This is a genomic window from Sphaerochaeta sp. (assembly GCF_050256055.1).
GTDB lineage: Bacteria > Spirochaetota > Spirochaetia > Sphaerochaetales > Sphaerochaetaceae > Sphaerochaeta.
Map to the genome: position 1 here is coordinate 57,672 of NZ_JBFWIJ010000001.1, position 115,343 is coordinate 173,014.

The following is a 115,343-nucleotide window of genomic DNA, read 5'->3' on the forward strand; positions in this document are numbered from 1 at the left end:
CCGCAATCTTGGCAAGCGCGGCCAATATGGTGGACGACAGCTTGGAGGATCCGAAGAAAATTCTGGCATTGTTGCTTGAGGACCCAAAGCTTCGCTCGTATGCCCAAATCAATGAGTACCAGAAGGTGACGTGGTACACCAAGGAGGCAATGCAGGAGATCATCTACCTTTCGGCTCTTTCGCTGGCCATCCACAAGGGGATGACAAACGGGGAAACCTACATAAAGGTCCTCATGGAAGCGGAAATGCAGGCAGGCTACCGTCTTGATCAGCTCTTGGCCTGAAGGCCGGTGTTTGATTGACTTGGTAGGGTTGATAAGATACTCTTGGAAGCTATGAAGACTTGGATAAGTTATTTGGCTGCAATAGCCCTTGGACTGGCGGCAACCCTATTATTTGGAGAATCAGGGGTGTTTCAACAAGTGATGTACACCCTCACCGCCTTGTTGGTGCAACTCGGGGGATTCGTATTGATCCCCTTGGTGTTTTTTGGATTCTCCTCGGGCATCGCATCGCTGCGCAAGGACAGCAAGGGAGGAGTGTTCACCCGAACCACCATCCTGTGGAGCATCCTGACCACGGTTCTGCTTTCCTTTTGTGCCGCCTTGGTATTCAAGTTCTTCCCTTCCTATTTTCCGGCAAGCAGCAGCGCAGGTACCGATGCTTCCAAACTCGCCACCCTCGCACCGCAATCCCTTTCCACATTGTTTGAATCGATGCTGCCCATCAATCCTTTCTATACGTTGGCGAATGCCGAAAGCTTCCTGCTCCCGGTCATGGTAGTCGCCTTGGTGTTCGGCTATTTCCTCAAACCGAATGTGGAAGTCATCCGTCCGGCCTATGTAACCATGAACTCATTGAGCGAGACGATGTTCCGTCTGGCAAAATCCTTCAGCACGATGGGACATTTCTTTGTATTCATCGCCTCTTCCTATTGGTTGAGCCACGTACAACAAGAAGGAACCATCTTCGTAGCAGGACGTTTCTTGCTCATGCTCCTCGCTTCCACCTTCCTGGTCCTGTTCATCATGCTTCCTCTGCTGTTTGCGCTGCTGACCCGATTCAAGTCCAATCCCTATAAGATACTCTATCGTATGATAGCATCAGCCTCGGCAGGACTCTTTACCGGAAGCATCTTCTTTTCCAGCCCGATAACCATCTCACTCTCCCGTCATAATCTTGGGTGCCAGAAGCGGGTAAGTGCCACCGCAATCCCACTCTATACCTTGATAGGGAGAGGTGGTTCGGCGATGATCGCGACCTTAAGCATCCTCAGCCTGCTCTATGCTTCCACGGCGACATTACCCTCCGACAAGGTCATCCTGTTTTCTGCACTTGCCAGTGCACTCTTTGCCTATGCAAGTCCGTTGTACCTGGGCTATGAGGTGTTTTTCATCACCATCATTGCCCTGCAATTTCTGAAAATAGACCTGTATGGAGCACAGATGACCTTGGTGGCCATGATGCCGATCCTCAATGGCCTGGGTATTTTGGTCGATTCCTATGTTGCGGCCTTCGGTTCAGCCTATACCTGCCAACGCATGGGAGTGTTGCTCGAAAGCGCCTATCGGGATACGCTGTAACAGGATATGGGAAAGAACCTTCGATTCATCCTCTTGGGCATCCAAGCTTGTATCACGCTGTTATTGTCCGCTATGATCGTGCAAGCGATGGTAAGTTCTGTTCAGCAGGGACTTTGGATGGTAACCAGAACGCATCTGGTGCCTTCCTTGATCCACCTTTGGGTAGCGCTGATCGCCGCCCTCTTGCTCTGTTTCCTCTATCGGGCGAACATCGGGGCCGAGGCACGGGTGTTGCCCTTGCTCTTTTTGATGATCAGCCTGGGCAATGTGAAAATCCTTCCACTCTATGGCTCAATTACCCACATCATCCTGTTCAGCCCAAGTACGATCGCCGCCCTGTATCACTTTTCCCTACTCTTCGGATCCTTTTTGTTCCTAGCAAGCGGACTGTTCCAACAGACGATCAACCCGACTAAGCTCGGCCAATACTCCTTTGTCGGAGCTGCAAGCGCCTTGCTTCTCTCCTTACTGGTACCGGTTTCGGCCAGCTCCGCCTCGTTTCTCTGGGAAGCCAGTGTCACCAATCCTCTGTTTCTGGGTATCTGCCTTTTGATCAACACCCTGGCCATCCTCACCTTTCTGATCGCCATGATCGAGGAACAATTCAGCAGACAGACGACGGTACGTTGCCTGTCATTCATCTTGATGATCGCAGGCAATGCCATGGTTACCATCAGTCAGAATACCATTTTCAACACCTTGGGGTTGTTCCTCTACGTAGCGGGGACCGTCATCCTGATTCTGGCGACCAGGACCTATCATATCTGGACGTAGGGATCATTTGAACAGCGCACTCATTCCCTCATCTCTCACCAAGGCCTGCATCTGGGCATCAGTCGGCCGTACAATCGGCTTTCCGGCAGCTTTGAGCAACATGGGCAGCAAATGAATATCACCGGTGCTGTTGAGAAACACCTGCTCATGGGAGAGAACATACTGCACAGCCTTCTCGATGGAAGCTTCCTTGCTCAGTGCATCGTACCAGGTGCTGAAGGTTTTCTCCTTCTGTCCGTATTCTCCACGTGCCAATGATTTGATCGTCTGTACGGCTATCTGCTTCTGATCGCACACCGCAAGCAACAGCCGAACATGTTCGGCGTACTGAGGATTCTGCATCATCATATAATTGAATGGGAAAAGAACAGAATCGAAATCATAGACGTCCAGACTTTCCAAATGCCTCTTGGGTGCATCGATTCCATGACCAGTGACCCCGATGAACCGAACCAACCCCTCTTTCTTTGCCTCGATGGCCGCCTCAAGGGCTCCGCCTTCTTCCATGGCGGTCGTCCATTCCTGTTTGTCGACAAGGAAGTGCAGCTGCCAGAGATCCAGATAATCGGTCTTCAGTCGGGAGAGTGATTGCTTCAGCTCCTCCAAGGCTTCCTTCTTGGTCCGCATTCCAGTTTTGGATGCAAGGAAGAAAGAATTGCGATGCTGCTTCATCCAAGGCCCGATCCGAAGCTCTGCATCACCATAACTCCGGGCGGTATCGATATGATTTATCCCGTTGTCCAGCAAGAGTGCCAAGGTATTGTCCGCTTCCGCTTGGCTTACTTCCGAAAATGCGGCGGCTCCAAAGATGACCCGGCTGGAACGATGTCCGGTTTTCCCGAATTCCTTGTACTGCATGCATAACCTCCCATGGTAGATATACAAAGCCCGTAGGCCTTGTATATCATACCACAGAATTCCTACTGCAGGGCAATCACACTCTGATCGTAATCCTTCGGGGCCTCGAAATCGAGCAGGTTCATGCAAGTGGCTGCGATGCTGCTGATCCCCAAGCCGGATCGGAGCTCTGGTGCATACTCTCCCTGATACGAACTGTCGCAGATGATGCAGGGAACCGGATTAAGCGAGTGGCTGGTCTTCGCTTTCGGATCTCCATTGGTCTTGTATTGCACACTCCCATCCTTGGCATGTTCGTACATGTCGTCGGCATTTCCATGGTCGGCGGTGATCACCATGACCCCACCGGCCTCCATGACGGCTTTGTGCAATCTGCCCAATTGCAGATCCAATGCTTCCATCGAACAGACAACCGCCTCGAAATTACCAGTGTGCCCAACCATATCCCCGTTGGGGTAGTTCAGCTTGATGAAATCCCATTTCCCGCTTGCCACTTCAGTGATCACGCGGTCAGTGATTTCAGCGCATTTCATCCAAGGGCGCTCCTCGAACGGAATAATGTCACTGGGGATTTCCACATATTCTTCCAGCTTCTCATTGAACTTTCCGCTCTTGTTGCCGTTGAAGAAATACGTGACATGTCCGAATTTCTGCGTCTCGCTGATCGAGAACTGTCGTACCTGTGCACCACACAGATACTCAGCCATAGTCTTGTCGATAGCCGGAGGACTCACCAGATATTGACTGGGGACATGCAAATCGCCGTCGTATTCCATCATTCCGGCATATTCCACCTTGGGCCGACGCTTACGGTCAAACTCTGTCAGGTTTTCCGCCTCAAATGCCTTGGTGATTTCCAAAGCACGGTCGCCACGGAAATTGAAGAGAATGACACTGTCTCCATCCTCGATGGTTCCAACCGGCTTTCCATCCTTGGCAATGACAAAGGGGGGAAGGTCTTGGTCAATGGCCTTGGTTTCCTCACGCAGGGTCTCGATCGCCTCATGGGCACCGACAAACTGCCGCCCTTCTCCCAGGACATGGGTTTCCCATCCCTTGCGGACCATATTCCAGTTTGCGTTGTAGCGATCCATGGTGATGACCATACGGCCACCGCCACTTGCGATCCTGGCATCAAATCCATCGGAGTTGAGGGAAGCGAGGAAAGTCTCAAACGGATCAAAGTATTCCAGGGCACTGACTTCTCCGACATCACGACCGTCAAGCAGGGCATGGATGCGAACCTTTGCAACCCCATCCTGCTTGGCCTGTGCAACCATTGCCTTGAGGTTGTCGATATGGGAATGGACGTTTCCATCACTGAGCAATCCAATGAAATGCAGGGTGGAATCCTTGGCCTTTACATTTGCAATCAACTTTTTCCAGGTTTCACCCTCAAACATGGCCTTTGATGCTATGGAATTGGCTACCAATTTGGCTCCCTGGGCGAATACCCGACCGCATCCCATGGCATTATGCCCCACCTCGCTGTTGCCCATATCATCATCACTGGGAAGTCCGACTGCCAGGCCATGGGCCTTGAGCTTGGTCCAAGGATTGTTCTTGTACAGCTTGTTCAGCGTTCCGGTAAGAGCACTGGCCACTGCATCACCTTCTTTGTATTTTCCGAATCCAACGCCATCCATGATGACCAAGACTACCGGCCCTTTGCGGGAAATCTTTCCCATTTTCTTCAATGCTTCAACCATGCCTATCTACTCCTTACTCGTATTTACAGTGTTACAGACGTGCGGTGGCTTGCTTCAGATACTCCAAAGCCTCTAAATCCACCAAATCTTTCAATTCCTCATACACCCAGCGATGATAGGAATCAACCATGGCTTTTTCTTCCGCACTGAGCAGACTCACCTCGATCAAATCCCGTTCAAACGGACAGAGGGTGAGCACTTCAAAGCTGTAGAATTGGCCAAATTCGGTCTGTATGTCCTCTCTGACCGCAACAATGTTCTCGATGCGGATGCCGTGCCGGCCTTCCTTGTAGATTCCCGGTTCATCACTGACCACCATCCCCTTCTTCAAAGGCACTGCAACCGGTTTCGGGCTGATCACCTGCGGTCCTTCATGGACACTGAGCCTGAAGCCGATGCCGTGTCCGGTACCATGGAAATAACTCATGCCTTGTTTCCAGAGGAACTGGCGGGCAAGGATGTCCAGCTGGTATCCGGTGGTACCCTCGGGGAATCGCATCGAGGCAAGTGCCAGATTTCCCTTCAAAACCAAGGTATAATCGCGCTTCTGCTCCTCGGTGGGAGTCCCGAAGAGTATGGTCCGGGTCACATCGGTCAAACCGAAGGTGTACATACCCCCGGTATCGAGAACCAGCAGACCGTTTCCCTGCACCACCTTGTTGCTTTCTTCCGTAGCACTGTAATGGCACATGGCGCCATGTTCAGCCCAACCGCTGATTGGGGCGAAGGATTCACCGATGCAATCGGGATTACGAAGTCTCTGTTGCTTGAGCAGGTCGGATAGTTCAATTTCCGTATAGGAACCGCGGGTACGATCGAGGCGTGAAAGGAAGTTCACCAAGGCTACCCCATCCAACAGGTGAGCCCGTCTCAGGCCTTCCAACTCCGTATCATTCTTGCTCGCTTTCAGGTCGGTGGTGAAATCCCGCCCGGTGACTGCTTTGCGGCCCTTCATCGCTTCGTATAAGGCAAGATTGATCTTCTCCGGGTTGTAATACACCACCGAATCGTGGGCAATGGTCTGCTCGATGGTGGAAACAACCTGCTGGTAATCAAGCACGGTGAAATCTTCCTGGACGGCAGCCAAAAGGTCGGAGGAAAACCGAGAGGGATCGGTGAAAAGCCAAGCCTGGTCTTTCCCCACCAAAAGATAGGAAAGGAATACCGGAGTGTAGGAGACGTCGGATCCCCTGAGGTTGGTAAGCCAGGCAATGTCATCCAGACTGGAGACCAAGGTATAGTCGGCTCCTTTCTGCACCATGGCAAGGCGGACCATCGTCAGTTTCTGGATCCGGGAGAATCCCGCAATCTCAACGGGGAGATCCACGACAGGCTGCGAGGGAACCGCAGGACGATCGAGCCAAATCCTGTCCAGGAGATCGGCTTGAGGCACCAAAACCAGGGAATCGGCGAACGTCTGCTCCAAGGCAGCCTTCGCAAAGACCGTAAGGGTCGTTTCATCGAATCCGACTTTGGCACCGTTATCCAGATGTTCCTTCAGGTAGGTATACGGATCGGGATATGAGGGGGTATCGACTTTCATCATGACAAAGCCGGATCCTTCGATCTGTTGCTGGGCTTGGATGAAATACCGTGAGTCGACCCACAACAGAGCCTCATCCTTGGTGATGACGACCGTCCCCGCACTGCCGGTGAAACCGCTGATCCAGGCACGGGTCCTCCAACGCGGACAAACATATTCACTCTGATGAGGGTCGGTTCCATTGATGACCCACGCATCAAGCTGTTTTTTTTCAAGAAGGGAGCGGAGAAGCGCTACCCGTTCGTCAATGATGGACATTCTGAACTCCTTTTCGCCGATGCAGGACAAGGGCGAAGATGATACCAAACAAGATCATGGCTAGGCAGAAAAGTTGGCCGAGGGAAAAATTGAAAAAGGATTGGAAGATGGCGATGTTGTCCGATTCCTTTCCCAAGGCAAGAATATACCCGAGATTCTCATCCGGTGCCCGAAAGTACTCGAGTACGAATCGTATGGATCCATAGCCGATCACATACCAGGCAAGACCCATGCCTTCGCTCATCTTCTGGCGTCTCGGCCTGATCACAAACCAGAGGAACAAAAAGAGCACAATCCCTTCAAACAAGGCTTCGTACAATTGGCTGGGATGCCGGGGTAGATTGACCATGGCTCCGTTCTGATACGACAGCCCTAGGGTATCGGCAACCGTACGAACCCATGCATAGTTCGATGAAAACGAGGGAGCATTGGGGAAGATCATAGCCCAGGGTTTGGTTGATACCCGGCCGAACAGCTCACCGTTGATGAAGTTTCCCAACCTGCCGAAGGTATAGCCCAACGGAGCAGCATACCCGACGGTGTCGGCAAGCGCAAGGAACGAGAAGGCATACCGTTTGCTGAATACATACCCTCCGATGATTGCACCAACCAAACCGCCGTGATAACTCATGCCGGGAAGCCCGACGAAACGGCCGTCCTGGAATGGCCAGAAGATCATCCAAGGGTGCGTCCAATAGTACAGGGTACCATCATAGAACAAGACGGAAAACAGGCGTGCGCCAAGGATCAGACCCACAATGCAATAGAGCACCAAATTCAAGCTTTGGTCGGCATCCAGGGAGATTTCCCCCTTGCGGCCCTGTATGCGTATCAACAGATAGGCAAACGAAAAGGCCACCACATACATCAAACCATACCACCGGAGAGGCAGACCGGGTATGATTTCCGGTGAAATCCAACTGGGGAAGGCGATGAATTGGGTCATGGGGCAAGTGTAATGTGCATCAAAGGTGTGGTCAATACTGCATAACCTAGCCGTTTTTCCCGTGATACTGTATATTTGCCATATGAGAAGAACACTACTACGTAGGCTCAGCCTTAGTTTTATAACCTTGTTGATATTCCTTCCCGTCTTTGCCGGTGGCTCGGTGGAGCAGTTGCTTGCATCCGGTCTGCCTTCCTCCACCCAGACGGACAAGATAGCGACGGACATGGCCTCGCTGACCTCCCTCTATCGATATGTCGATTCCATCTACATCGATGAGGTGGACAAACAGAAAATGTTCGATGATCTGGCATCAGCGCTCATTGCTTCCTTGGATGATCCCTACTCATTCTATGTTCCACCATCCGAGGCGAAGCAATATCAGGAAGATACCACCGGCATGTACGGGGGAATCGGGACCTATCTGAACAAACCATCGCCCGATTCCAAGGACCCTGCAGATCCCGCCTCCTACATGATCACCATCATCTCCCCCTTCCCTGGTTCTCCCGCCCAGCGAGCAGGATTGATGGCAGGGGACCTGATCAGCCACATCGATGGGGAAAAAGTCGATGATCTGACCAGCTATGAGGCGAGCATGAAACTTAGGGGAGAACCCAATACACCGGTTACCATCACTGTCTACCGAAAGGGAACGTCCTTCGACCTGACCCTCAATCGGGAACCCATCACCACCCCGACGGTTGACAGTGCAGTCATTGAAGGAAATATCGGGTACATCATTCTTTCCGAATTCACCCCACAGACCGGCAGTCAGCTCCTTGAACATGTACAAAAGTTGATGAAACAGAACATCACCGGTCTTATCATCGACGAGCGGAATAATTCAGGCGGCGCGGTCGACGGAGCGATGCAATCAGCAAACATCTTTCTTAAGGACGGACAGACCTTGGTAACCATCCAAGGGAAGAAAGGTACGAACCGAGATCAGCGATATGTAGCTACCGGAAACACGGTTGTTCCCCAGACGCTGCCTATCGTCATTCTTGCCAACGGTGGGTCGGCTTCTTCGTCGGAAATCTTTGCCGCAGCCATGAAGGACAACGGCAGGGCCACCTTGATCGGCACCAAGACCTTCGGCAAGGGAATCGTTCAGGATGTCTTCAAATTCGGCGATGGTTTCGCCCAGGTGACAACCGCCCACTACTATACCCCCAAGGGAGAGAATATCCACAAGAAGGGTATTGAACCGGACATCCAGGTCGACGATGCACAGATACGTGATGAGGAAATTCCTGCATACGAGCAGTTGATGACCGACAAAGTGATCAGCACCTATGTACAGGAACACCCTGATGCAACCGACCAGAACATCATCGCCTTTGCAGAAGAGAACAAGGATCGGGGAATCAACGCCGATGCATTGAAGCTTCTGGTCCGCAATGAATACCTGTCCAAAATTCCCTATGACCAACGGCCGATCGCCGATCCCACATTCGACAACCAGCTGAAAAGAGCGGTCCAGTTCATACAGGAAGGGAAATGAGACAGTTCATACTTCCTTCCTCCTATCATGGGGAAGCTACCTTTGCTGTTGAGGGAAAGGAAAGCCAATACCTATCCAAGGTACTTCGGTTGAAAGTAGGCCAACAGTTGCTCGGTCGGGACCAAGGGGGGGGGAAGTACATGCTTACCCTCCAGGAGGTCACCAAAAACCGCTGTCTGCTTTCCTGTGCCAAGGTGGACCAACAGGATGAGGTCACTTCCACCGACACGCTTCCGGCCTACCGTGGACCTTACCCAAACCTGACGTTGCTCCAATGCCTGTGCAAGGGAAGAAAGGAGGAACAGATCTTCCGCCAAGCAACGGAAATCGGGGTTTCCTCCCTGGCCTTGGTATCCAGCCGGTATTGTATTCCCGACTTATCGGAGAAGAAGGAGCATGCACTCACCTCCCGTTTCGACCGCCTCGAAGCACAGGTAAAGGAAGCGCTCCAACAAAGCGGTTCGCCGCTTTCCACCACCATGGTTCCGCATATTCTTCCCCTTGAGGAAGTACCGAAATGGTGGAACAACCGTGGTCTTGCGTTGTTTTTCCACCAAAGTGAACGCGAGCAACCCCAACCGTCACTCACCAAGCTTCTCTCTGATCATCCCATCGAGCGGCCCATCGCCGTGCTGGTCGGACCGGAAGGAGGCTTCAGTGATGAGGAATGCACCTTTTTGGAGGAGGCGGGATTTCATGCAGTATTGCTGAAAACCAACATCCTCAGAAGTGAGACCGCTGGAGTCTATGCTCTCTCTGCAATCCAGGTTATCTTGACTGAGCGGGAAACTAAACCGGTACACCTCTAGAAACAAGAGTAGAGGACAAGGAAACGGAATTTCAAACTCCTTGATGGGAATACACGAATACAACATCATTGTCTCACTTCTATGCCTCGAGCATTCCTATAAATTCGTGATAGGAGTCATCGCATGTCTTTGTTCATCCTCTCCTCGGATTGGCGACTCAAGGAGAAATGTAAACTGCATCTCAGCCACTCGTATCTTCGTGAATTCACGATTGCAGAAAAACTCTTTTCCGCACTGGAGCAAGAACAGCCCGAAGTCCTGCTTGTCGATTGCAAATTGGCCCGTACCACTCAACGTATTGTCCTTTCCCAGCTACAGGCCCAAGGGTACCAAAATGCATTGATCATCTGCAGGGAAGGCGGGCAGAACATCGATCCATCCATACTTGCGTATTTCAACCCGATTGTGATGGAACGCAATCGTTTCAATTACCCACTGTTGTTCACCCATCTTGCTGCATTGCTGCACGAAACACAGGAAGTCCAGGAATCCGTTGCATACCATCCCTGCGGTTTGATAGGCGACAGTGACAGCATGGCATTGGTTCGCGAGCAACTGGTAAACTATGCAAAGCAAGATTGTGCGGTGCACCTGTTCGGGGAAACCGGTACGGGCAAGGAAGTGGCGGCAAATTATCTGCATACCTTGAAATTCCCCAGCCGAAACATCGTATCGGTGAATTGCTCGATCCTTTCCGATGCATTAGGGAATTCAATGTTCTTCGGACATGCCAAAGGCGCTTTCACCGATGGCAGGAATGAGCTGGAAGGATTCGTCCAACAAGCGGACCGAACCACACTCTTCCTTGATGAAGTGGAGACTCTCTCCGTACAATTCCAGGGACATCTTCTCCGGCTGTTTGAAAGCGGGCAGTATCATCGATATGGAGATACCAAGATGCATGTCTCCGATTTTCGGCTGATCACTGCATCAAACGAGAAATTGTCGGATTTGGTCGACCGCAATGCAATGCGGAAGGATTTTTTCTACCGTATTTCCGATGCCAACATCTCTCTGCCCCCACTACGGGACCATAAGGAGGATATTCCGAAAATCTGTTCCTATTTTCTTTCCCAGGAAGCTCCGGGAAAGGAGTTGGCCAAGGAGGACCTGCCGCTGCTCCAATTGTCAAACTGGCCGGGGAATGTGCGCCAACTCTTCTCCACCCTTCGACGAAGCGTGATCAAGAGCGGTGAGGATCCCTTGGTGCATATCGACGTGGAAGACCTTCTGGCATGAGGCCTTCAGAGAGCAAGAACCGCTGGGGGAGAAGCAACTCCTCCTTAGGCGGCATTATCCTTTGAAAACGGGAAATATAAGGACGGAGCCTCAAGCCAAGCATACCAAGAAATTGGTCCATTGCTTGTCGGCCTTGTGAACCAGTGGCTCCACCTTCATCAGGGAACCAACCGAAAAAAGTCATACACCCTTCATTTGCAGTATTTGTAGCCTGTTTTTATATTAATTACAAAGGGGATGCAACCAAAATATGTTCTTTGAGCATTTCCGGTACGGTGAGCCCATTTTTCTTGAATTCATCGAGCAACATGCTTTTGGTTGTCCTAAGGTGTTCACGGATTGCTTTTTCAGCACCATCAGGATCTTCTTTGCTCAATAGTGATAGCAACTGATGATGACTGTTTAGAACCTTTTCAGTACCGGGAGAAGAATAGATGTAGTACATGCTGTAAAACGTTCCCAAACGAATAAGTCGTGAGAACTCATGAATCAGCAAAGAGCTGTCGGATAACGCAACCAATGATTCATGAAAGTCGTATTCGAGATTCCAGTTTCCCTGCCCATCAACAAAGGTGGAATCGAGCGTCGCAGCCTTCACCAAGAGTCGTTCATAGTTGTCCCGGACAGCTTTTCCGCAATACAGGCGTGCCGCCTGGCATTCCAATGCTTCGCGTACGATAAGATGCTCATAGATTTCTTTCAACCCAAAGGGAGCGACAATGGTTCCTTTTCTTGGAATAGTGACTAAATAGCCTTCCAACTCCAATTGAATGACCGCTTCCAACACCGGAGCTACACTGACGCCAAGTTGCGTGGCAAGTGATCTTCGGTTCAGGAGGGTCCCTGGTGGCAATTCCTTTGAGATCAGCATCTGAAGTAGGATTGAGTACACCTCATTTGCAAGAGAGGTTTTTTTGCTCTCATGCTTTCTACGAGGATCGACCATACCACTGCGGATGTTTTCAACTGCTTTTTCTCGGGGGACCACAGAGACCTTCCTTTTCCGTTTACCATATCCTTTGGTTTCTTATACTGTCAACACAGAGAGTGTATTTATAGTTGTTCCAGTACTTTCACTCCTGTGATCTGATACCGATCCCGCAATTCACGCAATTCCTTTTTCAGCTTCTTTTCCATTTCAGAAGTAAGAGGAGAGAAAGGTCTGCGACTGTATCCGGCATCCACAGTATTCCAACTCAGAATTCTTTTCATACTGGCAAAGAAGGGATAGGAAAGCACCAAGAAGATGATTTGATCAGCCTGAATCTGTGCTTGCTGAGCCGCTGCCAAATCTCCTGCTGCATGAGCCCTCACAATACGTTGGAATAATTCAGGAATGATATTGTAGAACGAACCGATGATTCCATCAGAACCAAAACTCATTCCACTGAGTGCCATTTCATCACACCCGCTGTAAACCATGAAGTCTTTGCCTATCTCTTCCTTGATTCTCAAAATTTCATGATGTGTAGTCGCCGTATACTTGATGCCTTTCACATTCTCTATGGCAGCCAGCTTCTGTATAGTCGAGAAATCCACCAAACCAGCCAAGGCAATGTTGTAGACGATCATAGGCAGGGGTACCGATTCGCTGATATCCCGATAATACCCGATGATTTCCTCATTTGAGAATTTCCAATAGAAGGGAGGTACCGAGGAAATGGCATCTGCTCCCGCCTCATAGGCATGTCGTGCTAAATCGATGGAGGAATCCGTTCCGATGTCACCAACATGCACGATGACGGGAATACGACCATTGACCTCTTCCAAAACCGTCTCCACTACTTGTTTCCGCTCTTGATTGTTCATAAGGAAGGTCTCACCGGTACTACCGGTCAAATACAGACCATCAACCTTTTGGTCCAACAAGAATCGCGCCAGGGAACGCTGACGCTTTTCATCAAACGCTCCATTTTCGGTAAAACAGGTCATCATTGCAGGGATGACCCCCCGTATTTGCTGAATATTGTACGTACCCATGCTCTTCATTCTCCTCTCTTCACTTTCTGATAAGATTTTGTATCCATCAAATGACATGCTACATAATGCAGATTTCCCTCAATTTCATATGGCTGCAGGAGGGGTTCCTCGGTCCTGCACCGATCCATGCAATACCGACAACGGGGATGAAACGAACAACCGGAAGGAGGATTGACCGGACTGGGGACATCTCCCTCCAAGACGATTCGCTGTTTCTTGGCATCCAGATCAGCCAAGGGGATTGCAGAAAACAGTGCCTGTGTATACGGATGCATCGTATGGTCATAGAGTCCTTGTGTCGGAGCAAGCTCTACAATCTTCCCCAAGTACATGACGGCAATTCTGTCACTGATATATTCAACCACCGATAAATCATGCGTGATAAAGATATACGTGAGATTCCGTTTCTCCTTGAGTTCAAGCAGCAAATTCAATACTTGGGCTCGGATGGAGACATCCAAGGCACTGACAGCCTCGTCACAAATAACCAATTGCGGATCAACACTGAGCGCTCGTGCAATTCCTATTCGTTGCCGCTGTCCACCGGAAAACTCATGAGGATATCGGTCCATATATTCCGGCCGCATATTGACCGCTTCCAATAAATCTCCGATCAATTTCCGTTGTGCAGCTTTCCCATGGATCCCGAATCGATTCAAGGGATCTTTCAATGAGGTGAAAATCGTGAATGCAGGGTTCAATGAAGAATAGGGGTCCTGAAAGACTATCTGCATCTTTTTACGGTATGCCCCCATACTTTTTTCATCCAGCTTGAGAAGATCGACCGATTCAGCCTCATCATGATACAAAACTGAACCTTGTTGGGATTTCACCAACCGCAACAAGGTTTTCCCCAAAGTCGATTTCCCGCATCCCGATTCACCGACCAGTCCGAGCGTCTCCCCTTTATATACCGTAAAACTCACACCATCCAATGCTTTCACATGACCGACAGTCGATCGAAATACACCTTTCTTGACGGGAAACCAAGTTTTCAGATTGTTCACTTCCAGCAGAATTTCTTTCTGTTGTTCAGTTTTCATTTCCCTGGCCTCCTTCATACCTAACGCAACGCGCAGAATGGGTTGCACTGAGTTTGGTCATTTCAGGAAGACAAACATCACAGACTCCTTCCTGGAAATAATCGCATCGTGGGCCGAACTGGCAACCACTCGGACGATCATACGGATCCGGTGTCACCCCTCGTATCGGCTGCAAATCCTGTGCCCTGCCTCTGCCCAGCACAGGAATGGAACGAAGCAAAGCCTCGGTATAAGGGTGACTGGGTCTACGAAATACATCTTCCAGTGTTCCCTGTTCAACCACATTACCCATATACATGACCACAACATCATCCGCCAACTCACTGACCACTCCCATATCGTGGGTGATCAACATGATGGCAGTATTCCGATTTTCTTTCAGATGCATGATCAATTCAAACACTTGGGCCTGAATGGTTACATCAAGTGCCGTCGTAGGTTCATCAGCGATGAGGACACGGGGATCGCAACTCATTGCCATGGCAATCATCGCTCTCTGACGCATGCCACCGGAGAACTGATGGGGATACTCATGTACCCGCTGTTCAGGCAAAGGGATTCCCATGTCCTTCAACAATGCAACAGTTCTATCCTTTCGTGCTTTTCGTGTCATATTCCTATGGTAAAGTAGATTTTCCTCAATCTGATACCCTATGGTGTATACCGGATTCAGACTGGTCATGGGATCTTGGAAAATCATTGCCAGTTTAGACCCCCGAAGCGACCGCATAACCTTTCCATTCCGTTTTTGCTGATCTATACGAATGGGACCTTCTTCGTCGAAATAGGTAATCTCACTGCCTTCCTCTATCCTTGAGAATTCGGGAAGCAGTTGCATGATGGAACTCGCTGTAACACTTTTCCCGCATCCCGATTCACCGACTACACAAAGCGTCTTTCCTTTCTTGATATCAAAAGAGACTCCATTGACAGCTTTGTTACACCGTCCATTCTGATAGAAATAGGTTCGAAGATTCTTTACTTGCACCAATACATCAGTATCCATGTCTCACACCCTCATCCTTGTTGTGAAGGATCCGCAGCATCCCTCAGCCCATCTCCGATGAAATTTATTCCCAATACAAACAAGGAAATGACCACCCCAACAGGCAACCAGAGCCACCAATAGGATTGCAGGACATTCAAATCATTCGCTGCATTAAGGATATTTCCCCAAGTTGCGATCTGCAGCGGAACCCCCAAACCTAGAAAACTCAATGCCGCCTCCTGAAGAATGAACATGGCGGTACTGAGTGTGATGTTTACCATTATGGGCCCTAATGCATTAGGAAGCATATGCTTGTAACAGATAACCAGAGGATGGATCCCAAACGCCTTCAAAGCCTGGATGTATTCTTCCTCTCGGATGGACAGCATCTTGGCTCTCGTCATGCGGTACATCGACCCCCAGCCGGTGGCAATGAATATAAATATCAGATTCCGCATGCTTTGCCCTACAATTGAAACCAACAGCAGTACAAGGATGATCTGGGGAAAAGACATAAAAATCTCAGAAATCCGCATGAACAACTTGTCAAGCAATCCTCCACGGTATCCACCGTACGTACCAACCAAGACGCCAATACATGCTGCTCCAATGGCACTTCCGAAACCAACCAGAATGGAGATCCTGCCTCCATACAAAACACGGGAGAAAACATCGCGCCCCAGTTTGTCTGTACCAAATAGATGTTGGAATGAAGGGGGATTCAATATAGCTTTCAAGTTGATCGAAAGTGGGTTGTAGGAAGTAAGCAAAGGGGCAAAAACGGAACAAGAGAGAATTATCAAGAAGATGATTAGTCCTGCCACCGAAAGTTTGTTCCTAAGAAGCTTTTGCGTCCCCCTTCCTCCCTTACGGATTCGGATTGTCTGCATCTCCTCGGCTTTTAGTATCGTATCCATCATTCGGTTTTGTCGTGCTTGTCGACTCAGAAATATCTGCATCTCATCCTCCTAATCCAACTGGACCCGAGGATCCAACAATGCGGTAAGCAAATCAATGATGAAACTGGCAACCAAGACGGCAAATACGGAGAAGAGAGCAATCATCATGACCAAAGGATAGTTTTGGCTCCTTACCGCTCCTAAAAATTCATTGCCTACCCCAGGCCATTGAAAAATCTGCTCAATCACCACAGATCCACCGATGAGCATCGGTAAACGAAATCCGATCAACACAACAACAGGAGTAAGGGCCACCCTGAATCCATGGACCAAGTTGACTCTCCATTCCGGAAGGCCTTTGCTTCTGGCGGTCTTGATGTAATCCTTATTGATTGTGTCCAGCATGCTGGATCGTGTATACCGCATGACACCTGCGGTCATGGTGATACCCAACACCACAGCAGGGAGCACTAGGTTTTTCATATGGTCCCAATAGATGGTGTATTCGGGGCGAAGCCTGCCCCCGATGGGCAACCAACCCAAATTGATGGAAAAAACCAACAACGCCACCAAACCGAGAAAGAATTCAGGAATGGAAACCCCGATCATACCGGCTACCGTAAAAATCCTATCGATGCTACGGCCTCTTCGTACTGCACTTACCAGGCCTAGGATGGTACCGAATAAAGTGGATATACAAAGAGCAGCGATGGATAACTCAAGGGTTGCAGGAAGCCGGGAAAATACGATGTCCTTGATGGGAACCCCGCTGGTCAGACTATAGCCAAAATTACCCTGCACCACACCCCAAAGCCAATGTAAATAGCGGACAAGAAAGGGATCATTCAAACCAAGCGATGCACGCAAGGCAGCAAGTTGAGCCTGGGTCATATTGGCCATCGCTTCAGGACTTGCCATAAAGGAAACAGCATCTCCAGGAGTAAGCTCCAAGCCCAAGAAAATTAGAAAAGTCATGACCAGGAGCATGGGAATTAGGGTAAGAATTCTTCGAATCGTATAGGAAATCATGCTTCCGTTGCCTCCAAACAGAAAATCAAACATGATATCCGGGAAGGATTGCTCCCTCCCGGATGGTCGAGGGCCAATGTTACGGTTTTACAAACTTGTTCACAAAGAACAGGCGGGTATAGCGGATATCGACAGGAGTAACTTTGATATTCGGCATTTTTTCCAAAGCCAGAACGTCTTCCACACTCTTGGTATACGCATAGTCCAGCTGTCCTGCAGCAGCATTCTTCACCAAGTTTGGATCACTTTCTCCGGAAGGATACATCTGGATCTCATCAATTTTTGCCTTACCTTTGTAATATTTCTCGAACGGTACAAAAGTCGCATAATTGTTCATCTGGATGTCCTTTACCTTGAAGGGACCGGACCCGATTGGATTTTGCCAGAACGCAGCTTGCTGGAATTGCATGGGATCGACATTGGCAAAATATTTTTTGGGCAGCGGTGGGAACTGAGTGAAGCACAGCAAGGCATTCGGATCTGCTTCCTTGTAGGTAAAGGTAATGGTACGCCCATCAATGGCGATGGAATCAATCTTCTTCAGCATGGAAGAGAATACTGCATTCAAAGTAGGTACCTTGGCTGCAAACTCGTAGGTCCACTTCACATCGTCAGCGGTAATCTTCTCACCATCATGCCAATAGATATCGTCACGCAACGTGAAGGAAATCTTCTTTCCGTCATCACTTACCGAGTAAGATTCAGCCAACTCACCCTTTGACGGAGTCAGGTTGACATCTGCAACAACAAGATGGTCGAACAGAACCTTCTGGCTCATATACAATCCCGGATTGAGGAACGGAGTCTCGACAAACTGTACTGGACCCCCATTGGTCTTCAGAATCCGCTTGCCGGAAGCATCGGCGGGAACGGTCCAATTGATGATGTTCCAATCATAGTTGAATTGTTCGTTCCCATAGCCTGCCCCTGCTCGGTCCAGACGAGTACTCTGCGCTACAAACACCTGCTGATAATACAGGGGAATTGCAGGAAGATTAGCATTCTCATATTTCTGGACTTCATAGAAAGCCTTTTTCTGGGCTGCAGGATCGACCACATGAGTTGCGTTGATCAATTTGTCATATACAGGATCGCTAGGAGTATGGGAATTCGAACCTCCACCAGTCAAGAACCGATCATAATACTCGTTCATTGAAAGGGCTCCGATGGCAGCATAAGCCATATCCCAATTTACAGCTGAGGGGCCATTCACAGGATCGGCAGGGGGAACCCATAGTTGTGATGCAAGATCACCTTCCAACTTCCTGAAGGTCATTTTCATTCCGACATCAGCCAAATAAGCTTGAACAGCCGTCATCAGATCAACCGTCATTTGGTCTCCGTAATAATATACAACATCCAATGTATAATTGGGATCCCAACCAGCACTCTTGAGCAATTCCCGGGCCTTGGTAGGATTATAGGAATAATTCTCCAATCCGGGCACCTTCCAATCACCATTGGGAGTCAAACTGTTTGCTACAAGGGCTTTTCCACTCATCAGGTTGTCGACTATCGCCTGCATATCGATGGCATAGGCAATTGCCTGACGTACTCGAACATCTGCCAAAGGGCTTCCCGTCTTGACGGCTTGTGCTCCTGGGGCCGATACCACAGCAGTTTCTTTTGTCCCTGCTCCTATCAGGCAGGTCAATGAAACGATCATCACCAGAACAGTCACCAAGAATTTCTTCATGTGATCCTCCTTAAATATCTTGTGATATATCAAGCGTACCACGAATCCAAAACTTGTCAAGAAATTGGTTGGTGTAATTTACCAATCAATTTCGAAGCGATCCCTCCCTAGTTTTTTCGCCTGATAGAGTGCTTGGTCCGCCCGCTTGATCGCCTGTTCTTCCGACTGATCATCAGGATGGAAGGAAGATATACCGATGGAAATGGAATACGAAAGGGAAATCCCCTCGCTTGCCAGCATGGTCGAACGTGCAGTGGCAAGCAATGTTTCGGCCAACGCTGAAATCATTTGCTCCGAGCTATCGGGACAAACCACGAGGAATTCATCACCTCCCCAACGGAACAAGGCATCCCTGGAGCAGACCACCTGCTGGAAAGCTTTGGTGAGACGGACCAAACTACGGTCACCAATATCGTGGCCGTAGGTATCGTTGATATGTTTGAAATGATCAATGTCAAACATGGCCACCAAAACAGGCTTCCTTTCCTTTTTATACGTGAAGAAGGCATTTTTGAGTACAGTAAGGCCATACCGGCGATTACCGACTCCTGTCAGCGTATCCCGGTTCGCCTGCTCAAGCAGAATCTTCTCATTTTGCTTGTTCGCCCTGCGTTCCAGTAATACAAGCAATAGGGAATGCAGGAGAAACAATGCGATGATTGACGTGATGAGAACAGGTATGTATCGTTTGACGATACTGTTACTATCATTTGTGCTACTGTCGATGTAAAGCGAAAGATCGTCGAGATGAATACCCATCGCGACCACCCAATCAAAATCCTTGTACAGTTTTGCATAGGTAAGTTTCTCGGAAATCACCGTACTGTTCATCTTCTGGAAATAATAGGTAAAAAACAGTTCACCCGACTGCTTCACTCCTTCAAGTTCAGTTTTATACGGCGTACCGCCTTTTATATCGGTCATCTTGGTTGAAAGACTCATTCCCACCGTATCCCGGAGATTCGGATGGATGCGACGGATCGCATAATCATCCCCGCCTGCATAGTTCTTGATTTCATTGACCCAGATATAGGAATCCTCAGAATATCGTGAGTTGTAAATCTCCTGCGCAATGTTCTGCTTCACCTCTTCATCAATTCGGTCTTGGGCAATACCGAAGAATACCGTATACGAACCATTGGTGTGCAATGCATGAATCTTGTACAGAGGAAGCAAACGATTCAAACTCTCAATACGAGTCTGAGGCTCTTGCACTTCATGCTGGTTGTCAAACACCAACGCCCCTGAATTCTTATCCCAAACAAGAAGAGTCCATTCTTTGAGCGAGGGACGCTTTGCCATTTCAGTGATACGTTGCATATATGATTCCGAATGCAGGGATTCGAGGAGGAGTTCATCCTCCAATACGGCAAGCTCATTCTGGTACTTGGTCTGCAACAACGAGCGCTCTGCATCGATGCGCCGAATTTGGTTGTTCACGGTATCATAGAGAAACTGGCGCTTCAGATTCTCAATGGTCCGGGCGGTATTGGTCGAATAAATGGTTTCAACCTGGTTGAGCGTGACTAAGGAAAAGATCAGCAAGACCCCGGTCGAAACAAGAATCAACAGCGTACTCATCCACCATGACCTTGCGTGCATACCCATCCCCTTTGTCTGTACGATACCACAGCAAAACGGTTCGAACAACCAAGCAATACAAACCGGTTATCCACAAGTTGTGCCGGTAACACTGGATGATTTCGCACCCATTCGGCGACAGTGCTAACTCCCATTGCATAGGTACTTACACAGGTATACAGCACGAAGGAAAGGTTGTGGATAACTTGTTGACAACTCGTTTATTTCCTGCATCGAAACATCTTGCAACAGACAATAAAAACCCAATGAAACCTATATAAGACTTCAATTGAAGTTGTGAACTAGGATTTTATTTATTTCCATATAAAATAATTATTTGTCATAATCCCCAAGAACGTCGAGAATCATGGGAAAAAGTCATGAAACAATGCTGTATACACACCATGGTGGTTGTATGCCGAAACGGGTTGTGGACAACTTGTGGATATCTTTGGGATACCCCTGTGGATACGCCGATGAATTCACGTCCAAACAGGGAATTAGCCAAGCCGTTCGATATCGAGGCCCAAGGCTTGGAGCTTACCGCTCAGGTTCTCATATCCCCGCTCTATTTGATAGATGTTTTGGATGCGGCTCTCCCCTTGGGCACAGACGGCGGCGATGACCAACGCCATTCCCGCCCGTACATCGGGACTGGAAAGCTGGGATCCATACAGCTGTGAAGGACCTTGCACCACCGCCCTGTGCGGATCGCACAGAATAATGTCGGCTCCCATCCTGATCAACCAGTCAATGAAGTACATTCTCGACTCGAACATCTTCTCATGGATGAGAATCGAGCCATCCATCTGGGTTGCGCATACGGTGACGATGCTCAACAAATCCGCGGGGAACCCAGGCCAAGGGGCATCGTCGATCTTGGCGGTATGGCCTCCCACCTCCTTGGCAAGCAGACGCTTCTGCTTCCGAGGAACCAGGATGGAAGAAGGACCATCCTGTACAAAAGTGATGCCGATCCTTTCAAACCCGAGGCGGATCATTCGTAGGTGTTCCAATTGTACATTCTTGATCAGGACCTGGCCACCGCTGGCTCCGGCCAATCCAATGAATGAGCCTACTTCCATATAGTCGCTGCCCAAGCGAAATTCACACCCGTGCAGGCGTCGCTGTCCCTGTATATACAAGCGGTTTGAACCGATTCCTTCGATAGGACATCCCATCCTTCCCAAAAGCAGGCACAAATCCTGAACATGCGGTTCGCATGCAGCGTTGTAGACGATACTCTCTCCCTCGGCAAGGGAGGCAGCCATGAGCACATTTTCCGTTGCGGTGACCGAAGCCTCATCAAGAAACACAGAGCCACCCTGCAACCGGGATTTCCTTGCCTGGATGCATATCTCTCCGGACTCATTGATCCGGCAATCGGCCTGCAGATTCCCCAAACCAATGAAATGGGTGTCCAACCGGCGAAGCCCGATGACATCACCCCCGGGAGGATCCAAGGTAACCTGCCCATTGACGGCAAGCAACGGACCAAGGAGCAGAATGGAACCACGTACCGTCTCAACCAACGATTTTTCCAGATTTCCCCTGCGTCCGCCGCTTTTGATGATAAAGCTGTGGGCATCCTCACGGACAACTTCCGAGCCAAGGCTCGTAAGCAGTTGCAGCATGACCTGGACATCCTCGATATCAGGTACGTTCAATAAATGAACAGGCTCGTCGGTCAACAACGTTGCGGCAAGACAGGGAAGCGCACTATTCTTGTTTCCGCTTACCCCAACCTCACCACTTGCAGGTTTTCCCCCCAGGATACGGTACTGCCCCATCAACGCCTCCTCGTCCATCCTACCCTCGCAATTACACTTTCGCAAGCTCCTTGTTGAATTGCACAGGAAAGCAATGGTAGAATGGAGGTACATGAATACGCAAGAGCACAGTGTCTATGGCATAGGGAACCCTCTCATCGATATCATCGTCAGTGTTGAGGAGCAGGATATCATCGACTTGGGTATCCACAAGGGAACCATGGCACTCATCAATGCAGAACGGATGGAGGAGCTTCTTGATCTCAGCAAGGAGCGGCATACCACCTATTCCTGTGGCGGCTCCTGCCCGAATACCATCATTGCCCTGGCCAGTCTGGGTATTGATGCCACCCTTGCCGGAAAAATCGGCAATGATGAGAACGGAACAATCTATCGCGACCGGCTTTCCAGCCTTGATGTACATGACCAGCTGGTGGTGACGGACAAGGAAAAAACCGGATCCACAGTCATCCTCATTACCCCGGACAGCGAACGGAGCATGAACACCTTCCTTGGCGCAAATCGTCTGTATGCCCAGGAGGACGTTGTCGAGCAAACCGTCAAACAAGCGGACTTCTTCCATTTCACCGGATACATGTGGGATACCCCAAGCCAGCAAGGAGCCATCACCAAAGCCCTTGCCCTCGCAAAGGAAGGCCATACCACCGTGTCCTTCGACCTTGCAGATCCATTTGCGGTCGGTAGGTATCGAGAACCCTTCCTGCGTCTGATCACAGAAAGCTGCGACATCGTCTATGCCAACCGTGAGGAAGCCAGAATCCTGTTTGACAATTATGATCCCTATGAATGCTGCCGTTCCATGGGAAAACTCTGCAGAACCGCCATCGTCAAGAACGGTAAGAAAGGCTCGTACATCAGCCATGAAGGGAAGATTCTCAGCATACCGGTCAAAGGTCCGGTCATTCCCGTGGATACCACGGGAGCCGGTGATGTCTACGCTGCAGGGTTTCTTTACGGACAGTACCACCACTACAGCGTCGAGGAGTCGGGGATCATCGCCTCCATTCTTGCCGGGGAGATCATCACCCAACGAGGGGCACAGTTCAGCAACGAAAAAGCACAGCAACTGAAGGCCATGCTGGAATCAGGAGCGTGGAGAACGCTGTAACAACGGCTTGGAAAGCAAGCTGATCCCTACGATCCCGAGCAAAGCCATCGCTTTCCAATACAGGGAAATACCTCCGAATACGAAGAGCAGGGTAGCCGATGCATTGGCAAATACGCCTCCTGCCTGCAAGGAAAACGAGGAGAGACTGAGCATACTCGATCGCACTTGGTCGGAAGCTGCCTTATTGAGCAAGAACTGCCCCACTACTGACGCACTCCCAAACACAAGATATACCAAGGAAAACACCAATGCAAACAGCCAGGGACTATGTATGGTCGATTGCACAAATTCCAACAGAAACACCAAAGCGGTTGCACAACAATAGAACAGCGGAGGGGAAATATGGTTCATCAAGACTCTCCCGAGCAAGGACCCCAGGATGCCCACGGCAAACAACAATGACGTAATGACCCCCAGCACCCAAAGCAGGGAATCGGATGCAAGCAATGATTTCAGATACGGTTGCCAATAATTTTCCACCGAACCAAGCAGGATGCCGTTCAGCAATACGCTTGTACTGTAGACCAGCAGAAAGGGAGCCTGTCTGAAGGCTTGTTTGATCAGTCCCAGCTGCATTGGATCGCTCGAAGAGGAACCTTCCCTCTTCTCAGGTGCAATCAACACCAAAAGCAACAGCAACGCAAGCACCACCAATGCCAACCGGACAGCCAGCACGGGATAGGTCAACATCGGGCCTTCTTTTCCCAAATTCAGTAAAAACCCTCCACCCAACGCACCAAGGCTGAGAGAAAGGCTGGAGTTGACATCCAAGGCAAGTACCATATCCTCCAAGGAGCGGCCATGGGACCTTCCTTCCTCGATGCAGAGCGCATCCAGACTGCCACTGCCGAACGCCCTTCCCACCCCATTCAAAGCAAATCCCAGACAAAGCATCAGGTAGGAGGAGCTGAACAACAAAGCCGTCCCCAGGAGGGAGAACAGCAAACCCAAGGCAAAACTTGTTTTCCTTCCCTTTGCATCGGCAAGCATTCCGCTTGGCACCTCAAAGAGAATGACGAAAACGGAATACATCACAAACACAATGCTCATCGAGCTTAAGGAAAATCCCTTGCTGACCACCAACAGACTCATCGCCGGCAGGCTTACTCCCAACGAAAGGTACGAGAGACTGAGAGGAGCAAGATAGAAAGACAGTCGGAATGCCTTAGGCATGATAAGCCACCAAAGAATAGACGAAGGGTTCGGTTCCTTCCCTCTTATCTTCCCTTTCATCAATGAACGTTCTGATCATCCAATACAGCCGGTCGGCTTCCTCTGCGCTCAGATGAACCACCCCCGAGAGCTGATCGGCCTGAAAATGCCCCTGCTCATCGCTAAAGGAACGAGCATGCTCCTCAAGTCCGTCATGCACTTGCTTGGACAAGAAATCGGTGACCAACCTTCGACTCTGTTCCTCCAGCGCTCCGAAACTTACCGTAACCCGGACCTTCCGGTAATAGGTTGCAGTAATCCCATTGATCACTTCCTGGTGATCGACTGCAACAACCCCAAGCTCCTGCAGCTTCCCCAGATGATGCTTGGCGCTGGACGGCGTCATAGCCAAGGAAGTGCTGAGCATCTTGGCCGTCATCGGTCCTTGGATGGAGAGTTGGTACAGAATTTCCTGTCGCTTTGGATGCATGTAGATCTGAAGTTGCTTGTCGTCGGTAAGAGTAAGTATATTCATACCAATTTTTATAACATAACATTTATTGTTATGTAAAGAGACCGGCCTCTACACACTTGTATAAAAAAAGCTCAGCTGATATCATCCAAACCAATGACGTCGATTTGATAGCCTCCCGGCTTGCGGGCGTCACTAAAGAAACTTGCTAAAAGGGGAGCGCAATTCATTGAGTTGAGTCCCCCCTTCCCAAGTTCACAAAGGAAGGGTGTATGGTAGCACACGGTTCACACATTTTTACTTCAGAATCAGTAAGCGAGGGACATCCGGATAAGGTCTGCGACCAGATTTCCGATGCCGTTCTCGATGCTTGTCTTCGACAGGATTCCCGTAGCAGGGTTGCCTGCGAAGTCTTCGCCACGACCGATCTGGTGATCGTAGGTGGGGAAATCACCACCAATGCCAGTCTTGATATTGAAGAGATCGTCCGGGATACCGTAAAGGGAATCGGGTATACAGAAGAAGGAATCGGCTTCGATTACAAAAGCCTGAAAGTCCAGAATCTGACCAAAACCCAATCTGCGGATATCTCCCTCGGTGTCAGTGCGGACACCTCACTCTACGGGGAGCAGGGTGCTGGGGACCAGGGCATGATGTTCGGGTTCGCCTGTGATGAAACCGAGCAGTTGATGCCCGCCCCGGTCATGTGGGCGCATCAGCTTTTGCAGAAAGCAAGCGAACTCCGAAAGAGCGGGCATGCCCCCTTCCTTCGCCCGGATGCGAAAAGTCAGGTATCCTTGTTGTATCAGGAAGGAAAACCGGTCCATATCGATTCGGTGGTCATCAGCCATCAGCATACCGAAGCAGCCGATCGGGATCATCTGGTTTCCTATCTGACCAAGGAAGTACTCAACCCGGTATTGGGTAGAACGGGAATGTTTGATGAGAAGACAAAAATCTACATCAATCCCACCGGCAGATTCGTCATCGGCGGTCCCGCCGGAGATACCGGCCTTACCGGTCGAAAAATCATTGTGGATACCTATGGAGGCATGGGAAGACACGGTGGCGGGGCATTCAGCGGAAAGGACCCCTCCAAGGTCGACCGTTCAGCGGCCTATATGGCACGCTTCGTTGCAAAAAACCTGGTGGCGAACGGATATTGTTCCTCCTGTGAAGTCCAGCTTTCCTATGCCATCGGCGTTCCGTATCCGATTTCCATCTATGTCGACACCTTCGGTACCGGCAACATTGATGACTCCAAGCTGGAGGATTTGGTACGGGCAAAATTCGACCTCTCCCCTGCAGGGATCATCAGGACTCTCGGCCTGCTCAGGCCGATCTACCAGCAGAATGTAAACTACGGGCATTTCGGCAAGAGCGGCATGCCGTGGGAAGAAATCATCTCATTGGCTTGAGATTCGGTTGATACTCGGATAGCAATCCGCTCAGAGCGGCAACCTCCTGTTCCTGCAGGGACGGGAGGTTGACCCTTGTTTCATCCTCTGGCTTATACAGGACAGGTTTCCGATAACGATTCAGCGTCCACAGCGGCAGAAGCGGGAGTTCCTTTGCCAAGGCAAGCAGATCCTCTTTGTCAAGACCGGGGGCAAGGGTGGTGCGCACCTCAAGGGTGAACCCTTCATGGTTTACAGCATGATTTAAAAGCAATACCAGGCTTTTCTCCACCTGCGAGATCTTTGCATGCGTTCCGACGATCGCCGGATACTTATACCAAGGCGCTTTCACATCCAAAGCCACATAATCAACCATGCCGGACGTGAGCAAATCAGTCAGCATCCCGGGATTGCTTCCATTGGTGTCGATCTTGGTCAGAAACCCCAGATTCTTTGCTCCCGACACAGCAAGCAGAAGATCCTGCTGCAGGGTACATTCACCTCCGCTGAACACCACAGCCTGGAGAAAATCTTTTCGTTTTTCCAAGAAATCATGCATCATCTGATGGCTCATCACCGACATACCAGGCCCGATCAGGGCCCGGTTATGGCAATAGAAGCAATCAAAATTACATCCTTGGCAAAAGAACACACAACTGAGAAAGCCTGGATAGTCAAGCACGGAAGAAGGTTCAACACCGCCGATAATCATGATGCATCATACCGGAAAAACAAACGTTGACGATGCTCCTCCTGTTTTCCAGGATGAAAATCCTGTTTCGGCCGCAAGTACCCCACCACCCGTGTCCATACCTCGGTTTCCTTGTTGCATATCGGACACACAGGAACCTCGCCGGTAAGATAACCGTGATCCCTGCACGTTGAGAACGTAGGAGTCAAGGAAAGATAGGGGAGCTTGTATCTGCTGAAGATGGTACGAATCAGGTGTTTTGCGATCTGTGCATCCTCAATCCTCTGATCAAGATAGAGATGAAGAACCGTACCTCCGGTATATTGGCACTGCAGATCATCCTGCTTTTCCAAGGTTTCGAAGATATCATGGGTATAGCCTACCGGCAATTGGGAGGAATTGGTGTAATAATGCACCCTCTCTCCGGCGGTAATGATATCCGGATGGGTCTGGACATCCAGATTGGCCAGCCGATAGCTTGCCCCCTCTGCAGGAGTAGCTTCCAAATTATAGAAATTTCCTGTTTCCTGTTGGAACTGTGTGATGATATCCCGGAGTACCTCCAGCACGTGAAGCCCAAATTTCTGCCCTCTGTCGGTTGTAAGTGATCCTTCCATTCCGAATAGGTTCAGGCAGGCCTCCTCCATACCCACCAATCCGATGGTACTGAAATGATTCGCCCAATACCGGCCCTGCTTCTGTTTCACGTCGGAAAGATAAAAACGGCTGAACGGATACATACCCCGCTCGGTTTCAGCTTCCAGAATCTTCCGCTTTATCTCCAGACTCTCCTTCGCCGTCTCTGCAAGAGCGGTAAGCGAGGCAAAAAAAGCCTGTTCATCCTTTGCCTCATAGGCCAGACGAACAAGATTGAGGGTGACGACGCCGATCGATCCGGTCAACGGATTGGATCCAAACAACCCCCCTCCGCGTTTTCTCAGCGCAGAGGTATCGAGACGAAGTCGGCAACACATGGAAAGGGCGTCCTCCGGGCTCAGGTCGCTGTTCAGGTAGTTGGAGAAATATGGTATTCCGTATTTGGCCGTCATGGCAAAGACGGCATCCACCACCTTACTGTCCCACGGGAAATCCTTGGTTATATTGTAGGTGGGGATGGGAAAGGTGAATACACCTTCTGAGGCATCACCCGCTTCCATAACCTCACAAAACGCCCGGTTGAGCATATCCATTTCCGCTTGGAACTCCTGGTAGACCTCTTTCTGTGCAGATCCTCCGCGAATGACCGGAACCTCGGCAAGCGATTTTGGAACGGTGATATCGAAAGTAAGATTTGAGAATGGACACTGGAATCCAACACGGGTGGGTACATTCAAAGTAAAAACGAATTCCTGTAAAGCCTGTTTGACCTCGTCATACCCGAGATGGTCATACCTGATGAAGGGTGCGGAGTAGGTGTCGAAAGAGGACCACGCCTGGGCCCCTGCACATTCCCCTTGGAAGGTGAAGGTTGCGTTGACTATCTGGCCGAGCCAGGACCGCAGGTGTCTGGCAGGTTTGCTCTGCACCTTTCCTTCCACACCACCGAATCCCTGGACAAGCAACTGCCGTAAATCCCAGCCACAGCAATAGGGACCGAAGAAACCCAAGTCGTGGATGTGCAGACTTCCCTTCTGGTGAGCTTCCCTGATTGAGGCAGGATAAATCTCATTGAGCCAGTACTGTTCGGTGAAGATTTCCCGGATGTAGTTGTTCATGCCGTTGATCGAGCGCCGGGTGTTGGCGTTTTCCTTGGTTCTCCAGGTCGTATCCTCAAGATACGAGGAAAACAATTGGTTGGTCGCCTTGATCAAAGCCTTGCCTTCCCGAATCCTTTCCCTGTCCCTTCGATACAGGATGTACGCTTTCGCTGTTGCATTGGCGCCGCAATCCATGAGCGTACGTTCCACCAGATCCTGGATGTGCTCGACTTCGACCGGTTTCGCTTCATCCAGATGGGAACATACGATCGAAGCAATCTTCGCTGCATCGACCTGTTCGTTGGCTGCATTCGCTGCCTTGGTGATTGCATTGATGATTTTCTGAACCTCGCAGAAAACCACCTGCCCGTCCCGTTTGACCACTTGCTGTTGCATGGGTTCCTCCCTGGGAGACAGGACAGATAAGGGGTGCGTTTGTATGCACACGCCTTCTGTCATGCTCCGTGACGGCGTGTCTGTACAGGCAAGGTCTTCTGGCTCTGGTTCATCGTCAGTGGCGCCTTCCCGAATTTCTTCAGTGGCAAGAGCCATTGACTCCCCATTACAGCGGCGGGACCGCGTGGGTTTTACACCCAACTTCCCTTTTCCTATACACACAATATATAGTGTTTTGTACCATGCGGTACGCTACAAACAGTATGATATGGAGTTTGGTTTGTCAAGAAAATTGTATAAAAAAGGGAATCAACTTGGATTCCCTTTTCTCATCACTCAATGTTTTTGGTTTGAGATGCGGATCTGTTTGTACAGCCCTTCACCCTCACTCTTGGTTTCCACACCACCGAAATCATTCAAGGCTGTATGGACCAAGCGTCGTTCATACGGGTTCATGGGTTCAAGCAGTCGGCTGCGTCCGCTTCTGCGAACCTGCTCAGCTGTCTTGAATGCCATCCTGATCAACTGTTCCTCATGACGCATCCGATAGTTTTCGCTGTCGACGATGACCTTGAGGTCCGGATCTATCTGTCCGGCATACACATTGGCAAGCAATTGGATTGCATCCAAGTTCTTGCCTTTACGGCCGATGATGATGCTGGAATTGTCACTTTCGATGTTCAACCCAAGCTTGCGTTCCTTGCGGAAGGAAACCGAGACGCTTCCCTCATACCCCATTTTATCCAGGATGGTTGCAACGAACGCAAGAAGCTTATCTTCCAGCTCGCTGTTGATCGGTGCATCCAGCTCAGGTCCATCGGAGTTGTCCTGCTCATAGGATTCCTCCTCAAGCTCGCTTTCCTCATCAAAATGGATTCTGATCTTTACATTGCTCTTTTTGAACAGTCCCTTGCGGACCGGTTCGACGATTTCCACATCGAAATCTTCACGTTCGATGTGCAGTTCGTCTATGGCTTTTGCAATAGCCTCCTGCTCGGTACGTCCTTCGAATTCTCTTGTCATATGATTACTCCGTTGGGGGAACGAGGTTCCCCCAGTTGAATTGGTATCGGTATCAGCGCTTTTTACCCTTCGGTCCAGGGAACTGCTTCACCTGTGCGGGGAGCGCTTCTCCCGCCTGCAACCGGTTCTTGCGGTTGGTGTACAGCTGTTGGAAAATGGACAGGGCATTCATCACCGACCAGTAGAGGATCAACCCGGACGGCGCACTGTACAGGACGAAGAAGAACATCAACGGCATTCCGTAGGTCATGAATTTCATCATGCTCTGCTGGCTTCCGGCAGTCGAAGCGTTCTGGGTTATCTTCATCGAATAGATCATGCTGACCGTATAGATAATGGGCAGCAAGTGCAGCTCATTGCCGAGGAACGGCAGGTTGAACGGGAACATGAACACGGTATCAGGCCGGGAAAGATCAGGGATCCAACCAGGAATGAACATGGCTCCGCGCAATTCGAAATGCTTGTTCAGCAGACCGTAGAATGCAATCAGAATGGGGAACTGCAGAAGCATCGGCAGACAGCCACCCATCGGATTGATATGCTCGGTCTTGTACAGATTCGCCATTTCCTCATTCTGCTTGGTCGGGTTATCCGGATACTTTTCCTTGATCTCCTGCATTTTCGGTGAAAGTGCGGACATCTTTGCCGTCGATTCCATACCCTTCTTGGAAATGGGATACAGGACCAATTTGAGCAGGAAGGTGAGGATAATGATACCGATACCGTAGTTGGGAATCACCTTGTACAACAGATTGAGGATCAACTTGAGGAAATTCTCAAGCCAACCGAGCCAGGAACTGCTGTCCAGAGCTTGTTCCAGCTGCAGGTTGGCTACACCGAAGCTGTTGGAGGCTGCGTCATCGTAGATGGCCATGTCAGCCTTCAACTGAGGTCCGGCATAGAAACGGAAAGTATCGGTCTGGGAGGCACTCTTGATGGAAGGTCTGCTTAAGAAGATGGAAGACTGCAGGGGAAGACCCTCCTGCGTATTCTCATGGAGGCTGACCGTATAGTTGGTTGCATCGGGAATGGCGATCAAGGAGAAATACTTGCCTACCAGGGCTACCCAGGAAAGCGGCTTGCCGGTGGTATAGGCACCGTTACTGAGCTTGACCTGGTTCTTCTTGGAGGAACCATCCTCCTTGATGTAGAAACGTCGGTAGTTGTAATTATCCAAAGTGGTGAAGGATGGGCCGATCTGTGGCTCGAAGGCCAAGGTATAGGCAAAGTTCTCAAAGGAAAGGGGAACCGCCTTGTTCACACTGTTCTTGGTCTGCACATCGATCTGGAAAAGATAATCCTCGTTGCCGAAGGTATAGGTCTTGGTGATGGTGAACGGATCGGAAGGTGTTTTCCCATCTTCTCCCAGCAAGGCGAACTCCTGGGTGAAAATTACCTTGTTGCCATTGATCTGATAACGGAAGTTTGCATCGATGGGGTTGGTCTTGTCATTGCCTGCATACATGAGGAATGCATCGTGTGAATCAGCATTCTTGAAGAGCAATTCCACAGGTTCACCATTATCCAAGTGCTTTTTCAACTTGAAAGAGGAAATGGCGGCTCCCTTGGGATCGAATTCAATCTGGAAATAATCGGTGGAGAAACTGAAGGGAGTGCTGCTTCCCGTCTGGCCGACAGCCACCATGGACCCAGGCAAGGAACTTGACCAAGCCAGATTGGAAGAAACAAGGGAACTCTTGGCGGGCTCCAGATTGGAAGCCGGCAACGTCGCAGTATCGGCTGCAACCGTTTCTGCGGGAGTCTGGGTTGTAGGTACTGGCGCAAAGAATGTGGTCTGGATGGTCATGCCAAGCGTGATGACCACTACGGAAAGGACAATGGCTAGAATGGTATTTTTGTCCATATCTGCTCCTGATGTTGGGGTGTGTAGAGAAGCAAAATCACAGGAAAGATAGGTACAAAACAGAGTATCGACAACAACAGGAGTGGAAAAGACTGCTAAGACGTCTTACGACTGGAGGAAAACTCCAGCCTTTTCACAGAGTGAGAGGAGTTGTGCTTTTTTGGTTGTGTGGTCATTACCCTTTCCTGGATACGCAATGAATGCAAAATCGTAACCGGGGATCAGCCGAGGTTTCTCATTTCGCCAGATTTCCTTGATCTGTCGACGGATTCTATTCCGCTCGACAGCGCTTCCATAATGACGGACGGGTATAACCACAATTCTGTCAACGTCCAGCTGGTTTTGGCTTACGATCAGTTTCAAACCACGGCAAGAGAATGTCTTGCCGGTTTTAAAAATTCGATCAATCTCCGGTTTGCGTTTTACAATTTCTTTCTTAGAAAGGCTTCTTCTCATCACATACGGTCAGATTATGTCTGCCTTTGGCTCTTCTGCGGGCCAATACCAGGCGACCGCCCTTCGTTGCCATACGAGCCCTGAATCCAAATTTTCTGTTTCTTTTCACCTTGCTGGGCTGGTAGGTTCTTTTTCCTTTGTAACTCATGAGATATTCTCCAATTTTACATCGCTTAACGCGGATATTTTCTCGTTTGGCCGGAGGATAGTCCTCCGAGTGGTGCAGTATATAGACCAACCGCCTTTACGTCAAGTAACTAAGCGATCAGCATATGAATGGACTTGATCTGCAAAGAAGGAAAACGCCTCTCCAATAAAGCAAGTATTTTCTTCTGCTGCATCAAGGTAATTTGTGCCCAGGAAGGATGGTCGGCCCGCAAAACCAAGGTATTTTGTCGTATCTCAACAATTTTTACATGCGGATACAATCGGTTGCCTATGATCTTCTGCCATTCGAATCCCATCGCAGCCTTTGGATTGTCGCTCCGTATGTTCAGTGAACGCAGAACCACATCCAAAACCTTTCGTCCCTCGAGCGGTTCACCCTCCTTGCACAGTCTTGGTCGCTTATCCTTCATTGCTGATAAAGGCCCCTTTTTGGACAGTATATACCAAAGCACCTTCCTCCGCTAGGTCGGAAAAATATTGTTCCTCTGGAAGGAAGGTGAAGAATGCTTGGCTGTATTGCTGCATCAAATGCAAAAACTGCTGGCGCTTGATGATATCCAATTCAAGCAATACATCGTCGACCAGAATAAGCGGGAGTTTCCCGGTCTTCTTTAGGAAAAATGCCATCTGTGCCGTACGGAAGATCAGGGAGGCGAGCCGAAGTTGGCCGGTCGATCCCGTCTGGGAGAAAAGCTGATCGTCCTCGGTGACGTTGAACCGATCGCGATGGATGCCGCTGGTCGTGGTCGACAGATTCAGATCCCGCTCCCGGGTTCGTGAAAGATAGTCCACAACCTCCTCCTCGGTGGCACAGGTATTCCAGGATGGATTGTACTCGATGTGGATTTCATGCTCAGACTGAGAAACCGAACGATACATCGAAGGAAAGATCTGATCGAACTCGTAGACGGCACGAGTCCTTTCCCTTTGGATTGCCATGCCGTATTTGGCAAGCTGCAGGTCATAGACCGGCAGGAGATTCGTCCGTCCGTCCTTGATCGCCATGTTACGCTGTTTCAAAACCGCACGATATCTTCTCAAGTCATCGAAGAACAAGGGATTGTACATACTCATCGTTTGGTCGAAAAAATGACGACGCTGTTCAGGTTCGCCTTTGATGAAAAATATATCATCGTGGCTGAAGACGATACAGGGTATGTTGTAGATCAATTCCTTTCTGTCGCGTATTTCCCGGTCGTCAAGAAATACCGATCGTTTGGAATCCTTGTACTCCAACGTCAGCGTATGCAGAATGTTGGCATCATCGCGATACATTCCTTGGAGTTTGAACGCCTTTTCTCCTTGGCAGACCAATTCACGCAATTGGTTCGTCCTAAACGAGGAACCATAACAAAGCGTATAGACTGCCTCAAGCAGATTGGTTTTTCCCTGTCCATTCGGACCAATGAGGAATACCTGCCGATTATCGACAGGTATCTGCTCACTGACAAGATTTCTGAATTGATTGGTCCAAAGTTGCGTGAATTGCATCAGGCGTTGGGTTGCATCGGCATGATGATGTGAAAGTAATCCCTATTGCTTTCGGGTTTCACCGTCATGGCACGCGTGGGTTCAGTGAAGTTGATGGAAAAATATTCGCCTTCCATGACTTTGAGAGGATTGAGTAAATATGTGTAATTCAACGAAACTTTGCTGTCAGGACCTTCATACTGACAGGCAATGATTTCCTTTGCCTCGCCCACTTCACTTTCATCACTGGTAAGGAGAACCCCCGCTTCGCTGATATCGAGAAAAATACGTTTTGCCTTGTTTTCCACCAAGAGCGAAACACGCTTGAGTGCATCCAGCATATCTTGGATCCGCATCGTGCAACTGTAGGTCTGCGCATCGGGGATGACTCTACGGTAGTTTGGATATTGGCCTTTGATCAGGGTTGTGTAGAAGGTCCTTTGGGCTATTCTTGCAAACAGGAGGTTTTCTGTGATGGAAAGCTCCAGCATACCTTCGTCAGTCGACAGTTTCTTCAGTTCCACAAAAAATTTCTGGGGAATGATGACAGGAGGGAACATCGGTAGGTTTTCCTCAAACGTCCGTTCCACGATGGAAAGCCTTCTTCCGTCAGTGGCGACCATATTCATGCCGCTTGCATTTCTTTCCAAATACAAGCCACAAAGAAAATAGCGGGTTTCATCTTCGCTGATGGCGAACATGGTTTGGTTGGACATATCCGTGAAAGATTTTTGCGGGATGGAAAAGAAGGGTGCATCCTGAGGTTCCTCGAGCGAAGGAAATTCTTCCGCTCCAACCGTCCTGAGCTTGAAATCGATGCTTTGGTCGGTTGGTTTGATTGCGAAGATGCCGTCGCTTGCTGTGAATTGAATGGTGGTATCCGGAAGCGAACGAAGGATGTTCAAGAATTTTTCACAGAACACGGTGGTCTTGCCTTGTTCCAAGGTCTGAACGGAAATCTCAGTGCTGAAGCCCAGCTTCTGGTCCGTTGCCCTGATCAACAATCGGTCATTGAAGGTCTCAAGGTAGACGTTGGAAGTGATGGACAGAGAGTTCCTTTGGCTGGTGAAGTCCATGGAATATATGATCTCGTTGAGGATGGCTTCTTTGCTGCAGACGAATTTCATCTTGATACTCCTAGATTATTAAAATAACGTAGTAATAATAGTAATAATAGCACGAATTCTGTGGATAACTTTCTAATTCATTCTACAATCTCTGCTTATTTTTTTCCATCTTGTGGATAACATTTCGATTTGTACACATTTCATCCACAAGGAAAAATGCTGTATCCACAGGTTTTGTAGGTTTTCCACAAGCTGTCCGCCAGTTGTCCACAGGCAATTACTTCTTAGCATTTGTTAAGTCCCGCTTCAATTTGAGTATGGTATTGGCGAAGGCTTCATCCCCTTTCATCAGGGATTCGATACGGTCATAAGCATGCATCACTGTAGTATGATCCCTCCCACCGAACTCCGTACCGATTTCGGTGGTGGAAAACTCAGTGATGTCCCTGGCCAGAAACATGGCTATCTGACGGGGCTGGATCAAGGATTTGTTCTTTTTCTTTCCCTTTATCTCAAACGTACTGACATTGAAATATTCGCCTACCACCTTGATGATGGTGTCAATGGAAAGCGTTTGGTTGGCATTGGCTGCAAGTGAGGGAAGAATGCCGAGCAATTCCTTTGCCTTATCGAACGATATTTGTTGTCCGAGCAACTCGCTGTAGGCGATCAATTTGGTCAGCGATGACTCAAGGTCCCTGACGTTCGTGCATACATTGGTGGCGATGTAATTCAGGATTTCCTCACTGATACCGACACCACGCTCGGTGGTTTTCTTTTTCAGGATGGCCATCCTCGTTTCGTAGTTGGGCGGCTGCAGGTCGACATTGAGACCCCGTTCAAAACGGGAACTGAGGCGGTCGGTGATGTTCTTCAACTCGCTGATGGGACGGTCACAAGTGAATACCATCTGTTTTTTGGATTCATACAGATTGTTGAAAGTATGGAAGAGTTCCTCCTGGGTACTGTCTTTTCCTTGGAGAAAATGAATGTCATCGATCAACAGGACATCGACCTTTCTGAATTTGTTTTTGAAATGTTGTGTTTTCTGGGCACCGATGGATTCAATGAATTCATTGGTAAACATTTCGGCTGTCACATACATGACCTTCAGTTCAGGGGTGTTGTTGATGATATAGTTTCCGATGGAGTTCAGTAGGTGGGTTTTTCCCAGTCCTACACCTCCGTAGATAAGGCAGGGGTTGTAGCTGACTCCCGGATTTTTCGCAATGGCGAGACTGGCATTGTAGGCGAAGGCGGAATTGTCCCCGATGACGAAATTGCTGAAGTCATAGGAAGGGTTGAGATTGCTCTCAGTCTTCATTTTCAACGTTTTCTCCTCGCTGATTCTCTCCTTCTGTCTGATTTCGATCACCGCTTCCTGTTTTGCCTGTTGGTGTTGTGCATTCTGTGGTTTGTTGATTTGTTCAATTTCTGAACGTGAGACGACGACAAAGGAAACATTGATGTCTTCCCCGGTCAATTCGCTCAGCGTATTGATGATCAAATCCTTGTATCGGGTTATCACGGTGTCGAGAATAAACTGGCTTGCTCCAGCCAATACTACCATCTTCCCTTCGGATTTCAGGTAGGCTATCCGGTTGAACCAGGTGTTGTATTCCTGTTCCGGCAGGGTCTCTTTGATACGGCTCGCCGTCTCCTGCCAGAATTCATAATAAGTGGTTTGTTGGTCGCTCATGCGGCCATTTTAGCCTGTAGCAACATGTGGTGCAAGTATTGTTCCCAACGCTGGTGAAGGTAAAATGTAACTTATTGTATTAAAAGGAATAATAATTTACCAAGAATTCCTTGTGAAGCTTGCAACTTCCTTCTGTTTTTGGTATAATCGATAAGAATCAGCGACAGTATTTTTTTATTATTGCATAAGGATATAACGAATGAGTGAAGGGAGCTTTGTCAATGGAGCGTTCCAACCATCCTTGCACCACGATGGTGTGAATATGGCCGGAACTTCTCATAACTATTCTGCAGGGAGCATCCAGGTCCTCAAGGGTCTTGAGGCGGTACGGAAGCGACCGGGCATGTACATAGGTTCGACAGGCATCGAGGGGCTGCATCATCTCGTCTATGAGGTGGTGGACAACAGCATCGATGAGGCCATGGCCGGCTACTGTTCGGACATCCAGGTGTTTCTCGATCTTGACAGCCAGGGCCGGGAAGTCTGTACCGTTGAGGACAACGGCCGGGGGATCCCGGTTGATCTCCATCCCACGGAAAAGAAGAGTTCGCTTGAGATCGCACTCACCCAATTGCATGCCGGAGGCAAGTTCGACAAGAACTCCTACAAGGTTTCCGGCGGTCTGCATGGTGTCGGTGTTTCCTGCGTAAACGCCCTTTCGGTTTGGATGGAAGTGACCGTCCATCGTGACGGAAGTGCATATCGTCAGCAGTACAGCTGTGGCATCCCCCAGACCGAAGTGGTGAGGATCAGTGATTCCGACCGCACCGGTACGGTGGTAAGCTTTACCCCGGACTATTCTATCATGGAACAGAACGGATTCAATTTCGAGGTTCTGTCCAATCGATTCCGGGAACTCTCCTTTTTGAACAAAGGGGTTTCCATCACCATCACCGATCGAAGGGGTGAACAGGTGCAGGAGCAATCCTTCCATTCGGAAGGAGGCATCAGCCACTTTGTTAGTTACTTGAATGAATACAAGCATGTACTGGTCGATCCCCCGATCTCCATTGAGGGAGAGAAGGATACGATCAAGGTTGAGATCGCCCTGCAATACAACGACAAGTATGATGAGAAGGTGCTCAGCTTCGTCAACAACATCAACACCCGTGAGGGTGGTACCCATCTGACCGGTTTCCGCACCGGCCTGAGCCGGGTGATCAACGCACAATTGCAGAAAAATCAGAAGCTGTTGAAGAAGTATGATGAGAAATTGGAGCAAAGTGACATTTCCGAAGGCTTGACCGCTGTTGTTTCCGTCAAGGTTCCTGAACCGCAATTCGAGGGCCAGACCAAGATGAAACTGGGTAACTCGACGGTAACCGGCGTCGTCTTCTCCTTGGTGTACGAGAAGCTGGGCAATTACTTTGATGAATTCCCTTCCCATGCCGAGGTGATTTTGGAGAAGATCATCAATGCAGCGCTCGGCCGTATCGCCGCCCGCAAGGCGCGTGAGCAGATACGCAAGAAGAGCGAGGGCGGCGGGCTTCCCGGGAAGCTGGCCGACTGCTCCGAGAAAGATCCGGCGAAATGTGAGGTGTTCATCGTTGAGGGTGATTCTGCAGGCGGTTCGGCCAAGCAGGGTCGTGATCGGAAGTTCCAGGCCATTCTTCCTCTGTGGGGTAAGATGCTCAACGTGGAGAAGGCACAGGAATATAAAGTGCTCGGCAATGACAAGCTGCAGCCGGTAATCTCTACGATCGGAGCAGGTCTGACCCGATACAACAACATGGGTAAGGATGACGATTTCGACAGTGATGTGACCTTCGATGTCAACAAGGTCCGTTATCATAAGATCATCATCATGGCCGATGCCGATGTCGACGGATCGCATATCAGGACGCTTCTGTTGACCTTCTTCTTCCGCTACATGCGACCTCTGATCGAAGCGGGATATGTGTATTTTGCCATGCCTCCGTTGTACAAGATCACCATCGGGAAGAAGGTGGAATATGCGTACGATGAGGAAGCCAGGGTGAGGATCCTTCAGGAAAATAATGTCGGCGACCCGTCGAAGGTCGGCATCCAGCGATACAAGGGTCTTGGTGAAATGAATCCCGACCAGCTGTGGGAAACGACGATGAATCCGGAAACCCGACTGATCAGCCGCATTTCCCTTCATGATGCCGAGGAGGCCGATCGGGTGTTCTCAATGCTCATGGGTGAGGAAGTGGAACCCCGTAGGGCGTTCATTGATGCGAACGCCGTCTATGTATCGAATTTGGATGTCTAAGAAAGGATAGAATCGTGGAAGAAGTTAACGAAAGCAGGACGATTACTGTGGACGTGTCCAAGGAGATGCGAACTTCGTATCTCAATTATGCCATGTCTGTCATTGTCAGCCGAGCGCTGCCGGATGTACGGGATGGTTTGAAGCCGGTCCACAGAAGAATCCTCTATGATATGTTTGAGATGGGTCTTCGGGCGAACTCCTCCTACAAGAAGTGTGCCCGTATCGTTGGTGATGTGCTTGGTAAATACCATCCCCATGGGGATGCCTCTGTTTATGATGCATTGGTACGTTTGGCCCAGGATTTCTCTTTGCGCTATCCTGTGGTGAATCCACAGGGCAACTTCGGGTCCATTGACGGTGATCCGGCTGCAGCAATGCGATACACCGAAGCAAAAATGAGTCGCATCGGTGAAGAGATGCTGCAGGATATCCAGAAGGAAACGGTCGATTTCGGCCCGAACTATGATGATTCGTTGCAGGAACCTACGGTTCTTCCGGCTTCGTTTCCGTTTTTGTTGGCGAATGGAAGCAGTGGTATCGCCGTCGGTATGGCCACCAATATGGCACCGCACAATCTTCAGGAGATCTGTGACGCCATCAGTGCTGTCATCGACAACCCTGATATCACCATCGATGAGTTGATGGAGTATATCAAGGGGCCTGACTTTCCGTCCGGTGGAGTCATCTGCGGCATGCAGGGCATCAAGGATGCGTTCACCACCGGTCGGGGGAAGATAGTCATCCGCTCGTGTTATGAGATTGAAGTAGGGGATCGGGGGAACGACCAGATCATCTTCACCGAGATTCCCTATCAGGTGAACAAAGCGGATTTGGTCAAGAAAATCGATGATCTGCGCAAGGATGGGGCGATCCCGATGATCAGTACGGTACGGGATGAATCCGACCGCAAGGGAATTCGCATCGTCGTTGAATTGAAAATGGGCTCGGAGCCCATGGTGGTACTCAATCAGTTGTTTGCCAGGACCGCCCTGCAATCGAATTTCAACGTAAACAACCTGGCATTGGTTCAGGGAAGACCTCAGTTGCTCACTCTCAAGGATATGTTGGTGTATTACATCCGCCATCGGGAGGAAGTGGTAACCAGAAGGACTCGCTATGATCTGCGTAAAGCACAGGAACGAGCCCATATTCTTCGTGGTCTGAAAATCGGCTTGGACAACATCGATGAGGTCATCCAGATCATCAAGGACTCGGAAGACAACACCATCGCCGCCCAGCGTCTGATCAGCCGGTTCGGTTTGGATGACATCCAGGCCCAGGCGATCATTGATATGAAGCTTGGACGACTCAGTCATCTGGAAACCTCCAGAATTCTGGAAGAATTGGCCGAACTTGAACAGAAGATAGCCTTCTATCAGGAGTTGCTCGCGGATGAAACGAAGATTCTGAAGGTCGTACAAAGTGAAGTGCGCGCCCTACCCGCCTCACTCGCTGCCAAGGATCGCCGTCTTACCAAGATTGTCCGGGAAGAACTCGGCCAAGCCACCCTTGAGGATTTCATCAAGGATGAGGAAGTCGTGGTCCTGATCAGCAACAAGGGATTTGCGAAGCGCATTCCCACCGAAGAATACGAGGCACACGGCCGGGCCGGCAAAGGAACCAAAACCACCAAGCTTCAGGATGGGGATTTCGTAGACCATATGTTCGTCGCCTCCACCCATGCATACGTGATGTTCGTCACCAATGCAGGCAAGGCGTACTACACCAAGGTGTTTGAGATTCCCGAGGCGTCCAAGACGGCGAAGGGAACCAGCATCAAGAACATCCTTCAGTTGGAGACCACCGAGAAGATCACATCGATCATCAGCTTCAAGGAATTCACTGATGACCAGTATCTGATGATGGCAACCCGGGAGGGGGTGATCAAGAAGGTAGCCCTCACTAACTTCATCAACGCAAAGGCGCGTGGTATTCGGGCCCTCTTCCTCGATGAAGGGGATGAGTTGCTCAGTTGTGAGTTTGTCCAGGAAGGTGATGAGGTGATGCTTATCACCAAGCTGGGACGCGGGCTTCGGTTCCGCCAGGATGATGTGAGAGCGATGGGGCGTGCTTCCCGTGGTGTCCGTGGCATCCGTCTGCTTACCGATGATCAGGTTGCAGGATTACTGAAGGTTGATGACTCGAAGCGTATCCTGATGATCACCGAGAACGGACAAGGCAAGCAGGTACGATTCGACAACTTCTCTGTACATGGTCGGGCGACCCAAGGTCAGAAGATTTATCGCCTCGGGGGAAAGGCCAATTACATCGTCGGAGTCCTGAGTGTAAACGACGAGTATGATGTAGTGTGTGTCACTCTTATGGGGCAGACACTCAGAGTGCATGTGAATGCAATCTCCGTCCAAGGCAGAAACGCTGCAGGTGTAAAGGTTGTGTCCATGAAGTTCACAGCCGATTCCATCGTTGCCATTGCTACTACGGTACGTGATGACGAGGAAGAGGTACAGATTCCCGAGCAGGCTCCGATCGAGGAAGAAGTTCCTGTGGAGGAAGAGGACGAGGAAGATGTGGTTGAAGAGGATGCAGGTGCTGATGCAACTGAGGATTCAGAGACCGAATAAAACATTTGTTAAGTAGTTTATCAGTGCCGTTCCATCCATCTGGGACGGCCTTTTTTATAGGGAAAATGATCCCATTTATCCACACATATCTGTATCGTCATAGAGAAACATTGAGAAAAAACTGCAAATAGAGCGTTCAAATGCAGGTTTTTGCCATTTTTAAGAATTTTGAAATTTCAGGGGGAAAAAACGATAGAGGCCTGTTTTGCTTCCGAAGAATCAGGTTGCGGATGTGCTGTGCAGAAATGTGCTTGGTCATCTTCAGTAGGGGAGGGGAGTGATGTGCTTCAGATGTTTCACGTGAAACGATGAGCATCCTTGGTGATAAAGATTGGAGGGGGTGACAATGCCTGTTGAAAGGTTGCTGCTGCACAAGAATGTGATGATGTGTTTCACGTGAAACAAGCAGAGCTGAAGGCAACACGCTTCCGAACGGGGTATTGGAATATACAAGATCACTGGCAACGCAGTTGGGAATACGTGATGGAGCGAAGGGATAAAAAAACGTTCCACGCGAGAGTTTCACGTGAAACGTTATGATTCAAAGCACGTTCAATATCTAGAAATCGGGAGTGTTTACCACCGTGAGCTTTGGATCAACAAAATTGCGGAGGTAGCGTTCAACACCGCTCTTCAGAGTCATCTGGGACATCGGGCAACCTGCGCAAGCCCCAACGAGGCGTACGGTTACATTGTTACCTTCCATGCTGACAAACTCGATATCTCCTCCGTCATTCTGCAAAGAGGGTCTGATGTCCTCAAGTGCTTTTCTGACTTTATCTTCCATAGTAATTTCCTCCATACGGTAACTTGAAGATACAATAGAGGGGCGCAAGGGTCAAGGCGTCACCCTCAAGAGGTGACAATCCAGAAATATTTCCGTATAGTAGCAGGTATGAATGCGCATACGATACTGTTTCTCAATCAAAAAGGCGGAGTGGGAAAAACCACCTCTGCCGTGAATTTGGGATCTGCATTGGCCCAAAAGGGCAAAAAGGTGTTGCTGATCGATTTGGATTCGCAAGGCAATCTTACCAGTGCAACATCAATTGATGGTAGAAAAAGCGGCATCTATGAAGTAATCGCCGGTCAATGCAGCATAGCCGAGGCAGTGCAACAGACTCCGGTACGGAATTTGTACGCGATCGCCAGCAACATCAATATGGCAGGCTTGAACATTGAACTGGTCGAGCAGGACAAACGCGAGTTCTTTCTCAAGGAAGCGCTTGCAGGACTTGATAAGGAATGGGATTTTGTTCTGGCCGATTGCCCTCCATCCCTTGGCTTGGTTACCGTCAATGCCATGGTGTGGGCCAAGGAAGTAATCATCCCCATGCAATGCGAATACTTTGCAATGGAAGGATTGAACCTGCTGATGAGGACGGTCGGGAATATGAAGAAATCATTGAATCCTGATTTGGAAGTGCTTGGTATCCTGTTTACCATGTTCAGCAAACGGACGAAGCTTGCCCAGGAAGTGGTTGAGGATATTTCCTCGTTCTTTCCCAATCTTGTATTTTCTACGATCATCCCTCGGACAATCCGGATCGCAGAAGCCCCTTCCCATGGGTTGCCGATCAACGTGTATGACGCTTCGAGCAGCGGTACGAAAGCATATAAGGCATTGGCAGAGGAGGTACTAGACCGTGTCTCAGGAAACCACTAAGAAACATGGATTGGGGAAGGGCATCGGTTCCTTGATGCAGGATTACTCCTTCGACTCCGTGCTGGATTCAGCGCTTGGCCTTCAATCGGTAAAACATGAGCAAGTGGGGACGCAGCATGTGCTCGAGATTCCCATCGATCATATACGGGCCAATCCGAACCAACCCAGAAAAGATTTCAACCAGGCATCCCTTGAGGAGCTTGCACAATCCATTCGTCGAGAAGGTATTTTGCAGCCGATACTGGTGGAGGAAATAGCTCCCGACCAATACAGCATCGTTGCCGGGGAGCGCCGCTTCAGGGCCTCCAAGCTGGCAGGGCTGAGCAGTGTGCCGGTGTTGGTGAAGGACTTCAATCAAATGCAGCGATTGGAAGTTTCCTTGATTGAAAACATCCAACGGGAGAATCTCAATCCCATTGAGGAAGCGAAAGCATATGCATATCTGATCCAGGAAGCTGGGATTACCCAGGATGAATTGGCGAAGCGCATGGGAAAGAACCGGTCCACCATCAGCAACAGCATACGGTTGCTCCAGCTCAGCTCATCCATGCAACAGGATTTGTTGCAAGGCAAGTTCAGTGCAGGACAGGCACGGGCAATATTGTCGGTGGTCAACCCCGCCGACCGTGAGATATTGTACCGAACTGTTTTGGAAAAGGAATTGTCTGTCCGGGCAACGGAACAATTGGCGGCGCAATTCAACCAAGGGAAACGAGCTGCTTACCAAGCAAAGAAGAAGCGGACGAAGAAAAGTTTGGCAAAATCACCTGATGTCCTTGCCGTTGAGGATAAATTCCTCCATGTTATAGGTTCACAGGTTGAAGTCAAAGGCTCGTTGGCCAAAGGAAAATTGGAAATTCCCTACACCAGTACGGAGGAATTGGAACGATTGTACCAATTGCTGGCTCCGAACCAGGAATTATTTGAAGTATAACGTATTGAAATATTGAGGAGATATCATGGAAGCACAATTGAATGATGGCTTGTATGCCGTCCTGCATACCAACAAAGGGAATATCACCCTGCAGCTCGAACACGAGAGAACCCCGATGACAGTTGCGAATTTTGTCGGACTTGCCGAGGGAACGTTGAATGTGAATGGCAACAGCAAGCCGTTCTACAACAACCTATCCTTCCACCGGGTTATCGAGAATTTCATGATCCAGGGAGGTTGTCCCAAAGGCAATGGAACCGGCGGCCCCGGATATACTTTCCCGGACGAATTTGATGAGAGTCTGAAGCATACGGGACCCGGTACGCTTTCCATGGCGAATGCCGGTCCCGGTACCAACGGCAGCCAATTTTTCATCACACATGTTGCAACCCCATGGCTTGATGGAAAACACTCGGTGTTCGGTCATGTCGTGGAAGGCCAGAAGGTGGTAGATGCCATCGAACAGGGTGATACGATCAAGAAAGTCGAGATCGTTCGGGTAGGAGAGCAGGCGAAGGCCTTTCAGGTATCCCGTGAACGGTTTACCGAATATGTGATCGCAGCAGAAGAGAAGAACAAGAAACGGCAGGCGAAGGAACTGGAGAAGCTGGAAAAAGAACTGAAGAATCGTTGGCCTGATGCGATTGTTACTGATACCGGTCTTCGGTATGTAGTCAAGAAATCCGGTGATGGAAAGAAACATCCCTCCTATGGACAGAAAGTTACGGTGCATTACACCGGCTCTCTCCTCGATGGAAAGGTTTTCGACAGCTCCGTCCGCAGAGGCTCTCCTGCACAGTTTGCCATCGGCGAGGTTATTGAGGGCTGGAACGAGGCTTTGATTACCATGAGTGCCGGTGAGCAGCGTACCTTGATCATCCCTCCCGAGCTCGGGTATGGGACCATGGGGTATCCGGGAGTCATCCCCCCGAATTCCTATTTGGTGTTCGAAGTTGAGTTGATTAAGTTTTAAGTATATATAAATAAAGGAGATGCGTGTGAAAGAGAAGGATGTTCACTATGTCTGCAGCCAATGTGGCAGAATAGAAACCAAATGGTTGGGACGCTGTCCTGACTGTGGTAGCTGGAACACCTTCGAAGAGGAGGCCGTCAAGAGCTCCTCCGACGGGAAACGTGCGGTGATCAGCACGGCGACCAAACCGATATCCCTCAAGGATGTCGAAGTCGATCCCCTCTTCCGGTATGAAACCGGTATCTCCGAACTTGATCGTGTTTTGGGAGGAGGCGTCATGCGCGGATCCTCCATTCTTCTCGGGGGGGAACCAGGGATCGGCAAGTCCACCCTGATGCTGCAAGTCCTCGAAAAATGTTCGGTGGGAAGATCGGTATTGTATGTCTCCGGTGAAGAGTCTCCCAGTCAGGTAAAGCTCAGGGCTGAACGGCTGGAACTCACTCTGTCGAAGATTGACATATTCTGTGATACCCGGGTGGAAGTCCTGGAAAAGCTTTTGGCCTCCGCTAAGCCGGATGTGGTGGTCATCGATTCGCTGCAGACGTTGAGCAGCGAGGAAATTCCCTCTCCCGCCGGTTCGGTCAATCAGATCAGAGCCTGCTCCACCTTGTTGGTGGGCCTCTGCAAACAGTTGGGAATCTCCCTCTTTCTCATTGGCCATGTCACCAAGGAAGGGGTGCTCGCCGGTCCGAAAGTCATCGAGCATCTGGTCGATACCGTCGTATATTTTGAACAGGTCGGCAGCGGAGTCCGTCTGATCCGAGCTGCAAAGAACCGATTCGGATCGGTTGATGAGATTGGTATTTTCAGCATGCATGAAAAGGGGTTGACCCCGGTACCCAATCCCTCATCGTTCTTCATTACCGACCGCAGCGGCACGACCCTTCCTCCCGGCATAGCGTATACCGCCGTCATCGAAGGATCCCGTACCTTTTTGGTGGAGATACAAGCCCTGACGACCGCTGCGAAGAATGGGTATTCCCGTATTTACTCGGACCGCATCGATGCAGGACGGGTAACCCGGGTCGCCGCAATCTTGGAACGACATGCGTCGGTGCGGCTGGGGGAACAGGATATCTATGTCAATGTTGCCGGAGGGATGAAGATCAGCGAGGTCTCCATAGAATTGCCGCTTGCGTTGGCGCTTTGGTCTGCGCTCAGCGGCAAGAGTCTGCCGAAGGCGTTGATAAGTTTCGGCGAGCTGAGTCTGGCCGGAGAAGTCAGGAGCGTCGGATTTGTGGAAAAGCGGGAAAAGGCAGCCAAGGAACTCGGGTTCAAGCGGTCATTGCTTCCCCGCTCCGGCGTAAACTCCCCCTTGGTGGAGCATCCTTGCAGTACGATACGACAAGCATTGGATATCTGCTCATCCTTATAATAATAAGGAATCCTAATAAATTATAAGCCATTCTATTACAAAAAAATACAAGAGGCTGCACCAGTACATGCAGCCTCTTGGTCTCAATCAATTAGGGATCCTAACTAACCAAGCATACTCAGCAGAATGGGAAATACCACCACGTTGCCGATCGAAGCGGCGAGGCTGGTGAACAAGAAAACCAACAGGGTATGCAAAACCCTGTTGCGGTACCAGCCCTTGAAGGTGGTTGCGTCGTCGCTGAGGTGTTCAAAATCCAACACCTTCGGTTTTCGCATGGACGCTTCCACCAGGCCGCTTACCATACCGACCCCAATGGCAGGATGCAGGCTGGTGATGGGTGCTGCCAAACTGCTGATCAGAATGTTGAGCGGATGGGCGAGTGAAAGAATGGCGCCGACGGCAGTGAAGGACATGTTGATGGCCAGCCAGTAGCCGAACATCTTGATCCCTTGTGTTTGCCCAAGATTGAAGAAACCGTAGAGCAGGATGCCGATGAGCAGGATGGGGAACGCCCACGAGAGGATCTTTCCGCTTTTCCCTGGTTTCGGGACGCTGTTGATGTTGGAGAGGTCGGTTCCCAAGGTTCCGTTCTCAATTTCCTTGAGGGTTCTGATGACCCCGCCTTGGTGGCCGGCACCGATGACTGCAAGTTTCTTCTGCCCCGGGGCAAGATAGATGCTGGTAGCCAGATACCGGTCGCGTTCATCGATGAGGACTGCCTTGACCGAAGGAAGTTCCTTGGCCATTTCATCCATCATGTTCTGCATGACATCAGCCTTCTTCAGTTCTTCCAGTTCTTCCTCGGAGATTTTTTCGTTGCTGAAGACGGCACTGATGATGGTGGCGATGAGCTTTGCCTTGTTCCATAGGTTCGATTTTCGCCATGCCCGCTTGAAGGTTATCTGGATTTCACGGTCGCACAGCGAATAGGGGATGCCCTGTTCCTTGGCAAGTCGGGCTGCGCTGAGTATTTCCTCGCCCGGTGCGCTTCCTGATTGATCACCCATCCTCTTCTGAAAGGAGGCAAGGGCCATGTTGGCAAGCAGGAGGAACCCCTTGTTTTCCTTGAGGACCTTCTTGATGTCCATATTCGACCAGGAGCCCTCTTCTTCCTTGTTTTTCATTCTTCCGTCGTCGAGTTCCAGACAGATGTGGTCAGGATGCTCTGCATCAATGGCGGAGGCCACTTCGTCCACGCTTTCCTTGGAAACATGTGCGGTTCCCACCAAGAGTATCTGCCTGCCATCGGCGAACGTCAGGCGGTGAAAGGTATCACTCACTTTTTCTTCAATCATGCTGACAACTATACTCAAGGAAGGAGCAAGAAACAAGGGAATTTGACATCCCTACAGGTTTGGGATAAGGTTTGCTCTCATGGACACACTCTGGTATCTTGCAAGATTGACCTTGGCCTTGGTCTTGGGGTTGGGCTTTGCCCGTGCATTGGGTGCAGAGCGGTTTACCCGGGCTGCGGCCTACGCACAGACTTTTCTGGTTTGGCTGCTGCTGTTTTTCATGGGCATCAATACCGGAGGCATCGAAGGCATCACCTCGCAGTTCTCTTCGATAGGACTGACCGCCTTGGTCCTAACCCTGCTTGGTGTGGGGGGAACCGTCCTGGTTTCCCTACTGGTTTCCTTTATCTTCTCTCCTCCCGCCGCCCCTTCAGGCATCGCCATCGCCAGACGAAAGGAACAAAGTCTTCTGCGCATGGCCTATGACATTCTCAAGGAACCGTTGCTGCTGGTGGGCATTGTGGTGCTTGGCTTGACCTTCAGGTTGACCACACCGCTTTTTTCTTGGTTTAAAAGCTCGTTCGTCACCTACCTGCTCTACGTCCTGCTGTTTTTCGTAGGAATGGGCATGGTGCATCGAAAGATCAGTTTCAAGGGAGTGTTTTCCGACATACGCATCATTCTGCTTCCGATCTACACGATTGTGGGAACATATCTGGGTGCATTGGTCGCCTCAGTGATCCTTCCCTATACCGCTTCCCAAACGTTGGGTATGCTCAGTGGGTTCGGTTGGTATTCCCTCTCGGGAATCATGATCAGCGATCTTGGATTCCCGATCCTCGGCTCGATATCCTTTCTGGCCAATCTGCTTCGGGAAAGCCTTTCGTTCTTTCTCATTCCCTTTTTTGGCAGGTTGGGCAGCAGGTTCTATTATCCGGCCGCTTGCACCGCCGGGGCGACCAGCATGGATGTGACGTTGGTCCTGCTATCCTCCCACTTCGGGACACGGACCATGTTGGGATCGATCTACCATGGAGTGATCATGAGTCTTGCAGCTCCGCTGCTTATCCCGTTGTTCTTCTAGCAGGATACCCAAACCTGTGCAACAAGAGTGATGGGATTCTCTTTCAATATCCTCAGATAGATGCGGTTCGGTCCATCGAAGAGCATCGGAATCTGTTGGATCATGTCACAGAGCCTGTCTTGGACGGGCAGCTGGAGGAACTGGAATTTTCCCGGCTCGATATGATAGGGATCGGTGGAAGAGGGAAGCGGCAGTCCTTGCTCGATCAAATTCCTGATGGTTGCATCAGGAGGATCCTGGATGCCAAGGAAGATGACCGAAAGCGTTGAGCTCAGCGCAAGGCACCCCTCGCTTCCCACCTCTTGAGCATCCAGATGGGCTAGCAGATACTGATAGGCTTCTTCGGCTTCAGTGAAGGTCTTGGGAGCGGCTTTATAGGCAATTGCCTGTTGGAGATGGAGGGTCATGGACTTTACTTGGTGCATGGCCGATACTGTAGCAGAATGAAAACCGAGGGTAAAGTGGAACAGGTGTCTTATCGTTTGGTGCGTCGGAGAAGGAGCCGGAACATCACCGTCCGGGTTTTGGGAAATGGAGTGGTCAGGGTTAATGCTCCCTACGGCGTTTCCCGCTCAGCGATTGAACAGGTGCTTCGTGACCATAAGGAGAAACTGGAACAGCTCATCCAAAACCAACAAAACAGCCGCCATACCTATACGGACGGCGAACGATTCCTGTTTGCAGGTGCGTATGTCCGGTTGGATCTGTACAGCGGAGATCGAAATGCGGTGACCGTGGAGGACCAAAGATTAAAGGTGACCTATACTGGGAAGGCTCCAGATCCCGAAACGGTCTGCCGTCTGCTCAAGGAGTTCTATCGGCATAGCGTGGCCGTCAGGATAGAAGCATTGCTTCCGTATTGGGCCGAGCGTCTTGGCCTTGAGATCCCGCGGTTCTCCGTACGGGACACCAGAGCCCGATGGGGCAGCTGTACAGCCAAAGGAACGTTGCATTTTTCCCTCCGGTCTCAGGTATTGAATGATGAGCAGCTCTCCTATCTGGTGCTGCATGAGATGGCCCATCTGGTTCACTTCAACCATTCCAAGCAATTCCATGCCCTGCTTGCACAGCATATGTGTTCCTATCGTACCATCCAAAAGCAGGTATTTTCTGTCCAACAGGAAAGTCAGCTCTGCTTCTGATTCCAATTTTTACCTGAATGCGGTATCGTTTCAAAGTAAAGGAGATGCTACCCTATGAAACCTGATAAGCTTGCAGACGGTGTATACCGCGTGGCTGCGAAAGTCGGTGTCCGGGATTTGTTCGAAGGCATTTGGCCGATTCCGGATGGAGTAATGTTGAACTCCTATGTGGTGATGGGAACAAACAAGCGTGTGTTGATCGACATGGTCAAGGATTGGGATGGGGCGTTGTCGGATGTGAGTGCACAATTGCAATCGCTCTCCCTTGGTTCGCTTCCCCTGGATTATATTGTGATCAACCACATGGAACCGGACCACACCGGAGCCATGGCTAAGATCGTTGAACAATTTCCCGGTGTTGAGATCCTGTGCTCCGAGAAAGCGGTGCCCTTGATCAAACATTTCTATAAGATTGAGAAGCAGGTGCGTGCAGTCAAGGATGGCGAGACACTGGATCTGGGGGGGAAGACCCTTCAGTTTCTGATGACTCCAAACATCCACTGGCCGGAAACCATGATGACCTATGTAAAGGAGGACGGCATCCTCTTCAGTTGTGATGCCTTTGGTTCCTTCGGACGGTACGACCATTGCTTCGATGATGAACTGAATGAACAGGAGATGGAACATCTTGCCAGCGAGACGGAGCGGTATTATGCGAATATCGTCTCATCCTTCTCCTCCTTTGTTCTCAAGGGGGTCGCCAAACTTGATGGGCTGTCCATTACGATGGTTGCACCCAGCCATGGAGTGGTATGGCGAGGAGAGCCGCAGAAGATCATCGGATGGTACAAGCGACTCGCCACCTATATGCAAGGTCCGAGGGAAAAGGAAGTGGCAGTGGTCTGGTCGAGCATGTACGGCAACACCCAAGCCTTGCTATCCTCCATCGTCGACGGCCTTCGCAGTGAAGGGGTGGTGGTCCATGTATTGCAGGTGCCCCAAACCCATGAATCCTTCGTCCTCGAGAAAGTCTGGAGAAGTGAGGGATTGGTCATCGGCATGCCCACCTACGAATACAAGATGTTCCCTCCCATGTACCACGTGCTGGACATACTCGACCGCAGTCATGTGCAGGGGAGAAAGGTCATTCGTTTCGGTTCCTTCGGTTGGTCGGGTGGAGCCCAAAAGCAATTCGACGAGTTTACCACCTCGATGAAGCTTGACTGTAAGGGGGTGATCGAATACCAAGGCTCGCCCACTGAGGAAGACAAGAAGAAGGCTTATGAGCTTGCAAAGGCCTTGGCCAAGGAGATAAAGGGTTGAATATTGGGGTCCGGCGCTGCCGGACCTCTTTTTCAGGTGCCCGCTTCCTTGAGGAAGGTGGAAAAGAGTGATTGCATGCCTTCCATGGATTCAGGATGCCATTGCACCCCTACACACCAAGGACCTTGTGTTGTCTCGATGGCTTCCACCGATCCATCATCACTGACCGCACTGATGACCAAATCGCAACCCAATCGGTCGACGCTCTGGTGATGGAGACTGTTTACCCCGAGACGTGAGCAGGCGAAGCATTCGTAGAGCCTACTCCCGTCACTGATCGTGACATTGTGGCTGTAGGCATCCCAATGTTCCAGGTCGGGGTGTTTGATCGTCGCTTGTCTACGCAACCGGTAATCCTGGAAAAGCGTGCCGCCATGCGCCACGTTGATCAATTGCGCTCCCCTGCAGATTCCCAATACAGGTTTCCCCTGTCTCCTGGCCTCCCGATAGAGGCTCAGTTGAAAGCGATCGGTATCACAATCGGAGGGAGAACACAGCTCTGTGTGTTCCTGCCCGTAGCAGGAAGGGTCGATATCGGGACCGCCGGGGAGCACGATGCCGTCGCATAGGTTCACCAACTGCTCCACTTCATATTCCCAAGCAACGGGAAGCAGGATGGGGAGCGCTCCGGCTTCCAAAAGTTTGGAAAGATAGCCTTCGTTGGTGAAAACCCTGCGAAACAGAGGGAATGCGGAACTCGGCGGAGCCTGTTCAAAGGTTCCGCCGATACCGATGATCGGTTTTTTCATACAATGATCGAGAGCAGGTGCTTGGTGAATGCACTGATGCGTTGGACCGAAGGAATGGAGAGTCGTTCCTTGACAGAATGCACATCGAACATGTCGGGTCCGTAGGAAACCGAATCCATCCCGCTGATTCTGCTGTTGATGATGCCGCATTCAAGCCCCGCATGGATTGCCGTGATCTTTGGCTTCTTTCCTGCATACTCTTCATATGCCTTGGCGCAGAAGCCGGTAAGTGCGGAAGCAGGATTTGGCGTCCAGGATGGATAAGCACCTTCAAACCGGACGTTTGCACCTGCAAGCGAGAAAATTGCGGCAAACCGCCGCGCCACATCGTCGCGAGCGGACAACACCGAGGAACGGTGGCTGGAAATTACCGTGAAGCCATGTTCCTGCAGGCGTAGGATCGCCAGGTTGGAGGATGTTTCCACAATGCCGGGAATGGTCAGGCTCATGGCATCCACGCCATGGGGTGCGGCATAGACACTGCTGAGGAACCGTTTTGATTGGTCGGTATCCACCGCCTTCTTCACCAAATCGGTTTCCACCAACTGTAGATTGATGTTCGGGTCGCTGAGTGCATACTCACCTTTGAGCTGGGCAAGCGTCTGCTCCACCTGCTTGCGCAAGGCCGGTTCCTGATCCGGGGAAATCACCAGACCGAGGGTACAGGTCGAGGGGATGACATTGCGCTTGGTTCCGCCTTCAGCTTTGAAAAGACGGAAGGAGTCGAGCTGATAGAGGGCTCGTGATGCCACCTTGATGGCATTGGCGCGTTGCTTGTGGATTTCTCCGCCGCTATGACCGCCGAGCATCCCGTTAGCCGTAAGCAGGAATGCCTTATCCGATGCTTGCACCTCCGTCCAACGGACCGGCATATCGACATCAACCTCGATGCCTCCAGCACAGCCGATGTACAGCACCCCTTCCTCCTCACTGTCGAGGTTGATCATCAGACGGCTTTGCACCGTCTCCGGTTCAATATGAAAGGCACCGGTCAAACCTGTCTCTTCACTGATGGTGAAAATGGCTTCCAACGGACCATGTTTGCAACTCGGGTCGGAAAGGATGTCCAATGCAATGGCGATGGCAATGCCGTTGTCCCCACCGAGAGTGGTTCCGTTCGCCTTGAGCATGTCGTTATCGCGGATCAGTTCGATCGGATCCTTGGCAAAGTCATGGGTGCTGCCTTCTTGTTTGACGCAGACCATATCCATATGTCCCTGCAGGGCAACCGAAGGGCGATTCTCATACCCGGGATATGCCTTCTTGCGAAGAATGACATTACCGATGGCATCAACCTCGGCATGCAGGTGGTGTTGGTTGGCGAAAGCAAGCAAATACCTTCGGACTCCTTCCTCGTTCCCCGATTCCCTGGGTATATCGGAAAGCTCGGAGAAATACCGCCAAAGCGGTTCGGGCGTCAGGCCCTTTACTGCGTCTTGCATCAATCTATGCTCCTTGTCTTGAAATTCAGGAAAACCGGTCCCGCACCAGATTCCCATCGATGAACAGTCCTTTCATCTGCAGGTTCTGGTCGAGAACGACGATATCCGCCTTATAACCGGGAACCAACATCCCCTGCTTGGAGAAACTATAGATGCGGGCGGGGTTGGTCGAGCTCATCTGGCTTGCCTGTTGGATGGGAATTTCCCAGTCCACCACATTCTTGACGCCTTGGAGCATCGTCAAAGCCGAACCGAGGAACAAATCGGGATCCTTGATGCTGACGAACGCACCGTCTGAACCGATGGTACAATCGATTCCGTTAGCCTTCATCGTTCCGGTTCGTTGCTTGGTCGGTTTGAGTGCATCGGTGATCATGACGATGTTGTCCAGCGGTTTTTCACGAAGCAGCATCTTGATCAACTCAGGATGGACATGCACCCCATCGCAAATAACCTCGCACTGCATCTCGCGTTGGATGAGGATCGCCCCAACCGTTCCCGGGTTTCGATGATGCAACCGGCTCATTGCATTGAAAAAGTGGGTGGAATGGAAAATCCCGCATTGCATCCCTTCCATGATGTTTTCATAGGTTGCATCCGTATGCCCGGCCAGTAAAACGATGTTCCGTTCTCTGGCAAGGAGGGCCAATTCACGCATATGTTTGAGTTCCGGGGCTACCGTCATGCAAAGGACTTTGCCTTTTCCTGCATCGATGAGTTGGTTGAAGATATCCAAATTGACCGGCAGCACCCCCTCGGGGTTCTGTGCTCCCACCCGGGCAAGCGAAATGAATGGACCTTCGAGGTTCACCCCCATGATCTTCGCTCCCTTCTCACTGCCCATGGCTTCCACGATTGCCTGGATGCTTGCAAGCATCAGCTCCAATTTGTCGGTATAGACGGTGGGCATGAAGGCGCTGACACCGAAATCGGCCAGTCGTTCGCTCATTCCCAGAATTGAGGAAGCTTTGCAATCCTCCGTACCATATCCTCCGATGCCATGGATATGGGAGTCGATGAAACCAGGCATGATGTAGGCCCCGCCTACATCAATCATCACCGTGTCCGCCGGAAAATGTTTTTCTTCCAGCCTGCGCATGTTGAAGATATCCCCGATTTCCCCTTTTTCATCTATATAGAGGGCGCAATCCTTGAGTTTTGCATATCCTGTAACAACAGTCCCATTGGTAAGTACGGTTCGTAGGCTCATACAGTACCTCTCTTTGTCACAACTATACGAACATATCGTATTGAGGTCAATGAAGCGTTGTCAGGTCGTTCACCCAAGTCCCTTTCTTGATGCGATACAAACCGAGGATCATCTTGGAAACCTCTTCCATCCCCAAAAGGAGGTAGAGCTGGTAGATGTTCAGATGCAGGACCAAGGCACCGATGAATGCCAACGGTACACCGACCGCCCACACCCCGAACATCTCGGCGAACATGGAATAGCGGGTGTCACCACCGCTTCTGAGGATACCGACGATGATGACCATGTTGATGCTTTTGATCGGAAGCAGGAATGCATTGATGTACAGACAGTACGTCGCCAATTGTTTGACGATGGCTGAAATGTTGAAGAAGGTGGTGAAAATCGGGGCAAGGAATATCTCAAACAGACCCATTCCCAATCCAACACCCAACGCGGTGATGATGAAACGTTTGGCATACAGGCGTGCAACCGAATGCTGTTTTTCCCCGATCTTCACCCCGATCATGATGAGGGTTGCGTTGCTGACACCCATCATGGCTACGAAGAACAGGTTTGCCACCGATTCCGCCACATTGATGGCAGCGATTGCCTCGATCCCTATACGGCTGTAGGCGATCTTGTAGGTGGTCATACCCAGCGCCCAGAAGAATTCGTTGAGAATCACCGGAAGACTGGTGGGGACTACGTGAAGCAGGAAAAGCTTGTTCCATCGGAAAGCTTCCCGATTCTTGATGGCAAGCACGGGATGGCGTTTGTAGACGATCCAAAGCAGTGCAACCATTTCCACCAGACGGCTGATGGCCGTGGAGAGGGCGGCTCCGGCAACCCCCCACTCGGGGAAGGGCCCGATGCCGAAGATCAGCAGGTAGTTGCCCACTGCATTGAGGGACAGGGAAACCAAGGCAACCTTCAGCGGAGTTTTTGCATAACCGACCACCCGCAGAGCGGTAGCCAGGATCTGGCTGATCGCCGAACAGATGTAGCTCAATGCAACGATCTGCAGGTAGGAGATCCCGCTCTCGACCACCGATTCCTCGGTGGTGAATATGTACATGATCTGGCGTGGGGTGAACAACGAAGCAAGGGCAAACACCAAAGCGCCGAATCCTGCGATGGCGAATGACAAGCCCAGGACCTTTTGGATATTCGTCTCATTTTTCGCACCCCAGTATTGGGAGAGAAAGATCGCCGATCCGCTGGTGACCCCGAAGAAAAGCAGGCTGATCAAGAAGAACATCTGGTTTGCCAAGGCGACGGCCGCAATGGATGCTTCTCCCAATTGCCCGATCATTACGGTATCGACAAAGGAAAGGGAATTGTTCAAAAGGCTTTGGAAGACAACGGGAAGAGCGATGGAAACCATCTTCCTGGTGAAGTCCTTCCGTTCGGAAATCTGTGTGGTCACCGTGTTTACCGTCTTGCGAGGAGGATTCTCGACAAGTCCTTTCTGTGTGCTTTCTCCAAGGCTTCAAGGACCAGAGAGCGATTCTCCGGTCGGTGGTACTGCAACAGAGCTCTCTGAAGATGCCGTTCCCTTCCTTTGGGGACATAGATGGAGGCGAACTGTTTGCCTGGCCGTGGGTCGAGCCCAGTATAGTACATGCAGGTCGAGATTGTCCCGGGGGTTGGATAAAATTCCTGCACTTGGTCCGGGATGAAGCGCATGGAATTGAGATACAGGGCGAGCATGATGGCATCATCGAGTGTGCTGCCCGGATGGGCCGCGATGAAATAGGGAATGAGGTATTGCTTTTTCCCCGCTTCCTGTGTCGTCTCCTGGTAGAGCTCGCTGAATGACTCGAAAAGCTCGGCGCGAGGTTTGCCCATGGCATCGAGTACGGCGGGGCTGACATGTTCGGGAGCAACCTTCAATTGTCCACTTACATTGTGGCGGACCAGATGCTGCATAAAACGCCGCCGGGTATTTTCATCACAGACTTCCAACAGGTAATCGTATCGAATGCCGCTTCGGATGAACACCTTCTTTACTCCGGGGATGCGTTGCAGCGTCTCCAGCAGGTCGAGGTATCGTTGATGGTAGTCCTTGAGGTTTGCACAGGGGCGCGGCCAGAGGCATTCCTTGGCGGGACACGGCCCGAACTGATCCTGTTTATCACAGGCTCTTCCCTGAAAATTGGCCGTCGGTCCCCCCAGGTCATGGATATAGCCCTTGAAGGCCGGATGGTTGGTCATCCTGGTCGCTTCCCTGACCAAGGATGCCTTGCTTCGGGTCTGGATCATCCTTCCTTGGTGGCTGGTGATGGCGCAGAATGAACAGGAACCGAAACACCCCCGGTTACTGGTCAGTGAGAACTGTACTTCAGAGAGAGCAGGAACTCCCCCCGCCATTGCATAGTCGGGGTGGGGATCGAGGGTGTAGGGCAGTTCATGGATTGCATCAAAGAACGCCTCCTCCAAAGGCAGGGCGGGAGGATTCTGTACGACCAGCCGATCCATACAGGCCTGGACCAACCGTTTGCCGATGATGGGGTTCTCCTCCTGCATCTGCAACCGGAAGGCTTCGGCGTAGAAACGCTTTCCCGTCTGGGTCGGAGTATTCGATTTCTTGTCTCGTTCACCGACCTCCTCAAAGGAAGGCAGCATCAGGGTGGGCATCGCCTCAAGGCTGTGGGCGAGGGCCGTTCGGCTGGTTGCATACACCGTCCCCCTTATGTCGGTCATTTGGGAAATCGATTCGCCCGAATCCAGCCGATGTACGATCTCAAGCGTCTGCCGCTCGCCCATGCCATAGACGAGCAAGTCGGCTTTTGCATCGAGAATGATGGGTTTCCTGACTTTGTCGGTCCAGAAGTCATAATGGCTCAACCGCCGAAGAGAAGCTTCAAGCCCGCCGATGATGATCGGGATTTCCTTACCGTATGCCTGTCGGGCTTTCGCCGTATAGACGAGCGTGGGACGGTCCGGTCTGAGCCCCGACTTACCCCCCGGGCTGTATTCATCCTCACTGCGCGGCTTGGCATTGGCGGTGTAATGGGAGACCATACTGTCGATGTTTCCCCCGCTGATCATACAGCACAATCGAGGTTTTCCCATTTTCAGAAAATCTTTGGTTGAGTTCCAGTCGGGTTGTGCGATAATACCCACACGATAGCCCTCACGTTCAAGCAGTCTTGCAAGAAGCGCTGTTCCAAACGAAGGGTGGTCGACGTAGGCGTCTGCACTGATGAAAGCGATGTCAATCCGGTCCCAAGACCGTGCATCTAAATCTTCTTGCGTAGTAGGAAGAAAGGCTGAGCGGGGGGCATAGGTTTTCACATCGCCATGATAGGGGATTGCTCCCAAGGTGTAAATAGCCTGCGTCAACTGGGAAGGAGCAAGACAATGCAGGACAACACGCTGTTCGTCATCCTCAATCCGCATGCAGCAAAGGGAAAGGCGAAGAAGCAGGAGACGATGATCAGGAAATTGCTCTCCGATGGTGGACGGGAGGTGGTTCTTGTCTATACGGAAGCAGGTGTGGGGGCTATGCAACTCGCCTATCAGGCGACGGTGGAGAAACGGAGCGCCATCATTGCCGCCGGCGGGGACGGGACGGTCAACGAGGTGGCAAACGGCATTCTCAAAGCGGTCATGACCGAAAAAGTTCCCGCACCCATACTCGGGGTGCTCCCGATCGGACGGGGCAATGACTTTGCATGGGGCATGGGGATTCCCAAGCCCTTGGTTCAGGCTTGTGCCACCATCCTGAAAGGAGAGGTGAAGCACATCGATGCTGGAGTCATCTATGGAGGGAACTACCCTGAGGGACGTTTTTTTGTCAATGGACAGGGTGTAGGATTCGAACCGTTGGTGAATTTCCTTGCCAGCGAGTTCAAACATATATCCGGAACTCTCAGTTATGTGTTTGCTTTGATCAGGATCCTGCTTCATTATCCAGAGCCTTACAGTGTGGAATTGACCATGGATGACCAAGTCCTCAACCTAAAGACCCAACAACTTTCAATCTGCAACGGCCGACGGATGGGATCTGCTTTCCTGATGGGACCTGATGCCTTGTTCGATGATGGGTATTTTGATGTGGTATACGCCAATGCTCCGGTCCCCAGCAAACGCATGGTTCCGCTTGCGTTGACATTCCTCTCCGGGAATCAGGTGAAGCAGAAGGAATTCAGTGTGGTTCGGGCCAGGCATATCCGGATGGTCAGTAGTGATCACCCTTTGCCGATTCATGTGGATGGTGAGGAAATTTCCAAAGGTTGTATGGAGTTTTCAACTGATTTGTTGGAACATGTTCTCCCGGTTTTTTGTCCTTGTGACGGAAAATGATACGAACCGTGTCCAGAGGGGTGCCTGTAAGGTGGGAAGGAAAGGAAATATCTGGTTTTGCTAAAAAATAGCTCTTTCCTTTTCGCATACAATTAGCTAGTATATAAATGATTAGAAGTTATGGTAACCAAAATTTGATTCGCATTTCGAAACTATTGGGTGTTTCCCGTTCTCGGTGTATATCCGATTGACTTCCATGAAAAGAGAGTATATCTTTAAAAATGCGCGTCTTATGTAGTTTTTCCAGTGTTTACCTGTAAGTAAGGAGTTCCCAATTTGATAAAGGATATGGTGCCGTTCGTACATTTTTATGATCAGGATTTTGTCGATATGTATGACAGGTCCTGGGTCTGGATTGACGAACTCTGGAAGAGTGGAACCGAGGCCAATGGCTTAAGCGGTTCCTATCTTTCTTATCCCGGCCAGACAACCTTCAATCAGTATCTATCCTGTTTCTCTTCCCTATTTCTGGTATACAGCAACCAGAATAATTCTCCGTTTCCCCTGCTTGACTATTTTTATCAGAAGCAAGAGGCGAATGGGGCGATCCGTGGGGAATATTCCGTCGAGGATGGGAAGCCTGTTTTCACCGCCGCCAACCCCGAGGGGGTCTTTCCCCCGTTGTTTGCCTATGTAGAGCATGGCTTCTATCATAAGATCGGAAATAAGAAACGACTGAAGGAAGTAGTTCCCATCCTGGAGAAATATTTCTCCTGGATCCAAGCCACCTTCCAGAAACCGAATGGACTGTTCGCTGTCCCGGTGGAAGCCTGCCAGAGTGGAAATATCCCTCGAGAGCATGTATATTACCCGCTTGACTTCAATGCCCAATTGGCGGTCAACGCACTGTATATGTCGGCCATCGGGGATATTCTCAATGACAAGGAACTGAGTTTCCGGTACAAGCGGATCTACTTTTCCCTGAAGACCAGGATCAATAGCATGATGTGGGATCCTGATACCAACTTCTATTATGATCTTGATATCAAGGAGAACCGCGTCCTCAACAAGTTCATCGGTGCCTATTGGGCCATGTTGGCCGAGATCCCCAACGATGAGCGTGCTGCCTATATGATTGAGTATTTGCAGGATCCGAAGGAATTCGGTACAGACAACCCATTCCCCGGAGTTCCTGTCTCTTCTCCGTCCTACAGCGAAGAGGGGAACGGATATTGCGGCGGTGTACTTTCGGTGCATACCTTCATGGTCATCAAGGCCTTGGAGAAATACCAGCAGTTCATCTTCGCCAGGGAATGTGCGATAAGGCACATGTATTTCCTGCTTGATACCCTGCATCCCGATGCCGATACCATTGGGGATGTCTGGGAGGCCTATCTTCCCAACAAGGAAGGATTTTCGAAGACCACGGAATTGATCGACTTCCCCCGTCGGAGGCTTATGCCGTTCGCTGGATTGGTGACCATCACCTTGATGATCGAAAACATCATCGGCTTGGACATATCTTTGCCGAGGAAAACCGTAAACTGGGTCATGCCCACCTTGGAAGCAATGGGAATCGAGAACCTGTCGTTGAAGCGGAATATGATCACCATTCTCAGCAACAAGACCGACCGTGGTTGGGAAATACGGCTGGAGAGTGAGAAACTCTATTACTTTACCATCGAGATTCTCGGGGAGAACAAGAAGAAGACTCTTCCGATTCCTTCGGGTAAATGTTCGATGCTGATCGATAAGCTGTAAGCGATGGCCTGGCTCGGGAAACTCTTCGGAGGCGCCGTCGGCTTTATGTTCGGTGGGCCGCTCGGCATGATAGCAGGCATCGCTTTCGGCCATATGTTCGACAAAGCCGGTGAATATGGTGATCAACAGACGCCGTATGCCAATGCCGGGACCCCGTATACTTCCCTTGACCGCGAGCAAATGCTCTTTTTCGTCGGCGCTTTTTCGATGCTCGCCCGTATTGCTTCCGCCGATGGCACGGTTTCAGCCAATGAACGGCAGAAAGTGGTGGAATTCATTCGACAAGACCTTCGTTTAGGTCCTCGGGAGGAGGATGCGGCACTTCGTGTGTTTGATGCCGCGCTCACCGGAGGCGGAACGTTCGACCAATTCGCATCCCAATTCTATCAGAATTTCAGCCATGCCCCGAACATCCTCCAGTTGATGATCGACATATTCTATCGTGTGGCTGCAGCCGATGGATCAATCAGCCGAACCGAAGAGGATATGATCAGACGTGCTGCACAGCTGTTCCGGATTCCTGAAAGTTTTGTGGAGATGCTCTGCAACCGCTACGGCGGGTGTGTCGATGCCAGTGAGAAAGCCTATGCAACCCTGAATCTCAACCGTAACGCAACCGATGACGAGGTCAAACGGGCCTATCGCAAGTTGAGTATCGAGTTTCATCCCGACACCCTGGCTTCGAAAGGCATGGGTGAGGAATTCCTCGGTCACGCCACGGCGAAATTTCGTGAGATTCAGCAAGCCTACGAAGCCATCAAGAAAGAACGGGGAATCAAATAATCAAAACCGGACCCGTTGCCGCAACGACCTTGCCAAGGTAATTCTGTCCGCATATTCCAAGTCGCCGCCGATTGGGAGCCCGCTGGCAAGACGAGTGATGGAAAGTTCGGACCAGTCCTTGAGGATATGCCTTATGTACAAGGCGGTGGTATCCCCTTCCTCCGTCGGATTGGTGGCGATGATCAGTTCCTGAAATGCTCCTGTCTCGATGCGTTTAAGCAGAGCTGAAAAGGAAAGATGCTCAGGTCCGATGCCATCCAAAGGACTGATGGCACCTCCCAGTACATGGTACAGGCCGTTGTAGGCACCGCTAGACTGCAGGGTGACCACATCCTGCGGTTGTTCAACTACACAGAGTTGGGTCCGGTCCCGTCCTGCGTCGCTGCAGATCGGACAGGGATCGGTTTCAGTGAAGCTTCCGCAGACCGAACAAGGGAAAATCTTTTCCTGGATGGTCGCTATGGACTCGGCAAGCGTCCGGTTGTAGAACGGGTCGGTTTTGATCAGATGATAAGCAAGGCGGCTGGCGCTCTTCGGCCCGATTCCGGGTAATCGGGACAGGGTCTGGATCAAGTTCTCAAGGGCCGTCATGATCAAGCCTGTCCAAATGAGGAAGCGTATCGAAGGCCTTCGCTCTGGATTTTCTGTTGAATTTTAGCGCTTGCATCGTTGAATGCGCTGCTTACCAATACCTGAAGCGTCTGTACATCCTTGGGATCTACGATATCTGCATCAATATGTACATCCAAAACTTGAAATTTGCCGTTGATCGTCACCTCCACCATTCCTGCCCCGCTGCTTCCCGTTGCGGTGATGGTGGGAAGGATTTCCTGCATCCGTTTCATGTTTTCCTGGATGCCTTTCATATTTTTCAGTACGTCGAAGGGATTGATATCCATTGATTGCGTCCTCGCTTTTAGTGTTCTCTTGTCTGTTGTTTGATCTCACCTCGAAAAACCGAGGCGATCTTTGAAATGACGGGATCGTCTACTGTGGATTGCTCAGCAGGTTTGTCTTCCTCGGCACACTCAAATTGCACAGGCCCAGTGAAACCGGAGATTTCCTGGACCAGACTCTTGAATTTCGCCTCATGTTCCTTGGCTTTGTTTTGGCAAAATGAGGTGGAAAAGGTCAATTTCAATGTTTCCGACTCGTTTTTCACCTCGGTGATCGCTTGGGCGACTTGTGAGAGAAGCCCCGTGTTGGAAAGCTTGTGTACCAATGCAGGAAGGTCGCTTTTCTCGAATGGTCGCTTGATGATGGCCGTGGGTGACGGTGCAGGGGTTGCCGAAGCGACGGATGAGGACCCTTGCGGTGACGGCTTGGGATGGGAGGCCGCTTGTGTGGTGAGCAAATCGGGCTGGACATCCAGCTTTTTGGGAGCGACCCGTACATTACCGGTAAGCAAATCATCCCGCATCTGTTGCAATCGGCGAACCAATTCGGTAGGGGATGCCAATTGGGGAAGGGAGGCAAGTCTGCTTAATGCCAGTTCCAACTCAAACCGGGGGCTGAGCGAATAGCGGATTTCGCGGTAAAGCTTCAGAAACAACTCCAAAGCCGCCTCAAGTTGTTCATTTGTATAGGCGTTGCGCAGGTTCAAGGGAATTCTGTCGGCTTGGATGCCGAGGATGGAATCTTCCTTCACCCCTGCCTTAATGAAAAGCAGGCTTCGGAAGAACAAGGTGAAGTCCTTGATGCATTGTTCGACGGAAACCCCGGAGAACAGGAGGCTCTGAACTGAGCGCAAGGCTTGGTCGGTCTTGTTTTCCAAGAGGGAGGAAACGATGTCTGCAATTTGGTCTATGCCCACCAGCCCAAGCTTGCTGCTGATGCTTTCCATGGTGATATGCCCCTGGGAAAAGGAGACCACCTGGTCGAACAGCGTATAGGCGTCGCGCATCGACCCCGTCGATTCCTTGGCGATCCAGAAAAGGGCATCGTCATCGGCTTGCACCCCGAGCTCCTCGGAGGCCTGTCGGAGGGAACTCTTTATCAAGTCAAGGTCGATCAACTGGAAATGAAACTGCTGGCAACGGCTCCTGATGGTTGCCGGTACCTTCTGCAATTCAGTGGTTGCAAAAATGAAGATGATGTAAGCGGGGGGTTCCTCGATGGTTTTCAGCAATGCATTGAATGCACTGGTGGAAAGCATATGCACTTCATCAATAATATAGATCTTGTATTTGCTGGTCTGCGGGGGAAAGAGCACTTCATCCTTGATCTGCCGAATGTCATTGACGCTGGTATTGCTTGCACCGTCGATTTCAATGACATCGACGCTGTTGCCCTGGGTGATTTCCCTGCAATTGGGGCATATCCCGCAAGGATCGGCCGTCGGGCCTTTCTCGCAGTTCAAGGCTCGTGCCAGAATTCGGGCGGATGAGGTCTTTCCCACTCCTCTGGGACCGCTGAATAGATAGGCATGGGCAATCCTGCCTTGCTCGATTGCATGTTTGATGGTGGATACCACGAATTCCTGACCCACAAGATTGTCGAACAGCTGGGGTCGTTTCCTGGTAGCAGTTACTTCATATGCCATGAAAGCTCCCTTGAAAGCGTACCCTGCGAGTATACCATACTTTGGTCGGTACGGGTAGAAGCTGCAACCTTGCAGGAGCATCCAAGGAGAATCGGGTGTGTCGCAACAAATGGGGATGAGAACCATTTTCTTGTATTACAATTATATCCTATAGAATACAAATAATGTTTTTCCGGTTTTTCAACGCGTTTAAGCTTGCAATGTTGGGGGGGTGCGTCATATCATAAAAACCCAGATTGCATCATCAGCTGTACACCAATGAATCTTGTATCCTACAGGGAGCCAGACGATGGTCGAATCACAACGTGATGTCTTTGCATCGACGTGCAGAACCTTGGTGGAGCAACTTCCCGATGGAGTTGTGTTTTGTACCGCTGAAGGTGTGTTGTTGTATGCCAACCAAAGTTTTCTTTCACTGTTCGCCCTGCATCCCTCCAATGAATTGTGCCATACCACATTGTTCCAATTCTGCCATCCGCAGGATGCCGCCTCGCTCAATGATTTCATGCTTCATCTGCACAATGAAGGAGCGGAGCGCTCCGTACTTCAACTGAAAATGATCGGATGTGATCAAGCCGAGTATTGGATAGAGCTCAGAACGGTGGGTATTTCCACCGATTCGGGAACGTTTCTGATCGTGCGGGATCTTACCAGTTACAAAAGCCTGCAGGAGGAGCTGCTGCTCCAAGCACTGACTGATGAACTGACCGGCCTGTACAATCGGAGAGGATTCAAAATGATGGCCGAGCAGGAACTGAGGCACGCCCAACGGCTGAAAACGGAAGTCATCTTGCTGAGCATCGACATCGATATGTTCAAATCCATTAACGATACCTTCGGGCATTCCGAGGGTGATCGTGTTCTCCGATTGGTGGCCAAGACCTTGCAGTCAACGTTTCGTACTTCCGATATTTCCGCCCGATGGGGTGGGGATGAATTTTTGGTACTTGCCTTGGATGCCCCCAGCGGAACGGTAGGCTTGCTTACCGAGCGATTCAAGCAAGCGTTGCGGGATGCTTCAATGCGCAATGCTCTCCCGTTGGTGATCGAAGTCACCATCGGCAGTTCCTGCGGCAATGAACAAGCTGATCTTGAGCACCTGATCCAAATGGCTGACCATGCCATGTATGAGCGGAAACGCCGCAAATAAAAACCCAGCCAACAAATCGCCTGTATCTCATGGGCAATTCACTTACCGCTGCTACCTTCCGGTCCTGACGGGGTTGGGCGAATGCACATAGCACAGAATCTGTTGACTGGGAATAAAACGGAGAGGGGGGGATTCGAACCCCCGGTGCCTTTCAGCACACACGCCTTCCAAGCGTGCACCATCGACCACTCGGACACCTCTCCAAGGTACGATTCAAACGGCAATTTACCAAAAAATAATCCAAGCTATCGGAGAGAGAGGGATTCGAACCCTCGGTACCGTCAGACGGTACAACGGATTTCGAGTCCGTCTCCTTCGACCACTCGGACATCTCTCCCGGTGATTAGAACCGTTGTAAACAATGCATAGATGAGACCAAGAGGATTCGAACCTCCGACCCTCAGTTCCGCAAACTGATGCTCTATCCAGCTGAGCTATGGTCTCGAATACTGTAAAAAAACAGAACGGAGAGGGGGGGATTCGAACCCCCGGACCCGTTACCAGGTCAACTCCTTAGCAGGGAGCCCGATTCGGCCACTCTCGCACCTCTCCAAAACTAAAAAATACCTTGTATGCCAAACAGATGAAAGAACGGAGAGAGGGGGATTCGAACCCTCGGAGACTTTCGCCTCAACGGTTTTCAAGACCGCCTCCTTCGACCGCTCGGACATCTCTCCAAAAAGGACATGACAAGGTGTCATGCGATTCTTAGGCTGCTTAGCTACCAATCGGGTTTCAACTATAGTAATTGCCTTCATCTTTGTCAAGAACTTGGTGAACAGATGTCACTTTCTTGACAGTAGTGTCAGCTCTTGCCATCATAGAACGATTATGAAGCTCCCTTTGTTTCGTTCGCGCACCAAAGCCCCGGTTCTGGACCCTTCCCAAGAAGCCCATCGCACCCAAAAGGTGGAGACCTTGAAGGCTGGACGGTTGGCAGGTCTTGCCTTGGGATTCACCGCTTCCTTGATCGATCGATTCGGGGCTCGGCTTGCAGGAAGTGAAGCCGCAAGGAATGTTGCTCAGGAGATTGGAAGTTCCTATGCACCATTTTGCGATAACGTTGGACAGAGCACGGTTTTCTTCGATACCCGAGCACATCGGCTGCCGCTTGAGATCGCCGTATATGTGTATCCCTTGATGGGGGTGCTTCTGCTGCTGGGTCTTCCCTATCTGGGGCTGCTGATTTTCTGCTTCTTTCTCTGGTATGCCGGAAGCGAGTTATATTTCTATAAGCCGATGAAACTTCCGTTCAAAAAAAAGACCGAAGAAGGATGCAATGTCCATGCAATCCTCGAGCCGAAGGATACGGTGAGGCATACGGTGGTATTCACCAGCCATCATGACAGTGCTCCCTTGTTCACCTACAACAGCTTGGACCGGTTTTCCTATCTGCGGATGGTTGCATTCCCGGTTGCACTTTTCCTGTTGAGCGGAATCGTGTGCCTGGTGCAGACGCTCAGCGAGCTGTTCGACCGGGTTCTTATGCTTCCCAACCGATCGTCATTGGGAATGATGCTCCTGCAATTGTTACTGCTCGCGTCCACGCCCATGGTACGCAAATTGCGATCATTTTTCAGCAAGGAAGGATCGCCGGGAGCGGGTGACAATTTGGTTTCGGTCGGGATGACGGTCCAACTGGCACGGTATTTCCATTGGAAAAAGAGTTGCAATACACCTCTGGACCATACCCGATTGGTCTTTTGTTCCTTTGACGGGGAGGAGATCGGACTCAGAGGTTCAAAGGCTTGGTTTTCCGAACATGCCCCCGCCTTGATCGATCCCATTGTGCTGAATTTTGATTCAGTCTATTATCCGGACCGTCTGACCTTTCTCGAGCGGGACGTGAATGGGACGGTCCCCCTCTCCTCACGACTGGCACGGCGTTGCGTGCATATTGCACGATCGATGGGATATGAAGCCGAAAGCGAATCGATTCCCCGACTCAGCGGTGGCACCGACGCTGCGATGGCGAGCCGGAACGGATTGGAAGCCTGTACGCTGACTGCGGTGGCTTGGGATGACCATTCCAAACCATCGGTCTACCATACCAAGGATGATGTGGTTTCAGCCATCGATCCAAAAGCGGTGGAAATGGCCCTGTCGGTTGGTATCAGGTTGGTGGAACTCGTCGATGCGGAACGTCTGTGGGATGATGCACCTGAACAAAGCAAAGAAGAAGAGCAGGAGCCGAATCTAGCCTTCTCCAAGCTTACTCATCGATGAAACAGGGCTGGGTACTTCCTTTCGAAAGTTCGATGATCCTGCGTTCCAGTACTTCGGTGTTCTCAGAAGGCAATGCACCGGAGATGGTAACTTCAGTGGCAAAATCCTCAGAATCGATAGTCGTTTGCGTGTCATTGAGTAGTATTTTCACCACATCATAGAGGTTATAGGGTATCGTAAGCCGGAATGACCTCTTTTCGATCAAGGGTTCTGTCTTGAGGTGCTTGAGCACCTCCTTCACGCTGTCCCCATAGGCTTTCACCAAGCCACCGGTTCCGAGCAGTGTGCCTCCGAAATATCGTACGACCATTACCAGGATGTTGGTCACCGAACTGCCTTTCAACACCTCCAAGGCAGGCCTGCCTGCAGTGTTTTTCGGTTCATGGTCATCACTGAAGCTGTACAAGTCGCCCTTGGGCCCAAGGACGGCTGCATGTACGACATGGTTTGCCTGTGGATGGAGAAGCCTCGTCTGATGTACCAGATCCTTGATCGCCGAAAGTTCGGTGACGGGACAGGCTATAGCAAGGAAACGGGATTTCTTCACCTCTATCTCGTATTCGGCGCGTTCTTTGAGAATATCCATCCTACCACCTATACCCAAACAGGTTGTCTTGAGAAGGGTCGCTGTATGAACACATCTGCTCTGCTTTTTCATCCAATCGTGATTTCTCTGTCTCGTCAAGACTTAGGTGCTGCACAGCAAGAAGCTGTGCCAGCTGTTCCGGATTTCTCGATCCAACAAGGATCGTGGAAAATCCTTGGTTCAGCGCCCACAGCAGGGCAATCTGTGCTGGTGTGCATCCTTTCTCGTCGGCAAGCTGGTGCAGAACCTCAAGCAAGGAGAGGAATGCTGGATAGGCTTGTTTGTCGTAAACATACAGATGCTTGCGGTCGTCCTGGGGTTTCTGCATATGGGTGCCTGCAAGCAGCCCGAGCCCCAGAGGACTGTACCCCACCATGCTGATCCCTCGTTTGCGTGCGTATGTCCGCATAGCCTCCATATCTCGTACCCAAAGCAGGGAACAGGGAATCTGGATGACCTTGATGGGAAGGTCCTCCCATTCCTGGAGCAGCCAAAGCGGGGTGTTACAGACCCCGATGCTTCCCGCAAGTCCCTGGTCCACCAAGTGCATCGCCGCTTGCAGGATGGGTCTGAGCTCGACATCCCTGCTCGGCCAATGCAGGTAGAGGGTGTCCACAGAGGATGTCTTCAACCGTGCCAGACTTTTTTGGAGATCCTGGGCGACCAATGACGGGGTCTTTGGCATGAATTTTGTGGAAATATGCAGGTCTTTCCGATCGAATGGGCTGAGTACCGAAGCGAGCAGTTGCTCGCTCAGGCCGTTCCCGTAGGATGGTGCGGTATCGAAATGCCGGATGTGATGACTGTAGGCTAATCGGATGGTGGCTTTGGATTGTTCAATCTTTCCGTCGGTCCAGAACCCGTGGGAGGGACCGTACTGCCAAGTGCCCAAAGCCAAAATACTGCTAGTCATCTTCCCCAAGCAACACCACCTGCTTGTCTACCATCTTCTGGTCATCAAAAATGAAGAAGCCTTCGAATTGTTTGCCTTCCAGTGCAGGGGGAAGCCAATACCGGTCATCCTCCCACATTGTGTCGTAGGGGATGGCGGAGACGGGGCACCAGAATGGTCTGGCTTCCTCTGTTTCTCTCATTTCACCGTGATAGGAGTCGGCGAAGTATACATAGCCTCGTTCGGATAATCCGTCACGGAATTGGAAGTTGAGTTTTCCCACCAGCCTGAGATTGTCCACTTCCAGGCCGGTTTCTTCCGTGAACTCCCGTTTCGCCGCCTCAAGAGCGGTCTCGGTTTCTTCGATATGACCACCGGGGGCGTTTACCAGGCCGGAGCCCAAACCGGTTTTCTTGTCGATCAAGAGTACCTTGTCCTCGGAAAACAGGTAAGTGATCACACAAATTTCCTTGGGGTCCCACAAGTCCCAGTCAATAGCATCCACCGCTATGGCATCCTTGTAGGGATCCTCGGGTTCCACTTCCTCGATTACCGCTGCTTTCTTTGCCTCAAGCTGGGCCGCTTCCTGTGGGTTTGCTGCAAGATGGCAGGATTCACAGAGGTTGTCGTCATGGCCGATGATATGGTTGACGTCCAGCTTTGCATGGCATTGTACGCAATGCAATTTGAACGGCCATGCACGTTTTCGCAGCACTATCAGCAAACCGATGCAGACGGCCAGCACCAGGAAGGCCCATGCATGGTTCCAGCCTCGTGCGAGTATGGTCACCACTCCAACTTCAAACAGCAGGAGGATGGATGCCAGGTAGATGGTGGCGAACCGTTTCTTATTGGTTCCCGGAATCTTTCTCTGGGCAAAGTTCAGCAAAAGGATGGCAATCAAAGCCCAAGTATAGTATTGTTCGATGGTTTCTAGGATCATGGTGCTAGGGTATAGGGTGCGTGGGTCTTCGTCAAGGTTGGACCTACTATTCTCGTTGCGGCCTCCCCCTTTTTGGAGTAAGCTTCCTATAGTATCCAATGTTTTGGAGGTTACCAATGAAACAAGATGATATCGCCAAGTATATCGACCACACGGTGCTCGCAGCCAATGCGACTCGCGATAAGATTGAGCAGATCTGTAGGGAAGCCGATCAATATCAGTTTGCTTCCGTCTGCGTAAACAGTTGTTGGGTTGGCTTGTGTTCCAAGCTCTTGGAAAAGAGCGAGGTGAAAGTATGCACCGTGGTTGGATTCCCTTTGGGCGCAATGTCCAGTGAAAGCAAGGCATATGAGGCCAAGAAGGCAGTCCTGGCCGGTGCTGATGAAGTCGATATGGTGATCAATATCGGATATCTGAAGAATCATGATGATGACTTGGTTGAGGATGATATCAAGGCGGTGAAGGCTGCCTGTGGCAAGGCTCTTTTGAAGGTGATTATCGAGACCTGCCTGCTGACTGATGAGGAAAAGGTCCGTGCCTGCAGGATTGCGAAAGCCAGCGGTGCTGATTTCGTAAAGACTTCCACCGGATTCTCCACCGGGGGAGCGACCGTCGAGGATATCAAATTGATGCGCAAGACCGTCGGTCCCGAGTTGGGGGTAAAGGCTTCCGGTGGGGTTCGTACCTATGCCGATGCAATCGCCATGGTAGAAGCTGGGGCTACCAGAATCGGAGCTTCCAGCGGAATTGCCATCGTCGAGGGGCAGCATGGGGCGCATTGAGCAGAAACCAGGAGGAACGGATTTCCTGAAAAGTCTGGGTTTCCCTACCCTTGACATTCATGATACGTTCTCCCATTTCGATTTTACCTTGCCCGGCCGGAGGGTCCTCTTGATCGGTCCCATGGGTTCGGGCAAGACTGAATTTGCCGCCCGCGTCTGGAGAGATGCCGCCATTGCACAGAAAAAAGGGGAGAAGGTACGCTCACTGACCAGCAGCGGGCAGGTCGACCGGAGAAAGGTTTTCTTCATCCGCTCTGAGATTGACGGGGCTCGGTTCACCGACTATCCGGAGGATGCATTGTGCTACCGGGGTGGGTATGTGAGCTGCGGTCCTAATATTGCCAAGATCCGCGATTCCTTCGGTCTTGAGCAGGTGTTGGCCGACAATCCAACGGTAGGGACCTTCATCATCGATGAGGCATCCTTCTTTGACGAACGGTTGGCTTATGTGGTGAGAAACCACAGTTATGAACGGGGAGTCATGTTCATTTTCCCTACCCTGATTCTCAATTTCCGTCGTGATCTCTTCAATTCGACCGCACGTCTGATGCTCGACATCGCTACGGATGTCATTCCCTTGACTGCGTATTGCGAGCACCCGGACTGCATCAACGACGCCTTCTATACCTACCGCTACTACCAAGTGGAAGGAAAGGAATGCCCTGCCTTGTATTTCGATCCCCTGATCATCGTCGGAGGAGATTCGCATAAGGACAGTTCCTTGGAACCCAACTATGCCGCACGATGTGATGAACACCATTATCTACCGGGCAAGGAATACACGTTCTTTCATCTCAAACCATTGGGAGAAATGGCGGCCCGCGGGGAAGAAAAACCCTTGTTCAACGAGCTTTTCGCCTTGAAGACGCATATCGAGCAGTCCATGCTCCATCAGAACTTCTGCGAGCGGTATCGGGGGAAACGGGATGAGGAAATCTTCTTCAACGCCCTCAAACCCCAGAATATTGCTGAAAAAGCCTTGGTATATCTGTTCTGTGAACAGAATCTGGTTCCTGAGGAATTGCTGTTGCGATTGGTCTCACAGCTTGAACTCGATACTGCATATCTTTCCAAGGTCCTGAGCGACAACAAACGTCCTGTTTCCTTTGCACAGCCCTTCTTGTTGTAGAAGGGCGGTATAGTGCAAAAACTCGTCAAGAAAGAGGCTTGAGGAGTATTCTGGCGTGGTTCAGTATGTACCAAGGAGGGCAAGTGTCTCCTTCAGGGACGATACCGTCAGATTTTCCAACAAGGCAGGGACCTCGATGTTTCTTCTTCTCAGTTCCCCAAACAGGAACTTCCAGTCGAGTACCCCTTCCCCTACGGTCAAATCCCCGATCTTGTACCCCTGCTCATCCAGTCGATAGTCCTTGACGTGCAGAGCGGCAATTTTATCCCCAAAAGCATCCAAGGCTGAACAGAAGAAGTCTTTTTGTGCTTCGAAGGAGGGAATCGCCCGGCAACTGCCGTCTTTCTCAGGAATACCGATCCAAGGAACGAGGTTGGTCGGGTCGTAGATGACTTGCAAATGCGGGGTATCGAATGTCCGGACCAGTTTCGCCATCCGTTCGATGCTGGAGATTGTATGTTGCTTGCTGACCGCTTCCACTCCCACGATGGCGTGGTATTTGGCGGCAGTCTCGACCAGTCGTTCGATACTTCGATACAAATCATCCAACACGTTTGGGTCGGCGGTTGAGCTGTTGTAGGAGCAGTCGGGAGAAAACGAACCGGTTTCGGTTCCCACCAGCGGGCACCCCAACAGGTTGGCATACGCAAGGTGGGTCTCAAAGCGTTTCAGATGCTCTTCCCGCACTGCTTTATCAGGATGGACGGGATTGATATAGCAGCCGAAGACCCCGACATATGCGCCTTTGGATGCCAGGTCGTCCCGGACTGAGGTGATGAATGACTCGGAAAAGCCCTCTGCAGGTACGGTTGTACGCAGAACTTTTGAGAGTGCAAGTTGTATGGGAACATGGTCACCATACAGTGCGATCGTTGAAGCCAAGTCGGCAATTGTATTGAATTTTCCCAGGTCATGGGCTCTGAGTCCTATCTGTTTCATACCCAGGATTGTAGGTTCAGCGCCCCGATTTGTAAAGAAAGGAGAGAACAACATGGAAACATATTCACTGGTGGACTTCGGAGCCCGGGGCGATGGGAAGTTTGACAACACCGAGGTGTTTGCTGCAGCGTTCGCTGCTCTGAAGGAAGGTGATCGCCTGAATATCGGTAAGGGTACCTACCGGAGCGGACCGATCACCTTGAGCGGAAGGAACATCACCCTTGTGTTCGAAAAAGGGGCCGGAATACAGTTCATCGCCGATGAGGATCTCTATACACCCGTCTTTTCCCGATGGGAGGGAGTGAACTGTTATTGCATGCATCCTTGCTTTCTGATCACCGAATCCGACGGAATTCACATCAAGGGCGACGGCATCCTGGATGGCAACGGGCTCTGGTGGTGGGAGAAAGCCAAGCAGGTGAAGAGCGATCCGAAGCGGGGCCCGGTTTCCACGATGGAAAAAATCTTGGCTGCACACAATCCCGGCTATGAGAGCCAAAGTGGTGGCGGCGGTGGCCGACACAGCCAGTTTCTCCGGCCTCCCTTGCTGCAGATTCTGAAAAGCAACAATATCCAGCTTGACGGCCTCACCCTCACCAACAGCCCGTTCTGGACTTTGCATCCCTTGTACAGTACAAATATCATCCTCAGGAATCTACACGTCCTTAATCCAAAGGATGCCCCGAATACCGACGGTATCGACATCGATTCCTGTCGATTTGTCACGGTCAAGGAGTGTGTGGTTGATGTCGGGGATGATGGCATTGCCCTCAAGAGTGGAAGCGGTCCTGACGGAATTTCCGTCAATCTTCCCACCACCGATGTCCTGATCGAGTCCTGTACGGTCAAGAATGCACACGGAGGAGCCGTTATAGGCAGTGAAACAGCTGCAGGACTGCATGATATCACCGTCAAGGATTGTCTGTTCGATGGTACGGATCGAGGGATCAGGATCAAAACCAGACGAGGAAGGGGCGGGGTCATCACCGATTTGGTATTCTCACGACTTCGGATGCGCGCAAACCTTTGTCCGTTGACCATGAACATGTATTACCGTTGCGGCAGCTTGGATCCCGAGGATTTCTCGTTGCTTGAGAAACCGGTTGTTCCCACTACCCCGAGGATCGCACACGTACTGATTGAGGATTGCATCGCAGAAGCTTCTACTTCCAGTGCAGCCTTCATTGCAGGTCTTCCGGAGTCTCCAATCCAGGATGTGGAGATCCGCAATTGCCGCTTCTCGATCGCCCAGGATGGCCTGATGCCGACCGAGGAAAGTGAAATGTATGAAGGGCTTCCTTCAGTGCAGGAACGGGGCATCAGGGCGAGGAATGTGGAATTGCGTTTGCTGAACGTCGAAGTCGAGGGGGATATGACGGCAGTTCTGAAGGAGGTCGGGGTGACCATCATCGAGTAATTCTCTGATCGCATGCCTCAATGAAAAAGCCCTGTACGAATACTCGCACAGGGCCTTTTCCTCAAGCCGGGAAATTTCAATCCTCATCTTTGTTGAGCAGGCGGACGCGGTCGGCGGTGAAGTCGATCGAGACAGCTTCTCCTTCCTTGAATACTTTCTTGGCATGCGGGTCGTCGATCTGGACGAGAATTTCGCCGAAGGCGGTATTGATGAATGCCTCAAGGCTGTTGCCGAGGTAGACATTCATCCGTACCGTTCCCTCAATCTTCCCCTTGCCGCTCTCTACGATACGCAGTGATTCCGGTCTTGCCATCAGTACGGCTTCGGTTCCCACTTCCACATTGCCTGCTGAGCGTTCCACCAGAACTTCCTTGTCTCCCAAATTGCACTCCCACGTGCTGCCTTCATGTTTCTTCACCATAACCGGAAAGAAGGCTGCCTTGCCAACGAACCCGGCCACAAACCGTGAATTGGGGTCCTCATAGATTTCACTGGGGGTGCCGATTTGCCGGATGTACCCGTTTTTCATGACTACAACCCGGTCGGAGAGACTCATCGCTTCCACCCGGTCATGGGTTACATACACGGCAGTTATTCCCAATTCCTTCTGGATCTTGCGGATTTCCACCCGCATCTGCTCGCGCAGCAATGCATCAAGGTTGGAGAGTGGTTCGTCCAACAACAGGACTGAAGGGGTGACGATCAAACTTCGTGCAAGCGCGACACGCTGTTGCTGGCCGCCCGAAAGTTTGGAAGGTGCACGGTCTCCATAGGAAGCGAGTCCAACCAGAGCCAAGGTCTCGTTGACCCGTTTGGTGATCTCTTCCTGTGCCACCTTGCGCAAGCGCAATCCATAGGCGACGTTCTCGAACACCGTCATATGGGGAAAGAGTCCGTAGCTCTGGAACATCGTGGCTGTGTCGCGCTTGTTCGGAGGCAGCATGGTGACTTCCTCGTTGCCGATGAATATCTTTCCTTCGGTGGGAAGTTCAAAACCGGCGATCATCCGCAAGGTAGTGGTTTTGCCGCATCCGGAGGGCCCAAGCAGGGTGACCAGCTCCCCCGGTTCGATGACGAAATGAGAATCATTGACGGCAATGACATCAGCCTTTCCTTTGACATCCTTGAATTTCTTGGTTACATGCTCAAGGGTTACCGATACGCTTTTCTTTTCCATTGATCACCACCTTAGCGGGCTGAGATAGATTTCTGGGTGAGCTTGTCATCACGGACCACAACCTGCATCAGAGCCCAAACGGAGAGCACGATGAAGATAAGGATGGTTGACAAGACGCTGGCAAGGCCGAATCTGAGGTTCTCTGAGAAGTTGAAGATCAGAACGGTCAAATGGTTCCAGCGAGCCGATATGAGGAAGATGATGGCGCTGACTGCCGTCATGGATCGTACAAAGGTGTACGACATGCTGGATAGGAAAGCCGGCCGTATCAAAGGAAGGACGATGGTGCGGAAAACCGTCGGGACATCCGCTCCCAGATCTGCCGCCGATTCCTCGATGGCCGGGTCTATCTGATGCAGGGCGGTGATGCCGTTCTCAAGGCCGACCGGAAGTTCACGGATAATATAGTTGATGACGATGATCGCCCCGGTTCCCACCAAAAGTACCGGTGGTTTGTTGAACGCCAGGATGTAACTGATACCGATCAGGGTACCGGGAATGGCATACGGCGTCATGATGATCATCTCCAATATTCGTTTGCCGGGAAATTTCTTGCGCACAATCAGCATGGCGCTGAGCATGGCAAGCAGTCCTGCAACCGGGGTGGCGAATGCTGCAAGGGTGACGGTATCACGGATCGCCGTCCAACCTCGGGCGAGTGCTTCGCCCCAGTTGGATAGGGTGAACGAATAGTCGATACCCCAATTGACCACGAAGCAACCCGCCACGATGGTCAGATAGAGGGCCGTAATGAACCCAAGGAACATCCAGCTCGCAATTTCCAAAGTCAATCTTACCGGTTTGTTGGTAAGCTCGGTCAAGGTGGTGGATGGCTTCCCGGTCACCGTTACGAAACTCTTTTTGGATACCCAGTTCCGTTGGATCAGGAATGCGGTCAAGGTAGGCATCAGCAGGATGAAGGAAAGAGCCGATCCCGCACCCAGGTTGTTTCGCCCGGTGACCAGCATATATGCTTCCGTCGAGAGCACCCGGTAGTCGCCGCTGAGCAACAGCGGATTGGCGAAGTCGGCTAACGAGTTGGTGAACACCAACAGCCAAGCCGACAGGATGCCGGGTATGGAGAGCGGCAGAGTGATCGACTTGAAGGTCTGCCATCGGGTTGCGCTCAAATCGAGGGAAGCGTCCTCGACCGTGGAATCAATCTGACGCAATACCCCGCTGATCGTCATGAAGGCGATCGGGAACATGCCGATGACCTGTACCAAGGTCAAGCCGCCCAACCCATAGATGGATGTGTTCAAATGCAACAGTTGTTTGCTGATCAAACCATTGTTGCCGAACAGCAGAATGATCGAGAGGGAAAGGGAGAACGGAGGGGATATGACCGGCATGGTGGCCAAGGTGGTCATGATCCGTTTCTGTTTGAACGAAGTCCGCTCGATCAGGAATGCAAACATATACCCAACCAGTGTTGAGATCGTTGCGGTCAAGAATCCCAGACGCAGCGAACCCCACAATGACACCAGATAGGTGGGAGATAGACTTTCCTTCCAGGTTTCAAGGCTGAATACCCCGTTCTTCATAAAGGACAGTCGAATCGCCTCGATCAAAGGATAGGCAATGAAGACCAGCACGATGCCGAAGAGGGCCAGCACCATGAAACCGGTCATGGGGTCGCGTGTGAAGGTGAGCACCAAGAGAATACCCAGGAACAAGACAGCTGCACCGATGAACAAAGTCTTGAGCAGATTGCTGAAGCCGGTGGCAGTCGAGGTGGGGACCAGAATCATGACTGCCCCGGAAATCTGGTATCCGGTGTCATCGACCACCGGGAAGAAATAAATCTGCGACTGGATTCTATCGGCACTGTGTTGGTCGGGGTCGAGCGTATAGTCGGCTTGGTAGGTGGAGGCCAGTTTCATTGGTTCCAGATAATAGACGCTCTCCAAGGCTTTTTGGAATTCAGTGTTTTTCGTATTGGATTCAAAGAGGGCAAGTGTGGTTTTCGAACCGGTCTCCGGGACAAAGTCTGCTGCTTGTTCGTCATACGATAGATACAATGCCCTTGATCCGGGAATGATGTCCTTAACCGTGGGAATCCATTGCTTATATGCGTCAGAAGAAGGGTTTTTCGGTACTGTTTGTGCAAACAAGTCAATTTCATTGAAGTTCCGCTTTTCTTCATATGCCTTGAAGTCGGAGGAAAGCGTACTGTACATCCAAAAGTCGGCCAGCAGGAATACCAGTGCTGTGAGACAGAACTGTAGGATGCGTTTTTTTGTAAACATCGAATCATTCCGTTGGTACTACACACCCTGCAAGGTATGCTTGCAGGGTGGTAGGAAAAGCTAAATTACCCTAGGTAATTATCTCTTGTTTCCAATTTCATTGGTCCAGCGATCGAGCAGGCGGGTCTTGTTGACCGTATCGCCATCCCATGCCATATCCTCGTCAACCGTCTTGATCTCGGTGATGGAGAGAGCATCGGGGTGCTTGACTGCTCCGTTGGCGACCAGGACAACGTACCACTCGGTAAATGTCTGCTGGGCAACCGGGCTGGAGAGAATCCAGTCGTAGAGCTTCTTTGCATTGACGGTATCCTTGCCACCCTTCACCATGGACATGGAAGCCAATTCATAACCGGTACCTTCGGAAGGAGCGGTAATCACGATCGGGGATCCTGCAGCCTTGAGTTTGACCTGGTCATGGGCATATCCGATGGCTACGGGGATTTCGCCGGTTGCAACACTCTTGCCGGGGGCGGAACCGCTCTTGGTGTACTGGTCAATGTTCTTGTCCAGTGCCTTCATGTAATCAAACATCTTGTCTTCGGTGCCATAGATGTCGAGGATTGTGGTCAACACGTTGTAGGCCGTACCGGAGGAGTTCGGGTTTGCCATGCGGATATAACCCTTGTATTCCGGCTTAAGCAGATCGGCCCAGCTCTTCGGGGGTTGGATTCCCAGTTCCTTGGCACGGTCGAGGTTGGTGACAAACGTCAACGGTCCGACATACAAACCGATGTAGTAGTTCTCAGGATCACGGAATTGTGCCGGGGTATTGGCGGTATAGCGGCTTACGTACGGAGTGGTCAGGCCCTTGGATTTTGCGGTGATATGGTCAAGACCTACACCACCGACCCAGATGGAAGCCTGAGGATTGGCTGACTCAGCCTCGAGACGGGTTACAACCTCGCCGCCGCTGAGACGGACAAAGTTGACCTTGATACCGGTTTCCGCTTCGAAAAGCTGGAAGAGCTTGGCGGCAAGCGGTTCCTCAAGGGTCGTATAGGCATTCACGCTCCCAGAGGCTGCAGCAGGAGCAGCGACAGGTGCGGGAGCGGCTGGGGCAGGAGCAGCTGCGGGGGCGGCTTCCTGCGAACCCTGTGCAAACAGGGCTGGTACGAGCAAGGTCAATACCAACAGAATTGCGAGTGTTTTTTTCATTCTTTCCTCCAAATGTATACAGACTGTCCAGAAATTCTGGACCCATGCAACAATGATAGATGAATGCTAACCCCCCGTACTTGGCTCCGTCAAGTTAAATGAGAGCAAGGAAAAAATTGGTCAGATTATCGCAAAATCAGTCTATGGTAATCGACTTGGTTGACCACTGAAAAACCGGAAGTACGATAGAGATGCAGAGCCGGCGGATTCTCCGAGTCAACTTCCAAGGTGACGATTCGATAGGTGGTGAACAGCCGACCCAAGATGTGGGTGAGTAGATTTCTCCCATGCCCTTGGCCGCGATGGGGTTTGCGGATTACCACACCATGGATCATCGCCTGTTCAGGATTTTCCTCACGGCTGTTCACCATGCCCAGGTACTGATCCCCGATCCGGTAAAGAAAGCCTTTGCGACCGGATTGGGAGAGCAGGAAATCGACCTCTTCCGTGCTGGCCTGTTCGGACATTCCCATCTCGCTGATCAGTATGGCCTTTGCATGGTTACGATTGGCATGGCTGATTTCCTCTAGTACTCCCGGACAGTCCATCGCCTGCCAGTTTTGCTTCTTCAATACCATGACATATTCGCTACGTGCTATCTGGGGATATCGGGATTGCAGATAGGTGTGTGCCTTTTCGGCATTACGTTCACATTGGAAGAGTGCCTGCTCAAAGGCAAGCTGGCGGTAGACGGTCAACGCTTCACGCACCAAGGCAGAAAACCGTCCTTGACACTGGTAAGCTGGATGTGTGCCCCCGTTGAACTCCACCTCATGTGAATCGGGAAAGAATGCGCAGAGATAGCTGACCAGTTCATTCCCTTCATATCCCAGAAAGAAGCAGGGAACTTGTTTGTCATAATTGAGCTCATTGGAGAGAAAGGCTTCATTCTCCAAGGCTTCCTCAGCAAAACAAAGTTGCTGGACCCCAGTAATCTGGGTTTTTTGCTCCTCAGAAAGCGTGGTACATGGATATATGTGCATCAAAGCCAGTATATACCGAAAAAACACCGGTACATCCAGAGGTGTACCGGTGCTGTGTGAGCGAAAAGAAGGGAAATCAGGCCTTGATCAAATGAACGGCGAACCCGCTGAGCTCCTGCTCCAGGTAGCAGACCTTGATCCTTCCCTTGCCGTCCCTGCTGATCGTCTCTCCCTTGACGGTGAAGCCGAAGCGGCCGAGATAGGCGAGGGTACGCTCGATATCAAAGCATTTGAAACCGAGATGGCCCAATCTGCCGATGTACATCTTGGGCAGAACCTCAATGGTGGTGTCCAGGAACGTGGAGCTGTTGCCGACCTTCTTGATCATACCCAGGGCCTCGAGGCTTGCGATGGTCCGTTGTGCCTCGGCCTCGTTCTCGTTGTTGATGCCCAGATGTGCGAATTCCAGACCTTGGAGCGCTTTGACGGCATCCTTGCAGAGGTCGGTGATTGCCTGCCAGTTCTCGCTCTCGATCAACTCCCCCTTAACCATCCATGAACCGCCGACGGCCAACACGTTGGGCTGCTTGGCATAGGAGGCGAGGTTGGCAAGGCTGATGCCGCCGGTGGGCATGAAGGTCAGATTGGGGAACGGGCCTGCAAAGTTCTTGAGCATGTCCACACCACCGCTAACCTCGGCGGGGAAGAACTTGAGGGTAGTCATGCCACGGGAAAGTCCTGCCTCGATGTCGCTGGGGGTACAGACGCCAGGCACGATGGGTACGTTGTTCTCAAGGCACCAGTCGACCACGGTGGGATTGAAGCCCGGGGAAACAATGAAGCGGGCTCCTGCAGCGACCGCCTTCTTGGCGTAGTCGAGGTTGATGACCGTTCCCGCCCCTACGAGCATCTCGGGATATGCCTTGGAGATGCGTCTGATGGCCTCCTCGGCCGCATCGGTGCGGAAGGTGACCTCGGCGCAGGGAAGTCCCCCGTCGATCATGGCTTTGGCAAGGCCCTCGGCCTTGGATGCGTCATCAATTTTCACTACCGGTACGAGACCGATTTCGTGGATCTGTGCAAACAGTGCGTCATGCATACGATTCGCTCCTTTCTGGATTCCAAATATGAAACGATGTTTCAAAATATTATTGACAGACTCCAGCATACCTTCTATGATTCCAAATATCAAGAGGATATCTTTGTTCCCGGCAAAAATTGTAGGAGGCTTGTATGGGTAAGAAATATGTGACATTCGGTGAAATCATGCTTCGGTTGAAGTCCCCTGGACACGAACGGTTTTTCCAATCTCCCGCCTTGGAGGCGACCTTCGGAGGAGGGGAGGCCAATGTTGCCGTCTCTCTTTCCCTTTTCGGCAAGGATGCCAAGTTCGTAACCGCGCTTCCTGCCAATGCCATCGGTGAGGCTGCCGTGAGGGAAGTCCGCAAATACGGGGTTGACACCTCCTCCATCAAGATGACCAAGAATGGTCGGCTCGGTATTTACTTTTTGGAAACCGGCGCCAACCAAAGACCCAGCAGCGTCGTCTACGATCGTGCAGAAAGTTCCATCGCTTTGAGCAAGAGCTCTGATTTTGACTTCGCCTCCATCATGGCCGATGCTGAATGGCTGCATGTCACCGGTATTACCCCGGCAATCAGCCAGGACGCCGCCGACAGTTGCTTGGCTGCCATGCAGGAAGCAAAGAAATCCGGTGCAACCGTTTCCATCGACCTCAACTATCGCAAGAAACTTTGGAATTACGGAAAGAAGGCTCCTGTTGTCATGCGTGAATTGGTCAAATTCGCCGATGTCGTGGTTGCCAACGAGGAGGATATCCAGAAGTGCCTGGGAATCGAGGCCAAGGTGGATGTCACTAGTGGTGAATTGGATATCGAGGTCTACAAGCAGCTTACCGACGAAGTAAAGCGGCAATTCCCCAATGTTTCGGTGGTTGCCGTAACACTGCGCGAGAGCAAGAGTGCCGACCACAACGGTTGGAGTGCTGCCCTCAGCGGGAAGACCGGTTTTTATCTGTCCAAGCATTATGAGATCACCGATATCATCGACCGCGTCGGTGGTGGAGATTCCTTCTCAGCCGGATTGATCTATGCGCTGAGCGAATATGGTGATGATGAGCAGTATGTCATCAACTTTGCCGTTGCGGCTTCGGCATTGAAGCACTCCATCGATGGAGACTTCAACCTGAGTACGAAAGCGGAAGTGGAAGCTTTGTGCAAGGGCGATGGCAGCGGACGCGTTCAGCGGTAAACCAAGGTACCTTCTGTCAAAAACCAAAGGTGATGCAGGACGAAACTGCATCACCTTTATTGTTCTTTACCAAACCTTTACCTGACTTCCTTTGCATCTGTACCCAAGCTTCCTATCCTTGGGCCATACAACAAGTAAAGGAGTCAACTATGTATACAAAATCAATCATTCTGGTTCTCTTGGTGCTTTCCGTATTCACTTTCACGGTGACAGCGCAACCGCTTGAAGAGGTCCAGCCTGCAGCGGTAGTGGAAACCGCTTCCCCTGACAATGGCCTTCTGTACATGAGGGAGGAAGAAAAACTTGCCCGTGATGTGTATCTTGCCTTGTATGAGATCTGGGGAGCCCGCACCTTCCTCAACATTGCTCAGGCTGAACAACAGCATATGGATACCGTAGGGGCCTTGCTTGCCTCCCGTAATCTCGAGGATCCGGCTGCACAGACAACTTTCGGCGAATTCAAGAATCCCGATCTTGCAGATCTATACACCCAATTGGTGGAGAAGGGGAGCGTCTCCTTGGTACAAGCCTATCAAGTCGGAGCTCTCATAGAGGATCTGGATATCGCCGATCTGCAGTCCTATCTTGCACAGACCGAGGATGAGGCAGAAATTTGGGTCTACACCGCCTTGCTTCGTGGATCACAGAACCATATGCGTTCATTTGTCAAGCAACTTTCCCGGTACAACGAATCCTACCAGCCCGTCTACATAACGGAAGCCGAACTGGCCGCTCTGCTTTCTACCCGCTGAGCGGGTTCAACCATCTTTCTACGGGAGTGATAGGCAAACAATTCCTCGGTTGCCAACGCCAGTTTGGTGACCGAGAATTTTTTGCCTTCGGGAAAGAGGTAATAGGTATCATCCAAGGTGGAGAGATCGATGCAATCGCCCTTGCCGAAATAATCGTATTCGATATGGCAGGAGTACATTGAGAGGGCTGGTTTCACCAAATCCAGATGGTTGCCATCGAAATTGCCTTCCAGACGGAATCCCTGCATGTCATGGATGAGCTTTGCGTTTCCAAGGGGTATATACCCTTTCGCATTGGGGAGGGCATCCACCCTGACCTTGCAGGTGAATGAGTAGGCTCCCTGCTCGATCTGGCTACGTACTTGGGAACGCTCAAATTCATACCAATCGGGGATATGGGGAAATTCCGTCACCAAGGTGGTTTCATCAGCGGCTTTCTGTACAGATGTCAGCTCGCCGTATTCAGACATTTCCCATTGTTTATGGCAGGCTTTGCACCCGATCCTGTTTCCTTCGCTGTACATTGCATATTCAGTGAGGCAGTGGGGACATTGGTACAACGGTTTATGCAAACCCTCTGCACGCTGTGGATACTCGATGCGGATCCGGTTTTCTTTTTGCCATGCATACTCATCATAGATGAAAGCCTTGCGGATGGTTTCGTTGACCAAGGCTACCGATGCGTCAGCCAATTCATTTTCTGTGAACAACAAACTGTAATCGGCTTCAATTCGGTTGTTCCGCTTTTTCAGGTTCCACACAGGGCTGCTCAGGTAGTTTCCATGCATATTGAGCATCACCACAGGGACTCCCAGCAGTTTCGCCATCTTCCCCAGGGAATCGGGAAGCACCGCCGTAGTGCCGACCAGAGAGTACCGGGCTTCAGGATAGAGGGCGAGTACATCCTTGTTGACGGTCAGTACCTTTTTGATCTGGCGGATCAATTGCAGATCGTTGGTGAATTTCCGCTTGCAGATGCCTCCTGCATTCCTCAGCAGCCATTCCCGTTTGAGAAAGCCGTCTATGGCGACGACATAATTGGCCCGATGGGGAAACAAGGCGGCGGTGGTCACCTTGAAATCGATGAATGCATGGTGGGTGCACAGCAAAAGGAATGGAGGTTTGACTCCCTCCATACGTATTCGGTTGATTTTCAGATGGTGTTTCCCTACTTCAGGGTAACTGAGCAGCCAGGTCACCGGGCGGAGATACTGACGTTGCCTGATCGGTTTTCGTTTCATGTCAAACCGCTTTGCTTGCTGCAATCGTTCAAAACCAGTCATGCTCAGCCATCCTTTGCGTTCAGGGTAATTGTATCGTACAAGCAGTCAGGAAGAAGGGCAAGACAAAGTGTACAGTCATTGGACAAGCGTACGGTTTCCTGTATGATGTGGTGTATGAACCATACACCGCTTTATGCTTTGGCCAAGGCGTACATGCAAGCCGGCTTGGACGAAATTTTTTCTGAAAATGATCTGATCTGCGTTGTTGCAGAGGATGGCACCCCGTACTACGTATCCATTGCCCAGAATGCTTTCGCCGCCTACAGGGGAGAAAAGGGGCTGACCGGATATCTTGCCCTTTCCTTGGAGGAAGAGAGTGCCTCTGATCTCGCTTTCATGGACTTGCAGCAGGCACAGGAATGTCTGTTGGCGTTGCTTGACGCGCACAGCGAGGATTTGGAAGAACAGGAACTTGCTCAGATCAACGAAAGCAATGTCGCCTTCGAGGAAGGCAGTTACCCGCAATTCCGCAGTAAATTGCAATATCAGTACCCTTGGTACCTCTCAGAAGCCGAGCAGCGTGATCTTTGCCTGATCCTTGAGGCGATGCTGTTTGCCAAGACATACTTCGCCGATTACAAGAAACAAAGCAAACACCAATCGTTCTCCTATTGGCTCGATTCCTTGCGGTTGGAAGAAAGTGAGACCCATGAATACATACCCTGTCTGCAAAAGGCAGGGGAAGACTTCACGGTGACCGCCCGGGTACTGCAGGATGAGGCATACGGCTTTTCCTATCCGCAGGCCTATTTCACCGATGAGGAAAAGCAACTGTATTACAAGCGTATGAAGGCGAAGCCGGGAAAAGTATACTATCATGCAATCGGTTTGCTCAGTGAAGCCATGATGCCCGAGAAGGGTGAACGTCCTGTATTCCCCATCTTCAGTATGGTGTATGACCCCCAGCTGCATCAAATCCTGGATGTTTTCCTGGTGGAGGATTATGATGAGGAGCACGGCAAATTCGTCAGTCGACTCCTTGAGTTGTTCGAAGAGAACGGAAAACCACAGGCCATTCACTGTTTCGGCAAGCGTACACTCCCTCTGTTGAGCAAGCTTGGACCGCAGATCGGAATTATGGTGGTTGATGGTGGGGAGAACCAGGAGATGGATGCAATCATAGAAAATATGTTTGAGGAACTCTCCCAGGTGTATGATTCCCACGACCATGACCACCATCATCATGAACATGGGCCGGATTGTTCCTGTCACCATCATGGAGACGACCAAGAATAAGAGAGGGAGGTCGGCTGTGCGTTTGGGTGTAATTGCAGATGATTTTACCGGAGCCTCCGACATCGCCGGTTTTTTGGCCGACGGCGGAATGCGGACCATCATGTACAACGGTTTTCCCGCCAACCTTCCCAAGGACGAGGCGGATGCTTTGGTTGTGGGATTGAAGATCCGTTCCTGCACCGCTAAGGAAGCGGTGGACGAAGCGTTGCGTGCATTGCAATTCCTCCAGGATGTCGGGTGTGACCGTTTCTATTACAAGTATTGTTCCACGTTCGATTCGACGCATGAGGGGAATATCGGTCCGGTGGTCGATGCCCTGCTCCAGGCTTTGTCTCTTTCCTTTACGATCATCTGTCCTGCCCTTCCGGTAAACGGACGGACCGTCTGCCACGGCTACTTGTACGTCGATCACGATCTCCTTTGTGAATCGAGTATGGCCACCCATCCCTTGACCCCCATGACCGACGCCAAACTGTCCCGCTTGATGGAAGGCCAATTCTCCGGAAAAATCGGACATGTCTATTATCCTGCGGTGTTCTCCGGTCCAACCGCCGTACGCGCCCGCCTCGCTGCTCTTCAGGAGGAAGGCGTAACCTATGCGGTGATGGATGTGCTTCGCGACGAGGACCTCTCAGTCATCGCCGAGGCGACGACTGATATGAAATTGCTGAGTGGAGGTTCCGGATTGGCGATCGGTCTGACCGCCTTCCTCTCAAGCAAGGGGGGACTGAAACCCGCTGAGGGAGCTTCGTTTGTCCCTCGCAGGCAAAAGGGCGTGGTGATCGCCGGATCGTGCTCCCAACGCACCAATGAGCAGGTGGCCTCCTACCGGAAATGTGCCCCATCGCGCTTCATCGATGAAGCCTCATGCCTGCATGATGTACAGTACGCCCAAGTCTTGGCCGATTGGGTGCTTTCGCATCTGGATGGTGAGTATTTCCCCCTCTTGTATGCAACCAAGACGCCGCAGCAACTGAAAAACAGCAAGGCGACGTTCGGTGAGGAATCGGTTGCACAAGCCATCGAGAAGGTTATTGGGACGGTGGCCTCGCTTTTGCATGCTGAAGGCGTCGGGACCTTTCTTATTGCAGGGGGGGAAACCAGCGGGGCGGTTGCCGCCGCATTGGGAGTGTACGGCTATACGATCGGGTCACAGATAGACCCTGGGGTTTCCTGGCTTCAGGCCTTGGATGACGATACCTTGCAGTTTGCCTATAAATCAGGCAATTTCGGCTCTGTTGATTTCTTTGTGAAAGCCCAGCATATGTGCAGATGAAAAGGAAGAACCGCTCATGATATTCTCCACCGCATTCGCCGCCGTATTTCCGTTGTTTGCCAAAATTGCCATCGGGTATGGGATCAAGACATCCCGTCTGTTGTCAGAACGGTCCTTGCGGGAAATGAATGCATTGGTCTTCAAGGTGTTTCTACCGACCCTGTTGTTCTCCAATATCTATAAAACTGATTTCAGTACCATCGAATCCTATCATCTGCTCTGGTATGCCTTGGTCGTGGTGGTCATCATGTTTCTTACCTACCTGTTGGTCATCCCCAGATTTGTTGCTGACAACCATCAACGGGGTGTCGTGGTCCAGGGAATCTGCAGAAGCAATTTCATTTTGTTCGGAATTCCCATGGCTGCAACACTCTATGGAGGAGTGAGTGCGGGTCTGGCCTCCTTGCTGGCCGGTATCGTGGTTCCGATGTTCAATATGCTCAGCGTCATCGTCTTGGAATATTTCCGGGGGCAAAAACCTGATTACCGCAAGATGCTCAAAGGTGTAGTCACCAACCCCATCATCCTAGGAGGTCTTCTGGGTAGTGTCTTCGCCTTGACGGGCCTTCGATTTCCCGCCTTGGTCGAACAAGCCGTATTCGAGGTGGCGGATATCGCCACCCCGCTTGCATTGATCATTCTCGGCGGTTCGGTAACCTTCTCCTCGGTCAAGCACAATCTCAAGCCCTTGGTCATCGCCGTACTGAATCGGTTGGTCATCGTTCCCGCCATCGGTTTGGGTGTTTCCATCCTGCTCGGATTCCGGAACCTGGAACTCATTCTGCTGTTGGCGATGTTCGCTTCCCCTGCAGCGGTATCTTCCTACACCATGGCCCAACAGATGGACGGAGACGCAGATCTGGCAGGCCAGATCGTCGTCTTTTCCACCCTCATTGCATTGGTAAGTCTGTTTCTCTGGATTTCCCTCTTGATGGCGCTCCGGTACATGTAGGCTATTGCCGGTCACCCCGTTCGGGCACGATGCAGATGAAGACGAACTTCTGTTCACCAGCATTGGAAATCTGATGATCGATGTCATCAGGAATGTATGCCACCGAACCTGGGACCAACGGGTAATCCTTGCCGTCCATGAGCAAATTTCCCTTTCCTTCGACTGCATAGATGATATGCTGCCAAGGGTGGGAATGATGCGGGGCGGAGCCTCCCGCATCCAAGGTGAACATCCGCATCACATGATCCTTCCAGCCTTGTTTTGGACCCACCAGAATTTGTTTCTGGACCTTTTCTGCTATCTGCTTTTTTTCTATTGCATCCCTATGGGAAACCATCATGACGACTCTCCTTTGTTTCAGCGTTTGCCGCTGAGGCAATCCAATACGTAATCGGTACGCATTCCCGATTCTCCGGTACTCGGACAAGTTCCTCTCCCCAGAAGTTCGTCGACCACGGTCTGGATCAATGGTTGGGCTACATGCTGGGGAGGACTCGGAACATTGATGACTTCAATGCCCTCGTTCGTAGTGATCGTAATCGGCGCTGCGATGTCCAGCACAGAATAGGATAGGTCTCCGTTCTGGAGATGGATGGTGGTTGTATCCTCATCCCTGAATGAATCGAAACACCAAATTCCGGTACCCGCCACACCTTGCTCGGTCTTGAAGTACCCATGCACCATATCATCCGCTGCATAGACCTTGCTTTGGTTCAAACCCTCCCCCTTCGCCTCAATGACGGGACCGAAGAACCAGTCGATGAGATCGAGGGCATGGGATCCGACATCGTGGAATTTCCCCCCTCCCGAAACTTCGGGACGGACACGCCAGGTTCCCCCGTTCTTCCTATCCTCGTCCTTGATCGCCTGTTGCATGAGAATATGCACAGCGCGCACCTTCCCAAGCCTACCGCTCTCCAGAATTTCCTTGATCATGCGATATTTAGGAAGAGCCCTTCGGTAATAGGCGCTGAAGAAGGGAATGGCATGCTGCTTGCAGTACTCTACCATCTCCTTGCTTTGCCCGTAGCTCATCCCCAATGGTTTTTCACAATACACCGGCTTGCCGCTTTGGGCGACCATGAGCGTGTACGCGTAGTGTGTATCTGGGTGGGTGGCGATGTAGACGGCATCGACTTCGGGATCATTGATGAGCGCCTGGGCGTCATCATACCACTTGGGAACCCCGTGCCGAAGCGCATAATCGGCGGCGAGCTCCCCATTGCGACGCATGACGGCGACCAGTGCCGAGCCTTCCGCCTTCTGCAATCCAGGTCCACTCTTCACTTCGGTCACCGATCCACAACCAATCATTCCCCAACGGATAGTCTGCATATGCTTCCCCCTTACCCGTGATGGTACTCTAGAGTCTGAAAAAAAACATCCCCGGAAATCCGAGGATATTCATCAATTATTCGGGGGTATACCCCAACAACTTGGAGAGGCTTGCACACGCATCTACGATTGAGGTCGTGATGTGCTGCTTTTCCTCAGGATTGAACCTGAACAATGGCCAGGAAACACTCATTGCGGCGATGACCTTCCCGGTATAGTCCCTGATCGGGGATCCTATGCACAAGGTTCCCATCTCATGTTCCTCGTTGTCTTCAGCCCACCCCTGCGCCTTGATGCGCTTCAGTTCGCTAAGCAACGTCAATTCATCCCGGATGGTATTCGGTGTGAACGGCTTGAGATGGACGTTCCTCAAGTAGGAACTCAGTTCATTTTCACTCATATCACTGAGAAAATTCTTTCCGATCGCCGTACAGTAGAGAGGGATGGTCTTGCCGACCCTCGAGTACATGCGGATGGTGAAGGATGATTCCTTTTTCAGGACATACACCGCCTCATTCTCTTCCAAGACACCCATGTGAACCGTCTCGCCCAATTCCTCGCAGAGGCGTTGGGCGATCGGGTTCGCAACATGGATCAGGTCTATGTGTTCCAGCCCATGGGAGCCCACCGAGAACATCTTCAGCGTCAGACTGTACAGATCGCTGGGATCCCGATAGACATACCCGAGGGTGACCAACGTCGAAAGAAACCGAAGGAGGGTGGCTTTGGGCAACGCGGTCTCTTTTGCCAAACTTTCCAGATTGATGCTCTGGTGCTTGGAAAGGGTTTCCAAGATGGCGATGGTTCTGATAACCCCGCTGGTTTGTTGTTTCTCGCTGCCTGCTTCCGTTTCTTTCTTTCCCATTCGATCAGCCCTCAAAATATGCCTTGGCATTGCCGAAGGAAATGTTCTGCACGACCTTACCCAACATATCCATATCGTAGGGTACTTCACCTTCCTCAGCCCACGTACCGAAGATATTGCAGAGAATCCTTCGGAAATACTCATGCCGGGAATAGGAAAGGAATGAACGGCTGTCGGTGAGCATACCGATGAAACGGGGCAGCAAGCCAACGTTGCCCAGGATCTTCATCTGCTCTTCCATACCATCCTTGTGGTCGGCGAACCACCAGGCGGAGCCCAGTTGCATTTTCCCGGGGATTCCATCCTGATAACACCCCATCAAAGTGGCCAGCGTATAGTAGTCCTTCGGATTCAGCGAGTAGAAGATCGTCTTGGGGACCTCATGGGTCTGCGAAAGGTTGTTCAAGAAGGCTGACAGCGATTGGGCAAGTTCCTTGTCATGCGAAGCATCAAAGCCGGTATCGGGCCCAAGCTTGTTGAACATGAGACCGTTGTTATCCCTGATGGAAGCAAAGTGGAGTTGCATTGCGATGTCCCGCTTTGCATATGCACGGGCGAGATGCGTCATCACATAGGTCTTGTAAGCCTCCACTTCCTCGTGCGAGAGTGTCGCACCGGCAAGCTTCTTGGAGAAGATGGCGTTGACTTCGCTTTCGCTCTTGAAGACTGACGGAGCGGTGATCAAGGCATGGTCGGAAGCCTTGCATCCCATGCTGACAAAGAAATCAAGCCGCTTGATCAGGGCCTGGACCACATCCTCAGCGTTCTGGATGTGCAGACCTGCAGCCTTTCCCAGACTCTCAATGTAGGAGAGGAAGGTTTCCTTCTCAATATTGAGGGCCTTGTCCGGGCGATAGGAAGGAATAACCTTCGCAGGAAAGTCCGTCTGGGAAGCGATGACCTTGTGATACGCAAGATCGTCAGCTGGATCATCGGTCGTTCCCACCGCATACACCTTGAACTTCTGCATGATACCACGTACCGAAAGTTCCTCATTCTCCTTGAACTGCCGGTTTGCTTCTTCGTAGATTGCCTTGGCGTTCTTGGTGTTCAGTACCTCATGAATCCCGAAATACCGTTGGAGCTCAAGATGGGTCCAGTGATAGAGGGGGTTGCCCAAGGCATTCTCCATCGTGGAAGCCCACGCCATGAACTTGTCGAACGGATCGGCGTCCTTGCCGGTAACCAGTTCCTCGGGAATGCCGTTGGCCCGCATGGCCCGCCACTTGTAGTGGTCGCCGCCGAGCCAAGCATCGGTGATCGTGGTAAAGCGCTTATTTTCTGCAATTTCCTGGGGATTGAGATGACAGTGATAATCGAAGATCATCTCATCCTTGGCATAGTCATGGTAGAGAGCTTGAGCTGTCTTGGTCTGCAACAAGAACTGTTCGTCCATAAACTTCTTCATTGTGTTTCTCCTACGTGAAGCTGTCCTAGAGGATGACTCCATCCTTGAACAGCGATATTTCTGCGTACCCATTCTCTTCGTTCTTCGTCTGCATCTCTCCGCTGGCCACTGCCTGGATGAGAGAGAGGAAGTCGGAGAGCACCGTGTCATTATCTTCCTTGAGCAGTCTTCCTGCATCGAAATCAATCCAATTCGCTTTCTTCTCAGCAAGCGGCGAGTTGGAGGAAATCTTCACCGTCGGCACCGGAGCGCCGAGCGGAGTCCCCCTTCCCGTAGTAAAGAGGATGATGTGCGATCCGCAGGCGGTGAGCGCTGTGGTGGAGACAATGTCGTTTCCGGGACCGGAAAGCAGGTTCAGCCCCCGGGTGCGTACCTGCATCCCATAGGACAAAACGTCGGTGACGATGGCTTGCCCCCCCTTCTGGATGCACCCGAGGCTCTTGTCCTCAAGTGTGGAGATACCGCCCGCCTTGTTGCCCGGAGAAGGGTTTTCATACACAACCTGATCATGCTTCACAAAGTACTGTTTGAAGTCGTTGATCAAGGAGACGGTCTGTGTATACACCGTTTCATTTGCTGCTCGATTCATCAACAGTTGTTCCGCTCCGAACATCTCGGGGACCTCGGTCAGGATTCCGGTGCCGCCCATGGCGGTCAAGGCATCACAGAATCGCCCAACCAAGGGGTTTGCCGTGATTCCGCTCAAGCCATCCGAGCCCCCGCATTTGAAACCGACGATCAGGTTGTCCATCCCCATCGGTTCCCGCTTGTCCTGCTTCAATGTCTCATAGAGTTCATGCAGCAATTGCTTGCTTGCCTCAAGTTCATCATCGACTTCCTGGGTGGTGAGGAATTTGACCCGGTTTGGATCGACTTCCCCCACCAAGGCCTTGAAGGATTCGGGGGTGTTGTTCTCACAGCCGAGGGAGAGAACAAGCACGCCGCCGGCGTTGGGATGATGCACCAGATCGGCAAGAATGGTCCTGGTAGCCTCATGGTCGTCGCCCAACTGGGAGCATCCGTACGGGTGTGCCCAGACATGGATGCCGTCATAGGAAGCTGTCCTGGGAAGATTTGCCTCCGCCCAGCTGACCAGGTTTTCTGCAACCTTGTTGACACAGCCGACGGTCGGGACGATCCACAGTTCATTCCTGATGCCGATCTTCCCGTCTTTCCTACGGTAGGCCTTGATGGTGGGGACTTTGTGCGCCCACTGTTTCTTGCGTTCCTGTTCCTTCTGCTGGAACTGGGCGGCAAGATCTCTATCATACCGATATTCGGCGGTCTCTGAAAGCAAGGTCACGATATTGGAGGCATGCACATGCTCCCCAATACCGATGGCTGTCTTCGCGGCTCCTATGGGAGCTCCGTATTTGATGACCGGTTCATCCTTGGCCAACTGCTTGAGCGCAAACTTATGGCCCCGGGGAATGTCTTCGGCAAGGGTGATGGAAACACCCGATACCTCGACGACTTCCCCTTTACTCAGATCCTGGATGGCTACGGCCACCGAATCCTCTGGATGTACCTTGACGAACTTGCGTATCTGCATGAAATCTCCTTTTTAGAGAGCCTGCAAGGCTTGTTGCATGCCTACCGTCCAAATGGAGGTGAGGTCAGCCTCTACCGATTCGGTCAAACCGGCAACGGTACTCAGGTCCTGTGCCCACCATTCTGTACGGGAGAGGACCGCTTTGGCAAGGCGTGCAGCCTTTTCCTCGGTCGTTCCTTTTTTTGCATACTGTTCTGCGAAGAAAGCAAGGATTTCCGGGCTGTCCTGGATCAGATAGGTCTGGCCGTTGCGGCTTCCCTTCAGTGCCGCCCCTTCGTATTCGGTTCCTTCATAGAAGCTGATCAATGCGGCAAGCGCGAAGACCAGACGCTTGGGAAGCTTGTGTTCCTTTTTCAGATACCCAAGCAATGAAGGAAGGTCACGGGTCTTGAACTTCGAGACAGAGTTGAGGGAGATGCTCAAAAGCTGGTGGGGATTGTACGGATTCTCGAACCGCTCGAGGACATCCTTTGCATAGGTTTCCAGCTCTTGCTTGGAACCATCCATCGAAGGGATGATTTCCTCGAAGATGCCCTCGTACATGAAGGGATAGAGCAACTTCTTGTCCGCGATGCAGTCCTGCACTGTTTCCAGACCGGCCTGATAGGCAGCAAGGACGCTCATGGTATGGGCTCCGTTGAGGATGCGTACCTTGCGGGTGCGGTAGAAACTCATGTCGTTGGTCCATACGACGTTCAATCCGGCTTTGTTGAACGGAAGTTCGTCCTCATGGTAGTTCTTATGGCATTCGATGACCCAAAGGTGGAAGATTTCGGCAGCATCCAGAAGGTTGTCCTGGTAGCCGAGTTTCTCACACAGCTGCGGTGCTTCCGCCCTCGGGTAACCCGGGACAATGCGGTCGACCAGGGAGTTGGTGAAGTCACAGGCTTCGTCAAGCCATGCATGGAAGTCCGCTTCGAGATTCCATTCGGTGGCATATTGTTTGACGATCCGCTTCAGGTTGTCCCCATTCTTGTCGATCAATTCGCAGGGAATGAAGATCAAGCCTTTGTCCTTCGCCCCGTTGAAAGCCTGGTACCGCTTGTAGAGGAAGGAGCATACCTTGCCGGGAAAGGATGTCTGCGGGGCATCATCCAGCTGGTCACCCGCATGATAGGCGATTCCTGCCTCGGTTGTATTGGAAATGACGAACCGAAGATCCTCGCTTTTGGCAAGTTTGAGGTACGCTTGGTAGTCTTCGTTCTTGTACGGGTTCAGACAGCGGCTGACACTGTTTATGGCCCGGTATTCCTCGACGGTCTTTCCGCTTTGGACGCCCCTGAGGACGGTGGTGTACAGACCTTTCTGGTCGTTGATCATATCGGCAAGACCGCGGTCAAGCGGCTGGACAAGTACGACATTCCCGTTGAAGTCGGTCTTCTCGTTGAGGATGTCGATCATCCAATCAACGAAGGCACGAAGGAAGTTGCCTTCGCCGAACTGCAGGATCCTTTCCTTTCTTTGAACGGGTTGATGAATACTGGTAATTGGTTGCATGGTGTAGTCTCCTTTGCGGTATACGTTCAATGTATGGTTTTTCTTCCATATAATACCTGCGCCATGATCGCGCAGGTGCTTTGCTGGAATACGATGCCAAAAATGACGGGGAGTGCGGATTCCGGGGGAAAATAGGCAATCGCCAGCACCAAAGCCGCGCTGATGTTGCGCATTGCTGTGGCAAAGGTGATGCTTTTGCTTTCCTCGACGCTGAGTCCTGCGATTTTTCCCAGATAGTGACTGATCGGATAGCCAGAAACAGCCAGCAGGGCGCTGGCCAATGCGATGGGCAGGTACAGCCAGCTCGCGTTTTCAAGCAACCGGTCCGCAACTTGGGATGTATTGATGACGATGATGAAAAACAGTCCGATTTTCGAAAAAGGGCGAAGGCACGGAGCAACATGGTCGTTTACCCTGCCCTTGGTGAGGTTGTTGATCAGGATTCCCGCCATGGAGGGAAGCACTACCATCAAGAGCAGGGAGATCATCATCCCGGTGGTGTTGATCTGCACCGAGGTCCTTGCGAGCAATCGGACGGTATACGGAGTGGTAAGGGGAGCAAGTATGGTGGAGATGAGAATCAGGGTAAGGGAAAGCGCCCCGCTTCCCTTGTAGATGCTGCTCCAGATATAACCGGTGACCGCAGTCGGGATTGCCATGAGGAGAATCAAGCCGGTTATGATCGCTTCCTGATGGGGGAACAATAGGTTTGCCACTGTCCAGGAAAGCATCGGCATGATGAAATTGGCTCCAAGGATGAAGATAAGAATCGTCTTGGGACGACGGATGACCTTGAAAAAATCGCCTGAACTGATACCCAATCCACCAATGAAGGTAATGAGTGCGAACAGGTAGGTGACCGATGGTTTCATCCAAGCAACCAAGGAACCGAGAAGCAGGCCCAAAATAACCCCGCTGGGGGTAAGGATCGGCATAATCCTTTCCAAATGATAGTTCAGGCGTCTGAGCCCTGCCTCGATGGGTTGAAATTGAAACATCGTTCCAAATCATACTCTTCTCCTTGTTGGACTGTCAAGCAAGAAGAACCTATGGTATAGTAAGACAGTTTGTGAAGGAGTTGAATTGTGGCTGCGCAACACCCGGATAGAATTGGGCTGGTCCTTGCTTCCATTCATACTGGAGCCTCGAACGGGCTCTGGTCGGAAATTGCGCGACTCGCCCAGCAATCCGGACGTGCCTTGTTTGTCTTTCCCGGAGGGAGGCTGGAATGCAAGGAAACCCAGGAATACCTTCGCAATGCAATCTATCCCTTGGTGAATACGGAGAACCTGCAGGGTGCCATCACCTGGGCATCGACACTCGGGGGGTCGGTGCGTATAGAGGAGGTCAAGGAGTTCCTTGCCGATATGGCTCCACTTGCGTGTGTGACCATCGGGATGAAACGGGAAGGAAGCCCTGCCGTCTCCTTCGATGCATATGCAGGCATACAGAGCATCCTCTTGCATTGCATCACCAAGCACCATGCAAAAAGAATCGCCTTCATTCGCGGGCCGGAGAATCATGATTCAGCGCAAGACCGATATCGTGCCTATTGTGATACCTTGGATCAGACCGGCCTTATGTTCGATCCCCGGCTTATCAGTGACCCGTTCCCCTGGACTGAAGGAGCAAAAGCCTTGGATCAGCTGATGGAGGAACGTTCCCTGATCCCCGGTAAGGATTTTGATACTCTTTCCTGCAGTAGTGACATGATGATGTTTGATGCAGGAAAACGACTTGAGGAGAAGGGGTATCGCATTCCGGAGGACGTACGGATACTCGGATACAACGACAGCAGTGAAAGTCATTTGTTGAAGGTGCCTTGTACCACGGCCCGGCTTCCCGTAGCAGAACTTGCCCAGATGTCCTTCACCCTGCTGGGAAACCTTCTGGAAGAGGAGTCTTCCTCGGTGTTTGACATCCTGCTTCCTTCCATGCCGGTGATCCGGCGTTCGTGCGGATGCGCCTATTCCTTGGGTTCCGAGGAGCAAGCCCGCCAGGTAGTGGGGACGAGTTCGTCGTTCCGTGCCTGGATCATACAGAATTTCGGTTTGGATGAGTCGGAAAGCAGTGAACGGGATTCGCTTTTGTTTGGATCGGAGAACTGGGACGATGCCCGGTATTATTCCATGGTCGAACAGCTTTCCTACCGCTTTCTTGACCGTGGCGGCGATCCCAACCTGCTCTCCGAGGCTTTGCATTGGTATTGTACCTTCTTTGCCTCCGACCAATTCAAAGCAACCCGGGCCAATCAGATCCGTGATCTTTTCCTCCGGCAACGGGATCTGGTAGCCCATGAGCACGCCTATGCCCTCTCGATGCAGGCGAAACGGCTCAATGCATTGAAGTGCGACCTGCTGACCGTACGCAGCCTCTCCTCGATACCAAGCTTGCTGGAACAGCATCTCAAGGGTTTGGGAATCAAGTCAGGCTATCTGGTACTGCATGAAGACGACAAGAACAGCCTCTTCATAGGTGGATATGATGAGAAGGGGATGGATGAAGGCCAGCAACGTTTTCCCAAACAACGATTGCTTCCTTCTGCTTTGCAGGAGAATTTGGAAGCGGGTGTCTATGTAATCGAGCCGCTTTTCATGGATAATCAGCCGCTGGGATATGTGATGGTGCAGACCACCTTGTTCAGCGGCAGTGTCATGGAGGAATTGAGAACCGCATTGAGTTCTGCGGTCAAGGGTGCGTTTCTTCTGGAGGCCGCCAATCGGGCAAGGGAGGAAGCTGAACGTGCCCAGCGGTCACGAACCGAATTTCTCGCCAATGTCAATGAAAGTTTGCGATCTCCTTTGGAAGCCTTGCTGGCTTTGGCGAACCAGAGTGAAGGATCGCTTCGGGATTCCATGCAGCAGCAATTGCAGGCGGCTACCCATCTGTTGGATCTGACGCTTTCCCATAGTGGAGAGTTGGAATTGGAAAAGAAGCTGTTCAACGCTCGAATCCTGCTTGATGGCCTGAGGACAAAAACCAGTGGACCTGACCGTTTGCCGATGCTCTACGGGGATGACCACCGTCTGATCCAAGCCTTCCATATCGTCTACGACCATATACGGAAAGAAGCGGAAGAGGTTTGCTTGGACGTGCAATTCCAAGCCGAGGGAGTGTTGTTTGCCTTTTCCTCTTCACGCTCGACCTGGCAGGCATCCTTGGGGAAACAGGATCCAAGCCTCTCGTTGGCCCAGCGTATCGTCCTGATGAGCGGTGGGTTGGTCTTCCTCAAGGAGAACAGTATTCTGCTTCGTCTTCCCTGGCCCGCTCTTGAAGGGGAAAGTCAAACCGCTTCTACAATGGTATTGTACTATCTTGCTTCCGATCAGGAAGATTCAATTCCCTCCTTGTTTGCACCCACGTTCCCTATGCAGTTTGTGAAGGCTTCCACGTTGGATACCCAGCATCTGTCTTCACTCGAGGGAGGGGTTCTGGGATGGGATGGAAGCAGACAGACCAGTGAATTGCAGATTCTTTTGAATCAATTGATGCAGCACCCCCGTCTGGCAAAGGCTCCTTTTGTTTGTTTCCATGCGCCCCAGGGGTATGAGAATCTGGGTGCAGCTTTGACTTCCTCTCTGGTCGGGCAACGTTCCAAAGGCGTTCTGGTCATCACCGGAGGAGTGGACGTCCATATTGCCCAAACCCTGGGTATGGGGGATAAGGTGGTGGAATGCACCCCTGCCGAGCTTGTGACAATCTGTCGCTCGCAACCGGTCGGCTTGCTTATCAGCGATGTGTTTTCACCCCAGTTGTTTGAGGAAGTACGCAAGCACATTGCCTCGCCGATTGTCCTGATCCGTGACCGCTGGACCATGGATGAGGCAGAGCAGGTGAGTTTGATCCCCCGCTTGGTCATCGCCCATCGCTGTGTGATGGACAGCAGTGAGTTTCTGGCCAGATTGGTATCGTTGTTGGTGCGCCAGGAAGTGCTTCCCCCGTTGACGGGAGCATTGGTAAAGCGGGCGGTCTCCTATCTTGGGGAACATGCTACCGGACAGATTTCCCGATGGCAATTGGCAGAAGCGATCAATGTCAGCGAAGATTATCTGACCCGCATCTTCCGTAAGGAATTGGGATTGTCCCCATGGGACTATCTGAACCGACACCGCATCTGCCTGGCTACGGCGCTGCTCAGACAGACCACCCTCACGATCAACGAAGTTGCGAGCCAGACCGGTTTTCAGGACCAAGCCTATTTCTGTCGGGTGTTCAGGAAGATCAAAGGCATGGCTCCCACCAAAATTCGTACAAACGAGAGGTAAGCGTTTCAGCTTGACAGAGTCGTATCGTCGATCTAATATATCGCAGTGCGATGTATAGCGCTTCGATATAAGGTGGTTGTATGGATGCCCATATCAGGAAAGTCTATATCCCGATGACCGAAACCGGTTTCTACATTCTCCTTTGCCTTCAACAGGAAATGCACGGGTACAGCGTCGTGCAGAAAGTGAAGGCCCTGACGGGTGGGGAAGTGTTGCTCAGTCCGGGCACCATGTACGGCAGTCTTTCCAAAATGGAGAAGGATGGATTGATTCGTTTCATCAGGGAAGAGGAGAAACGGAAAATCTACGTGATCACCGAATTGGGAAATGAAGTCCTAGAGAAGGAGAAGGAGCGGATTGCTCGACTCTATCGGACCATGAGGGAGGTACAGGTATGAAAGATCGGAAACGGGAGTTCAGGATTTTTACCATTGTCGAGTATGAAAAGGAACAGGAGTACCTGCGCGAGCGACATAACAACGGTTGGAAGCTGGTGCATCTTACCTTTCCCGGTTTCTATCTGTTTGAGGCGTGTGAACCGGAGGATGTGGTCTATCAACTGGATTACCACAAGGAGGGGCTCGGATCCCAAGCCTCCTATGTGCAGATGTTCAAGGATTGTGGATGGGAGTATCTGTTCGACTTCATGGGATACAGCTATGTCAGAAAGAGTATGGCGACGATGCAAGGTGAAGAGGAAATTTTCAGTGATGATTCGTCCCGTCTCGACTTCATCGACCGTGTGTTCAAAGGCCGGATGATACCGCTGCTCATCCTGTTTCTGTTGGTCATTCTCCCGCAAACCATCCTGCAAGGCAGCTTCTCCGGTTCGCATTTCAACCATGTTTTGTTTTTCCTCTACCTGGTGTTGCTCGTCCTGTACATTTCCATCATCATCCGGTTTGCCGTGCAATATCATACATTGAAACATCGAACATAGGCTATGGTATGCAGTGAATGCGTGCTCAATGCCCAGCTCTTGGGGAAAACTTTCGCTAAAAATGTCGGAAAAGTGCAAGAGCCTCCCTGCATAATACCCTTCTACTTGCCCTATGCTGAAAAAGCGAGGATGGAGTGTGTATGGTAGGAAAAACTGGCAGCAAGCAACTGATGAGGGAAATCAAGCGACATAGATCGGTCTATGCACTGTTGGTGATTCCCCTTGTCTATTACATAACATTCAAATATGTCCCCATCTTCAATGGACAGATTGCATTCAAGGATTACATGGCTTTGGATGGGGTGCTTGGCAGTCGTTGGATCGGGCTGCAACATTTCAGGACATTCATCAAATCGTATTATTTTGTGGAATTGCTTCGCAATACCCTGATGTACAGTATCGGGAAGCTGGTGTTCAGCCTTCCTTTGGCTATTGTACTGGCGATCGCCCTGTATGAAAGCAACCGCCCGCATTTGCGCAAGGTGGTGCAGACGCTTGCCTATCTTCCCCACTTTCTTTCCTGGGTCATCATGTATGGAATCCTGTTGGCTTTGCTCGCCCCAGGGGATGGCATCCTCAACGACATCATCAAAGCCTTCGGAGGAAAAGGGCTTGATTTCCTTACCAATACCAGTGCGTTCCCCTGGATCGTCATTTTCAGCGATGCCTGGAAGGAAATAGGATGGAGTGCCATCATATTCATCGCGGCGTTGATGGGTATCGATCCTTCGCTGTTCGAGGCTGCACTGGTGGAAGGGGCGAATTCCTGGCAACGGGTCCGGTACATCACCCTGCCTTCCATACGTCCTGTGATAGTCATCGTGGTGTTACTTCGTCTCGGGACCATTCTGGATGCAGGATTCAATCAGATTTTCATGCTTTACTCGACACCGGTGCTCTCGGTTGCCGACATCATCGATACCTGGGTCTACCGTCAAGGCCTGCTGGAATTCCAGTTTGGGCTTGCCACCGCCGTCGGTTTGTTCAAGGGGGTTATCGGCATGTTCCTGATCCTTGCTTCCAACCGATTGGTCAAACGCTTCGGCGGCAACTCGTTGTACTAGGAGGACGGGCATGAAAGCGCAAAAGAGAGCAAGTCGTTATACCTCGGTCGCAGTCAAGCCGACTGCTGCAGACCATGGTTTCAACCTTCTGGTGGATATATTTTTGGTGGCATTGCTGGTGATCATCGCCGTCCCGCTTTGGAGCACGATCACCTTGTCGTTCCGTCCGAATGATTATATCGGAAACAATCTCGAAGGAATGTTCCTTGTACCTTGGAAATGGTCCGGTTCCGCCTACAAGGCATTGTTGGGTAATGCGGGTTTCATTCTTGCCTTCTCCAACAGCATCAAGATTTTGATCGGAGGCGTGGCAACCGCTTTGTTGCTGACCATCCCGCTGGCCTATGTCCTTTCCATACCGAGTTTGCCGGGAAGACGATACCTGAATTTGTTGATCATCATTCCCTACGTATTCAATGTCGGAATGATCCCCACTTACCTGTTGGTCACCAATCTCGGTCTGATCGACAAGTTGGTTGCGGTTTTTCTTCCCGGAGCTGTCAGTACCTACAATTGCTTGATCATGCGTTCCTTCTTCGAGGGTATTCCCAATGAGTTGAAGGAATCTGCACGGATAGATGGGGCTTCGGAGATCCAGGTGTTGCTTTTGATCATCCTGCCGCTCTCGAAAGCCATCATCATGACCATCGGTTTGTTCTATGGAGTCGCTTTCTGGAACGACTTCTTCCATGCAATGCTCTACCTCAACAGCAACCAGCTGCAACCGCTTCCAATTCTGCTGCGCAATATTCTGATGGCCAGTGGCATGAACGAATATGTGGAAGTGAATGCCTTCGGTGATGCTCCGATTGCAGCCATCAAAGCCGCTTCGGTATTCATGAGCGCCATCCCGATGGTCATTGCCTATCCGTTCATCCAGAAGTATTTCACCAAGGGGACTCTGCTGGGAAGCGTCAAAGGCTGAACCTGCTTCCCGGTATGATTCGTACATATTCGGTATCGGTAATTCCTAAGGAGGATTTGTTATGAAAAGACAGGTATCTGTATGCATCGCATTGATCGCGTTGCTTTCTCTTGTCTCCCTGCCGGTTTTCAGCCAGGGAACTTCTGAGCCGGCGAAGGCCGCCGGTCCTACGACCATCGAATTATGGTATGGCGCTGCCATCACTGAAGCCGGACCTCCGCCGTCCGACTGGGTTGGATTTCAGATCATCAAGGACAAGTTGAACATCGACCTCAAGCTGACGGCGCTTCCTTCCAATGAAAGCGATCAGGATGTGAAGATCCAAGCAGCCGCTGCTGCCAACAATCTGCCTGACCTGTTCATGGTTCGCCGCGATGTCCTGACCCGTTTGGTTCCCCAGGGCTTGGTTGCCCCGGTTGACGACATGTATGCAAAGATGCCGATCAGAACGGCAAACCACTATGATGCAGTCAGCCAGAACCATGCAAAATTCAGCGGGAAGTCATATGGCCTTGCCGATCCCGGTTCCATCATCAAGAATGAGGGACTTCTGATCCGCAAGGACTGGTTGGACAAGCTTGGATTGAAGGTGCCTACGACCACTGATGAACTGATGAATGTCATGCGTGCTTTCACCTTCAAGGATCCGGACGGAAACGGAAAGGATGACACCTACGGATATGGTGCGTTCCAGGAGATCAACAACTTCGAGGCATGGCCCGGCCGCCGTCTCGAACCGATTTTCGGAGCCTTCGGAGCCGATGGAACATGGGATATGACTGCTGCGGGTGCTGGGTTGGTCGTGCTCAAGCCGGAATTCTATGATGCCATGGCGTATCTGAAGCAGATGGTCGACGAAGGGGTCATCGACCCCAACTGGCTTGCCTATAAAAAGGACGACTTCCGTGCAGCATGGAAGCAGGGCCGGTTCGGCATTATGCGTGAACAGAATGCCGCATTCGCTGCCGAAGCAAACTATGCACCGTTTGACAAGAACTTCCCCAACGGCCAGTGGATTGTCATCGATCCTCCGAAGGGCCCGACCGGAAAGGCTTCCATCGGTCCGTATACGGCAAACTTCCGCATTTATGCCATCAGCGCCAAGGCCGCCAAGGAAGGCAAGAAAGACAAAATTGCCCAGCTGATGGAATGGATGGCTTCCGATGAGGGGTACTATCTGCTTGGTTGGGGCGTCGAAGGGGTGAACTACACCAAGGATGCCAATGGCGTTCCCGTTGCGGCGAACCTGCCCAATCCTGATCTGGCCTTCAGTGCTCCCGGCGGTCAGACGGTTACCCAGCTGCGCAACATGGTATTCTACAATGGTGACATCGAGCTGTATGCCCGGTATCCGAAATATACCACCGCTACCAGCAAGAAACAGATGTCCGCCCTTGAAGTCATGCGTACCATGCAGACCAAGCAGTGGACTCCCTCCATCGGTTCGGATACGCTGCCGATTCCCAATGCCGACCTGAAGCGTTTCTATGAACAAGGTCTGAGTGAGTTCATCACCGGCAAACGGACCCTTACCAAAGACAACTGGAACAAGTGGCTCGACGAGTTCAAGAAACTCGGCGGCCAGGAATGGAATGACAAGGGCGTAGCCTTTGCCAAGGAGAACAACCTGCTCAACTAGCAGGTACTGCCAACAATTCCGGCCATCTCTTGCAGGATGGCCGGTTTGATTCAGATAATAGGATGTATAGCATGATGGACTGGGGTGAACACCTCTCATTGGCAATGGCCGAAAGCGTAGTCGCACGATACAAGCCCTCTCAGATGCGTTGGCATTACGAGCATGGGCTGGTGATCCACAGCTGTTTGCTGGTCGCCCAAGTGTATGACTTGCCGCAAATGGCTCAATGGGCATACTCGATGTATGATCCGATGATCTCCCAGGATGGTCACATTTCCACCTATCGTATGGGGGAATACAATCTGGACCAGATTAATGCGGGCAGGAATCTCTTTGCCCTGTATGACCAGACTAAGGAACAGCGGTTTCTGCTCGCAGCTAAGCTGCTCAAGCAACAATTGCAAAGCCAACCCAGGACGCTCTCAGGGGTATTCTGGCACAAGGAAATCTATCCATGGCAGATTTGGTTGGACGGGGTGTACATGCAAGGACCGTTCAATGCCCAATACTGCAGGCTCAGCGGGGATGTTTCCGGATTTGATGACATTGTGCAACAGGTGATCACGGTATTCCAGCTGTTGCGCGATCCGAAAACCGGATTGCTCTACCATGCCTATGATGAATCACGCGGCCAACGATGGTCTGACCTTGAAACCGGGCTTTCCCCCCACTTCTGGGGGAGGGCGATCGGTTGGTACTGCATGGCCATTCTGGATATCCTCGATTACCTTCCTGCCGCCCATCCGAAGCGGGATGAGTTGGGACGTATCCTCTGTACGGTACTTGATGCACTGCTTTTGTTCCAGCATGCGGGGGGTATGTGGTATCAGGTGGTGGACAAGGCTGCAGAGCAGGGCAACTATCTGGAGACTTCCTGTACCGCCATGTATGCATTCAGCCTGCTGAAAGCAGTCCGTACCCAAGTTGCCGACAATATGCAGTATCGAGTACAGGCGCTTAAGGCGATCGAGGGCATCAAGAGCACCTATCTGCGAAAGGATGCAAAAGGGCATCTGCATCTTGGAGGGATCTGCAGTGTTGCAGGGCTCGGAGGCAATCCCTATCGTGATGGATCATTACAGTACTACTTCTATGAACCTGTCGTGGAGGATGATTTCAAAGGAGTGGGACCCTTCATTCTGGCGTGCTTGGAAGCCGAACAAATACCCCGATGATCCCCGGTTTTGTGCTCCAAGAACCCCTTGCTGTATAGTCGGGGGTTTTTTGTTGCCTTCGCTTGCAGATGATTTGGGCAGTCTGGGATGGTAGACAAGAAATATTACTTGGGGCCATCATGGTCGTTTGTGTCATAAAGTACGATTTTATAATAGTTTGTAAGGAACGTCATTCTGTGTTTGATAATTTCTTTGTTTGACAAGGCTACAGGGTGAATGTAGAATGAATGCACACAGACTCTTTGTGAAATAACACAAAATAGGAGAGAATGGAATGAAGAAACTGACTGTTGTGCTTTGTATCTTCCTGTTGCTCGGAACAATGGCGTTTGCCCAGGGCACCCAGGAAGGCGCTGCGAAGAAGAGCAATTTGCGCGTCGGAATGGTTACCGATTCTGGTACGATTGATGATAAATCCTTCAACCAAGGAACATGGGAAGGTATCTTGAGAGCGAGTAAGGACTACGGTCTGGACGTCAAGTATCTCAAGCCCTCCGGGACCACCGAAGCTGATTACCTTAAGGAAATCGGTAACCTCGTTGATGCAGGTTACAACTTCGTCGTACTCCCCGGTTTCAAGTTCGAGTCGGCTCTCTTTGCTGCTCAGGACAAATATCCCAAGGTAAAGTTCGTCATTCTCGATGGGGAACCGCACAGCGCCGACTACTCGGTGTTCAGGATCGAGCCGAACGTAGTTGCTGTCTATTATGCCGAGCATGAGTCCGGCTTCCTCGCCGGTTTCGCCGCTGCCTTGCAGATCAAGGAAGGCGATTTCGGTTTCGTCGGTGGAATGGAGATTCCCGCTGTCCAGAAGTTCAACTGGGGCTTCCAACAGGGTGTCAAGTATGCAAATGCAAACTTCGGTACCAAGATTGTCATGAAGCAGGAAAACAACCTCTACCAGGGATCATTTGACAATGTCAGTGCAGGCCAGCAGATTGCTGCTTCCATGTATGACCGTGGCGTCGATGTTATTTTCGCCGCTGCCGGTGGTGTCGGTGTCGGTGTCATCAACGAAGCCAAGAACCGTGCAGCAGCCGGTCAGAAAGTATGGGTCATCGGTGTTGACGTAAACCAGTATCCTGAAGGCCTCATGCCCAATGGCAAGTCAATCATTCTCACCAGTGCCATGAAGTACCTCGACCGTGCCTCCTATGACATGATCCAGGCTGAACTCAATGGTTCCTTCCCTGCCGGAAAGATTCTTACCTTCACCGCAGCCAATGATGGCGTCGGTATCCCGGTGGAGAACCCCAACCTCGACAAGGCGGTGACCGATGAAGTTACCAAGGTGTTCGCAAAGATGAAGAGTGGGGAAATCAAGGTCGTTGCAGCCGGCGACGGTCTGTTCAAGTAAACACTTGCTTGATGCTGTATCATCAAGGGCCACCATGTATCGGTGGCCCTTCTGTGCTACTTACGGCTACCATCAAAGTACACGCCTAGCGTGTCCTCATAGGGAGTTCACCGATGAGTCATGTTATTGAAATGTTGAACATTCGCAAGGAGTTTCCCGGTATCGTCGCAAACGATGATGTCACCTTGCAAGTGGAACAGGGGGAAATCCACGCCATCCTCGGTGAGAACGGTGCAGGAAAGTCCACCCTGATGAGTATTCTCTTCGGCCTGTATCATGCAGACAAAGGGCAGATCAAGGTCAGGGGAAAGGAAGTGCATATCCATAGTCCCAACGATGCCAATGATCTGGGTATCGGAATGGTGCACCAACACTTCCAGTTGGTTCATAATTTTACGGTTACGGAAAATATCATTCTTGGAAAGGAAGGCCATTTCTTCCTCGACCGCAAAAGCGCCTCCAAGAAGATCAAGACCCTCTCGGAAAAATATGGGTTGAATATTGATCCGGATATGGTCATTGAGGATATAACGGTAGGAATGCAACAACGGGTGGAGATTCTAAAAATGCTCTACCGTGATGCGGAAATTCTCATTTTCGATGAACCTACCGCAGTGCTGACGCCGCAGGAGATCGATGATTTGATGCAGATCATGCGTAATCTTGTAGCTGAAGGGAAATCGGTGATTCTCATCACCCACAAATTGAATGAAATCAAAGCGGTTGCAGACCGTTGTACGATCATCCGTCGAGGGAAATTGATCGGAGTGGTTGATGTCCAGACCACTTCCGCATCCAAGATGGCGTCCATGATGGTGGGCCGACCGGTCAACTTCAAGGTCGACAAGAAACCTGCCCAAGTAGGCAGGGTGATCCTGGATATCCATGACCTTCGGGTCATGAACAACAAGAAAGTCCTTGGGGTGAAGGATTTTTCTTTGTTCGTGAAGGCCGGGGAGATCGTAGGAATCGCCGGGGTCGACGGCAATGGGCAGACTGAACTGATCGAGGCCATTACCGGGTTGCGGGGTGTCGAGGGCGGCACGATCATTCTTGATGGGAATGACATAACGCATGCCGATATCAGAAGACGCAATGAGATCGGTCTGGGCCATATTCCCGAGGACCGGCAGAAGCGAGGGTTGGTGCTCTCCTCCTCCTTGTTCAACAATGTGGCGGTAAAGGAGTTCTACCATAGTCCGTTCAGCAAGAATGGAATCCTCAACGCCCAGTATTTGACTGAATATGCCCAAAAGGTCGTCGAGCAGTTCGATGTCCGAAGCGGCGAGGGGATCTATTCGTTGGCAGGGAAGCTGTCAGGGGGAAACCAACAGAAGTTGATCGTAGGACGCGAGGTCGTAGGATCTCCCCAGTTGTTGATCGCCGTCCAACCGACACGCGGTCTGGATGTCGGTGCCATCGAGTACATCCACTCCCAGTTGGTGGCTCACCGGGACAAAGGACATGCCGTCCTCTTGGTTTCTTTTGAGTTGGATGAGATCTTCAATCTCTCGGATCGTATCGCCGTCATGAACAGCGGAGAGTTGATTGATGTGGTAAAGACCAGCGAGACCAATGAGGAAGAAGTCGGTCTGATGATGGCGGGAGTGAAGCGCAAGGATGGTGATCGATGAAGACCATGAAGACTCGTGATTTACATAGCAATGCCTTTTTGGTTGCCGTCAGTGCGGTGGTCCTGGGGCTGATAGCAGGAGCTGTTCTGATGGCTTCCATCGGCAACAACCCCTTCATGGGGTTCTGGTATCTGTTCCGGGGCGGCTTGATGAACATCGAGCGTATCGGCAATACCTTGGCTACCGCCACCACGTTGATGCTCGTGGGGCTCTCGGTGGCCTTCGCCTTCAAGACGGGATTGTTCAATATCGGAGCCTCCGGGCAGATGTTGATCGGAGGGCTGTGTGCAACATTGGTCGCACACAAGGTGTTCCTCCCTCGTCCGTTGTTTCTGGTTGTCTTGATCGGCAGCGCATTGCTGGGTGGAGCACTTTGGGGGGTAATCCCCGGCTTCTTGAAAGCCAAGTTCAACGTGCATGAGGTTGTGGCTACCATCATGATGAACTGGATCGCCTATTGGTCGATCTACTACATCGTTCCAGCATATCTCAAAGGACCGTCCTTGGAGACCGAAAGCGCAAGTATTGCAGTTTCCCAGTCACTCAGGACGCCTTGGTTGACGCATCTATTCAATGATTCCTATATGAACCTTGGCTTTTTCATAGCCATTCTGTCCGTCATCGTGATCAAACTCATTCTGGATAAGACCACCCTCGGATTCGGTCTGAAAGCAGTGGGAGCCAACCGGTTCTGCGCCGAGTATGCGGGGATCAAGGTGAATCGGAATGTGGTCATTTCCATGATGATAGCAGGAGCGCTTGCCGGGCTTGCCGGCCTAACGTTCTACACCGGATATTCGAGGAACATGCAGATCGGCGTCATGCCGTCCCAAGGATTCGACGGGATCGCCGTCGCCTTGTTGGGTGCCAGCAACCCGCTTGGGGTACTGTTCAGCTCCTTGTTCTTCGGCGTGCTGCAATCAGGAAAAGGGTTCATGAATGCCATGACGAGTGTTCCTCCCGAGATTGCCGATACCATCATTTCGGTCATCATCTACTTCACCGCCACCAGTGTACTGTTCAAGCGATTCTGGGATGCCATACTCAAGCATCGATATGAGCGGCAACGAAACAGAGCCAGCCGGAACACGGCTGCCGAGCAGAAGGAGGAACAGTAATATGTGGGGAACTTTGGTCAGTATTTTCCCGTATGCCATAGCCTACACGATTCCGCTGTTGATGACCTCCTTGGGAGGCTTGTACAGTGAACGGAGCGGTGTCACCAACCTTGGATTGGAAGGTTTGATGCTCGTCGGATATTTCGCCAGTGCCATTACGATCAAAATGACGCAGGCTGCTTTGGGGGTGAACGCTTTGCCACTGGGGTTGCTGGCTGCTGTTGTTGCAGGAGCGGTATTCAGTCTTCTGCATGCCTTTGCCTCGATCAACCTCAAGGCTGATCAGGTCATCAGTGGTACTGCAATCAATATGCTTGCTTCCGCCTTGACGGTATATCTCGCCAGAACCATCAGCGGAAGCGGAAACGTCCGCATCCTGATGGGCATTGTCCGCAAGAATGTTCCCGGTCTTTCCCATATCCCGATCCTCGGCCCGTTGTTCTTCAGCCAAACCTACTGGACGACATGGCTTTGTCTTGCCATCTGGGCTCTTTCCTGGGTCCTGCTGTACAAGACCAGCTTCGGTTTGCGTCTGCGGGCTTGCGGTGAGCATCCATCCGCCGTTGCATCAGCTGGTGTGAACGTCCATAAAATGCGCTATTTCGGCGTGGTCATGAGTGGCGCTTTGGCTGGTTTGGGCGGTTCGGTCATCTTGATCACCTACTCAGGGGAATTCAACGGTACGGTCGCCGGTTTGGGATTCTTGGCCATCGCCGCATTGATATTCGGACAATGGAAACCCCTGGGGATCCTGGGAGCAACGTTTTTCTTCGGTATTGCAACCACGATCGCAAACGTAAGTCAGGTCATCCCGTCCTTGAAAGTCATACCTCCGGTATATTTCAAGATATTCCCCTATGTGGCCACGTTGCTGGCCTTGGTGCTTTTCTCAAAGAATTCGGCGGCGCCGAAAGCTTCGGGAGAACCGTTCTAGAGCCTACGCTCATCAATGGAGGAACGCATGGAAAATCTCATGGATAAGATGCAGGAAGCTGCAATGTATATCACCTCACGGATCGGAAACGAACCGGTTGCCATCGGTATGATACTCGGCAGCGGACTGGGAGGATTGGCCGATGAACTGGAGGACGCGGTGGCGATCTCCTACAAGGACATCCCCTTCTTCCCTGTCTCGACGGTCTTCGGCCATAAGGGTCGGTTGGTGGTCGGCATGCTGGAAGGCAAGCGGGTCATGTGCATGCAAGGCCGCTTCCATTACTATGAAGGGTATGGAATGGATCAGGTGGTATTTCCCATCCAGGTGATGCATGCCCTCGGTATTGAGCAGCTTTTGGTCACCAATGCAGCCGGAGGTGTGAATACCTCCTACCAGCCTGGGGACCTGATGTTGATCACCGATCATATCAAGCTGATCGCTGACAGCCCGATGCGTGGGCCGAATTATGAGGAACTGGGTGAACGTTTCTTCGATATGACCAGTGCCTACAACAAGGAGCTTTCCGCGTTGGCTCGGCTGGAAGCAGAGCGTCTTGGCTTGTCCCTGCAGGAAGGGACCTATATGTATTTCGCCGGGCCTTCCTACGAGACTCCTGCAGAAATCAGGGCCGCCCGGGCCCTGGGAGCCGATGCTGTGGGTATGTCAACCGTTCCCGAGGCTATCGCCGCCAGTCATATGCGGATGAAGGTGTTGGGTATCAGCTGCATCACCAATATGGCTGCAGGAATACTCGACCAGCCGCTGAACCATAAGGAAGTAATGGAGACAGGTGATCGGGTGAAGGAAGCCTTCACCACCTTGGTGCGCAGCGTTACCCAGCATTGGCCTGTATGAAACCGGAAGTCTTGATTGCACAGTTGGGCCTGGAACCGCTTGCAGGGGAAGGTGGATACTTTCGCAGGGTGCATACCTTCTGTGATGGAGAGCATGCCCTGGGAAGTTCCATTTATTATTTGATCACCGAGCAGTCCTTCTCTTCCTTGCATTATCTGCTTACCGATGAGGTTTGGTATTTTCTGGAAGGATCGGATATCGAGCAATTGGTGCTTCACCCTGATGGCAGCCATAGCCTGACGGTACTGGGGCATGCAAGTGCCGGCAAGCCTACGATTACAGTGGTAGGCGGCGGGTGCTGGCAGGCAACCAAGCTGCTGAAGCCGGAGGGATGGGCTTTGTGTGCGACCACCATGTGCCCTCCTTATGAAGATGGGGGATATCGGCAGGGGACCAAGGATCTCATCGACCTCTACCCCGGATGTCCCCGATTGTCTGAATTTCTTGGAGAGGAGGCGTGATGCAAACCGTTTTGGTCAGCGGTGGTACCAGTACCTTGGGCAAAGAGATTTGCACCCAATTTGTACATGAGGGTGCAATCGTCTACTGTGGATATTCCGCTTCTAAAGAAAAGGCTGAATATGTTGCATCGCAACTTGGACCCTCCCTGCGCCCCTTGCATTTGGATGTTCAGGATCAACGTGATATTGAACAGGCCTTTTGTGTGATCGAGAATCTGGATGTGCTGGTGAACAACAGCGGATTGTTCAGCGTGCACGCCCCATCTGAGCTGGCAATCGAGGAATGGGAACGGATTTTCGATATCAACGTCACTGGAATGTTCCGTTTGACCAAGCAAGCGTTGCCGTTGCTGCGGCAGAGCCGGGGTTGCATCATCAATATTGCCAGCATCAATGCCCTGCATCCCGGCTTCGGGGGAACTGCGCACTATGATGCCTCCAAAGGGGCCGTTCTTTCCTTCACCAGAAGTTTGGCGAAGGAATTGGCTCCGGAAGTTCGGGTTAATGCAGTAGCCCCGGGATTGCTCAAGGCCCCTTATCTGGATGAACACAACCCAATTCGGTCCGCATACGAGAACAGGGCCTTGCTCAAACGTCTGGTCGATCCGGCTGAGGTGGCTTCTGCGGTAGGCTTTCTTACCCGGTGCAAAGCGATGACCGCAGAGGTGATCACCATCGACTGCGGATATCTGATGGGGTGACTATGAAACTCTTGTGCATTGCCGATGAATCCGATCCGTTGGTTTATTCAAAGAATATCGCGTCACGGTATGCCGATGTTGATGCTATCATTGCCGCCGGTGATCTTCCCCTTAAGTATTATGAATTCATCATTTCCTGTTTGAACAAACCCTTGTTCTTCGTATTCGGCAATCATAATCTGGAATTTCTCTACCAATTCACATCAAATGCACAACCGATTATGCAATATGGGTATACCGACGGGAAGATGCAGGTGTTGCCTGCTTTCGGCGGTGACTATGTGGATGGGAAGGTGCTGTATAACCGAAAGCTGGACCTGATCGTAGCAGGTCTGGGTGGGTCGATGCGTTATAATAAAGGTAAACACCAATTCACTGAACGGGAGATGTACTGGCGGATGCTCAGGATGACACCGCGCCTGCTTTTCAATAGATTGGTGCATGGTCGGTATGTTGATATCCTGGTAACCCATGCAGCCCCCTTGGGGCTGGGGGATGATACAGATCGGTGCCACCAAGGATTTTCCACCTTCCTGACCTTCATGCAATGGTTCAAGCCCCGATATCTGCTGCATGGGCATATTCATTTGCATGATATGAATGCCAATCGACAGTATGTATTCAAGCAGACCCAGGTGATTAACGTCTTCCAAAGTTATATACTGCAGGACCCGTTGTTGGGGAAGGGGGGAGCTCATGGGAAAACTCGGCGCTGATTTGTTCTCCCAGACGAATGAGGACTTTGAGAAGGCGCGTTCACGTGGGAGAATGCAGTCGTTGCTCAGCAGTCTGGCTTGGAAGAATTCCGATCTCTTGAGTTTTTATGCAGTCACGGAGTTGCTCAAACCAAAGAATGAAACCTATTTGGGGATGCGCACGATTCCGGTCAAGCAGATCATCGGCAGTGAGGGGCGTTACCAGGATTTCTCCATGGCATTTTATCCAAAGAAGGAACTGTTGCGTAGCCGTTGGCGGAGTATAGACCGGGCAACGAAGGAATATGTGATCCTGCCGCCGATCTCGGTGTACAAGTTGGGGCAGTGGTATTTTGTCCGGGATGGAAACCATCGGGTTTCGGTGGCGAAAACCCAGGGTGTGGAGTTCATCGATGCGGAGGTGGTGGAGCTGGACAGCCAGATTCCGCTTGAAGCAGGCTTGACGATGAAACAGCTGCGGCGACGGGTCATTGAGTATGAACGGGAGCGTTTCCTGGCCCAGTACCATCCGGCCTATCTGCCGATGGACGAGATCATCTTCACTTCTCCAGGTTCGTATCCGGAGATGGTGAACCATATTTTGGTCCACAAGTACTATCTCAATGAAGGCAAGGACGAGGAGTTGAGTTTTGAGGAAGGGGCACGATCTTGGTACGAGAAGGTATATCATCCGATCATCGAGGAGGTGCGTCGTTCCAAGCTGCTCGCTTCGTTTCCCGGTAACACCGAGGCGGACCTGTACATGTGGATTGTCCGCCATTGGGACAACTTGAAACATATGAGCGGCAGTCAGGAGGTAAGCATCGAAAGTGCAGCCAACGACTACAAGATCCGCTATGGGAAAGGCAGGATGGAACGCTGGCTCAACCGGTTGCGGAATTTCTTTTCCAAAGAATAAGAGAAGGGGAAGTGCATGCTGCACTTCCCCTCGTTGATTCATTCCTGGATGTAGGCACTCAGGATATCGGCGTAGGCCTCCATCTCTTTGCCCAGGCGATCACTCGGTCTGATCGCGCCCTCCTTGCCCGCCAGATGGACGATGCCGCTTACCGGTTGGTCGCAATAATCGAGTTCATCATGGACACCGAAAGGGATGTGGAGCATTCCCATCGACTGTGCCCAGTAGATCATGGCCGTCAGGGTATGGGCTCCCTCGCAGGTGGAGTTTGAGCAACTGGTGAAACAGGCGAAAAACTTTGTTTCCAAGCTTTTGTCCTTGCTCAAGGGAAGTGTCGTGTCAAGGAAGGTCTTCATTTCCGCTGATATGTTGCCGAATCTGGTGGGGCTCCCCAGGATGATCATGTCGCTCTTGAGTAATGTCGGCGTTCCGATGATCGGAAGCGCAAGGATATCTTCATAGAAATCATTGGTTGTCTCTTGGGTGTTCGCCCAAATATGCAGGTCCGGGTCTTCAACCCGATATAGGCGTGCATCGACATTTCGGGCGGCCAACAGTTCCTTCAGATAGGAGCCGATGATGTAGCAATTCCCGCTTACGCTATGAATGATGATGGAACAACGCTTCATGTGTGGACCTCGCTTCTGTAGTTCTTACTTCAATAATACTACACAAACCCCAATTCGTGGGAAAAAGCACAAATCTCAGCACCAGGCGCTGTACAATCCTTCGCGTTCGTCAACGAACACCCGAGTTCCATACACCTGGGAAAGCAGTTCTTCGGTGAGCATCTCGTGTTTCGGGCCATCGGCGATAATGCGTCCATTCTGCATGACGACGATACGGTTGATGGCGGGAATGATTTCGCTCAATTCATGGGTTGCAAGCACGATGGTTTTCCCTTCCAAGTCGAGCTGCTCCAAGGTGGACCGGTACTGATGACGGCTGGGAAAGTCAAGGTTAGAGACCGCTTCATCCAAGAGCATGACATCCGGATTGTGGATGGAGGCCCTGCAAAGCAGGATCCTACGGGCCTCTCCGCTGGAAAGGCGGTTCATCTGTTTATCCCTCAGGTGCCAGACCCCGTAGCGTTCCATGATCACCTGGACCTGTTGTTTTTGTTCTTCCGTAACTTGGTGGTGGAAGTCCAGACCGATGGAACTGAAGAACCCCGAAATGGCGATCTCCCAGGCTTTGTAACTGGAATTGCACAGGTATTGCAGTGATTGGGAAACGATGCCCAGATGCTGGCGGAGACTCAGCACCTCCCAGCGGTCTTTGCCGAACAGGATGCGTTTTGTTTGCTCGGAATACAAAGGATGGATCTCTTCGCTGATGACCTGCATCAGTGTACTTTTTCCCGCTCCATTGGGGCCTATGATTGCAACATGTTCGTTTTGGTAGAGGGAGAGACTGACATCGTTGAGGATCGGGTTTCCCATCCTTCTGACGGTGGCATGCTCAAGCTGAATGATACGCTGGGCCATAAAAATCCTCCACCGGGACTATAGCACAGTGGAGGATTCTTGCCAAACACAAAGTATTATGCGTAGGAAACGAGGGCTGCACTCTCATCAGGATAATGGTCCATCACCTTGCTTTCAAGTGTGGTCAGGGTAACCAAGACCAAGGCGACGGCCAAATCGGTCTGTCCATTCTGGAGCGCCTCACAAAGGTATGAGTAATTTTTCGAACGTTTTTCCATCTGGTTTGCCGTAAATTTGATGGTATTCATGACGCTGTCCAGAAGGGGTGAGAGATTGTCGTAGATGCTGGAGAGGATCTGGTTGCCATTGGCGAAGACCAACGTCCTGTGGAACTCGGCTTCCGCTTTCTGGAAATCCAGAAGTCCGCTTGCATCCTTCTGGTAGATTAGGGGGACGGCGGCTTCCATCCTGTTGCTGGCATTCCAAAGCTGGGCAAGGTAATCATCGCGATTGACCAGTCGGGAAAAACCCCGCGCAGCACTTGTGGCAACGGTGATACGGACCTGCATCAGGTTGCGCATGAGTTTTGCCGGGCTTATTTTGCTGTTGACGATGCTGGTGGAAATGGATTCCACATACTGGTCAAGGCTGTTGCTGCGGACTTGGGCTTTTCTGCCTTGCGAAATAACAACCAGGCCTTTTGCTTCCAAAAGCTTGAGGGCTTCGCGAATCGGTCTACTTGATGTGTTGAATTGGTTTGCAAGTATCTGCTGGGAAGGAAGGAAGGATCCGCTTTTCAGGCGGTTGTCCAAGATCATTTCTTCCAAAGTGGCAGCGACTCTTGCTGATTTAGTTTGCGAAACATATTCCATTTCTTTTTCCTATGTGAACGAAGAATCGTAATTTTAAAGATGTCATACGTACTAAGTTTGACTATGTAAATAATATATAATATTTAGTAATTATTTGCAATACTAGGATATCAAAAGTATTATTGATGTCATCAGTTGGTTTTCTTGTAAGAAGTTAGTAAATAAATTAAAACTTTGGACATAGGATTTATTCACTTCTTTCTTTCTTTGTACATGCATAGCAAGAGGTCCCCTGCACAGCAAAGGACCTCTTGGATGAATA

General features: G+C 51.2%; 102 protein-coding genes, 5 tRNA genes, 1 other RNA gene and 1 riboswitch (1 of these 109 only partly in view). Of the genes, 46 read left to right on the plus strand and 62 right to left on the minus strand.

Annotated elements, in window-relative coordinates; translation table 11 throughout:
- The 3 genes in view from AB7C91_RS00215 to AB7C91_RS00225 are tightly spaced (at most 51 nt apart) and all read left to right on the plus strand, a layout consistent with a single transcriptional unit that may run on beyond the window.
- Positions 1-284, plus strand: the 3' portion of a protein-coding gene (locus AB7C91_RS00215; RefSeq protein WP_332447421.1) for an alpha-amylase family glycosyl hydrolase. Its footprint begins 3,019 nt before the window's first position; only the last 284 of its 3,303 coding nucleotides appear in the window; its start codon lies beyond the left edge, outside the window; its stop codon occupies positions 282-284.
- A 51-nt stretch (positions 285-335) separates the two neighbouring features.
- On the plus strand, positions 336-1,583 hold the full coding sequence (locus AB7C91_RS00220) for a cation:dicarboxylate symporter family transporter (protein ID WP_332447422.1): 1,248 nt from the start codon (positions 336-338) through the stop codon (positions 1,581-1,583).
- A gap of 6 nt (positions 1,584-1,589) precedes the next feature.
- On the plus strand, positions 1,590-2,357 hold the full coding sequence (locus AB7C91_RS00225) for a hypothetical protein (protein ID WP_332447423.1): 768 nt from the start codon (positions 1,590-1,592) through the stop codon (positions 2,355-2,357).
- Positions 2,358-2,360: 3 nt separating this feature from the next.
- Here the strand turns inward: AB7C91_RS00225 and AB7C91_RS00230 are convergent, their stop codons facing one another.
- The 4 genes from AB7C91_RS00230 to lgt form a co-directional block, all read right to left on the minus strand.
- On the minus strand, positions 2,361-3,215 hold the full coding sequence (locus AB7C91_RS00230; protein ID WP_332447424.1) for an aldo/keto reductase: 855 nt from the start codon (positions 3,213-3,215) through the stop codon (positions 2,361-2,363).
- A 62-nt stretch (positions 3,216-3,277) separates the two neighbouring features.
- Positions 3,278-4,924, minus strand: a complete 1,647-nt coding sequence (gpmI, locus tag AB7C91_RS00235) for a 2,3-bisphosphoglycerate-independent phosphoglycerate mutase (RefSeq protein WP_332447425.1) — start codon at positions 4,922-4,924, stop codon at positions 3,278-3,280.
- 31 nt (positions 4,925-4,955) lie between these two features.
- Positions 4,956-6,725, minus strand: coding sequence for an aminopeptidase P family protein (locus AB7C91_RS00240; RefSeq protein ID WP_332447426.1), 1,770 nt, complete (start codon positions 6,723-6,725; stop codon positions 4,956-4,958).
- Positions 6,712-7,671, minus strand: a complete 960-nt coding sequence (lgt, locus tag AB7C91_RS00245) for a prolipoprotein diacylglyceryl transferase (RefSeq protein WP_428588378.1) — start codon at positions 7,669-7,671, stop codon at positions 6,712-6,714. Before lgt ends, AB7C91_RS00240 begins: the two co-directional genes overlap by 14 nt.
- A gap of 82 nt (positions 7,672-7,753) precedes the next feature.
- Between lgt and AB7C91_RS00250 the strand changes: the two genes are divergently transcribed.
- The 3 genes from AB7C91_RS00250 (at position 7,754) to AB7C91_RS00260 (ending at position 11,226) form a co-directional block, all read left to right on the plus strand.
- Positions 7,754-9,178, plus strand: a complete 1,425-nt coding sequence (locus AB7C91_RS00250; RefSeq protein ID WP_428588381.1) for a S41 family peptidase — start codon at positions 7,754-7,756, stop codon at positions 9,176-9,178.
- Positions 9,175-9,987: an RsmE family RNA methyltransferase gene (locus AB7C91_RS00255; protein WP_332447429.1), complete on the plus strand. Its 813-nt coding sequence runs from the start codon at positions 9,175-9,177 to the stop codon at positions 9,985-9,987. The genes AB7C91_RS00250 and AB7C91_RS00255 overlap by 4 nt, the downstream gene beginning before the upstream one ends.
- A gap of 123 nt (positions 9,988-10,110) precedes the next feature.
- Positions 10,111-11,226, plus strand: a complete 1,116-nt coding sequence (locus AB7C91_RS00260) for a sigma-54-dependent transcriptional regulator (protein WP_332447430.1) — start codon at positions 10,111-10,113, stop codon at positions 11,224-11,226.
- A gap of 226 nt (positions 11,227-11,452) precedes the next feature.
- Here the strand turns inward: AB7C91_RS00260 and AB7C91_RS00265 are convergent, their stop codons facing one another.
- The 9 genes from AB7C91_RS00265 to murA form a co-directional block, all read right to left on the minus strand.
- Positions 11,453-12,172, minus strand: a complete 720-nt coding sequence (locus AB7C91_RS00265; protein WP_332447477.1) for a GntR family transcriptional regulator — start codon at positions 12,170-12,172, stop codon at positions 11,453-11,455.
- 107 nt (positions 12,173-12,279) lie between these two features.
- Positions 12,280-13,206, minus strand: coding sequence for a dihydrodipicolinate synthase family protein (locus tag AB7C91_RS00270; RefSeq protein ID WP_332447431.1), 927 nt, complete (start codon positions 13,204-13,206; stop codon positions 12,280-12,282).
- 5 nt (positions 13,207-13,211) lie between these two features.
- Complete coding sequence (locus AB7C91_RS00275; RefSeq protein WP_332447432.1) at positions 13,212-14,249, minus strand: oligopeptide/dipeptide ABC transporter ATP-binding protein; 1,038 nt, start codon at positions 14,247-14,249, stop codon at positions 13,212-13,214.
- On the minus strand, positions 14,239-15,255 hold the full coding sequence (locus tag AB7C91_RS00280) for an ABC transporter ATP-binding protein (RefSeq protein ID WP_332447433.1): 1,017 nt from the start codon (positions 15,253-15,255) through the stop codon (positions 14,239-14,241). The genes AB7C91_RS00275 and AB7C91_RS00280 overlap by 11 nt, the downstream gene beginning before the upstream one ends.
- Before the next feature lie 11 nt (positions 15,256-15,266).
- Positions 15,267-16,196 (minus strand): ABC transporter permease, encoded by a 930-nt coding sequence (locus tag AB7C91_RS00285; protein ID WP_332447434.1) that lies wholly within the window; start codon positions 16,194-16,196, stop codon positions 15,267-15,269.
- 9 nt (positions 16,197-16,205) lie between these two features.
- Complete coding sequence (locus AB7C91_RS00290) at positions 16,206-17,198, minus strand: ABC transporter permease (protein ID WP_332447435.1); 993 nt, start codon at positions 17,196-17,198, stop codon at positions 16,206-16,208.
- Between the two features lie 46 nt (positions 17,199-17,244).
- The gene (locus tag AB7C91_RS00295; protein WP_332447436.1) at positions 17,245-18,861 is read right to left on the minus strand and encodes an ABC transporter substrate-binding protein; all 1,617 of its coding nucleotides are present in this window, start codon (positions 18,859-18,861) and stop codon (positions 17,245-17,247) included.
- Between the two features lie 78 nt (positions 18,862-18,939).
- Positions 18,940-20,463, minus strand: coding sequence for a diguanylate cyclase (locus AB7C91_RS00300; protein ID WP_428588389.1), 1,524 nt, complete (start codon positions 20,461-20,463; stop codon positions 18,940-18,942).
- Positions 20,464-20,942: 479 nt separating this feature from the next.
- Complete coding sequence (gene murA / locus AB7C91_RS00305; protein WP_332447438.1) at positions 20,943-22,232, minus strand: UDP-N-acetylglucosamine 1-carboxyvinyltransferase; 1,290 nt, start codon at positions 22,230-22,232, stop codon at positions 20,943-20,945.
- A gap of 91 nt (positions 22,233-22,323) precedes the next feature.
- On the opposite strand from murA, the gene AB7C91_RS00310 reads away from it, so the two are divergent.
- Positions 22,324-23,340: an adenosine kinase gene (locus AB7C91_RS00310; protein WP_428588393.1), complete on the plus strand. Its 1,017-nt coding sequence runs from the start codon at positions 22,324-22,326 to the stop codon at positions 23,338-23,340.
- On the opposite strand, the gene AB7C91_RS00315 is transcribed toward AB7C91_RS00310, so the two are convergent.
- Positions 23,317-24,513 carry an MFS transporter gene (locus tag AB7C91_RS00315; RefSeq protein WP_332447440.1) on the minus strand — a complete coding sequence of 399 codons (1,197 nt, stop codon included), beginning with the start codon at positions 24,511-24,513 and terminating at the stop codon, positions 23,317-23,319. The genes AB7C91_RS00310 and AB7C91_RS00315 overlap by 24 nt on opposite strands.
- Complete coding sequence (locus AB7C91_RS00320) at positions 24,506-25,027, minus strand: ArsR family transcriptional regulator (protein WP_332447441.1); 522 nt, start codon at positions 25,025-25,027, stop codon at positions 24,506-24,508. Before AB7C91_RS00320 ends, AB7C91_RS00315 begins: the two co-directional genes overlap by 8 nt.
- Before the next feature lie 209 nt (positions 25,028-25,236).
- On the opposite strand from AB7C91_RS00320, the gene metK reads away from it, so the two are divergent.
- Positions 25,237-26,382, plus strand: coding sequence for a methionine adenosyltransferase (gene metK, locus AB7C91_RS00325; RefSeq protein WP_332447442.1), 1,146 nt, complete (start codon positions 25,237-25,239; stop codon positions 26,380-26,382).
- Here the strand turns inward: metK and AB7C91_RS00330 are convergent.
- The 10 genes from AB7C91_RS00330 to dnaA all read right to left on the minus strand — a co-directional run bounded on the left by AB7C91_RS00330 (position 26,366) and on the right by dnaA (position 36,892).
- Positions 26,366-27,073 carry an anaerobic ribonucleoside-triphosphate reductase activating protein gene (locus AB7C91_RS00330; RefSeq protein ID WP_332447443.1) on the minus strand — a complete coding sequence of 236 codons (708 nt, stop codon included), beginning with the start codon at positions 27,071-27,073 and terminating at the stop codon, positions 26,366-26,368. The two genes, metK and AB7C91_RS00330, sit on opposite strands and share 17 nt — an antisense overlap.
- Positions 27,070-29,145: a ribonucleoside triphosphate reductase gene (locus AB7C91_RS00335; RefSeq protein WP_332447444.1), complete on the minus strand. Its 2,076-nt coding sequence runs from the start codon at positions 29,143-29,145 to the stop codon at positions 27,070-27,072. The genes AB7C91_RS00330 and AB7C91_RS00335 overlap by 4 nt, the downstream gene beginning before the upstream one ends.
- Positions 29,146-29,221: 76 nt before the next feature.
- Positions 29,222-29,388, minus strand: a riboswitch (cobalamin riboswitch).
- Between the two features lie 93 nt (positions 29,389-29,481).
- Positions 29,482-30,168, minus strand: coding sequence for an RNA-binding cell elongation regulator Jag/EloR (gene jag, locus AB7C91_RS00340; RefSeq protein ID WP_332447445.1), 687 nt, complete (start codon positions 30,166-30,168; stop codon positions 29,482-29,484).
- A gap of 52 nt (positions 30,169-30,220) precedes the next feature.
- A complete protein-coding gene (gene yidC / locus AB7C91_RS00345; protein WP_428588400.1) occupies positions 30,221-32,032 on the minus strand; it encodes a membrane protein insertase YidC in 1,812 nt (603 codons plus the stop codon).
- A gap of 105 nt (positions 32,033-32,137) precedes the next feature.
- Complete coding sequence (rnpA, locus tag AB7C91_RS00350) at positions 32,138-32,488, minus strand: ribonuclease P protein component (protein WP_332447447.1); 351 nt, start codon at positions 32,486-32,488, stop codon at positions 32,138-32,140.
- Positions 32,469-32,636, minus strand: a complete 168-nt coding sequence (gene rpmH, locus AB7C91_RS00355) for a 50S ribosomal protein L34 (RefSeq protein ID WP_332447448.1) — start codon at positions 32,634-32,636, stop codon at positions 32,469-32,471. Before rpmH ends, rnpA begins: the two co-directional genes overlap by 20 nt.
- A gap of 109 nt (positions 32,637-32,745) precedes the next feature.
- Positions 32,746-33,066, minus strand: coding sequence for a DUF721 domain-containing protein (locus tag AB7C91_RS00360; RefSeq protein WP_332447449.1), 321 nt, complete (start codon positions 33,064-33,066; stop codon positions 32,746-32,748).
- Positions 33,056-34,147, minus strand: a complete 1,092-nt coding sequence (recF, locus tag AB7C91_RS00365) for a DNA replication/repair protein RecF (protein WP_332447450.1) — start codon at positions 34,145-34,147, stop codon at positions 33,056-33,058. Before recF ends, AB7C91_RS00360 begins: the two co-directional genes overlap by 11 nt.
- Positions 34,147-35,253, minus strand: coding sequence for a DNA polymerase III subunit beta (gene dnaN / locus AB7C91_RS00370; RefSeq protein ID WP_332447451.1), 1,107 nt, complete (start codon positions 35,251-35,253; stop codon positions 34,147-34,149). The genes recF and dnaN overlap by 1 nt, the downstream gene beginning before the upstream one ends.
- A 217-nt stretch (positions 35,254-35,470) precedes the next feature.
- Complete coding sequence (gene dnaA / locus AB7C91_RS00375; RefSeq protein ID WP_332447452.1) at positions 35,471-36,892, minus strand: chromosomal replication initiator protein DnaA; 1,422 nt, start codon at positions 36,890-36,892, stop codon at positions 35,471-35,473.
- Between the two features lie 199 nt (positions 36,893-37,091).
- On the opposite strand from dnaA, the gene gyrB reads away from it, so the two are divergent.
- Together gyrB and gyrA are read left to right on the plus strand one after the other, a co-directional pair.
- Complete coding sequence (gene gyrB, locus AB7C91_RS00380) at positions 37,092-39,125, plus strand: DNA topoisomerase (ATP-hydrolyzing) subunit B (RefSeq protein WP_332447453.1); 2,034 nt, start codon at positions 37,092-37,094, stop codon at positions 39,123-39,125.
- 14 nt (positions 39,126-39,139) lie between these two features.
- The gene (gene gyrA, locus AB7C91_RS00385) at positions 39,140-41,707 is read left to right on the plus strand and encodes a DNA topoisomerase (ATP-hydrolyzing) subunit A (RefSeq protein WP_332447454.1); all 2,568 of its coding nucleotides are present in this window, start codon (positions 39,140-39,142) and stop codon (positions 41,705-41,707) included.
- 559 nt (positions 41,708-42,266) lie between these two features.
- Here gyrA and AB7C91_RS00390 read toward each other — a convergent pair.
- On the minus strand, positions 42,267-42,494 hold the full coding sequence (locus AB7C91_RS00390) for a NifU family protein (RefSeq protein ID WP_332447455.1): 228 nt from the start codon (positions 42,492-42,494) through the stop codon (positions 42,267-42,269).
- A 108-nt stretch (positions 42,495-42,602) separates the two neighbouring features.
- Here AB7C91_RS00390 and AB7C91_RS00395 point away from each other — a divergent pair, with 108 nt between their 5' ends.
- Genes AB7C91_RS00395 through radA form a run of 4 tightly spaced genes read left to right on the plus strand, consistent with a single transcriptional unit; the run spans position 42,603 to position 46,655 of the window.
- Positions 42,603-43,373: an AAA family ATPase gene (locus tag AB7C91_RS00395; RefSeq protein WP_332447456.1), complete on the plus strand. Its 771-nt coding sequence runs from the start codon at positions 42,603-42,605 to the stop codon at positions 43,371-43,373.
- The gene (locus AB7C91_RS00400; protein ID WP_428588409.1) at positions 43,354-44,307 is read left to right on the plus strand and encodes a ParB/RepB/Spo0J family partition protein; all 954 of its coding nucleotides are present in this window, start codon (positions 43,354-43,356) and stop codon (positions 44,305-44,307) included. The genes AB7C91_RS00395 and AB7C91_RS00400 overlap by 20 nt, the downstream gene beginning before the upstream one ends.
- Positions 44,308-44,332: 25 nt before the next feature.
- On the plus strand, positions 44,333-45,280 hold the full coding sequence (locus AB7C91_RS00405; protein WP_428588412.1) for a peptidylprolyl isomerase: 948 nt from the start codon (positions 44,333-44,335) through the stop codon (positions 45,278-45,280).
- Between the two features lie 25 nt (positions 45,281-45,305).
- Positions 45,306-46,655 carry a DNA repair protein RadA gene (radA, locus tag AB7C91_RS00410; protein ID WP_428588414.1) on the plus strand — a complete coding sequence of 450 codons (1,350 nt, stop codon included), beginning with the start codon at positions 45,306-45,308 and terminating at the stop codon, positions 46,653-46,655.
- Positions 46,656-46,759: 104 nt separating this feature from the next.
- Here radA and AB7C91_RS00415 read toward each other — a convergent pair whose 3' ends face one another.
- Positions 46,760-47,953 (minus strand): TraB/GumN family protein, encoded by a 1,194-nt coding sequence (locus AB7C91_RS00415; RefSeq protein ID WP_428588417.1) that lies wholly within the window; start codon positions 47,951-47,953, stop codon positions 46,760-46,762.
- 79 nt (positions 47,954-48,032) lie between these two features.
- On the opposite strand from AB7C91_RS00415, the gene AB7C91_RS00420 reads away from it, so the two are divergent.
- Positions 48,033-48,977: a lysine exporter LysO family protein gene (locus AB7C91_RS00420; protein ID WP_332447461.1), complete on the plus strand. Its 945-nt coding sequence runs from the start codon at positions 48,033-48,035 to the stop codon at positions 48,975-48,977.
- Here AB7C91_RS00420 and AB7C91_RS00425 read toward each other — a convergent pair.
- Positions 48,974-49,402: a hypothetical protein gene (locus AB7C91_RS00425; RefSeq protein WP_332447462.1), complete on the minus strand. Its 429-nt coding sequence runs from the start codon at positions 49,400-49,402 to the stop codon at positions 48,974-48,976. The genes AB7C91_RS00420 and AB7C91_RS00425 overlap by 4 nt on opposite strands.
- A gap of 18 nt (positions 49,403-49,420) precedes the next feature.
- Here AB7C91_RS00425 and AB7C91_RS00430 point away from each other — a divergent pair, with 18 nt between their 5' ends.
- Together AB7C91_RS00430 and AB7C91_RS00435 are read left to right on the plus strand one after the other, a co-directional pair.
- Positions 49,421-50,119, plus strand: a complete 699-nt coding sequence (locus AB7C91_RS00430; protein ID WP_332447463.1) for a SprT family zinc-dependent metalloprotease — start codon at positions 49,421-49,423, stop codon at positions 50,117-50,119.
- A gap of 54 nt (positions 50,120-50,173) precedes the next feature.
- A complete protein-coding gene (locus AB7C91_RS00435; protein ID WP_332447464.1) occupies positions 50,174-51,382 on the plus strand; it encodes an FprA family A-type flavoprotein in 1,209 nt (402 codons plus the stop codon).
- Positions 51,383-51,414: 32 nt separating this feature from the next.
- On the opposite strand, the gene AB7C91_RS00440 is transcribed toward AB7C91_RS00435, so the two are convergent.
- From AB7C91_RS00440 to AB7C91_RS00460, 5 genes are read right to left on the minus strand one after another with little or no spacing between them, the layout of a single operon-like run.
- Complete coding sequence (locus AB7C91_RS00440) at positions 51,415-52,131, minus strand: gamma-glutamyl-gamma-aminobutyrate hydrolase family protein (protein WP_428588422.1); 717 nt, start codon at positions 52,129-52,131, stop codon at positions 51,415-51,417.
- Positions 52,128-53,573, minus strand: a complete 1,446-nt coding sequence (locus AB7C91_RS00445) for an aminoacyl-histidine dipeptidase (RefSeq protein ID WP_428588425.1) — start codon at positions 53,571-53,573, stop codon at positions 52,128-52,130. Before AB7C91_RS00445 ends, AB7C91_RS00440 begins: the two co-directional genes overlap by 4 nt.
- A gap of 25 nt (positions 53,574-53,598) precedes the next feature.
- A complete protein-coding gene (gene nagA / locus AB7C91_RS00450) occupies positions 53,599-54,783 on the minus strand; it encodes an N-acetylglucosamine-6-phosphate deacetylase (RefSeq protein ID WP_332447467.1) in 1,185 nt (394 codons plus the stop codon).
- Between the two features lie 46 nt (positions 54,784-54,829).
- Positions 54,830-56,191: an MATE family efflux transporter gene (locus AB7C91_RS00455; protein ID WP_332447468.1), complete on the minus strand. Its 1,362-nt coding sequence runs from the start codon at positions 56,189-56,191 to the stop codon at positions 54,830-54,832.
- A gap of 5 nt (positions 56,192-56,196) precedes the next feature.
- Complete coding sequence (locus AB7C91_RS00460; RefSeq protein ID WP_332447469.1) at positions 56,197-58,167, minus strand: YgiQ family radical SAM protein; 1,971 nt, start codon at positions 58,165-58,167, stop codon at positions 56,197-56,199.
- Here AB7C91_RS00460 and AB7C91_RS00465 point away from each other — a divergent pair.
- From AB7C91_RS00465 to AB7C91_RS00475, 3 genes are all read left to right on the plus strand, one after another.
- A complete protein-coding gene (locus AB7C91_RS00465) occupies positions 58,129-59,073 on the plus strand; it encodes a diacylglycerol/lipid kinase family protein (RefSeq protein WP_428588430.1) in 945 nt (314 codons plus the stop codon). The two genes, AB7C91_RS00460 and AB7C91_RS00465, sit on opposite strands and share 39 nt — an antisense overlap.
- A gap of 276 nt (positions 59,074-59,349) precedes the next feature.
- Entirely contained in the window at positions 59,350-60,774 is a 1,425-nt protein-coding gene (locus AB7C91_RS00470; RefSeq protein WP_332447471.1) for an MGH1-like glycoside hydrolase domain-containing protein, read from the plus strand.
- Positions 60,775-60,777: 3 nt separating this feature from the next.
- Positions 60,778-61,557 carry a TerB family tellurite resistance protein gene (locus AB7C91_RS00475; protein WP_332447472.1) on the plus strand — a complete coding sequence of 260 codons (780 nt, stop codon included), beginning with the start codon at positions 60,778-60,780 and terminating at the stop codon, positions 61,555-61,557.
- Here AB7C91_RS00475 and recR read toward each other — a convergent pair whose 3' ends face one another.
- The 3 genes from recR to dnaX are packed head-to-tail and all read right to left on the minus strand — an operon-like array spanning position 61,558 to position 64,099.
- A complete protein-coding gene (recR, locus tag AB7C91_RS00480; protein ID WP_332447473.1) occupies positions 61,558-62,148 on the minus strand; it encodes a recombination mediator RecR in 591 nt (196 codons plus the stop codon).
- Positions 62,149-62,150: 2 nt separating this feature from the next.
- Positions 62,151-62,456: a YbaB/EbfC family nucleoid-associated protein gene (locus AB7C91_RS00485; protein WP_332447474.1), complete on the minus strand. Its 306-nt coding sequence runs from the start codon at positions 62,454-62,456 to the stop codon at positions 62,151-62,153.
- Positions 62,457-62,473: 17 nt separating this feature from the next.
- On the minus strand, positions 62,474-64,099 hold the full coding sequence (dnaX, locus tag AB7C91_RS00490) for a DNA polymerase III subunit gamma/tau (protein ID WP_332447475.1): 1,626 nt from the start codon (positions 64,097-64,099) through the stop codon (positions 62,474-62,476).
- Positions 64,100-64,388: 289 nt separating this feature from the next.
- On the opposite strand from dnaX, the gene AB7C91_RS00495 reads away from it, so the two are divergent.
- A complete protein-coding gene (locus AB7C91_RS00495) occupies positions 64,389-65,249 on the plus strand; it encodes a sensor domain-containing diguanylate cyclase (protein WP_332447476.1) in 861 nt (286 codons plus the stop codon).
- Between the two features lie 6 nt (positions 65,250-65,255).
- Here AB7C91_RS00495 and ffs read toward each other — a convergent pair.
- The 6 genes from ffs to AB7C91_RS00525 form a co-directional block, all read right to left on the minus strand.
- Positions 65,256-65,354, minus strand: an RNA gene (ffs, locus tag AB7C91_RS00500) — signal recognition particle sRNA small type.
- Between the two features lie 13 nt (positions 65,355-65,367).
- Positions 65,368-65,452: transfer RNA gene (locus AB7C91_RS00505), tRNA-Ser, on the minus strand.
- Between the two features lie 46 nt (positions 65,453-65,498).
- Positions 65,499-65,586 (minus strand) — tRNA-Ser (locus tag AB7C91_RS00510).
- Positions 65,587-65,619: 33 nt separating this feature from the next.
- Positions 65,620-65,693: transfer RNA gene (locus tag AB7C91_RS00515), tRNA-Arg, on the minus strand.
- A 21-nt stretch (positions 65,694-65,714) separates the two neighbouring features.
- Positions 65,715-65,801, minus strand: a tRNA-Ser gene (locus AB7C91_RS00520).
- Positions 65,802-65,841: 40 nt separating this feature from the next.
- Positions 65,842-65,926 (minus strand) — tRNA-Ser (locus AB7C91_RS00525).
- 154 nt (positions 65,927-66,080) lie between these two features.
- Between AB7C91_RS00525 and AB7C91_RS00530 the strand changes: the two genes are divergently transcribed.
- Complete coding sequence (locus AB7C91_RS00530; protein ID WP_428588437.1) at positions 66,081-67,475, plus strand: M28 family metallopeptidase; 1,395 nt, start codon at positions 66,081-66,083, stop codon at positions 67,473-67,475.
- On the opposite strand, the gene AB7C91_RS00535 is transcribed toward AB7C91_RS00530, so the two are convergent.
- Genes AB7C91_RS00535 through AB7C91_RS00545 form a run of 3 tightly spaced genes read right to left on the minus strand, consistent with a single transcriptional unit; the run spans position 67,462 to position 69,896 of the window.
- On the minus strand, positions 67,462-68,061 hold the full coding sequence (locus AB7C91_RS00535; protein WP_332446461.1) for a YigZ family protein: 600 nt from the start codon (positions 68,059-68,061) through the stop codon (positions 67,462-67,464). The two genes, AB7C91_RS00530 and AB7C91_RS00535, sit on opposite strands and share 14 nt — an antisense overlap.
- 1 nt (position 68,062) lies before the next feature.
- Positions 68,063-68,974 carry an aldo/keto reductase gene (locus tag AB7C91_RS00540; protein ID WP_332446462.1) on the minus strand — a complete coding sequence of 304 codons (912 nt, stop codon included), beginning with the start codon at positions 68,972-68,974 and terminating at the stop codon, positions 68,063-68,065.
- On the minus strand, positions 68,967-69,896 hold the full coding sequence (locus tag AB7C91_RS00545) for an 8-oxo-dGTP diphosphatase (RefSeq protein ID WP_332446463.1): 930 nt from the start codon (positions 69,894-69,896) through the stop codon (positions 68,967-68,969). The genes AB7C91_RS00540 and AB7C91_RS00545 overlap by 8 nt, the downstream gene beginning before the upstream one ends.
- A 116-nt stretch (positions 69,897-70,012) precedes the next feature.
- Between AB7C91_RS00545 and deoC the strand changes: the two genes are divergently transcribed.
- Both deoC and AB7C91_RS00555 read left to right on the plus strand, forming a co-directional pair.
- Entirely contained in the window at positions 70,013-70,678 is a 666-nt protein-coding gene (gene deoC, locus AB7C91_RS00550) for a deoxyribose-phosphate aldolase (RefSeq protein WP_332446464.1), read from the plus strand.
- Positions 70,665-71,807, plus strand: coding sequence for a thymidine kinase (locus AB7C91_RS00555; protein ID WP_332446465.1), 1,143 nt, complete (start codon positions 70,665-70,667; stop codon positions 71,805-71,807). The genes deoC and AB7C91_RS00555 overlap by 14 nt, the downstream gene beginning before the upstream one ends.
- A 60-nt stretch (positions 71,808-71,867) precedes the next feature.
- Here AB7C91_RS00555 and AB7C91_RS00560 read toward each other — a convergent pair whose 3' ends face one another.
- On the minus strand, positions 71,868-72,746 hold the full coding sequence (locus tag AB7C91_RS00560) for a sugar phosphate isomerase/epimerase family protein (RefSeq protein WP_332446466.1): 879 nt from the start codon (positions 72,744-72,746) through the stop codon (positions 71,868-71,870).
- 52 nt (positions 72,747-72,798) lie between these two features.
- Between AB7C91_RS00560 and AB7C91_RS00565 the strand changes: the two genes are divergently transcribed.
- Positions 72,799-74,163: a glycoside hydrolase family 28 protein gene (locus tag AB7C91_RS00565; protein WP_428588443.1), complete on the plus strand. Its 1,365-nt coding sequence runs from the start codon at positions 72,799-72,801 to the stop codon at positions 74,161-74,163.
- A gap of 76 nt (positions 74,164-74,239) precedes the next feature.
- On the opposite strand, the gene AB7C91_RS00570 is transcribed toward AB7C91_RS00565, so the two are convergent.
- The 5 genes from AB7C91_RS00570 to AB7C91_RS00590 form a co-directional block, all read right to left on the minus strand.
- Positions 74,240-75,340: an ABC transporter ATP-binding protein gene (locus AB7C91_RS00570; protein WP_332446468.1), complete on the minus strand. Its 1,101-nt coding sequence runs from the start codon at positions 75,338-75,340 to the stop codon at positions 74,240-74,242.
- Positions 75,341-75,351: 11 nt separating this feature from the next.
- Positions 75,352-77,589, minus strand: coding sequence for an iron ABC transporter permease (locus AB7C91_RS00575; protein WP_332446469.1), 2,238 nt, complete (start codon positions 77,587-77,589; stop codon positions 75,352-75,354).
- A gap of 78 nt (positions 77,590-77,667) precedes the next feature.
- A complete protein-coding gene (locus tag AB7C91_RS00580; protein WP_332446470.1) occupies positions 77,668-78,747 on the minus strand; it encodes an ABC transporter substrate-binding protein in 1,080 nt (359 codons plus the stop codon).
- A 125-nt stretch (positions 78,748-78,872) separates the two neighbouring features.
- Positions 78,873-79,730, minus strand: coding sequence for a GNAT family N-acetyltransferase (locus AB7C91_RS00585; RefSeq protein WP_332446471.1), 858 nt, complete (start codon positions 79,728-79,730; stop codon positions 78,873-78,875).
- A gap of 76 nt (positions 79,731-79,806) precedes the next feature.
- Positions 79,807-80,769, minus strand: coding sequence for a bifunctional 4-hydroxy-2-oxoglutarate aldolase/2-dehydro-3-deoxy-phosphogluconate aldolase (locus AB7C91_RS00590; RefSeq protein ID WP_332446472.1), 963 nt, complete (start codon positions 80,767-80,769; stop codon positions 79,807-79,809).
- A 134-nt stretch (positions 80,770-80,903) separates the two neighbouring features.
- Between AB7C91_RS00590 and AB7C91_RS00595 the strand changes: the two genes are divergently transcribed.
- On the plus strand, positions 80,904-81,941 hold the full coding sequence (locus AB7C91_RS00595; protein WP_332446473.1) for a sugar kinase: 1,038 nt from the start codon (positions 80,904-80,906) through the stop codon (positions 81,939-81,941).
- 149 nt (positions 81,942-82,090) lie between these two features.
- Positions 82,091-82,693 (plus strand): DUF2202 domain-containing protein, encoded by a 603-nt coding sequence (locus AB7C91_RS00600; RefSeq protein WP_428588450.1) that lies wholly within the window; start codon positions 82,091-82,093, stop codon positions 82,691-82,693.
- On the opposite strand, the gene AB7C91_RS00605 is transcribed toward AB7C91_RS00600, so the two are convergent.
- Complete coding sequence (locus tag AB7C91_RS00605) at positions 82,648-83,976, minus strand: hypothetical protein (RefSeq protein WP_332446475.1); 1,329 nt, start codon at positions 83,974-83,976, stop codon at positions 82,648-82,650. The two genes, AB7C91_RS00600 and AB7C91_RS00605, sit on opposite strands and share 46 nt — an antisense overlap.
- A 114-nt stretch (positions 83,977-84,090) precedes the next feature.
- On the opposite strand from AB7C91_RS00605, the gene AB7C91_RS00610 reads away from it, so the two are divergent.
- From AB7C91_RS00610 to AB7C91_RS00620, 3 genes are read left to right on the plus strand one after another with little or no spacing between them, the layout of a single operon-like run.
- Positions 84,091-85,212, plus strand: a complete 1,122-nt coding sequence (locus tag AB7C91_RS00610) for a DUF6930 domain-containing protein (RefSeq protein WP_428588453.1) — start codon at positions 84,091-84,093, stop codon at positions 85,210-85,212.
- Complete coding sequence (gene otnK / locus AB7C91_RS00615) at positions 85,145-86,488, plus strand: 3-oxo-tetronate kinase (RefSeq protein ID WP_428588456.1); 1,344 nt, start codon at positions 85,145-85,147, stop codon at positions 86,486-86,488. Before AB7C91_RS00610 ends, otnK begins: the two co-directional genes overlap by 68 nt.
- A gap of 16 nt (positions 86,489-86,504) precedes the next feature.
- The gene (locus AB7C91_RS00620; RefSeq protein WP_332446478.1) at positions 86,505-87,440 is read left to right on the plus strand and encodes an AEC family transporter; all 936 of its coding nucleotides are present in this window, start codon (positions 86,505-86,507) and stop codon (positions 87,438-87,440) included.
- A 1-nt stretch (position 87,441) separates the two neighbouring features.
- Here AB7C91_RS00620 and AB7C91_RS00625 read toward each other — a convergent pair whose 3' ends face one another.
- The 7 genes from AB7C91_RS00625 to AB7C91_RS00655 form a co-directional block, all read right to left on the minus strand.
- Positions 87,442-87,780, minus strand: a complete 339-nt coding sequence (locus tag AB7C91_RS00625; RefSeq protein WP_332446479.1) for a cupin domain-containing protein — start codon at positions 87,778-87,780, stop codon at positions 87,442-87,444.
- A gap of 17 nt (positions 87,781-87,797) precedes the next feature.
- Positions 87,798-88,775 (minus strand): Gfo/Idh/MocA family oxidoreductase, encoded by a 978-nt coding sequence (locus tag AB7C91_RS00630; protein WP_332446480.1) that lies wholly within the window; start codon positions 88,773-88,775, stop codon positions 87,798-87,800.
- Between the two features lie 76 nt (positions 88,776-88,851).
- Positions 88,852-89,640, minus strand: coding sequence for an IclR family transcriptional regulator (locus AB7C91_RS00635; protein WP_332446481.1), 789 nt, complete (start codon positions 89,638-89,640; stop codon positions 88,852-88,854).
- A 4-nt stretch (positions 89,641-89,644) separates the two neighbouring features.
- The gene (gene uxaC, locus AB7C91_RS00640; protein WP_332446482.1) at positions 89,645-91,048 is read right to left on the minus strand and encodes a glucuronate isomerase; all 1,404 of its coding nucleotides are present in this window, start codon (positions 91,046-91,048) and stop codon (positions 89,645-89,647) included.
- 25 nt (positions 91,049-91,073) lie between these two features.
- Positions 91,074-92,600: an altronate dehydratase family protein gene (locus tag AB7C91_RS00645; protein ID WP_332446483.1), complete on the minus strand. Its 1,527-nt coding sequence runs from the start codon at positions 92,598-92,600 to the stop codon at positions 91,074-91,076.
- Between the two features lie 12 nt (positions 92,601-92,612).
- The gene (locus AB7C91_RS00650) at positions 92,613-94,097 is read right to left on the minus strand and encodes a tagaturonate reductase (RefSeq protein WP_332446484.1); all 1,485 of its coding nucleotides are present in this window, start codon (positions 94,095-94,097) and stop codon (positions 92,613-92,615) included.
- Positions 94,098-94,123: 26 nt separating this feature from the next.
- Positions 94,124-95,095 (minus strand): bile acid:sodium symporter family protein, encoded by a 972-nt coding sequence (locus AB7C91_RS00655; RefSeq protein WP_332446485.1) that lies wholly within the window; start codon positions 95,093-95,095, stop codon positions 94,124-94,126.
- A gap of 87 nt (positions 95,096-95,182) precedes the next feature.
- Between AB7C91_RS00655 and AB7C91_RS00660 the strand changes: the two genes are divergently transcribed.
- The 16 genes from AB7C91_RS00660 (at position 95,183) to AB7C91_RS00735 (ending at position 112,782) form a co-directional block, all read left to right on the plus strand.
- Complete coding sequence (locus tag AB7C91_RS00660) at positions 95,183-98,362, plus strand: helix-turn-helix domain-containing protein (RefSeq protein WP_332446486.1); 3,180 nt, start codon at positions 95,183-95,185, stop codon at positions 98,360-98,362.
- An 80-nt stretch (positions 98,363-98,442) separates the two neighbouring features.
- Positions 98,443-98,760 carry a PadR family transcriptional regulator gene (locus AB7C91_RS00665; RefSeq protein WP_332446487.1) on the plus strand — a complete coding sequence of 106 codons (318 nt, stop codon included), beginning with the start codon at positions 98,443-98,445 and terminating at the stop codon, positions 98,758-98,760.
- On the plus strand, positions 98,757-99,302 hold the full coding sequence (locus AB7C91_RS00670; RefSeq protein ID WP_428588465.1) for a DUF2812 domain-containing protein: 546 nt from the start codon (positions 98,757-98,759) through the stop codon (positions 99,300-99,302). Before AB7C91_RS00665 ends, AB7C91_RS00670 begins: the two co-directional genes overlap by 4 nt.
- Before the next feature lie 140 nt (positions 99,303-99,442).
- The gene (locus AB7C91_RS00675; protein ID WP_332446489.1) at positions 99,443-100,366 is read left to right on the plus strand and encodes an ABC transporter permease; all 924 of its coding nucleotides are present in this window, start codon (positions 99,443-99,445) and stop codon (positions 100,364-100,366) included.
- 10 nt (positions 100,367-100,376) lie between these two features.
- Positions 100,377-101,291, plus strand: coding sequence for a carbohydrate ABC transporter permease (locus AB7C91_RS00680; RefSeq protein ID WP_332446490.1), 915 nt, complete (start codon positions 100,377-100,379; stop codon positions 101,289-101,291).
- 61 nt (positions 101,292-101,352) lie between these two features.
- Entirely contained in the window at positions 101,353-102,930 is a 1,578-nt protein-coding gene (locus AB7C91_RS00685) for an extracellular solute-binding protein (protein WP_332446491.1), read from the plus strand.
- 71 nt (positions 102,931-103,001) lie between these two features.
- Entirely contained in the window at positions 103,002-104,105 is a 1,104-nt protein-coding gene (locus AB7C91_RS00690) for a glycoside hydrolase family 88/105 protein (protein ID WP_332446492.1), read from the plus strand.
- A 274-nt stretch (positions 104,106-104,379) separates the two neighbouring features.
- Positions 104,380-105,462, plus strand: a complete 1,083-nt coding sequence (locus AB7C91_RS00695) for a BMP family lipoprotein (protein WP_428588470.1) — start codon at positions 104,380-104,382, stop codon at positions 105,460-105,462.
- 113 nt (positions 105,463-105,575) lie between these two features.
- Positions 105,576-107,096: an ABC transporter ATP-binding protein gene (locus tag AB7C91_RS00700; protein WP_332446493.1), complete on the plus strand. Its 1,521-nt coding sequence runs from the start codon at positions 105,576-105,578 to the stop codon at positions 107,094-107,096.
- Positions 107,093-108,214 (plus strand): ABC transporter permease, encoded by a 1,122-nt coding sequence (locus tag AB7C91_RS00705; RefSeq protein ID WP_332446494.1) that lies wholly within the window; start codon positions 107,093-107,095, stop codon positions 108,212-108,214. The genes AB7C91_RS00700 and AB7C91_RS00705 overlap by 4 nt, the downstream gene beginning before the upstream one ends.
- A 1-nt stretch (position 108,215) precedes the next feature.
- Positions 108,216-109,148 (plus strand): ABC transporter permease, encoded by a 933-nt coding sequence (locus AB7C91_RS00710; RefSeq protein WP_332446495.1) that lies wholly within the window; start codon positions 108,216-108,218, stop codon positions 109,146-109,148.
- A gap of 27 nt (positions 109,149-109,175) precedes the next feature.
- Positions 109,176-110,006 carry a purine-nucleoside phosphorylase gene (locus tag AB7C91_RS00715; RefSeq protein ID WP_332446496.1) on the plus strand — a complete coding sequence of 277 codons (831 nt, stop codon included), beginning with the start codon at positions 109,176-109,178 and terminating at the stop codon, positions 110,004-110,006.
- Positions 110,003-110,467, plus strand: a complete 465-nt coding sequence (locus AB7C91_RS00720; protein ID WP_428588476.1) for a cupin domain-containing protein — start codon at positions 110,003-110,005, stop codon at positions 110,465-110,467. The genes AB7C91_RS00715 and AB7C91_RS00720 overlap by 4 nt, the downstream gene beginning before the upstream one ends.
- Positions 110,467-111,168: an SDR family NAD(P)-dependent oxidoreductase gene (locus tag AB7C91_RS00725; protein WP_332446498.1), complete on the plus strand. Its 702-nt coding sequence runs from the start codon at positions 110,467-110,469 to the stop codon at positions 111,166-111,168. Before AB7C91_RS00720 ends, AB7C91_RS00725 begins: the two co-directional genes overlap by 1 nt.
- 2 nt (positions 111,169-111,170) lie before the next feature.
- Positions 111,171-111,884 carry a metallophosphoesterase gene (locus AB7C91_RS00730; protein ID WP_332446499.1) on the plus strand — a complete coding sequence of 238 codons (714 nt, stop codon included), beginning with the start codon at positions 111,171-111,173 and terminating at the stop codon, positions 111,882-111,884.
- Positions 111,865-112,782 (plus strand): transcriptional regulator, encoded by a 918-nt coding sequence (locus AB7C91_RS00735; RefSeq protein ID WP_332446500.1) that lies wholly within the window; start codon positions 111,865-111,867, stop codon positions 112,780-112,782. Before AB7C91_RS00730 ends, AB7C91_RS00735 begins: the two co-directional genes overlap by 20 nt.
- 38 nt (positions 112,783-112,820) lie before the next feature.
- Here the strand turns inward: AB7C91_RS00735 and AB7C91_RS00740 are convergent, their stop codons facing one another.
- The 3 genes from AB7C91_RS00740 to AB7C91_RS00750 all read right to left on the minus strand — a co-directional run bounded on the left by AB7C91_RS00740 (position 112,821) and on the right by AB7C91_RS00750 (position 115,081).
- Positions 112,821-113,411 carry a flavodoxin family protein gene (locus tag AB7C91_RS00740; protein ID WP_332446501.1) on the minus strand — a complete coding sequence of 197 codons (591 nt, stop codon included), beginning with the start codon at positions 113,409-113,411 and terminating at the stop codon, positions 112,821-112,823.
- Positions 113,412-113,486: 75 nt separating this feature from the next.
- Positions 113,487-114,269 (minus strand): ABC transporter ATP-binding protein, encoded by a 783-nt coding sequence (locus AB7C91_RS00745; protein WP_332446502.1) that lies wholly within the window; start codon positions 114,267-114,269, stop codon positions 113,487-113,489.
- Between the two features lie 56 nt (positions 114,270-114,325).
- The gene (locus tag AB7C91_RS00750) at positions 114,326-115,081 is read right to left on the minus strand and encodes a FadR/GntR family transcriptional regulator (protein ID WP_332446503.1); all 756 of its coding nucleotides are present in this window, start codon (positions 115,079-115,081) and stop codon (positions 114,326-114,328) included.
- Positions 115,082-115,343: the final 262 nt, after the last annotated feature.

Excerpts from the sequence above, each read along its gene's own strand:
- AB7C91_RS00220 (WP_332447422.1), top strand. The coding sequence starts at position 336 with ATGAAGACTTGGATAAGTTATTTGGCTGCAATAGCCCTTGGACTGGCG.
- AB7C91_RS00225 (WP_332447423.1), top strand. The coding sequence starts at position 1,590 with ATGGGAAAGAACCTTCGATTCATCCTCTTGGGCATCCAAGCTTGTATC.
- AB7C91_RS00230 (WP_332447424.1), bottom strand. The coding sequence starts at position 3,215 with ATGCAGTACAAGGAATTCGGGAAAACCGGACATCGTTCCAGCCGGGTC.
- gpmI (WP_332447425.1), bottom strand. The coding sequence starts at position 4,924 with ATGGTTGAAGCATTGAAGAAAATGGGAAAGATTTCCCGCAAAGGGCCG.
- AB7C91_RS00240 (WP_332447426.1), bottom strand. The coding sequence starts at position 6,725 with ATGTCCATCATTGACGAACGGGTAGCGCTTCTCCGCTCCCTTCTTGAA.
- lgt (WP_428588378.1), bottom strand. The coding sequence starts at position 7,671 with ATGACCCAATTCATCGCCTTCCCCAGTTGGATTTCACCGGAAATCATA.
- AB7C91_RS00250 (WP_428588381.1), top strand. The coding sequence starts at position 7,754 with ATGAGAAGAACACTACTACGTAGGCTCAGCCTTAGTTTTATAACCTTG.
- AB7C91_RS00255 (WP_332447429.1), top strand. The coding sequence starts at position 9,175 with ATGAGACAGTTCATACTTCCTTCCTCCTATCATGGGGAAGCTACCTTT.
- AB7C91_RS00260 (WP_332447430.1), top strand. The coding sequence starts at position 10,111 with ATGTCTTTGTTCATCCTCTCCTCGGATTGGCGACTCAAGGAGAAATGT.
- AB7C91_RS00265 (WP_332447477.1), bottom strand. The coding sequence starts at position 12,172 with ATGGTCGATCCTCGTAGAAAGCATGAGAGCAAAAAAACCTCTCTTGCA.
- AB7C91_RS00270 (WP_332447431.1), bottom strand. The coding sequence starts at position 13,206 with ATGGGTACGTACAATATTCAGCAAATACGGGGGGTCATCCCTGCAATG.
- AB7C91_RS00275 (WP_332447432.1), bottom strand. The coding sequence starts at position 14,249 with ATGAAAACTGAACAACAGAAAGAAATTCTGCTGGAAGTGAACAATCTG.
- AB7C91_RS00280 (WP_332447433.1), bottom strand. The coding sequence starts at position 15,255 with ATGGATACTGATGTATTGGTGCAAGTAAAGAATCTTCGAACCTATTTC.
- AB7C91_RS00285 (WP_332447434.1), bottom strand. The coding sequence starts at position 16,196 with ATGCAGATATTTCTGAGTCGACAAGCACGACAAAACCGAATGATGGAT.
- AB7C91_RS00290 (WP_332447435.1), bottom strand. The coding sequence starts at position 17,198 with ATGTTTGATTTTCTGTTTGGAGGCAACGGAAGCATGATTTCCTATACG.
- AB7C91_RS00295 (WP_332447436.1), bottom strand. The coding sequence starts at position 18,861 with ATGAAGAAATTCTTGGTGACTGTTCTGGTGATGATCGTTTCATTGACC.
- AB7C91_RS00300 (WP_428588389.1), bottom strand. The coding sequence starts at position 20,463 with ATGCACGCAAGGTCATGGTGGATGAGTACGCTGTTGATTCTTGTTTCG.
- murA (WP_332447438.1), bottom strand. The coding sequence starts at position 22,232 with ATGGGGCAGTACCGTATCCTGGGGGGAAAACCTGCAAGTGGTGAGGTT.
- AB7C91_RS00310 (WP_428588393.1), top strand. The coding sequence starts at position 22,324 with ATGAATACGCAAGAGCACAGTGTCTATGGCATAGGGAACCCTCTCATC.
- AB7C91_RS00315 (WP_332447440.1), bottom strand. The coding sequence starts at position 24,513 with ATGCCTAAGGCATTCCGACTGTCTTTCTATCTTGCTCCTCTCAGTCTC.
- AB7C91_RS00320 (WP_332447441.1), bottom strand. The coding sequence starts at position 25,027 with ATGAATATACTTACTCTTACCGACGACAAGCAACTTCAGATCTACATG.
- metK (WP_332447442.1), top strand. The coding sequence starts at position 25,237 with ATGGTAGCACACGGTTCACACATTTTTACTTCAGAATCAGTAAGCGAG.
- AB7C91_RS00330 (WP_332447443.1), bottom strand. The coding sequence starts at position 27,073 with ATGATTATCGGCGGTGTTGAACCTTCTTCCGTGCTTGACTATCCAGGC.
- AB7C91_RS00335 (WP_332447444.1), bottom strand. The coding sequence starts at position 29,145 with ATGCAACAGCAAGTGGTCAAACGGGACGGGCAGGTGGTTTTCTGCGAG.
- jag (WP_332447445.1), bottom strand. The coding sequence starts at position 30,168 with ATGACAAGAGAATTCGAAGGACGTACCGAGCAGGAGGCTATTGCAAAA.
- yidC (WP_428588400.1), bottom strand. The coding sequence starts at position 32,032 with ATGGACAAAAATACCATTCTAGCCATTGTCCTTTCCGTAGTGGTCATC.
- rnpA (WP_332447447.1), bottom strand. The coding sequence starts at position 32,488 with ATGAGAAGAAGCCTTTCTAAGAAAGAAATTGTAAAACGCAAACCGGAG.
- rpmH (WP_332447448.1), bottom strand. The coding sequence starts at position 32,636 with ATGAGTTACAAAGGAAAAAGAACCTACCAGCCCAGCAAGGTGAAAAGA.
- AB7C91_RS00360 (WP_332447449.1), bottom strand. The coding sequence starts at position 33,066 with ATGAAGGATAAGCGACCAAGACTGTGCAAGGAGGGTGAACCGCTCGAG.
- recF (WP_332447450.1), bottom strand. The coding sequence starts at position 34,147 with ATGCAATTCACGCAACTTTGGACCAATCAATTCAGAAATCTTGTCAGT.
- dnaN (WP_332447451.1), bottom strand. The coding sequence starts at position 35,253 with ATGAAATTCGTCTGCAGCAAAGAAGCCATCCTCAACGAGATCATATAT.
- dnaA (WP_332447452.1), bottom strand. The coding sequence starts at position 36,892 with ATGAGCGACCAACAAACCACTTATTATGAATTCTGGCAGGAGACGGCG.
- gyrB (WP_332447453.1), top strand. The coding sequence starts at position 37,092 with ATGAGTGAAGGGAGCTTTGTCAATGGAGCGTTCCAACCATCCTTGCAC.
- AB7C91_RS00390 (WP_332447455.1), bottom strand. The coding sequence starts at position 42,494 with ATGGAAGATAAAGTCAGAAAAGCACTTGAGGACATCAGACCCTCTTTG.
- AB7C91_RS00395 (WP_332447456.1), top strand. The coding sequence starts at position 42,603 with ATGAATGCGCATACGATACTGTTTCTCAATCAAAAAGGCGGAGTGGGA.
- AB7C91_RS00405 (WP_428588412.1), top strand. The coding sequence starts at position 44,333 with ATGGAAGCACAATTGAATGATGGCTTGTATGCCGTCCTGCATACCAAC.
- AB7C91_RS00415 (WP_428588417.1), bottom strand. The coding sequence starts at position 47,953 with ATGATTGAAGAAAAAGTGAGTGATACCTTTCACCGCCTGACGTTCGCC.
- AB7C91_RS00420 (WP_332447461.1), top strand. The coding sequence starts at position 48,033 with ATGGACACACTCTGGTATCTTGCAAGATTGACCTTGGCCTTGGTCTTG.
- AB7C91_RS00425 (WP_332447462.1), bottom strand. The coding sequence starts at position 49,402 with ATGCACCAAGTAAAGTCCATGACCCTCCATCTCCAACAGGCAATTGCC.
- AB7C91_RS00430 (WP_332447463.1), top strand. The coding sequence starts at position 49,421 with ATGAAAACCGAGGGTAAAGTGGAACAGGTGTCTTATCGTTTGGTGCGT.
- AB7C91_RS00435 (WP_332447464.1), top strand. The coding sequence starts at position 50,174 with ATGAAACCTGATAAGCTTGCAGACGGTGTATACCGCGTGGCTGCGAAA.
- AB7C91_RS00440 (WP_428588422.1), bottom strand. The coding sequence starts at position 52,131 with ATGAAAAAACCGATCATCGGTATCGGCGGAACCTTTGAACAGGCTCCG.
- AB7C91_RS00445 (WP_428588425.1), bottom strand. The coding sequence starts at position 53,573 with ATGCAAGACGCAGTAAAGGGCCTGACGCCCGAACCGCTTTGGCGGTAT.
- nagA (WP_332447467.1), bottom strand. The coding sequence starts at position 54,783 with ATGAGCCTACGAACCGTACTTACCAATGGGACTGTTGTTACAGGATAT.
- AB7C91_RS00465 (WP_428588430.1), top strand. The coding sequence starts at position 58,129 with ATGCAGGACAACACGCTGTTCGTCATCCTCAATCCGCATGCAGCAAAG.
- AB7C91_RS00460 (WP_332447469.1), bottom strand. The coding sequence starts at position 58,167 with ATGCGGATTGAGGATGACGAACAGCGTGTTGTCCTGCATTGTCTTGCT.
- AB7C91_RS00475 (WP_332447472.1), top strand. The coding sequence starts at position 60,778 with ATGGCCTGGCTCGGGAAACTCTTCGGAGGCGCCGTCGGCTTTATGTTC.
- recR (WP_332447473.1), bottom strand. The coding sequence starts at position 62,148 with ATGACGGCCCTTGAGAACTTGATCCAGACCCTGTCCCGATTACCCGGA.
- AB7C91_RS00485 (WP_332447474.1), bottom strand. The coding sequence starts at position 62,456 with ATGGATATCAATCCCTTCGACGTACTGAAAAATATGAAAGGCATCCAG.
- dnaX (WP_332447475.1), bottom strand. The coding sequence starts at position 64,099 with ATGGCATATGAAGTAACTGCTACCAGGAAACGACCCCAGCTGTTCGAC.
- AB7C91_RS00495 (WP_332447476.1), top strand. The coding sequence starts at position 64,389 with ATGGTCGAATCACAACGTGATGTCTTTGCATCGACGTGCAGAACCTTG.
- AB7C91_RS00530 (WP_428588437.1), top strand. The coding sequence starts at position 66,081 with ATGAAGCTCCCTTTGTTTCGTTCGCGCACCAAAGCCCCGGTTCTGGAC.
- AB7C91_RS00535 (WP_332446461.1), bottom strand. The coding sequence starts at position 68,061 with ATGGATATTCTCAAAGAACGCGCCGAATACGAGATAGAGGTGAAGAAA.
- AB7C91_RS00540 (WP_332446462.1), bottom strand. The coding sequence starts at position 68,974 with ATGACTAGCAGTATTTTGGCTTTGGGCACTTGGCAGTACGGTCCCTCC.
- AB7C91_RS00545 (WP_332446463.1), bottom strand. The coding sequence starts at position 69,896 with ATGATCCTAGAAACCATCGAACAATACTATACTTGGGCTTTGATTGCC.
- deoC (WP_332446464.1), top strand. The coding sequence starts at position 70,013 with ATGAAACAAGATGATATCGCCAAGTATATCGACCACACGGTGCTCGCA.
- AB7C91_RS00555 (WP_332446465.1), top strand. The coding sequence starts at position 70,665 with ATGGGGCGCATTGAGCAGAAACCAGGAGGAACGGATTTCCTGAAAAGT.
- AB7C91_RS00560 (WP_332446466.1), bottom strand. The coding sequence starts at position 72,746 with ATGAAACAGATAGGACTCAGAGCCCATGACCTGGGAAAATTCAATACA.
- AB7C91_RS00565 (WP_428588443.1), top strand. The coding sequence starts at position 72,799 with ATGGAAACATATTCACTGGTGGACTTCGGAGCCCGGGGCGATGGGAAG.
- AB7C91_RS00570 (WP_332446468.1), bottom strand. The coding sequence starts at position 75,340 with ATGGAAAAGAAAAGCGTATCGGTAACCCTTGAGCATGTAACCAAGAAA.
- AB7C91_RS00575 (WP_332446469.1), bottom strand. The coding sequence starts at position 77,589 with ATGTTTACAAAAAAACGCATCCTACAGTTCTGTCTCACAGCACTGGTA.
- AB7C91_RS00580 (WP_332446470.1), bottom strand. The coding sequence starts at position 78,747 with ATGAAAAAAACACTCGCAATTCTGTTGGTATTGACCTTGCTCGTACCA.
- AB7C91_RS00585 (WP_332446471.1), bottom strand. The coding sequence starts at position 79,730 with ATGCACATATATCCATGTACCACGCTTTCTGAGGAGCAAAAAACCCAG.
- AB7C91_RS00590 (WP_332446472.1), bottom strand. The coding sequence starts at position 80,769 with ATGCATGACGCACTGTTTGCACAGATCCACGAAATCGGTCTCGTACCG.
- AB7C91_RS00595 (WP_332446473.1), top strand. The coding sequence starts at position 80,904 with ATGGGTAAGAAATATGTGACATTCGGTGAAATCATGCTTCGGTTGAAG.
- AB7C91_RS00600 (WP_428588450.1), top strand. The coding sequence starts at position 82,091 with ATGTATACAAAATCAATCATTCTGGTTCTCTTGGTGCTTTCCGTATTC.
- AB7C91_RS00605 (WP_332446475.1), bottom strand. The coding sequence starts at position 83,976 with ATGACTGGTTTTGAACGATTGCAGCAAGCAAAGCGGTTTGACATGAAA.
- AB7C91_RS00610 (WP_428588453.1), top strand. The coding sequence starts at position 84,091 with ATGAACCATACACCGCTTTATGCTTTGGCCAAGGCGTACATGCAAGCC.
- otnK (WP_428588456.1), top strand. The coding sequence starts at position 85,145 with ATGACCACCATCATCATGAACATGGGCCGGATTGTTCCTGTCACCATC.
- AB7C91_RS00620 (WP_332446478.1), top strand. The coding sequence starts at position 86,505 with ATGATATTCTCCACCGCATTCGCCGCCGTATTTCCGTTGTTTGCCAAA.
- AB7C91_RS00625 (WP_332446479.1), bottom strand. The coding sequence starts at position 87,780 with ATGATGGTTTCCCATAGGGATGCAATAGAAAAAAAGCAGATAGCAGAA.
- AB7C91_RS00630 (WP_332446480.1), bottom strand. The coding sequence starts at position 88,775 with ATGCAGACTATCCGTTGGGGAATGATTGGTTGTGGATCGGTGACCGAA.
- AB7C91_RS00635 (WP_332446481.1), bottom strand. The coding sequence starts at position 89,640 with ATGGGAAAGAAAGAAACGGAAGCAGGCAGCGAGAAACAACAAACCAGC.
- uxaC (WP_332446482.1), bottom strand. The coding sequence starts at position 91,048 with ATGAAGAAGTTTATGGACGAACAGTTCTTGTTGCAGACCAAGACAGCT.
- AB7C91_RS00645 (WP_332446483.1), bottom strand. The coding sequence starts at position 92,600 with ATGCAGATACGCAAGTTCGTCAAGGTACATCCAGAGGATTCGGTGGCC.
- AB7C91_RS00650 (WP_332446484.1), bottom strand. The coding sequence starts at position 94,097 with ATGCAACCAATTACCAGTATTCATCAACCCGTTCAAAGAAAGGAAAGG.
- AB7C91_RS00655 (WP_332446485.1), bottom strand. The coding sequence starts at position 95,095 with ATGTTTCAATTTCAACCCATCGAGGCAGGGCTCAGACGCCTGAACTAT.
- AB7C91_RS00665 (WP_332446487.1), top strand. The coding sequence starts at position 98,443 with ATGGATGCCCATATCAGGAAAGTCTATATCCCGATGACCGAAACCGGT.
- AB7C91_RS00670 (WP_428588465.1), top strand. The coding sequence starts at position 98,757 with ATGAAAGATCGGAAACGGGAGTTCAGGATTTTTACCATTGTCGAGTAT.
- AB7C91_RS00675 (WP_332446489.1), top strand. The coding sequence starts at position 99,443 with ATGGTAGGAAAAACTGGCAGCAAGCAACTGATGAGGGAAATCAAGCGA.
- AB7C91_RS00680 (WP_332446490.1), top strand. The coding sequence starts at position 100,377 with ATGAAAGCGCAAAAGAGAGCAAGTCGTTATACCTCGGTCGCAGTCAAG.
- AB7C91_RS00685 (WP_332446491.1), top strand. The coding sequence starts at position 101,353 with ATGAAAAGACAGGTATCTGTATGCATCGCATTGATCGCGTTGCTTTCT.
- AB7C91_RS00690 (WP_332446492.1), top strand. The coding sequence starts at position 103,002 with ATGATGGACTGGGGTGAACACCTCTCATTGGCAATGGCCGAAAGCGTA.
- AB7C91_RS00695 (WP_428588470.1), top strand. The coding sequence starts at position 104,380 with ATGAAGAAACTGACTGTTGTGCTTTGTATCTTCCTGTTGCTCGGAACA.
- AB7C91_RS00700 (WP_332446493.1), top strand. The coding sequence starts at position 105,576 with ATGAGTCATGTTATTGAAATGTTGAACATTCGCAAGGAGTTTCCCGGT.
- AB7C91_RS00705 (WP_332446494.1), top strand. The coding sequence starts at position 107,093 with ATGAAGACCATGAAGACTCGTGATTTACATAGCAATGCCTTTTTGGTT.
- AB7C91_RS00710 (WP_332446495.1), top strand. The coding sequence starts at position 108,216 with ATGTGGGGAACTTTGGTCAGTATTTTCCCGTATGCCATAGCCTACACG.
- AB7C91_RS00715 (WP_332446496.1), top strand. The coding sequence starts at position 109,176 with ATGGAAAATCTCATGGATAAGATGCAGGAAGCTGCAATGTATATCACC.
- AB7C91_RS00720 (WP_428588476.1), top strand. The coding sequence starts at position 110,003 with ATGAAACCGGAAGTCTTGATTGCACAGTTGGGCCTGGAACCGCTTGCA.
- AB7C91_RS00725 (WP_332446498.1), top strand. The coding sequence starts at position 110,467 with ATGCAAACCGTTTTGGTCAGCGGTGGTACCAGTACCTTGGGCAAAGAG.
- AB7C91_RS00730 (WP_332446499.1), top strand. The coding sequence starts at position 111,171 with ATGAAACTCTTGTGCATTGCCGATGAATCCGATCCGTTGGTTTATTCA.
- AB7C91_RS00735 (WP_332446500.1), top strand. The coding sequence starts at position 111,865 with ATGGGAAAACTCGGCGCTGATTTGTTCTCCCAGACGAATGAGGACTTT.
- AB7C91_RS00740 (WP_332446501.1), bottom strand. The coding sequence starts at position 113,411 with ATGAAGCGTTGTTCCATCATCATTCATAGCGTAAGCGGGAATTGCTAC.
- AB7C91_RS00745 (WP_332446502.1), bottom strand. The coding sequence starts at position 114,269 with ATGGCCCAGCGTATCATTCAGCTTGAGCATGCCACCGTCAGAAGGATG.
- AB7C91_RS00750 (WP_332446503.1), bottom strand. The coding sequence starts at position 115,081 with ATGGAATATGTTTCGCAAACTAAATCAGCAAGAGTCGCTGCCACTTTG.